We start from the raw sequence: 111,686 nt of genomic DNA, 5'->3' as shown, positions 1-111,686 counted from the left end.
GCGGCCCAGCCCTCCCACGTCGGGGTGCGGTCGGTCGAGACCAGCTCGGCGGCGGCCGCCTCGGCGTCGGCGCGCACGGACTCGAAATGCGACTCGACCGCGTCGAGGAAGGCGCGCGACACGTCGCTTCCGGCCAGCTCGGAGTAGAACTTCGCGCCGTGGAACTCCCCGGGGGCGATGAGCTTCTCGCTGTAGACCGTCCGTGAGACGAGGCCCGACACGGTCGAGTTGAGGCAGGCCGACGGGATCAGGTAGTCGTCGCGCGTGCCGAAGGTGCGGACGCAGTGGCCGGGGTCGGCCAGAACGACGAGATCGTCCGAGAAGCGGACTCCGGTATCGGACGCGTGCTGGTCGAGCGCGGCGGTGAGCTCGCGGGCGATGGCGCCCTTGCCGGTCCAGCCGTCGACGAAGACGACGTCGGCGGGGTCGTGGCGCTCGGCCAGCCAGGCGAGGGCGGTCGTGTCGATGCCGACGCCGCGCACGATGCTCATCGTGTAGTGGAAGGGAGCACCGTCAGGCGAATCGGCGCCGTGCGTCCGCGCGATCCAGCGCCGCATCAGGATCCCGATGGGCGTGCCGGCTCGTGCCAGCGACACGAGCACCGGTGGCCGCTCGCGCCCGTCCATGACCAGCTCGGCCGCGACTCCGACGGCGAGGGCGACACGCGCCGCCGAGCGATCGAGAGCCTCGGCGTAGAGCCGCTGGTAGTCGTCGCTCGGCACGTACTCCTGCGGCAGCGACTCCGCGTAGTGCGCCCGACCCGATTGGATGGCCGCCTCGCGGTCGGCGGCGGGGGCCTCGAGCGCGACGCCGCCGAGGTCCTGCAGCAGCCAGCCGACCTCGTCGGGCTCGTACGAGCCGAACGCGGGGCCGCGGAGGGGCTCGAGGGGCATCGACTCGTTCACGGTGTCGCCTTCCACGGTCGCCACGACGACCTCGTCGGCCAGGGCTCTTAGAGCTTCGAGCGGGCCGCCCGGCCGCGACAGCGCATCCAGGGTCGTGCCGGGCTCGGGCATCAGGACGATCCTGTCGAAGCGCTCCCCGCCGGCGGTCAGGTTGTACGCGAAGCGCGGGCCCGGGCCGTCGATGGTGCGGTCGTGCGACGCGAAGCGGGCTGCCGAGCGGACGGCGTACTGCGGATCGTCCACCGGCGCGATCGGAGACCGGGTGGTCGACGAGAACAGCACACCAGGCTGGAGCTGATCCAGAGCGGCTGCGACCTGGACGGGGAACGCCATGTTCTCCTCGGTGGCGAGCACGAGAGTGCGCGCGGCGGGCAGCTCGGCGAGCCGCGCGGCGAGCGAGGCGGCGGCCTCTCGCGACGGTGCGACGCGGAGGGCCGCGGGGGAGCCCGCGCGATCCGACGGCACGCTCGCCGAGATGCTGACACACGCGACATCCGCGAGGGCGCGGGGCGTCGCTGCCGGGGCGACGTCGCCGACGTGCTCGGAGGCTGCGGCAGCGAACCCCTCTGGCAGGTGGATCGAGCCGGCGCCGAGCGAGACGACGTCGACGGCGACCCCGAGCTCCGCGGCCAGGGCGTCGAAGCGGGCGCGGTCGGCGTCGCCGCGCAGGTCGACGAGAGCCGCCACGACGTAGCGCGACTGCGGCTCGAGCGCATGGAGGGCGCGCACGGTGTTGATCGCGGTGGTGCCGGTGCTGAACTCGTCGTCGACGAGCACGACCGTGCCCCGCGGCTTCAGCCAGTCGGCGGCGCTCGGCACGAGGCGGTGGCCCGTGGCGTGGGAGTGCTCCTCCTCGAAACCGGCCACCGGCTCGAGACCGGGCACGGCGCGGCGGGTCGAGTGCAGGTAGTAGGCGCCCAGCTGGTCGGCCACGAGCCGCCCGAGGCCGGTGGCGGTCTCGGCATAGCCCAGAGTGGTCACGGCGGGGTGCAGGAACTCGAGGCGGTGCAGACGGTCACGGAGGTTCCGGAGGCGAGTTCCTGCCCCGGTCAGCTCGTCGGCCAGGTCGCGTGCCAGCCCGGCCCGAGCGGCGGCGTCGCGCCCCTCCAGCCGGTCGGCGACCAGCACGCCGAGCAGCGCTCCCGCCGACTCGACGAGCAGGGGCGGCGTCGGCACGTGCTTCGCCAGGACCGTCGAGACGAGCAGGTGAGCGCGGCGAGGATTGCGGCGGAGCGCCAGCCCGACGAGCGCTTCGACCGGGACCAGGCTGCGGACGGGGTCGGACTCGATGCGGGCTCCGAGGCGGTCGGCGACCCAGCCGCCCGTCCAGACGGGGTCGACGCTCGGGGCGCCGGCAGCGGCGGTCACAGCATGCTCACTTCGAGGAAGTCGACGAAGGTCGCGTCGGCAGCGGCCACGCCGAACGCGTCGGCGCGCTGAAGGGTCTTCTCGGCCCACATCTGGTGCGGCTTCATCTCGTTCATCTTGTTGCGCGACGGGGACGCGGCGACACCGCCGGCCCCGGGCTGGGTGATCGCCGTGGCATCGAGGTACTCCTCGTGGCTGATGACGCTCAGCGCGTGGACGAGCGCGACGTGGGTCGGGTGGATCACCGTCTTGCCGAGGAGGCCGTTGGCGTGGTCGAGCGTGATCTCACGGAGGAGGCCGTCGAAGTTGCGGACGAGCAGCTCGCGGCGGAGAGCCTCCTCGTTGGCCTCTGTGAACGGCGTGAGGCGCAGCTGCGGGCGGAGGAGGCGCTCGGTGTCGGCGTAGTGCTCCCACACCGGCCCCGTGATCACGAAGCCATCGGAGCCACGACCGAGCACGTTGACGATGTCGCCGATGACCGCGGCCACCACCTGGACGTCGTAGATCGTCAGGTCTCGGCCACGACGGAGCCCGAAGACGCTGGACAGATCGGTCGTGCCGATGCGGACGGCCAGGACGTCGTCGCGGTTGTCGAGGAGCACGCGGGCGATCTCGGAGAGCACCTGCGTGCGCGTCTCGGCGTGGATCATCGCGGGGGATTCGAGGATCGGCATGAGCCGCAGCCGGTGGTCGGGGACGAGCCCGCGGTCCGTCACCTCGTGGAGCGCATCGAAGAACCGCTGGGCGTAGCCGTCGTCGTTGCGGAATTTGGGCACGACGAAGCCTGCCAGGACGCTCAGCGCCGCACCCGCGCGCTCGGCCAGCAGCAGGATCTGCTCGGGCGTGCGGACGCGGACGAACAGCAGCGGGAGCTCGCCGCAGCCGTGCAGCTCGACCAGCGTCGAGGCGACGTTGTCTTCGGCGGCGGGAACAGCCGAGTCGGCGATGCTGTCCTCGAGGCACAGCACCATGCTGACGGCGCCCTTCTTCGACTGCTTGATCACCGACGCGGCGAGCCCGGGACGATCGCCCGGCGTGTACAGCGTCGCGCCCAGCGCGGTGGCCAGCAGTCTCGGATCGGAGGAGTGGTGAAGGTCGACCGGCGGTGTGTGGAAGAGGCGGGTCCTGTCGTCGTCGCTCAGGAAGGCGAAATGGCGCATCCCTGATTCTCAACCATTGCCGCTGTGAAAGTCGAAGCGGCGTGTCAGCTCGAAGCCGAACTCCGCGTGAACTTCTGGCGACGCGGCCGCCGTCGCCACCCGGATCTCGACCAGGCCGTCGATCACGAGGACCAGCACGACGACGGGGCCCGGCCCGTCGCCGGTCGCGGTGATCGTCGTCCCGTCGAAGAGGCGGACGCCCAGGCTTCCCGCGGGTGCCCCGACGAAGAGGGCGCGGCGCAGCTCGCGCACGTGCCGCAGCGTGACCACGGCCAGTCGGCCGTCGAACCCGACGAGCGGCCGGTTGCCCGACGTCGCGACGACGGTGCCGACCACATCGCCGGCCGGGGTCTCTGAGCCCGACACTCCGGTGACGGACTCCCACACGGCCGTCTCGACGCCATCGACGAGGAGGCTGCCGATCGAGGAGCGCAGCACGTCGAGGCGGACGACGGGGTTCTCGGCGTCGAGCTCGGCGATGCGCGACGGCATCGGGGCAGGGAAGAGGCGGGCGCCGGGGGCGAGAGCGGGTGTCCGCAGCGGGCCGCGGGCGGGCGCGGCCGGCGGGGCGGGCGGCGTCGGGGCTGTCGGCGCGAGCGAGAGGCCGGCAGACGGCGCGGACACGGGCCGGACGGCAGGGGGGCCCGCGGGAGCGCTCGTCGAAGCCGAGCGAGGTGGGACCCTCCGCTTCAAGAACGGCAGGTCTGTGCGGACGACGGGCATACGACGGCCGCCGTCAGACCGTCACGGCGAAGTCGTCGGCGACGCCCTTCAGCCCGGTCGTGTAGCCCTGGCCGAGGGCGCGGAACTTCCATTCGTCGCGATGGCGGTAGAGCTCGCCGAAGATCATCGCGTTGATCGAGCGGTTCTCGATGCTGTTCAGGTCGAAGCGCACGAGCTCGGAGCCGTCGGGCCTCGCCACGCGGATGTGAGCCGAGCGGACGGCCGAGAAGGTGCCCGGGCCGCGCACGTCGGGGTCGACGTAGACGATGAAGACGATGCGCGACACCGTGGCCGGCACGGAGATCAGGTCGACGTCGATCTGCTCGTCGTCGTCGCCGCCGATGAAGGCCACCGATGCATCCTGCGACTGGATCTGGTTGAAGTAGACGAGGTGCTCGTTCGACAGCGCCTTGCCGTCGGATCCGACGAGGAGCGCCATCGGGGTGATCTCGGACTGCGGGCCGCGCGACGGGATGACGTCCCAGCCGAGCCCGACGAGCACCTGATCCAGGCCGGGGTTCTCGGCGGTGAGAGAGGCGTTGCCGCCGGCGACGATGCCTGCCATCAGACCGTCCCCGCGTCTGCCGGACGCTGGAGGGTCAGCTCGGGAGACACCTCGTCGAACTTTGAGGCGAGGAAGCGCCCGTGCGTCGACAGCTCGGCGATGGCGTGCGTGCGGATCTGGTTGAGGAGGTCGCGGATGGTCTCCTCGAGCAGCCGGAGCTGGTCGACGAGGATTCCGGTCGCGCGCGTGGACTGCTGGCGGTCGGCCTCCGGGAGGCTCAGGTAGCCGCGCACGGGCGTCGGCAGGTAGTCGCGGACCATGGCGTCGAGCAGGTAGCGCTGCTCGGTCGATGCGTCCTCCGCGACAGCGGCCTGCACCACGACATGGAGGAGGTCGTCGATCTGACCGAGCTGCGATGAGACGAGCGTCGGCAGGTCGCGCCCCGAGCGTCGGACGAAGACCCGGAACTCGTCCAGGGCTCGAGCCGTCTGCTCGGCCTCGGACTCGACGGCCGCGGGCGGCCTCGCATCGTCGACGGGCACCGCGGGGCGACCGAAGATGGACTCGACGAATCGGCGCATCGGCGGTGACTTCTTTCTGGAGGAGGGGGAGGAGCAGGTCAGGAGCGGCCGATGGCGCTCTGAGTGCTCTGCTCGGTTCCTTCGCTCTGACGGCTGCGCTCGAGGTAGGGGCGCGCCTTCTGGATGCCGGTCTCGAGCGCCTGGACGGTGCCCTCCATGTTCTTCGCCGCCTGGGCGCGGAACGTGTCGATCGAGTCCATGGTGGCGAAGACGTTGTCGAACGCCTTCTGCAGGGTCTCGACGCTGACGCCGGAGCTCGCCGCCTGCTCGTGGATGCGAGTGGTCTGATCGCGCAGCATCTCGCTGGTCTGCAGGATCATGTTGTTCGTCGTCGTGTTGATGGCGTCGATCTGATCGAGCACCATCTTCTGGTTGGCGAGGGCCTGAGCGACGATGACGGCCGTGCGGAGCGCCGCGATGGTGGTGGTACGCGCCCGGTCGACGCCCTTGATCAGCTCGACGTTGTTCTTGCGGATGAGGTCCATCGCCAGATAGCCCTGCACCGAGACCGCGAGCTGCGTCAGGATGTCCTGGTGACGCTGGCGGACGGCGAACAGCACGTCGGACTCCAGCTTCGACGCCTCGTCGATCTTGCCCGACGAACGCAGCTGGTCGATCTTCTCGACGGTCGCCGCATCGAGCGCCTTCGCGAAGACGGCGTACTCGCTGAGCTGCTGCATGGTCTCCCACAGCTGCACCTTCTCACCCGCGAGCGACGCGTTGTCTTTCAGAAGCTCGTCCTGACCCGACATCAGCGACTTGATGATCGCGTCGAGCTGCGTCTGCGCCGACTCGTACTTCTGGAAGTACTTGGCCAGCTTGTTGCCGCCCGGGATGAACCCCAGGATCTTGCGCCCGACGCCCAGGTCGGCCTGGTTCGGCGTGAGGTCTTCGACCGTCGACCGGAGCTGGCCGAGCGTGCTCGCCACCTTGACCTGCGAGCTGTTGCCGCCGCGCTTCGCCCCGGCCACCGACGTGGAGCTGCGCTCGAGCATGCGCGACGAGAAGTTGCTCGAGGTCGACATCTCCGTGCCGGCGATGGCCGAGATGCCTTCGACCTTCGTCGTGAACTCCGGGCTGCGAGCGTCGAGCGAGGAGACTTCGTCGACGAACTCCCGAGCCTGGCGCTGGATCTCGGCCTGGCGGTCCGCGGGGACCGGCACCATGCCGGGGGCGTCGTCGGCCTGCACGATCTCGGGCGCGTCGGGAGCGCGCAGGACGAGGTCGGCGCCCTGGTCGGACGAGTCGGGGGGAGTCAGGGGAGTGGCCATGCTTGATCCTCGCAGAAAGGGTGGTGGTGGGCTATGCGCTATCAGCCGAAGGAGACGCCGAAGTCGCCGGCGATGCCGGCGAGGCCGGTGGTGTAGCCCTGGCCGACGGCCTTGAACTTCCATTCTTCGCCGTTGCGGTACACCTCGGCGAAGACCATGGCGGTCTCGGGCGCGGCGTCCTCGCTGAGGTCGAAGCGGACGATCTCGGTGCCGTCCTGGTCGACGACGCGGCAGTACGCCGCGCGGACCTGGCCGAAGTTCTGACGGCGCTCGTCGGCCTTGTCGATCGACACGGCGATGACGACGCGCTCGACGTCGGACTCGACGCTGCGAAGATCGACGGAGATCTGCTCGTCGTCGCCGTCGCCGTCACCGGTGCGGTTGTCGCCGAGGTGGACGACCGAGCCGTTCGCCGACTGCTTCTGGTTGTAGAAGATGAAGTCGGCCGACGAGCGGACCTTCCCGGAGGCGCTGACGAGGAGCGCCGACGCGTCGAGGTCGAACGCCTCGCCCGAGGTGGTGCGGGGGTCCCAGCCCAGGCCGACGGTCGCGATGGTGAGGCCGGGGCTGGTCTTGGTGAGGGAGAGGTTGTTGCCCTTTTCGAGGGTGAGTCCTGCCATGGGATGCTCCTGAGTCGTGTCGGGGATCGGGTGTCGGGTCGTAGATCGGGTGTCGGGTCGGGGATCGGGTGTCGGGTCGTACGGGGTCGGGTGGAGCGGGTCGTCAGTCGAGGACGATGCCGAAGTCGGTGGCGATTCCGCGCAGCCCGGTCACGTAACCCTGGCCCACGGCCCTGAACTTCCACTCCGCGCCGTTGCGGTAGATCTCGGAGAAGATCATGGCGGTCTCGGCAGCGGCGTCTTCGCTGAGGTCGTAGCGGACGATCTCGGAGTCGGTGTCCTCGTTGACGACGCGGCAGAACGCGTCGCGCACCTGGCCGAAGTTCTGGCCGCGCACGTCGCCCTGATCGATGGTGACGGTGATCACGATGCGCTGCACATCGGCCTCGACCAGGCTGAGGTCGATGAGGATCTGCTCGTCGTCGCCGTCGCCCTCGCCGGTGCGGTTGTCGCCCTGATGCACGACCGAGCCGTTCGGCGTCTGCAGCTGGTTGTAGAAGATGAAGTCGTCGTTCGACCGCACCTTGCCGTTCGCGCCGATCAGGAGCGCCGACGCGTCCAGGTCGAAGTCGGTGCCGCTGGTCGTCCGGGGATCCCAGCCAAGACCGACCATCGCGCGGGTGAGGCCGGGGTCGGCCTTCGTGAGCGAGAGGTTGTTGCCCTTGGTCAGAGACAGGCTTGCCATCGTGTTGCCTTTCTACGTGTGCGGGTGAGGTTCAGAGTGCCTGGGCGGCCGGATCGACGAGGTCGAGCACCGAACGGCCGGTAGCGCGGTTGCCGATGGCCGTGAACGCCCAGCCGGAGCCCTCGCGCGACACCTTCGCCATGATCATGGCGGTGTGCGTTCCGGCGTCGGTCAGCTCGTACCGGGCGACCTCGGGGGTGCCGGCGGTGGAGTCGTCGACGAGGCGGCAGAAGGCGTTCTCGACCTGATCGAAGGTCTGGCCGCTGTAGCTCGAGATCACGAACACGATCTGCGCGACGGCGGGAGAGACGGCGGACAGGTCGACGAGGATGACCTCGTCGTCGCCGTCGCCGGCGCCGGTCAGGTTGTCGCCGGTGTGCTTCGCCGAGCCGTCCTTGCTGGCGAGCTGCTTGAACCAGACCTTGTCGAGGAGCTGGCCCTGGGCGTCGAAGAAGATCGCCGAGGCGTCGAGGTCGACCTCGGCCGCCTTGCCGCGACCGAAGAGGCCGCGCTTCACCGGCGCGGCGCTGTCCCAGCCGAGGCCCATGCGGACCTTGCTCAGCGCGCCGCCGTCGTTCTTGGTCAGCGACAGCGTCTGTCCTTTGGAGAGGCTCAGGCCCATGGGTGGATCTCCTTTGATTTCGGTGGTTCGGTTTCGATGCTTCGGTGCAGCGTGATGCCGTCGGTTCGCCGCGTCAGGCGGAGACCGACTCGGGGATCGTCGGCGCCTCTGCCGCGATGCGGCGGTTGCGCATGATGGAGGTGATGAAGGCGGCCAGGATGAAGAGCACGCCCACCAGGCCGGTGACTACCTCGCTCACCTCGGTCGTGATGGTGACGAGCAGGATCACGGACAGCGCGCCGATCGCCCAGTGCGCGCCGTGGTCGAGGTAGACGAACTCATCCAGCGTGCCCTGGCGCACCAGGAACACCGTCAGCGACCGGACGAAGATCGCGCCGATGAGGCCGAGGCCGAGCGCGATGATGATCGGGTCGGAGGTGATGGCGAACGCGCCGATGACGCCGTCGAACGAGAACGAGGCGTCGATGACCTCGAGGTAGAGGAAGAGCAGGAACGCGGCCTTGCCGACGACCTTGCCGAGCTCCCGGTTGCCGCCGCCGACGCGACCGGCGCGCTTCTCGATCGACTCGGCGTCGAGCTCGCCCTCGCCGTTCTCCTCTTCGACGTCGTCGTCGCCGACATCGAACAGGTCGCCGAGGCCGTTGACCAGGAAGTACAGGATCATTCCCGCGATGCCCGCTATCAGCACGATCGTCTGCTTGTCGCCGGCGGCGAGCGATGCGAGCACGAGGGCCGCGAGGCCGACGATGACGGAGGCGGCGTTGATGCTGCCGATCTTCGCCAGGGGCTTCTCGAGGAAGCCGATCCAGCGGATCTCGCGCTCTTCGAACATGAAGTCGAGGAAGATCATCAGCAGGAAGATGCCGCCGAACGCCGCGATCTGCGGGTGCGCGTCGTGGAGGATGTATGCGTAGGTGCCGGGTGTGTCGATCGGGCCCTTCTCGAGCGCGAGCTGAACGGCCTCGACCGGGTTGAGGCCCGATGTCACCGACACGATGATCAGCGGGAACAGGATCCGCATGCCGAGGACAGCGATGAGGATGCCGACCGTCAGGAAGATGCGCTGCCAGAACGGGCTCATCCTCTCGAGGATGCGAGCGTTCACGACCGCGTTGTCGAAGCTGAGGCTGATCTCCAGGACGCCCAGGATGGCGGCGACGGCGAGACCGGCAGGGCCGCCGTAGGCGAGTGCGATGCCGAGGGCGATGACGGTGATCACCATGGACCACCCGAACGTCTTCAAGAACAAGGCTGCGAAGCCCCCCAGGTCTGTCGATGCACGGGACGGCTGTCGCCCCGTGCATCGATATTACAGATGCCTTCCTGTGCGGTGCTGTGGAGTCGGTTCAACGGCGCCGGTGAGTCGCCCCCGGGTGGCTGTCGGGAAGCCGGTCGCCGGCTCCGAGCAGGCGGTCGCGCATCGTGCCGCCGCGCGGGGTCTCGGGAAGGAGCCCTCGCTGTCGGAGCACGGGCATGACCGTGTCGATGAAGTCGCGGTAGGTGTCCATGCCGCCGTAGGTGTACTCGATCAGGAAGCCGTCGACGTCGGCCACCTCGACGAAGCGCTGCATCTCGTCGGCGATCTGCTCGGGCGTGCCGGTCAGGCGCGGACCGCCGATCGACGTGGTGATGCGGTCGAGGATCTCGGCCACCGTCGGGCTCTCGTCGCCGCGCTGGAACATGCCCAGCATCGACTGGCCGACCTCGGTCGTGACCTCGGCGAGCGTCTGGTCGAGGTCGAACTTCATCAGGTCGACGCCGCTCCAGCCCATGAAGAGCGCCGCGGCCGCCTCTCGCGAGGGCGTCGAGTCGAGCGAGGCGCGAGCCGCGAGGGCCTCCTCCTCGGTGTCGGCGACGACGATCGAGACGGCGTCCATGATGCGGACCGAGTCGGCCGAGCGGCCGTTCGCGACGGCGCGGGCCCGGAGGTCGCGCACCGTCGCCGCGGCCTGGTCGATGTCGCGGTCCTGGATGAACACGCACTCGGCGAAGCGGCCAGCGAAGGCGCGCCCGGCCGACGAGGTGCCCGCCTGGAGCAGGAGCGGCGTCCGCTGCACCGACGGGGTCGCCGGGTAGTAGCCGTCGAGGTGGAAGTACTCGCCGTCGTGCCTGATCCGGTGCACCTTGGCGGGATCGGCGAAGGTCCGCGTGGCCTTGTCGTTCACGATCGCGTCGTCCTCCCAGGCCCCCTCCCAGAGCTTGAAAGAGAGATCCAGGAACTCCGTGGCCCGACGGTACCTCTCGTCATGAGGGGTCACCTCCCGCTGGCCCAGCAGCTTGACCAGCCCAACCTGGTTGTCGCTCGTGACGACGTTCCACGCCACGCGCCCCTTCGTGAGGTGATCGAGCGTCGTGAACGCGCGGGCGTTGAGGTACGGCTGCTGCGCCGTCGTCGACGCCGTGATGACGAAGCCCAGCCGGTCGACGGTGGCCGCGAGTCCGGACACGATGGTCATGGGATCGTGGACGGGAAACTGGACCGCCTCGCGGATCACGACCTCCGGCACGTCGTCGCCGCTCATCGGGTAGCCGATCGCCTCGGCGAAGAACAGGAAGTCGAAGCCGGCCGCGTCCAGCTCTCGCGCCATCTCCTGCCAGTACTCGAGCGTGGCGAAGCCGCTCGTGTCGCCCTTCTCGTGGTGCCAGGCGTTGCTGATGAAGTTGGGGGTCAGCTCCTCGAAGGCGCCGAGGAAGATCTGCTTGGTCACGGGGGCTCCTGCCGGGTCGTGCGGGTTGATAACAAAGAGTTATCACATTCGACCGGCGAGGCGCTACGGTCGAGGCATGGGAACTCCCGACGAGCTGCAGGCCGAGATCGGCCAGGCCGTCCGCGCCGAGCGGACCCGGCGCGGCTGGAGCATGCGCGAGCTCGCCGGGCGCGCCGGGGTGTCGCAGCCGTTCCTGTCGAATGTCGAGAACGCCCGGATCTACCCGAGCGTGCCGACCCTGTACGCGCTGGCCTCGGCGCTCGAGGTGCAGCCCTCCGATCTGCTGCCCGGCACCTACTCGCGACACGAGCCGCTGCACCTCCCCGCGAGCGAAGGCTCGACGGGGTCGGCCCGGCTCATCGCCGGCGGGCCCGGCTCCGCCCTCGAGTCGTATCTGTTCGAACTCGCCCCGGGGCACGTCGACGAGCCGGCGTACGCGCACGAGGGCGAGGACGTCGTTCACGTGATCGAGGGGACGCTCGACGTCACCGTCGGCGAGGACGCGCCGGTGCGCCTCGTCGCGGGGGAGTCCTTCTGGCACGAGGCGACCGCGCCGCACGCCTGGCGGGTGCCGGACGACGCGCCCGCCGTGACACGCGTGCTGCTCGTCAGCGGCGGGAAAGGCTGACGGCGCAGGGCCGGACGTACGCTACGGCCGCGCTGGGCCGGACGTGCGCTACGGCCGCGCAGGGCCGGACGTACGCTACGGCCGCGCAGGCCAGTCGCCCGACGCGGTGAACGTCGGGTCTTTGCGCCGCATGTACTCCTGGAAGCTCGCTGCCTGGTCGGCGCACCAGCCCACCTGGAGCGTGTGGAGGTCGGGGGCGGGGACGTCGAGCGTGTCGAGGTGGCGGCGAGCCATCGCCTGAGCGACGCGGCCGGCGGCGATCGCATCGGCTCCGGCGTCGTGGGCGTCGGTGAGGACGACGTCGTAGTACGCGGCGGCGGCCTCGAGCGTCCGCTTGCCCTTGCGGTACCTGTCGACGGCCTTGTCGATGACGAGCGGGTCGATGACGCAGGCGCCCGCGGCGAGCGCGTCGGCCAGCGGCTCGAGGCCGTGGCGCTTGGCCTCGCGGTCGAGCACGGTGAGGTCGTAGGGGGCGTTGTAGATGACGAGCGGCACGCCTCGCTCGAAGACGGCGCGCAGGGCGGCGATGATCTCGGCCACGACCTCGACGGCAGGCCGCCCCTCGGCCCGGGCGCGCTCGGTGGTGACGCCGTGCACGGCTGCGGCCTGCTCGGGGATCTCGACACCGGGGTCGGCGATCCACTCGCCGTGGGCGATGGACTCGCCCGTGGAGTCGATGATGCCGACGTGCGCGGTCACGATGCGGGCGGTCTCGACGTCGATACCCGTGGTCTCGAGGTCGAACACGCCGAGGCCGTCCCACCAGCGGACGGGGACGGGGCCGACTGCAGCTTCACTCACACGGACAGCCTACGAGAGGCCGCCGACATCACTCGCCAGGGGCGACCGGGGTCGTGGGCTCCGAGGTCGACGACACCGGGATCGACGACGGCGGCAGCGCGGGAACGGGTGCCGGCCCGACGTGCAGCCAGAAGAAGGCCTGCGTGCCGAGCGTCAGGGTGACGTTGCCCTCCGCGTCGAAGCTCGGGAACGCCCCGCCCGCGAACAGGTCGGTGAGGGTGCGGCCGGCCAGCTCGGGAGCGGAGACGGTGACGGACACCGGGTTGTGCGCGAACGAGAACACGCACAGCACCTCCTCGGCGGCGTCGCCGAAGTCGGTGCCCGACCCCTGGTACGAGCGGACGAAGGCGAGAGTCGACCCGTGGTTCGTGCCGAGCACCTCCATGGTGCCGAGCCCGAACGTGGGATGGGCCTTGCGCACGTGGATGACGTTGCGGATCCAGTGCAGCAGGGAGCGCGACTGAGCCAGCTGGCTCTCGACGTTCACCAGCGAGTAGTTGTACACGAGCGACTGGACGACCGGCAGGTACAGCTTGCCCGGGTCGGCCGTCGAGAAGCCGGCGTTGCGGTCGGGCGTCCACTGCATCGGCGTGCGCGACGCGTCGCGGTCGTTGAGCCAGATGTTGTCGCCCATGCCGATCTCGTCGCCGTAATACAGGAACGGCGAGCCCTTCAGGGCGAAGAGGAGCGCGTGGGCGAGCTCCAGCTCGGCGCGCGAGTTGTCGAGAAGCGGCGCCAGGCGCCGGCGGATGCCGATGTTCGATCGCATCCGCGGGTCGTAGGCGTACCAGCCGTACATGGCCTGGCGATACTCCTCGCTGACCATCTCGAGCGTGAGCTCGTCGTGGTTGCGGAGGAACACCCCCCACCCCGCGCTCTCGGGAACGTCGGTCGTCTCGGACAGGATCCGCTTGAGCTCGCCGGCGTCCTGCGAGCGCAGCGAGTAGAAGATGCGCGGCATGACCGGGAAGTCGAACGCCATGTGGCACTCGGGCTCGTCGTCGGTGCCGAAGAACGCCGCCACCTCGCGGGGCCACTGGTTGGCCTCGGCGATCATGATGCGGCCGGGGTACTCCTCATCGACCATCGTGCGGAGCCTCTTGACGAACTCGTGGGTCGCGGGCTCGCCCTCGCCGTTGCCGTCGTCGGACTGGTAGAGGTACGGGATCGCGTCCAGGCGGATCCCGTCGACGCCGAGATCGAGCCAGTGCCGGATCACGTCGTAGACGGCCTCGTGCACCTTCGGGTTCTCGAAGTTGAGGTCGGGCTGGTGCGAGAAGAACCGGTGGAAGAAGAACTGACGGCGCACGGGGTCGAACGTCCAGTTGCTCTCCTCGGTGTCGACGAAGATGATGCGGATGTTCTCGTACTTCTCGTCGGTGTCGCTCCACGTGTAGAAGTCGCCGTACGGGCCGTCGGGGTCTTCGCGCGACTGCTTGAACCACTCGTGCTGGTCGGACGTGTGGTTGATCACCATGTCGATGACGATGCGCATGTTGCGCTCGTGGGCCTTGGTGACGAGGTCGCGGAACTCGTCGAGGGTTCCGAACTCGGGGAGGATCGCCTTGTAGTCCGAGATGTCGTAGCCGCCGTCGCGCAGGGGCGACTGGAAGAACGGCGGCATCCAGAGGCAGTCGATGCCGAGCCACTGCAGGTAGTCGAGCCGCGACGAGAGCCCGGCGATGTCGCCCGCCCCGTCGCCGTTGCTGTCGACGAACGAGCGGACCATGACCTCGTAGAACACGCTCCGCCGATACCACTGCGGGTCGAGGGTGAGTCCGGGCGTCTGGATGGGGGCAGTGAAGCTCACCGTTCTCCTTCGATCGCTAGCCGGCGCGGGCCCCGGCAGGTGGGCCCACTCTATGACGAGGGTGCCGGGCGTCGCCCAGATTGGCCGGACGGCCGTCCCTACACTGGTCGGATGATCACGCCTGTGCCGTCCGTCGCCTCGCCGTACGCCGATGAGCTCGCGAGCATCCCCACCGTGCGCCTCGAGGCCCGCGTGCTCGGAGCCACGGCGCGCTACTGGGTCTACGGCCGCGACGGCGCCCCCACGACGATCGTCGCCGTCCACGGCTTCCGCGGCGAGCACCACGGTCTCGAGCCGGTGGTCGCCTTCCTCGACGGCGTCCACTCGGGCGCGGTCCGCGTGATCTCTCCCGACCTCCCCGGCTTCGGCGAGTCCGCGCCCCTCCCGGGCCGCGAGCACAGCACCGCCGTCTACGCCGAGTGGCTCCGCGCGTTCCTCGCCGCGATCGGCCAGGGTGCCGACACCGTCGTGCTGGGCCACTCGTTCGGGTCGATCGTGACGAGCGCGGCCGTCGCCTCGGGCCTCGACGTGCGCGCGCTGATCCTGGTCAATCCGATCGCCGCCCCGGCGCTGTCGGGCCCGCGCGGCGTGCTCACGCGCCTCGCGGTGTTCTACTACTGGGCGGGCGCCGGTCTTCCCGAGTCGATCGGCGGCCCGGTCCTGAGGCTGCGCGCCGTCACCCGCGTCGCGAGCCTCGCGATGGTCAAGACCCGGTCGAAGACCTTGCGCGCCTGGGTGCACGATCAGCACGACACCTACTTCTCGTGGTTCGCGTCGCGGAAGGTCGTGCTCGACGCGTTCAAGGCCTCCGTGTCGAGCGATGTGTCGACGTATGCGCGGCAGATCCGAGTTCCTGCGCTGCTGATCGCCGCCGACCGCGACGACATCACCGCCCTCCCGGCGCAGTACGAGCTCCAGGGCCTCTTCGCCGACGCGCAGCTCGACGTCATCCACGGCGTCGGCCACCTGATCCACTACGAGAAGCCCCGCGAGGCGGCGGCGATGATCACCGACTTCCTGGCGACGCTCGGGCCCGCGTCGTGAGGATCGTCGTCGACTGCCGCTACGTGCGCACCGGACGCCACGACGGCATCAGCCGCTTCACGGCGGGCGTCGTCGGCGAGCTCGCCGAGCTCCACGACGTGACGATGCTCGTGAGCGACCGCCGCCAGCTCGACAAGCTCCCCGACGCTCCGCACGCGCTGGTGTCGGCGCCGACCAGCCCCCTCGAGCCGCTCGTGGCGCTCCAGGTGAACCGACTGCGCCCCGACGTCGTCTGGACCCCGATGCAGACCATGGGCACGCTCGGCCGCCGCTACCGGCTCGTGAAGACGCTGCACGACCTGATCTACTACACGAACCGCACGCCGCCGCCCGAGTTCGCAGCGCCCATCCGCCTGCTCTGGCGCCTCTACCACCTCGCCTGGTGGCCTCAGCGCCTGCTGCTCAACAGCGCCGACGCCGTCGTGACGGTCAGCGAGACGACGGCCCGCGAGATGGCCGACCACCGCCTCACCCGCCGGCCCGTGACCGTGGTCGCGAACGCGGCCGATCCGCAGGAGCCCGGGCGCAGGAACTCGCCGCCCACCCGCGACCTCGTGTACATGGGCTCCTTCATGCCGTACAAGAACGTCGTCGCGCTCGCCCGCGCGCTGAGCCTGCTCGCCGGCTACCGCCTCCACCTCATGAGCCGGGTCTCGGACGCCGAGCGCCTCGCCCTCGAGGCCTCGGCTCCCGAGGGGTCTCTGGTCTTCCACGGCGGTGCGAGCGACGAGGAGTACCGCGACACGCTGCTCGGCGCGACGGCCGTCGTCACCGCGTCGAAGGCCGAGGGGTTCGGCATCCCGGTGATCGAGGGCATGGCGCTCGGCACGCCGGCCGTGGTCAGCGACATCCCGATCTTCCGCGAGATCGGCGGCGACGCTGCGCTGTACTTCGACCCGGAGTCGCCGGCGTCGATCGCCGCGGCCGTGCGCCGACTGGAGGAGCCGGGGGAGTGGGAGCGGCGCTCGGCCGCCGGACTCGCCCAGGCGTCGCACTACAGCTGGGCGTCGTCGGCCGCGGCTCTGCTCGACGTGCTGGAGCGGGTGGGGCGCTAGGCGTCGCCGCGCCCCTCGAGCGCGTTCTGGTAGTCGAACGAGTAGCGGCCCGGCGCCTCCGACTCGACCTCGATCGGATCGTCGAAGGCCACGAGCGCGAGGGCGCCGTCGACGACCTCGAACGAGTGGATGGACCCGTTGCGGATGGGCACTCCCGCGTTGGCGTCGGTCTCGGGCGCGACGTGGTTCACAATGCCGCGGATCACGGCGCCGTGGGTCGCGACCACGACGGACTGGCCGGGGCGCTCCTCGGCGATGGCGAGCAGCGCCGCCTCCACCCGCTGCAGCACGGCCGTGCGGCTCTCCCGCCCGGGCACGGCGACGCCGTCGGGGAACCGCGCCTCGACCTCCTCGAAGGTGAGGCCCTCGGCCTGGCCGTAGCTGCGCTCGACGACCTGCGGGTCGACGGCGGGCTCGTCGAGCCCGAGCCGGGCGGCGATGATGGCGCCTGTCTCGAACGCGCGGCTCAGCGGGCTCGCGACGACGGCGTCGAAGCGGCGACGGGCCAGCAGCTCGCCGGCGGCCGCGGCCTGCGAGCGGCCACGGTCGTTCAGCGGGATGTCGGTCGATCCCTGGATCCGCCGCGCGGCGTTCCAGTCGGTCTCGCCGTGTCGCACCAGGTACAGCCGGGTCATGTCGTCCTCCAGAGGGGCGCCGACCGCGGGTTCACGCGGCGGCGAGCCGTTCGGCTAGGGCCGTCAGGGACTCCGACGTGCCGGCGTTCAGCTTAACGGCGGCGCGCGAGTCGCCTTTCGTCACCCCGCGGTTGATGATGACGACGGGCAGCTTCTTGCGGAGCGCCGTCTCGAGGAGGCGAATGCCGGAGTTCACGACCAGCGACGAGCCGGCGACGACGAGCGCCTCGGCCGACTGCACCATGGCGCGCGCCTCGGCGAAGCGCTCCACCGGCACGAACTCGCCGAAGAAGACCACGTCGGGCTTCAGCACGCCGCCGCACACGGTGCACTGGGGCACGCTGAAGCCGGCGATGTCGATCACGTCGACGTCTCCGTCGGGGTTCAGGCGGACCTCGTCGGGGCGGTCGAGCCAGGGGTTCGCGGCCGCCATGCGCTCGGCGATGTCGCCCCGCGCGAAGAACTGGCCGCAGGTGAGGCAGACGACGCGGTCGACGGTGCCGTGCAGGTCGACGACGCGCGACGAGCCGGCCCGCAGGTGCAGGCCGTCGACGTTCTGCGTCACGACGCCGTTGGAGATGCCGGCGGCCTCGAGGGCGGCGAGGGCGCGGTGCCCGTCGTTGGGCGCGGCCGTGGCGAAGTGGCGATAGCCGAGATGACTGCCGGCCCAGTAGCGCTTCTGGAAGTCGGGGCCGCCCGAGGTGAACTGCTGAAACGTCATCGGGTTGCGGACGGGGGCGCCCTCGCCCCGGTAGTCGGGGATGCCGGAGTCGGTCGAGACGCCCGCCCCGGTGAGGACCGCCAGCTTCCGCCCCGCGAGCGCGCGGACCGCCGCGTCGAGCGTGCCGGTGCTGTCGGCCGGTGCGGTGGCTAGCGCCATGGTGGGGCTCCTGGTACATCTCTTTGCGAGGCGGGTGACGTTAGCCTAAACGGGAACCTTTACCGTTTTGTTTCCGCGAGCTCCCGGCTTGCGGTGGCGCCCCGCCTTGGAGCCCTCCGTGCGCATCACCCGCATCACCGACCTCGACCGCGACGAGCTCGCCGACTACTCCCGCCTCACCGACGTCGCGCTCCGCCGCAAGACGGAGCCGGAGGGCGGGCTCTACATCGCCGAGTCGTCGAAGGTGATCCGGCGAGCCCTCGACGCCGGCCACGTGCCGCGCTCCGTGCTGCTGAGCGAGAAGTGGCTGGCCGACATCGAGCCCCTCGTCGAGCAGTACGACGGCCAGATCTTCGTCGGCGAGGCCGACGTGCTCGAAGAGCTCACCGGGTACCACCTGCACCGCGGCGCCCTCGCGGCCATGCACCGCCCCGAGCTGCCGAGCGTCGAGTCGGTGCTCGAGGGCGCCCGTCGCGTCGTCGTGCTCGAAGACATCGTCGACCACACCAACGTGGGCGCGATCTTCCGGGCGGTGGCGGGCCTCGGGGCCGACGCCGTGCTGGTGACCCCGCGCTCGGCCGACCCGCTGTACCGCCGCAGCGTGCGCGTGTCCATGGGCACGGTGCTGCAGGTTCCGTGGACTCGGCTGCCCGACTGGCCGGAGGGCGCGGAGTTCCTGCGCGCTGCCGGCTTCGACATCGCCGCGCTCGCGCTCCGCGACGACGCGGTGACGCTCGACGCCTACGCGGCCGACCCGCCCGACAAGATCGCCATGCTGTTCGGCACCGAGGGCGACGGCCTCTCGCACCGGGCGCTCGAGGCGGCCGACACGGTCGTGACGATCCCGATGCTGCACGGCGTGGACAGTCTGAACGTGGCGGCGGCGTCGGCCGTCGTGCTGTGGTCGCTGCGCGTCTCTCCGGGCTCGGGTGCCGCGGAGGCCGCTCAGTGAGCGCCCGCCGCTCGGCCCGCGGTCGCGGCAGCGCGCGCCGCCCCGGCGCCGTCCGTCGGCGGATCGCCGCCGTCGTCGTCGTCGCCGCCGTCATCGCCGTCGGCGTCTACGTTCCCGCCTCCCTCCTCGCCCCCATCGCACCCGCGTCGGCCGAGGTCACGAAGTACACCGCGCCCACCGAGAAGGCGCTCTCGCTTCGCTTCCCCGACTACGGGGCCACGGCGGTCGAGGCCGTCGGGTTCGACGACAGCCTGACGACCTCGGGCGACTCGAAGCCGCGCTCGATCGCGTCGATCTCGAAGATCGTGACCGCGCTCGTCGTGCTCTCGAAGAAGCCGCTCGACGGCGGCTCGGGGCCGGACATCACCTTCACGGCGTCCGACCGGGCGCTGTACGACACCTATCTGGCGCAGGACGGCGAGGTCGCCGCCATGCCCGCCGGTCTCACGCTCACCGAGAGGCAGACCCTCCAGGTCGCGCTGATCAAGTCGGCCAACAACTACGCCAGCGCGCTCGCCTACTGGGCGTTCGGCTCGAACCAGGCCTACGTCACGGCGGCGAAGGCCTGGCTGAAGGAGCACGGGCTGAACCACACGACGCTCGTCGAGCCGACCGGGCTGAACGCGGCCAACCGGTCGACGGCGACCGACCTCGTGAATCTCGGCAAGCTCGCGCTCGCCAACCCCGACATCGCGTCCATCGTGTCGACGAAGTCGGTCGACATCCCCGTCGTCGGCACGGTCGAGAACTCGAACAAGCTGCTCGGCATCGACGACGTCGTCGGAATCAAGACCGGCACCCTCGACGAGGCGGGGGCCTGTCTCCTGTTCGCCACGAGAGAGAAGGTGCTCGGCCACACCGTGACGGTGGTCGGCGTCATGCTGGGCGGGGTCGACCACGACTCGCTCGACGTCGACGTGGCGAAGCTGCTGACGAGCGTCAAGTCGGGTTTCCAGACCGTCACAGCGGTGACGGCCGACGACGTCTACGGGTCGTACGACACCGAGTGGGGCTCGAACGCCCACGCTGTCGCCGCGAAGACGGTGTCGAAGCTCGTCTACGGGTCGGCGACCGTGAAGGCCGTTCCTGCGCTCGACACCGTGGGGGAGGCCACGGCCGGCTCGAAGGTCGGGACGCTCAGGGTCACGATCGGCTCGTCGGTCACCACCGTGCCGCTCGTGCTCGATCGGGCGATGACCGAGCCCGACGCGTGGTGGCGCCTGACGAACCCGTCGTCGGTGTTCTAGCCGCTATCGCATCTACCGCTGAGCGGCTACGACTCCGTCCCGGCGCCGTAGGGCGGAACCGACATCGGCTCCGGCCGCTTCGGCCCCAGGCCGTCGCCCGACGACTGGTGGCGCACCCGCCGCAGCACCCACGGCACGAGGTACTCGCGCGCCCAGCCGATGTCCTCGCGGCGCGCCTCCCGCCACTGGCGGAGCTCGGCGGCGGGCAGCTCGGACGCGAGGAGGTCGTTGTCGACGGCGAGCGCGGCCAGCACCATGCGGGCGATCGTGTGGTGGCCGAGCGGCGAGAAGTGCAGACGGTCGGGCGCCCACATGCGGCTGTCGGCGAGGTCGCGCATCGCCCACATGTTCGCGACGACCGCGTCGTGCCGCAGCGCGATGGCCTGCACGTTCTCGTTGTAGATCGCCACCTTGCCCCGGATCCGGCCGAGCACCGGCGTCGCGCCGATGTCGGGCCCGGTGAACAGCACCACGGTGGCGCCCTGCGACGACAGCGTCTCGACGAGTCCCTCCAGACGGCCGGCGACCTCGTCGGGGTCGGTGCCGGGGCGGATGATGTCGTTGCCGCCCGCCGACACGCTGATCAGGTCGGGGCGGAGGTCGAGGGCGGCCTGCGCCTGCTCGTCGATGATCTGCTGCAGGAGCCGGCCCCGGATCGCGAGGTTGGCGTAGGCGAAGCCGTCGGTCGTCGAGGCGAGCACCTCGGCCACCCGGTCGGCCCAGCCGCGATTGCCGCCGGTCGACGTCGGATCGGGGTCGCCGATGCCCTCGGTGAACGAGTCGCCGATCGCGACGTAGCGGGACCACGGGTGGGCTTGTGTCATGGAACAAACGTACCTTTGAGGAATGGTGACCACGGAAGTTCCTGCGCCCCTGCTCTCGGCCGACCTGCTCGAGAGGTTCCGCGCGCGGGCAGCCGGGTACGACGCGGCCAACGCGTTTCCGCAGGAGGACTTCGACGAGCTCGTGGCGCTCGGCTACCTCAGGGCGGCCGTGCCGGTGGCGCAGGGTGGGCTCGGGCTCGGCATGCGGCAGATCGCAGCGCTGCAGTCACGCCTGGCGACGGCGGCCCCGGCGACGGCGCTGGCCGTCAACATGCACCTCGTCTGGACCGTCACGGCGTCGCTGCTCTCAGCGCGCGGCGACGACTCGCTGCGGCTCGTGCTCGACGACGCGGCCGCGGGGGAGGTCTTCGCGTTCGGCGTCAGCGAGCCGGGCAACGACCTCGTGCTGTTCGACTCCGTCACCGAGGCGGCACCCGACGGGCAGGGCGGCTACCGGTACACCGGCACGAAGATCTTCACGTCGCTCTCACCCGTGTGGACCCGCCTCGGCGTCTTCGGACGCACGCCGTCCGACGAGATCGCCCACGGCTTCCTGCGCCGCGACGACGGCGGCCACGAGTCGCTCGGCGACTGGGACACCGTCGGCATGCGCGCCACCCAGAGCCACACCACCCGCCTGACGGGGGCGCACGTCCCCGCATCCCGGATCGTACGCGTGCTGCCCGTCGGGCCCTCGGCCGACCCGCTCGTCTTCGGCATCTTCGCCGCCTTCGAGACCCTCGTCGCCGCCGTGTACCGGGGGATCGCCCGCCGCGCGCTCGACCTCGCCGTCGAGGCCGCCACTGCCCGCACCTCCCGACGCACGGGCGAGTCGACCGCCGCCGACCCGGTCGTGCGCTGGCGCATCGCCGACGCCGCCATCGACCTCGACGGTCTCGAGCCCCAGGTCGACACCATCGCGCAGGAACTCGACGACCTCGTCGACAACGGCCCCGACTGGTTTCCGCGTCTCGTCGGCCTCAAGGTCCGGGCCACCGAGACCGCGACCCGCGTCGTCGACCGGGCCGTGACCGTGGCGGGCGGCTCGTCGTACCGCGCCGACACGGAGCTCGGGCGGCTGTACCGCGACGTGCTGGCCGGACGGTTCCACCCGTCGTCGACCGACTCCGCTCACGCGACGGTGGCGAGCCGGTGGCTGGGGCCGGTGGGCGGGCCTGCGGGCGGCGGGCCGGACGTCGAGGCCGCGGACGAGCGCTAGACCCGCCGCCGCGGACGCACTCCTGCGCCGCTCCAAGGGGTTGGCGCCGTTCCGGGGGGTTGGCGCCGTTCCGGGGGGTTGGCGCCGTTCCGGGGGGTTGGCGCCGTTCCGGGGGGTTGGCGCCGTTCCGCGGAGTCCAGCGCCGAATGCGCTCACGCCCGCCGGATCGGCACAAACCCGCCGCCCGAACGGAGGGAGCCTGCCGATACGGCGGGCCTAGCGCGCCGACGCCCCGCGCCGCCAGCACGACTCAGCCGGCCGGCCCCGCGAACCCGTCGAGCGCCGCGGTCAGCGCCGCCATCTCGCGCTCCCCGCCGTGCGCCTCGTTCTCCACGATCGTGAGCGCGCTCCCCGCCCACGCCCGGTGCAGCCGCCAGGCCGTCGACGCCGGACCGCTGATGTCTCGCCGCCCGTGGACCAGCGCCGCCGGGATCCCGGCTAGCTCCCCGACGCGCCCCAGGATCGCCGCCGACCCCGGCAGGAAGCCGTCGTTCGACCAGAAGTGCGTCACGAGCGCCGAGAAGACCAGCCTCTGCGCAGGATCCACGTGACCCGCACCGCGCAGCTCCGGGTGGTCGAGCGACACGTGCACGCTCTCCCAGGCGTCCCAGGCCGAGGCCGCGCGCTCCCGATCGGCCGGGTCGCCGTCGCGCAGGCGCCGCGCGTACGCGTCGACCAGCCGCTCGCCGGGCCGTCGCTCGGAGGCCGCCTCGAAGTCGTCCCACGCCTCCGGGAACACCCGCCCCACGCCCTCGGTGATCCAGTCGACCTCGTCGCGGCTCGTCGTCGTCACCGCCACGAGCGCCAGGGCGCGCACGGCGGCCGGGTGGGCCAGCGCATACGCCAGAGCGAGCGTCGTGCCCCACGACACGCCCGAGACCACCCAGCTGTCGAATCCGAGCTCGTCCCGGACCGCCTCGATGTCGGCGATCATCCGCTCGGTGGTGATGGCGCGCAGGAACTCGGGGTCCTCCGTCGCCCACGGGCGGCTCCGCCCGCTCCCGCGCTGGTCGATCCCCACGACGAAGTAGCGTTCCGGATCGAAGTGCCGCCGGTAGCCGCCCCGGCCGAGCGAGCCGCCGGGCCCGCCGTGGAGCCACAGCGCAGGAACTCCCTCCCGGTTGCCCGACGCCTCCCAGTAGAGCTCGGCCCCGTCGTCCATCACCAGGTGCCCGTGCGCGAACGGCTCGATCGGCGGATACGTCACGCGTCTACCGTAGGCCGCCGTCGGCGCCTTCACGAGGGCTCGGAGAGCGGCGATCGTCGGACACCGCAGAGTGTCGGAGGGTCGTGACACCATTCTCTGGAGGGTCCGGAGAGGTCTCTCGGAAGGGCAGCGAGTGAGCAAGCAGGACGGCAGCGGCCGCCAGGTGACGGCGCAGCCGACCGACGACGCCACGGCCACGATCCTGCACGTCGACATGGACGCCTTCTTCGCGTCCGTCGAGCTGCTCGAGCATCCCGAGCTGCGCGGGCAGCCGGTCATCGTCGGTCATCGCTCGATGCGCTCGGTCGTCACCGCCGCCACCTACGAGGCCCGCAAGTTCGGCGTCAACTCGGCCCTGCCGATGGCTATCGCCCTGCGGCGGTGCCCTCAGGCCGTCGTGCTCGAGCCGCACTTCGAGAGGTACCGCCACTTCTCGGCGCAGGTCATGTCGATGTTCGACGACGTCACGCCCCTGGTCGAGCGCCTCGGCATCGACGAGGCCTTCCTCGACATCGGCGGGTCGCTCCGGCTGATGGGCTCGCCGTTCCGCATCGCCACGGAGCTGCGGCGACGAGTGCACGCCGAGACGGGTCTCCACTGCAGTATCGGGGCCGCCTCGACGAAGTTCGTCGCCAAGCTCGCGTCGGGCGTGGCAAAACCCGACGGGCTCCTGATCGTGCCGCACGGTGAGACCCTCGAGTTCCTGCATCCGCGCCCGATCGGCGCGCTCTGGGGTGTCGGCGGCAAGACCGAAGAGACCCTGCGCACCTACGGCCTGAACACGATCGGCGACGTCGCGCAGGCGCCGCTCGACACGCTGCGGCGCGCGATCGGGGTCGCCGGCGGCCAGAAGATCCACGACCTGTCGTGGGGGCGCGACCCGCGACGCGTCACGACGGCGTCGGAGGAGAAGAGCGCCGGCCACGAGGTCACATTCGAGAACGACGTCGACGACACCGACCGGCTGCGGCGTGAGGTGTTCCGGCTCAGCGATCAGGTCGGCCGCCGACTGCGGGCGGCCGGGGCCACCGGCCGCACGATCGTGCTGAAGCTCCGCTTCGGCGATTTCGAGACCATCACCCGGTCGAAGACGCTCGCCGAGCCCACCGACCTCGGGCGACGCATCTTCGAGGAGGCCTGGGGCATCTACGAGGCGACCGACCACAGCGCATCCGGCAGCCGCAAGGCCACGCCTATCCGGCTCATCGGCGTGCGCGTCGAGCAGCTCGGCTTCGGCGGCGCGGGCTCCGGGTCGATCGGGCTGTGGGACGACGACGCCGACTGGCGCGCCTCCGAGACCACCATGGACGCCCTCCGGGCCCGCTTCGGCGCCGGGAGCATCACCTCGGCCAGCCTGCTCGGCGACTCGACCCGCCGCATCTCGCGCGGCGGCCCGGTGCCGCGCGTCGGCGTCGAGATCGAGCCTGACGCGCCGTCGGCGTCCGAGCAGCGCCCTCGGGCCGAGTAAAATCAGTGGCAGTGACTATCGCCGAATCGTTCGACCCCGACAGGCCCGAAGGCCGTGGGTCGGCCGAACCCTCCCTCGAAGTGGAGCCCGCGCTCGACATCGGCGTGGTGGCCGGCAACAGCGCCGCCGAGCACCTCTCGCCCGCCTTCCCGGAGCGCGCGGCGTGGGGCACCGCCGGCAAGCTCCGCGCCTGGCAGGCCGAGGCCCTCGAGAAGTACTTCGCCGCCGAGCCCCGCGACTTCCTCGCTGCTGCGACACCCGGCGCCGGCAAGACCACCTTCGCCCTCCGCCTCGCGACCGAGCTGCTCTCGCGCGGTGACATCGACCGGGTGGTCGTGGTCGCACCGACCGAGCACCTCAAGCGCCAGTGGGCCGACGCCGCCGACCGCGTCAACCTCCGTCTCGATCCGATGTTCAAGAACGCCGACGGCACCTTCGGCAGGCACTATCACGGCGTCGCGGTCACCTACGCGCAGGTCGGCATGAAGCCCGAGGTGCACAGGGCGATCACCGAGGCCGGCCGCACGCTCGTGATCCTCGACGAGGTGCACCACGGCGGCGACGCCCTGACCTGGGGCGACGGGATCCGCGAGGCGTACGGCAAGGCCACCCGCCGCCTGTCGCTCACCGGCACCCCCTTCCGCTCCGACACGGCGCCGATCCCGTTCGTGCAGTACGCGCCCGACGAGCACGGCATCCGCACGTCGCAGTCCGACTACTCGTACGGCTACGGGCGCGCCCTCGCCGACGGCGTGGTCCGCCCCGTCCTGTTCATGGCGTACGCCGGTGCGATGCGCTGGCGCACGCGCATGGGCGACGAGATGAGCGCCACCCTCGGCGAGGCCGTGACGAAGGACATCACCGCTCAGGCCTGGCGCACCGCCCTCTCGCCGCAGGGCGACTGGATCGCCGCGGTGCTGAGCGCGGCCGACAAGAGGCTCACCGAGGTGAGGCGCGGTGTGGCCGACGCCGGCGGCCTCGTCATCGCGACCGATACGACCGCCGCCCGTGCCTACGCATCCATCCTCACGAAGCTGACAGGGGAGCGCCCCACCGTCGTCCTCTCGGACGAGAAGGCCTCCAGTGACCGCATCGCCGCATTCTCCGTCGGCGAGTCGCGCTGGATGGTGGCCGTCCGGATGGTGTCCGAGGGCGTCGACGTCCCGCGCCTCGCCGTCGGCGTCTACGCCACGTCGGCCTCGACGCCGCTCTTCTTCGCGCAGGCCGTGGGCCGCTTCGTCCGCGCCCGCCGTCGCGGCGAGACCGCCTCGATCTTCCTCCCGAGCGTGCCGTCCCTCATGGCCCTCGCCGGGTCGCTCGAGCTCGAGCGCGACCACGCCCTCGACCGCCCGACCGACTCCGACGACGGCATCTTCACCTCCGAAGAAGACGCCATGGTCGCCGAGGCCAACCGCGACGAGAAGGCGTCGAGCCTCCTCGAGCAGCAGCCGTTCGAGGCCCTCGACGCGCAGGCGAACTTCGACCGCGTGCTCTACGACGGCGGCGAGTTCGGCCAGTCGAGCGAGGTCGGCAGCCTCGAGGAGCTCGACTTCCTCGGCCTGCCCGGTCTGCTCGAGCCCGACGAGGTCCGCGAGCTCCTGCGCCAGCGCCAGGTGACGCAGGCCGGCCGCTCGAAGAAGCAGCCCAAGACGGGCCTGCCGACCCAGGCCGTCGAAGAGGCTCGGCCGCTCTACATGACGATCAAGGAGCAGCGGCAGGAGCTGAGCCGCCTGGTCTCGATCTGGTCGCGCCACTCCAACGAGCCCCACGGCGCCATCCACGCCGAGCTCCGCCGCATCTCGGGCGGGCCCGCCGTCGCCCAGGCCAGCACCGACCAGATCCAGCGCCGCATCGACGTGCTGCGCGGCCGCATCGGCAACCGGCGCTAGCGCCGCCGCCGGGCGCGCGCCCGCGTCGCTCGCAAGGACTCCTGCGGTAGATGTCCTTGTGGCGGTGGCACCCGACGCGACTCTTCCTTGTGGGGCGTGAACCTCACCGCCGAACTCCTTGTGGGCGCACCAGGCGTCCTTGCGAACGCGCAGTCGCCCCGCGACCGACGGGCCGTGCCGACTGCGCCGGCGTCAATCCTCGAGGCCGTCGCGGTGGCGCCACCACGCGGTCTCGGCGTGCGCGGCCGACGTGTAGACGCCGAGCGCGACCCGCTCGTCTTCGACGAGCGACCAGCTCGTCAGCTTGTAGCCCCGCGCGAAGGACTCGACGAGCGCTTCGGGCTGAGCATCGTCGCGCGCGCGGACCAGCCAGGTGTCGGGGCCGGTCTCATCGAGCATGAGGCGATTTTACTCGCCCCGCCCGGCGGCACGATGCGGAGGCGTGCACCCTCGCAAGGACAGCCGGCACGTTCACGAGGAGAACGGCCGCGCCGTGCAGGCCCCACGAGGAGAACCCGCGCATCGTGGATGCGCCACAAGGACCTCCACGTCAGACATCCTCGCCAGCACGCCTACTTGCGACACGCCCCGCACCCCGGCCGCACGGCCGGCACGGCCCGCCCCACCCCGACGGCGCCGCGGTCGACGAATCCGCCGACCCCCTCGTCGTGCGCCACGTACGCCGCCCGCACCCGGTACCCGGCGTCGGCGGGCACCTCGAGCAGCGCCCGCAGCCACGCCGCGTCGTCGACGGACAGCACGCTGGGCCCGGGCCGCTCGTGCACGAACACGAACGACGCCGCGCCGTACTCCTCGTGCAGCAGCGCCAGCGCTCCGTGGAAGCCGTGCTCGGGCCGGTGGGGCAGCTCGCCGATGGGCATCATCAGCGGCATCTGCACGTCGTCGGCGTCGAACAGCAGCAGCCAGATCTGCGCCACGAGCGCGCAGGGGATCAGCTGCCTCACCCGCACGTCGAGCGCGTCGCGGGTGGCGAGGCTCTGCTGCGAGTCGAGGTAGTGGGGCGGAGAGGCCTCGCACGCGCAGACGGCGGCGGGCAGGGTGGGCGGGGCGGAGTGCGATGTCGTCGTGTTCATCCGACGATGGTGGGGCACGCGCAGCAGTTCCTGCCGGCGCTCTCCACAGGCCGGGAGCTACTACTCACAGCCCCCGGGCGCAGGAACTAGCGCACCGCCGCCGAATCCTCGTCGAGGGCCGACACGGCCCGCCGCAGGATCGTCGACGACGTCGACATCGTGTACGGGAAGTAGACGACCTCGACGCCCACCTCGGCGAACTCGCGCTCGAGCTTCAGGCCCTTCTCGGTGCCGCGCCAGTCGTCGCCCTTGAAGAAGACGTCGAACTGCAGTTCGCGCCAGACGTCCATCTTGTCGGGGACGGTCTCGGCGTAGGCGTGGTCGACGAAGTCGATGTGGCTGACGATCTCGAGGCGCTCGGCGAGCGGCACCATCGGCGAGATGCCCTTCGTGAGCTCGAGCATCTCGTCGGCGACGACGCCGGCGATCAGGACGTCGCACTGCGACTTGGCGTGGCGCAGCAGGTTCAGGTGCCCGATGTGGAAGAGGTCGTAGGCGCCGGCTGCGTAGCCGACCCGGGGTGCGTCGGTCACTGGGAGTCCCTTCCGGACGGGGTGGAGGTCTGCGCGGCCTCTTCGGCACGCGCGGCGAGATCGGCGATGGAGAAGCCGGAGCGCGACGGCAGGAAGTCGTCGGCCGAGTCCGCAGCCGCGGATACAGCCCCGGAGGCGGCGAACGGCGCCACGACCGAGATCGGCTCGGGCGACGGCTGCGCGGGTCGGCCCAGGCGGAAGTCCGACGGCACCCACTCGCGGCGGAGCGCCGAGCGGTGGCGGCCGGCGACTCCGGTCATGAGCACGCCGAGGGGCTCGACGCCGAGGCCGAGCAGCTCGCCATGGAGCGCGAGGAGGTCTTCGACGGTGGTGCGGTTGGAGCGGACGACGACCACGACGGCGTCGGCGACGGGGGCGAGACCCCGCAGCGGCACCGGCATCGTGTTGCTGCCGGCCAGGGCCACGACGGCGTCGTAGCGCTCGCTCAGGGTCGTGAGGAAGCTCTCGGCCTCGACGAGGCGACGCTCGGGGCGAGCCGAGGCGACGCGATCGGGCACCGAGACGCGCTGGTAGCCGGAGGCGTCGGCACGGGCCGGGTCCTCGAGGGCCGAGTCGTCGACGGTGGAGGGGCGAGCGAGCAGCTGCGTCTCGAGATCGGTGCGGACGACCGCCGACACGAATCCGCTCTCGACCAGGGCGCGGGCGAGTCCGCCGTCGACTCCGGCCGACTCGTCGGCGTCTTCGGTGCGAGCCAGGACGAGGCGCGCCGGGAGCTCGCCGCCGGCCAGCGACCGGGTGTTCATGACGGCCTCGCGCAGGGCGGAGCGCATGCGCCGCGACGCCGCGCGGACCTCGAGGTCGTCGGCGTCGATGACGCCGGCGGGCAGCTGCGCGAGGACGGGAAGGCCCGTGACACGACGGACGTCGTCGGCCGTCGTGACACGGGGCTGGAGGCGGACCAGCACGAAGCCGACCGCGAGTCCGAGGGCGAACCCGATCAGGGTGAGACCGAGGAGCACGCCGAGCGAGGCGACCTTCGGAATGCCGCCGGGAACGTTGCCGGCGATGGTCTGCTCGACGGCGACGCCCGCCACGAGGCCCACGACCGCCATGCCGGCGACAGCGATCCAGGCGCGACGGAGCTGAGCGGTCAGGTCGAAGAATCCAGCGCGGATGTTCATGAGACCTCCCGGTCGGGCAGAGAGCCGAGGCCCTTGAGCTCACGGAACCACTTGGGCAGCGCGAGGAGCAGGTAGAGCGTGTTGGCGGCGAAGAACGCGATGTAGACGATCGTGAAGCCGAGCGGCCAGGCGAGGAGGACGAACGAGAGGCACATCAGGCCGTAGTCGGTCGGGACGACGGCGAGCGAGTATAGCGTCGACGTGTTCCGCGAGCCGCGGGTCGGGACGCCCGTGCGGATGTGCTGGGCGCGGCGGAGCATGTCGGTGAGGATGATCGCGAAGAACGCGACCGACGCGACGGCCGAGTACGCAAGCGGCACCCAGAGCACGCCGGACCGGCCCGAGGGCTCGCGCAGGAAGCTCGCGAACACGGCCAGGTGGAGCACGCCGATCTTGGTGGCGTCGATCACGTGGTCGAGCCATTCGCCGGCGGGGCTTCCGCCGCCGCGCAGGCGTGCCAGCTGGCCGTCGGCCGAATCGAGCGCGTAGCCGATGACGAGCAGCAGCATGACCAACGCGGCCGAGGCGATCGACGTCGGCACGAACGCGATGACGGCGATGCCCGCGAACGTGAACAGCGCGCTCACCATCGTCACCTGGTTCGGCGTCATGCGCAGCTGGTACGCGGCGGCGGCGAGGAATCGTCCGATACGGCGGTTGACGAAGCGCGAGTACGCCGGGGCGCCGCTGGAGCCCTTCTGGGCGCTTGCGAGGCGGGCGAGCGACTCGCCGTAGGTCTCGCGGTTCAGCGTGGTGGTCACGAGGCCACCGCCAGGGGTGCGGTGCCGCGGGCGACGCGGTGCAGCTCGCCGTCGACGACGGCTGCGATCCGGGCGCGCATGCGCTCTGGCGTGTACTCGGCGGCGTAGACCTCCTGGGCACGCTGCCCGGCAGCGCGGAGCGTCGCGACGTCGAGCGTCGAGAACAGCTCGGCCAGGGCGTCGACGTCAGTGCAGTCGAACAGCCAGCCGGTCACTCCGTCGTCGATGACCTCCTCGGGGCCTCCGGAGCGGCTGGCGATGACGGCGCGGCCCTCGCTGAACGCCTCGACCGTCACGAGGCCGAAGCCCTCGAGCGTGTCGGTGGGCAGGACGACGGCGTCGGCGGCCTGCAGGTACGGCGTCGCATCGGCGACCTCGCCGACGACGACGACGGTCTCGGGGCGCGACACGTGCTGGGCCACGAGGGCCTTCACATCCACGCCGATTCCGACGGCAGGAACTGCGCCGAGCACGACGAGCTCACCCGGGCAGCCGGCCTTCTCCCATGCGCGCAGCAGCGTGCCGTGGCCCTTGTGCGGGTTCCAGCGGCTGGCGATCACGTAGTGCGGCCTGCGGTGCTCCGGGGGAGCCGCGGGAAGTTCGCGCGAACGATGGGGTACACCGTTGTGCACCACCACCGCCCGCGGGTCCTCGGCGAGACCCGACGCGCCGAGGACAGAGCGCGAGACGGCCACAAGTGCCGTGCACGCGCCTGCCAGGGGACGAAGACCTACCCGGTCCTTCGGTCCCCATGGTTCTTGGAGGTGCCCGACGACCTTGCGGACGCCGGTGAGGCGAGCAAGGGGAGCGACGGGCAGGCAAGCGCTGGTGGCCAGGTAGACGAGGTCGAAACGACGGCCCGAGAGACGGGCGAGCGTTCGGACGGCGTCCCTGGCGAGACGGAGGAATCCGCCGGGAGTGATCTTCAGACGACGGAGGATCGGCAGCGGGTGGCGTTCCACCCGAGCCCCGAGGTCGCGGAGCATCGGGCCGAGGGGCCCGGGCTCGACGTCGGTCGGCAGCCAGACGGTGACGTCGTTGGAGTCGGACGCGACGAGCTCGGCGACGACCTCGAGGACGATCCGGTCGGACCCGTACATCTCGTCGGACGAGTGGACGACGAGGATGCGGCCGCGGCGGGCGCCGCGACGGACGCCGGGGGCGTCGAGGCCTGCGAGTTCCTGCTCGATATCGGTCATCAGTAGGCCCCCTCAGGGCGGAGGATCACTTTCACGGTGCGCCACATGAGCACGAAGTCGACGGTCAGCGACCAGTTCTCGACGTAGTAGAGGTCGAGACGGACGCTCTCCTCCCAGCTGAGGTCGGAGCGGCCGCCCACCTGCCACATGCCGGTCAGGCCGGGCTTGATGTAGAGACGGCGGTGGACGTGCTCGGCGTAGCCCTCGACCTCGAGGGGCAGTGGCGGACGCGGCCCCACGAGGCTCATCGAGCCGCCGAGGATGTTGATCAGCTGCGGGATCTCGTCGAGCGAGTACTTGCGCAGCACGCGGCCGACGCGGGTGACCCGCGGGTCGACGCGCATCTTGAACAGCACGCCGTTGCCCTCGGACAGGCTCGCGATCTCGGCCAGGCGGTCCTCGGCGTCGACGGTCATCGTGCGGAACTTGAGCATCGTGAACCGCTCGCCGTCGCGCCCGACGCGCTCCTGCCGGAAGAACACCGGCCCACCGTCGCCCAGGCGGATGAAGCCGGCGACGACGGCCATCAGGGGCAGGAGCACGAGCAGGGCGAGACCCGCGAGGGTCACGTCGGTGGCGCGCTTCATCACGTGCTTCGGGCCGTCGAACTGCGGCAGCTCGACGTGCATGAGGGGGAGTCCCTCGACCGGGCGGAAGTGGATGCGGGGGCCCGCGATGTTGGCGAGGCGCGAGGCGATGACGAGCTCGGTCGCGCGGCCTTCGAGGCTCCAGCCGAGGTCGCGGACGTAGTCGGTGCCGTGGCGCGGGTCGCCGGCGACGATCACGCTCTCGACGTTCATGCGCCAGACGGCGCGGGACACGTCGTCCAGGCCGGCCACGATCGGCACGACATGGGATCCGACGGCGATGCTGCCGCTGTCGTCGCCGTCTTCGACCACGGCGCCGACGACGTCGTAGAGGGCGCCCGGCTTCTCGTCGATGCGGTCGATGACGTACGTGACGTCGGCGCGGCTGCCGACGACGATGGCCCGCGACAGGTAGTTGCCGAGGGTGCGCTGGCGGATCAGCCAGCGACGCAGGAGGAAGCGGGAGGCGATGAGGCCGAGCGAGCCGCCGGGGAGGGCGACGAAGAAGTAGGAGCGCATCGACTCGTGGCCGGTGATCGAGATAATCAGGGCGATGATGACGAAGGTGAGGATCGTCGCGTTGAGCACGCGCTTGTACTCGTCCGCGCCGGTGCCGACGACGGAGAGGTCGCGGGTGCGCTGGAAGGACAGGCACAGTGCCCAGAGGAGCCCGATGCCGACCGGGTACCCGATCGTGATGAGGAGAGTCCTGGTGTCGGTCGTCGACAGCGAGGCCAGCGTCTCGCCGAACCCCTCGCGGAGGGCCTCGACGAACGAGGCGACGACCACGCTGAGCGCGATGACGATGGCGTCGAAGGCGACGAGCCGGCGACGGTAGCGCACGGCCCAGCCGGTTCCGATGGATGCGCCGCCCACCCGCTCGCCCAGATCCGACCAGGCTGCGGCCGCGGATTTCACCGGCGAGGGGAACGCGAGTCGGGATTTCTCTCCGAGGTCGCGGCCGATGCCGGTCACGATGCCGCTTCCGATTCGGGGCGGAAGCGGGTACGCGGAAGCGTACGCAGAATGAGCAGGGTAAGCATGGATCCAGGGGGGGTTCGGGTAGGCGGCGCAGAGGCTCCAGTCCGCTATTCGGGAACGAGTCGGAGCCGGGTCGGACGAACGACCGGAAGATCGGGATTCGGTCGTGCGTCCGGGTGTCGACCTGCGGTTCTGATCCTCTGAGGGCCGTCGGGTACGGCGGGTCTCGAGGCTCGGTGCGAGTCGACGATCGGGAAGGTGTCGGGTGCTGCGGGTGATCGGGTGACGCTTCGGGTAAAGCGCGTGGTGCATTCGGGTTGTTCGGGTGACGGGGAGCGGCTGGTTTCCGGCCGTACCTCCCTCCGCCTTTCAGCGGGTATGAATCGAAACTAGGCCATTCACCTCGGGGGCCACATGCCCCCATTTCGGGGGACCATGCGCCCCCCGGGCGGGGGGATGACAACGGGTGATCCCGGCCCTCGAACGGGTGATGCAGCCAAAATGCGTCGTTCGGGTCGGCCGACGTGGTCCTCCGAGACAATCGGATAGTCTATCCGCTCGCAAGGAGGCGACGGCGAGTCGCCCGGATACATGGGGATCGACCACATTCGCCTACCGATGGAAGGCTGCACAATCGACAACAGTTGCCGTTCGGCTCGCGGAGACCCCGAATCGTGGTCCCCCCGAATGACCGCACCGTTTGTACCCCGGAAGTGCTGCCCAGGCTCAAACGGGTGAACTCTGCCTCCGAGGTCGTTTACGCCGCATTCACCCGCCGGCAACCCTGCTCGCCGGTCAACGCACGAGAGCGAGGCCTCGGAAGGCCTCGCTCTCAGGGTGGGTCTGCGCTACTTCTTGGCGCCCTTCGACGCCGGAGCGGCAAGCGCGACGAAGTTCGCACGCGGGTCGTCCAGGTTCTCGAGGGTTGTCTCGTCGCGGCCGCCGACGATCTCGGTCACCCACCCGGTGAGGATGCGCCACTTGCGGGTGAGGGTGGGCATGGCCAGCAGGTGATAGCCGCGGTGGGCGAGCCACGCGAGCAGGTTCTTGAGGTGCACGCCCTGGATCAGGGCCGCGCCCTTGCCGATGCCGTAGCTGGCGACCGTGCCGACCGACTCGTGTCGGTACTCGGCGAGAGGTCCACCGGCCATCGACGCCAGGATGTTGTCAGCGACCGTGACTGCCTGCCGGACGGCGTTCTGCGCGTTCGGCGGGTAGTAGGCCGGCTGCTTGGCGGCCGTCAGGTCGGGGACCTGCGCGTTGTCGCCGAGCGCCCAGACGCCGTCGATGCGCTTGCCGTCGTCCGTCACGACCTCGAGCTTCGCGTTCGCGTTCACGTGGCCCTTCGGGCCGCGCGGCAGGCTGGTCTTGTCGAGGACGGGGTTCGGCTTGACGCCGGCGGTCCAGACGATCGTGCCGGCGGGGACGGTCTCGCCGTCGCTCAGCACGCAGTCGCCGTTCTCGCACGACGGCATGGTCGTCTGGAGGCGGATGTCGATGCCGCGGGCACGGAGAGCGCCGAGGGTCCATTTCGACAGCTCGGGGCCGACCTCGGGGGCGACGCGGTCGAGAGCCTCGACCAGAACGAAGCGCAGCTCGTGGCGCGAGAGCACGGGATAGCCGTCGACGGCCGCGTTGGCGGTGTCGAGCAGCTCGCCCATCGCCTCGACGCCGGTGTAGCCGCCACCGACGAAGACGACGGTGAGCAGCTTGGCGCGCTCGGCGGGGTCGGTCGAAGCCGCCGCCTTCTCGATGTTGCCGAGCACCCGGGCTCGCACGTACGACGCCTCTTCAACGCTCTTGAAGCCGACGGCGTTCTCGGCGAGGCCGGGGGTCGGGAAGGTGCGGGTCACGGCGCCCATCGCGACGACGAGGTGGTCGTAGCCGACCTCGGTCGTGCGACCGTCGGCGAGATCGACGGTGACCGTCTTCGCGTCGGTGTCGATCGCCGACATGGCGCCCTGGACGAACTTGGAGCGGCGCAGCGTCTTTCGAAGCGGAACCGTCACGTCTCTCGGGTCGATGTGCCCGCCGACGACCTCCGGGAGGAACGGCTGGTAGGTCATGTACGGGCTCGGGTCGATGACCGTGATGCTCGCGCTCTGCGGGGGGCGTTTCTTCTGCAGAGTCAGAGCGGTCTGGAGACCCGCCGAACCACCACCCAGAATAACGATTCGTGTTGTCATGACACCGACGCTACTCCCGGTCGGGCAGTCGTTCGCCACGCGCGACAGAAAATCACCCCGCAGGAACTCGGGGTGCCCGCCTTCCGTCCGCGCTCGACCGATCCGGTCTACTCGACGCCGTCGCTCTCGGTGTAGCTTCCCTCGAAGCCGGCCTTGTCGACCTCGGTCTCGCCGGGCTTCACGCCCTCAGCCGGGATGTCGCTGTCGGTGAAGGCGCCGTCGTAGTCGACGCCGCCTTCCTTGGTCGACGTGTACGAGCCCGCCTCGGAGTGCGAACCGCCGTTCAGCGGGGCCTCCGCGGCCGCCTCGCGCTCTTCGGCGGCCTGATCGTCGTGTCGTTCGTCGCTCATCGTGATTCCGTTCGTCGGGGGAGGGCGCCGTCGCCGCTCACCGTGGCCCCATCATGCTCCTCGCGTGGCGGCGATGGCACCCCTCGCCTAGAAGCCCTCGGGGTCGCGCGTGACGTAGGGGGCCTCGAGCTGGTCGAGCTCGTCGTCGGTCAGCCACACGTCGACGGAGGCGACCGCGTCGGCGAGGTGCTCGGGCTTCGTGGCGCCGAAGATCGGCGACGACACGGCGTCCTGCTGGCGCACCCAGGCGAGGGCGACCTGCGCCCGCGAGATCCCCCGCGCCTCGGCGACCGCGGTGACTGCGTCGGCGATGGCCCGGTCGCCGTCCTCGCGCTGGCGGTAGAGGGTCTGGCCGAAGAGGTCGGTCTCGCTGCGGGCCGTCGTGGCGTCCCAGTCGCGCGTCAGCCTGCCGCGCGCGAGCGGGCTCCAGGGCAGCACGCCCACGCCCTGATTGAGGCAGAACGGGTGCATCTCGCGCTCCTCCTCGCGCTGGATCAGGTTGTACTGGTCCTGCATCGAGACGAAGCGCGTCCAGCCGCCGAGGTCGGCGGTGTACTGCATCTGCGCGAACTGCCACGCCCACATCGACGACGCGCCGAGGTAGCGGACCTTGCCCGCCTTGACGACGTCGTGGAGCGCCTCCATGGTCTCCTCGACCGGCGTCTCGGGGTCGAAGCGGTGGATCTGGTAGAGGTCGATGTAGTCGGTGCCGAGGCGGCGCAGAGAGTTGTCGACCTCGGTCATGACGGCGAGGCGCGAGAGGCCGGCGCCGTTCGGGCCCTTTCGCATGCGGCCGTTCAGCTTGGTCGCGATGACGACCTCGTCGCGAGCGGCGAAATCGGCGAGCGCGCGGCCCGTGATCTCCTCGCTCGAGCCGTCGCTGTAGACGTTGGCGGTGTCGAAGGTCGTGATGCCGGCTTCGAGCGCCTGCTGGATGAAGGGGCGGCTCTCCTCCTCGGGCAGGCTCCACTCGTGCCCGCCGCGGGCCGGGTCGCCGTAGCTCATCATGCCGAGGGTGACCGCGGAGACCTGCAGGCCGGAGGAGCCGAGACGGACGTATTCCATGAGAAGCCTTTCGAGACGGGTGTCGTTCACGACCGACCCTACTCGCGGCTCTCCCCCCTCCCGAGTACCTGCCGACCCGCGGCCCGCAAGCTCGGGCGGAGCGCAGCGACGCCCGGCGACACCCACCCCCGAAGGCCCGCCCGGAGGGCCCCAGCGGAGCGACGTCGCGCGAAGCGCGACAAGCAGGCACGACGAACGAAGAAGGCCCCTGCCCTACGGGGGCGGAGGCCTTCTATTCGTTCGTGTCCGAGGGGGGACTTGAACCCCCACGCCCTATACGGGCACTAGCACCTCAAGCTAGCGCGTCTGCCATTTCCGCCACCCGGACGAGTGTGTGTCTCACTGCTGCGGCCTAACCGCCTCGAAGACATTAGCACGAGTTCGAGGGCCGGTCTGACACCCTCCGCCCGGTACCGTGGACGCATGACCTCGCACGAGCAGACCGACCTCGACGAGACCGCCGCCATCGCGCGCGACCTCATCCGCTTCGACACCACCAACTACGGCGGCGGCCGCTCCAACGGCGAGACCGACGCGGCCGAGTACGTCGCCGCCAAGCTCGAGGAGCTCGGCCTCACCCCGCTGATGTTCGAGTCGGAGCCCGGCCGCCACAGCGTGCTGGCGAAGGTGCCGGGGCGTGACCAGACGAAGCCGGGGCTCGTCGTGCACGGTCACCTCGACGTGGTGCCCGCGGATCCTGCGAACTGGTCTGTCGACCCGTTCGGCGGCGAGGTGAGAGACGGCATGCTCTGGGGGCGCGGCGCCGTCGACATGAAGAACATGGACGCGATGATGCTCACCAGCGTCGGCGACCTGCTGCGCTCGGGCCAGCAGCCGGAGCGCAACCTCGTGCTCGGCTTCCTGGCCGACGAGGAGGCCGGGGGAGTGCTCGGGTCGCACTTCCTGGTGAAGAACCACCCCGAGCTGTTCGACGGCATGGGCGAGGCGATCAGCGAGGTCGGGGGGTACTCGACGTTCATCGACGGCAAGCGCGCCTACCTGCTTCAGACCGGCGAGAAGGCCCTGATCTGGATCAAGCTCATCGCGCGCGGCACGGCCGGCCACGGGTCGCAGATGATCAGAGACAACGCCGTCACCCGCCTCGCCGAGGCCGTGACGGTTCTCGGCCGCCAGGAGTGGCCGGTCGAGCTGACCGACACGACGACGGGCCTGCTCCGCGAGGTCTCGCGCATCCTGGGCGTCGACCCCGAGCAGATCGCCCCCGACGAGCTGGTGCTGAAGACCGGCACGGCGTCCGGCTTCATCAAGGGAAGCCTGCGCGTCACGACGAACCCGACCGTGCTGCAGGCCGGCTACAAGCACAACGTGATCCCCGACACCGCCGAGGCGCTCGTCGACATCCGCTGCATGCCGGGTGACGAGCAGAAGGTGCTCGCCCAGGTGCGCGAGCTGATCGGCGACGACATCGAGATCGAGACCATCCACACCGACATCGGCCTCGAGACCGAGTTCGGCGGGCCGCTCGTTGAGTCGATCAAATCGACCCTCGACAGGCACGACCCGGGTGCGCCCGTGCTGCCCTACCTCCTCTCGGGAGGCACCGACAACAAGGCGCTCAGCCTGCTCGGCATCAAGGGCTACGGCTTCGCACCGCTGCGCCTCCCGGAAGAGATGGACTTCCCGGCGATGTTCCACGGCGTCGACGAGAGGGTGCCGCTCGAGGCGCTAACCTTTGGCAGTCGGGTGCTCCGCGACCTCCTCGCCACCTACTGATCCTCACCTAGTACCGAGAGGCTTTCCCAGCACGTGGAACACTTCCTTCAGGCGCTCCTGCTCGGCCTCGTCCAGGGCCTCACCGAGTTCCTCCCGATCTCGTCGAGCGGTCACATCCGCCTCGTCGCGCTCTTCTTCCCGCACGCCGGCAAGGAGTTCGACCCGGGCGCCGCCTTCACCGCGATCATCCAGCTCGGCACCGAGCTCGCCGTCCTCATCTACTTCTGGAAGGACGTCACGCGGATCGTCGGCAAGTGGTTCCGGTCGCTGTTCGGCCGGGTCGACCGCGGCGACCCCGACGTCCGCATGGGCTGGCTCGTGATCATCGGCACCTTCCCGATCGTCGTCGTCGGCGTGCTGACGCAGAAGTTCATCGCGAACGAGTTCCGCTCGCTCTGGCTCCTCGCGACGGTGCTGATCGTGTTCGGCCTCGTCCTCGCGGCCGCCGACATCCTCGGCAAGAAGACGGCCCGGTTCGAAGAGATGAAGTGGGGCCACGGCATCGCCATCGGCATCGCCCAGGTGCTCGCGCTCGTTCCCGGCGTCTCGCGCTCCGGAGCGACCACGTCGGCGGGTCTGGCACTCGGGTACTCGCGGCCCGCCGCCGCCCGGTTCTCGTTCCTGCTGGCGATCCCGGCCGTCTTCGGCTCGGGGCTGTTCGAGGTCTACCAGTCGTTCCACGATCACGCGCCCAACCCGTACTCGTGGGGCGACACGCTGGCCGCGACGGTCGTCTCGTTCGTCGTCGGCTTCGTGGTCATCGCGTTCTTCATGAACTACATCTCCAAGCGCAGCTTCCTGCCGTTCGTCGTCTACCGCATCGTGCTCGGCGTCGTGCTGTTCGCGCTCCTCGGCATCGGAGTCATCGGCTGATGCGCTCCTGGAGCTTCCCGGTGCTTCCCGGGCTTCCGGGCGCAGGAACGCCGCCCACCCTCTACGACACCGCCACCGGCGGCGCGCACCCCACCGACGGCGGCCGCCTGTACGTCTGCGGCATCACCCCCTACGACGCGACCCACCTCGGCCACGCGTCGACGTACCTCGCGTTCGACACGCTCGGCCGCGTCTGGCGCGACGCCGGCATCGAGGTCGCCTACGCGCAGAACACCACCGACGTCGACGACCCGCTGCTCGAGCGGGCGAACGACACCGGCGTCGACTGGCGCGAGCTGGCCGACTCGCAGACCGACCTCTTCCGCTCCGACATGGAGCACCTCCGCGTGATCCCGCCCGACCACTACATCGCCGTGACCGACGTCGTCGAGGCCATCGGAGACGCCGCCGCGCAGCTTCTGGCGACGGGCTTCGCGTACCCGGTCGACACCGCCGACTCGGAGGCCGGCGACGACCTCTACTTCGACGTCGACCGAGCGGCGGCCGACACCTCGTGGCACCTCGGCATCGAGAGCCGCCTCGACGCCGACACGATGCTCCAGTACTTCACCGAGCGCGGGGGAGACCCCGACCGCCCCGGCAAGCGCAACGTGCTCGACCCCCTGCTCTGGCGTTCCGCGCGCGACGGAGAGCCGTCGTGGCCGAGCGCCGTGGGCGACGGTCGACCGGGCTGGCACATCGAGTGCTCCGTCATCGCTCACGACCACCTGGGCCTGCCGATCTCGGTCAACGGCGGCGGCAGCGACCTGATCTTCCCGCACCACGAGATGAGCGCCGGCCACGGCACGGCGCTCACCGGCGACACGTTCGCGTCGCACTACGCGCACACCGGCATGGTCGCCTACCAGGGCGAGAAGATGTCGAAGTCACTCGGCAACCTGGTTAAGGTGTCGGAGCTGGTCACCGAGGGCGTCGATCCGCGCGCCATCCGCCTCGCGCTGCTGTCGCACCACTACCGCAGCGACTGGGAGTGGTTCGACGACGACGTGTTCGCCGCCATCGCGCGCATCACGCACTGGTCGGAGTGGGCGACCACGGCGGTTCCCGGCGACGAGGCCACTGAGCTCCTGACCGCACTGCGTGCGGCCCTGTCGGACGACCTCGACACCCCGTCCGCGATCGCCGCGGTCGAGGCCGCAGCCCGCTCGGGCGCTGTGCCGACCTCTGTCGACGTCGATGCCGTCGACGCGCTGCTCGGCATCGACCTGCGGTCGTGAGCTCCGGAACGCCGGCTGGACGAATGCTGGGGCCGCTCGACGCTCTGCCGCATCCGCCCCGCCGAGTCCTGATCGCCGGCGTGGCCGGCGCCGGAAAGTCGACGCTCGCACGACGGCTGTCGCGGATCCTGCAGCTGCCCTACACCGAGATCGACTCGCTCTATCACGGCCCGGACTGGACCGCCCTGCCGACGTTCGAGGCCGACGTCGAGCGCCTCACGAGCGAGCCTGCCTGGGTGAGCGAGTGGCAGTACCACGTCGTGCGCCCGCTGCTCGCGGAGCGCGCCGACACCCTGGTCTGGCTCGACCTGCCGTTCCGCACCGTGCTGCGCCGTGTCGTCTGGCGGACTGTCACGCGCCGGGTCACGCGGAAGCGCCTCTGGAGCGGCAACGTCGAGGGCCCGCTGTCGACGTTCTTCACCGACCGCGACAACATCATCCGCTGGTCCATCCGCACGCGCCGCGATCCCGCTCGCGACTGCACGCGGGCCGCGCGAGAGCACCCGCACCTGCAGGTCGTGCGCCTTCGGTCTCCCCGCGACGTCGAGCAGTTCGTCTTCGCCGCCGGCACGCACCGGGCCGACGCCCTCGGCTGACGGCTAGGCCGCCGGCGGACGCCAGGGGTCGTCGCCGGACTTGCCGTCGCGCTTGCGCAGGTACCGCTCGAACTCCTGGGCGATGGCCTCGCCGCTCGCCTCGGGGGAGTCGACGGTGTCGCGCGCCTGCTCGAGCTGCTCGATGTAGCCCGCCATGTCCTCGTCGTCGGCGGCGAGCGCGTCGATGCCGCTCTCCCAGGCCGCGGCCTCTTCGACGAGGTCGCCGCGAGGCACCTCGACGCCGGTGATCTCCTCCACCTTCTCGAGGATCGCGAGCGACGCCTTCGGGGAGGGCGCGTTGTGCACGTAGTGGGGCACGCTCGCCCAGATCGACACGGTGGGGACGCCGGCGGCCTCGATCGACTGCGACAGCACCGACAGGATGCCGACCGGGCCCTCGTAGGTGGAGCGCTCGACCAGCAGCTCGGCGCGGACGTCGGGGTTCTCGCTGCCGACGTAGAGCGAGATGGGTCGGGTGTGCGGCACGTCGGCGAGCATGGCACCGAGGAAGACGACGCCGGCGATGTCGTGAACGTCGACGAGGTCGACGATCTCGGCGGCGAAGCTGCGCCAGCTGCGCGAGGGCTCGGCTCCGAGCAGCACGAAGAGGCTGTCGTCGGCCCCTTCGACGGGCGAGGCGGCCGATGCCGGGCCATGAAGCAGGATCCGCGGCCACACGAGCGTGGAGTTGCCGTCTTCGTCGCGCGCGGCCATGGGCCGGTTGAACTGGAAGTCGATGTAGGCCTCGCCGTCGAGCTCGGCGAGAGTCGTCAGCTCGAGGGTCTCGACGAGGGAGCGGGCGACGTTGCTCGCCGCCTCACCCGCGTCGTTCCACCCCTCGAAAGCGACGACCATGAGCCGACCCCCGGCAAAACGTGACGTTGACGACACCTGACTCCTTTGCGGTGCGCCACCCCGGCCGGGCCGCGCACTAGCCATCAACGATAGCCTCCCCGGCCGCTCGCCGCGTGCGGCGGCGGGTGGCCGTCGACCGCCTGGCCTAGACTCGGGCGTCGTGACCGAAACGACTTCCGCCGACGCTCTGCTGCCCTCGGCCGTCCTCTGGGACATGGACGGCACCCTCGTCGACACCGAGCCGTACTGGCAGCAGTCGCAGGTGCGCCTGGTCGCCGAGCACGGCGGGTCGTGGACCCGCGCCGACGGCGACTCCCTGATCGGCTCGGGCCTCTGGCACTCCGCGAAGGTGCTCCAGGACCACGGCGTCGACCTCACCGGCCAGGAGATCATCGACCGCATGACGGACGACGTGCTCGTCGGCATCCGCGCCCACCTCCCGTGGCGTCCCGGCGCGCGCGAGCTGCTCCGCGAGATCCGCGACGCCGGAATCAAGACGGCGCTCGTCACCATGTCGTTCCGCCGCATGGCGGAGGAGATCGCCTCGAACATCGAGTTCCAGGGGTTCGACCTCGTCGTCGCCGGCGACATGGTCGAGAACGCCAAGCCGCACCCCGAGCCCTACCTGCTCGCGGCGGGGCGGCTCGGAGTCGACATCGACCTCTGCGTCGCCATCGAGGACAGCCCGACGGGCGTCGCCTCGGCGGTGGCCGCTGGCGCGGCGACGCTCGGCGTCGAGCACCACGCGCCGCTCCCGCGCGACGGGGAGTTCCAGCACCGGAGCACGCTCGCGGGCGTGACCCTCGACGACCTCGCGCAGTTCCTGCGCCAGAAGAAGAAGGCCGAGGCCGCCGCATGAGCGCCGAATCGCCGCAGGCACAGCGCCGACAGTCCGGACCCTTCTTGTGGGGCGACAAGGTGCAGCTGACGGGGCCCAAGGCCCGCATGCACACCATCGCGCTCACGCCCGGAGGCGAGTTCCACACGCACCGCGGCATCATCCGCCATGACGACGTGGTCGGCAAGCCGGACGGATCGGTGCTGATCGCCTCGACCGGAGACGAGTACCTGGCGCTGCGACCGCTTCTGGCCGACTTCGTCATGTCGATGCCCCGCGGCGCTGCGATCGTCTACCCGAAGGACGCCGCGATGATCGTGACGTTCTCGGACATCTTCCCGGGCGCGACGGTCGTCGAGGCGGGCGTGGGCTCAGGAGCCCTGTCGCTGTCGCTGCTGCGCGCCATCGGCCCGACCGGCCGCCTCGCCTCGTTCGAGCGCCGCGACGAGTTCGCCGACGTCGCGCGCGGCAACGTCACCTCCTTCCTGGGCGCCGAGCCCGACAACTGGACGGTCACCGTCGGCGACCTCGCCGACGAGCTGCCCGGAGTCGTGGGGGAGGGCGAGGCCGACCGCGTCGTGCTCGACATGCTCGCCCCGTGGGAGAACGTCGACGCCGTCGCCACCGCCCTCAAGTCCGGCGGGCTGGTCGTCTGCTATGTCGCCACCGTGACGCAGCTCTCGCGCACCGCGGAGGCGTTCCGCCACTACGGCGGCTTCACCGAGCCCGACTCGTCCGAGACGCTCGTGCGGGGCTGGCACGTGGAGGGCCTGGCCGTGCGCCCCGACCACCGCATGATCGCGCACACCGGATTCCTGATGACGGCGCGACGGCTCGCCCCGGGCGCTGTGCTCCCGCAGCTCAAGAGACGCGCGTCGAAGTCGGACTTCAGCGAGGAGGACGTCGAGCTGTGGACGCCCGGCGCACTCGGTGAGCGCTCGGCCACCTCGAAGAAGCTTCGCAAGACCGCCAGGCAGGCTCAGTCGGACGCCGCCAAGGCGATCGCCGGCGCCGACATCACCACCACGCTCCCGCAGGATCAGACGGAAGAGACCCTCCAGTGACCCAGTCCCTCATGAAGAAGCAGACCATCACGAAGACGCTTGCCGTCGCGGGTGCCATCGGCGCCCTGCTCACGCTCTCGCTCGCCGGGTGCAGCTCGACCAGCGATCCGCAGGCGAGCTGCTCCGGAGGCACCGCGTCGGGCAGCGTCTCGGACTCCGTGAAGGTGACCGGCAAGACCGGCTCCGCCCCGAAGGTGACCTTCGACAAGGGCCTCAGCGCGAAGAAGACCGAGAAGACGACCGTCGTCAAGGGCGACGGCTCGCTGGTGAAGTCGGGGCAGCCCGTGATCTTCCAGGTCACCTCGTACGACGGCGACACCGGCAAGAAGATCGCCTCGTTCTCGACCGACTACACGTCGGCCGGCACCTACCTCATGGCCGGCAAGGCCGACAGCCTGACGGCGCTCAGCGAGGGCTTCGTCTGCTCGCACGTGGGCGACCGCATCGCCGTCACCGGGACCGCGCAGGAATCGACCAACGGCCAGGGGATCGAGAGCAGCGGGGTCGGCGCGACCGACAGCATCGTGTTCGTCGCCGACATCCTGAAGGCGTTCCCCGCCAGGGCGACCGGCAAAGCCGTCGCTCCCCAGGCCGACCTCCCGACCGTGAAGCTCGCCAAGAACGGCGCCCCGACGATCACCATCCCGAAGGACGTCACGGCGCCGACCAAGCTCGTCTCGCAGGACCTCATCACCGGCTCCGGCGCGAAGGTCAAGGAGGGCGACCAGGTGATGATGCAGTACACCGGCGTGCTCTACAAGAACGGCAAGGTGTTCGACTCGTCGTGGACCAAGGGCCAGGCCTTCGTGGGCAGCCTCACCTCGGGTCAGCTGATCGACGGCTGGGTGACCGGCCTCGCCGGCAAGACCATCGGCAGCCAGGTGCTCCTGGTCGTCCCGCCGGGCGACGGCTACGGCTCGAAGGCCAACGGCGAGATCCCGGCGAACTCGACCCTGGTCTTCGTCGTGGACCTCCTCGGCAAGGTGTCCTGAGCGACCGAGGGCCATGGCAAGACCCAGTAGGCTGGTCGGCGTTTGCTCGTACAAAGGAATTGAGGACTCGTGCGCAAGATCCCCGCGCTGATCGTTACGGCCGGACTCCTGGCGACGTTGACCGCCTGCTCCACGAGCACCGCTCCCGGCTCTGCCGGGTGCACCACCCCGGCCTCGGGTGACGCCTCCAGCGTCGTCTCGGCCAGCGGCACGGTCGGCAAGAAGCCGACCTCGGTGTCGATCCCGACGCCGATCAACACGAAGCAGACCGAGGTGTCGACTCTCGTCGCGGGCCACGGCCAGGTCATCACCGACGGCACGCCCGTGCTCATCAAGTACACGATCTACAGCGGCGCCACCGGCGACGTCGTCTCGTCGAGCTCCTATGGCACGCCGACTGCTCCCCTCACCGTCGGCGCTACCAGCGGCGGCCCCATCGCCGACGCGCTCGTCTGCTCGACCGTCGGCTCGCGCGTCGCTGTCGCCGTCAAGGCAAGCGAGCTCACCTCGACCACCGCCAAGAAGACCGACAAGTCGGGCCCGGCGTACATCGCCGTCGTCGACATCGTGAAGGCGTTCCTCCCCAAGGCCGACGGCCGGCTCGTGCGCGGCGTCAACAACATGCCCGCCGTCGTCACCGCGGCGAACGGCGCTCCCGGCATCAGCATCCCCGACGTCGCGGCGCCGACCACCGAGAAGGTCCAGCTGATCCGCAAGGGCTCGGGCCACGTCCTCACCAAGAGCGACACCGCGATCGTGCAGTACACCGCCGTCGACTGGGCCTCGACCCCGACGGTGCAGGGCTCCACCTGGACCGACACCGGCGCGGCCACCACGGTCGACCTCGGCTCCAGCCAGATCGCCGCCTCCGTCCGCTCGGCTCTGATCGGCCAGCCGGTCGGCTCCCAGGTCATGGTCGTCGTACCGCCGGCCAAGGGAGCGACCACCGCGAGCACCTACGTGTACGTGTTCGACGTGCTCGGCGCCCTCTGATCCGCACCCGCACGCCTCGCGCTCGTCGCGGCACCCGACTGATCTAGGATCGTCGTCGTGCCCGCTTCCCGCGCTCCGCGCGTCCCCGTCGAAGAGAGGCTCTTCAGCCTCGTCCTCGCCCTGCTCGCGACCGAGACCGGACTCACGAAGACCGAGATCCTCTCCACTGTCCAGGGCTACCGCCAGCGCTGGACGCAGGGTGACAACGCCGCCCTCGAGCGCCAGTTCGAACGCGACAAAGACGACATCCGCGAGCTCGGCGTGCCCCTCGAGACCATCGAGGAGCCCGGAGACACCGGCAACAACCAGAACCTCCGCTACCGGATCCCTCGCGGTGCCTACGAGCTGCCGGACGACATCGCGTTCTCGTCCGAAGAGACAGCTCTTCTGACCCTGGCGGCGATGGTCTGGCGCGAGGGCACGCTCTCGGGGGAGTCGCGCCGCGCTCTCCTCAAGCTCCGCAGCCTCGGCGGCACGGCGCCGGTTCCCGAGCTCGACTACGCGCCCCGCATCCGCTCCCGCGACGCCGCCTTCGAGCCGCTGCAGACCGCGCTCGACCGCCGACTCGTCGTGCGCTTCGACTACCTCAAGCCCGGCGACGACGCTCCTCGCGCACGCCGCGTCGTGCCCTACGCGCTCGTGCAGTTCCAGGGGCGGTGGCTGTGCTCCGCCATCGACCCGGAGACCGACGGGTGGCGGACGTTCCTGCTCTCGCGCATCGTCAGCCCGGTCGCAGTGACCGCCGAAACGGCGACCGTGCCCCCCGACGCGACCGCCGAGCGCGCCCTCGCCGACCTGGAGGCGCTGTGGGAGGCCCAGATCGCCGTGGTGCGCGCCGACCCGGCATCCGATGCCGAGACGCGCCTGCTCAAGCGCCGCGGCACCGTGCGCCGGCTCGACGGCGCGCTCACCGTGCACTGGTCGGACCGCCACCTCCTCGCGGACGAGCTCGCGTCGTTCGGCCCCGAGGTCGAGGCCGTCTCGCCGCCCGAGATCCGAGCGCTGGTCGTCGCGCGCCTCGCCGCCCTCGTCGCCGACCATCGCGGCACCGCTGACTCGGAGGCCTCCCGTGGCTGAACGCGCCCCCGCGCTCCAGGCGCAAGACAAGCTGGCGTTCCTGCTGTCGCTGGTGCCCTACCTGATGGACAGGGGGAGCGTCAGCATCGCCGAGGCCGCCGCCCACTTCAAGGTGCCGGTCGCGCAGATCAAGCGCGCCGTCGAGCTGATAGCCGTCTCAGGGATTCCCGGCGAGACCACCCAATACCAGCACGGCGACCTCTTCGACATCGCCTGGGACGACTTCGAGCAGAACGGCGTCATCGTTCTGACCAACATGGTCGCCATCGACGACTCGCCGCGCTTCTCGGCGCGCGAGGCCGCCGCCATGATCGCCGGCCTGCAGTACCTCTCGTCGCTGCCTGAGAACGCCGACCGCGCCGCCATCGCCACCCTGATGTCGAAGCTGTCTCGCGGGGCGTCGAGCGCGCCGAGCCAGGTCGCCGTCGAGAACGCCCCGACGAACGACCTCCTCGCGCTGGTCGAGCGCGCCGTCGAGGCGGGCGTGCAGCTGGAGTTCGACTACGCCGGAGTCCGCGGCCAGGTCGAGCGCCGCCGCGTCGACCCCCTGCGCGTCGAGTCGCTCGACGCCGACTGGTACCTCCGCGGCTACGACCACCTGCGCGAGGCCGTCCGCACCTTCCGACTCGACCGCATCGCCGCGCCGGCGGTGTCCGACCAGCCGATCTCGTTCACGGCGTCCGATGTCGTTCTGCCCGAGAAGCTGTTCGAGGGATCACCCGACGACGTGGTCGTGACGGTCGAGATCGACACCGCGGCGTCCTCGTTCCTCGCCGACTACGCTCCCGACGACATCGAGGGCGCAGGAACATCCCGCACCCGCCTGCACCTGCGGGTCAACCAGTTCGGATCCCTCGCCCGGCTCATCTCCGGCCTGCCCGGGCGTCCGGTGGTCATCGCCCCGGCCTCCGCTCGCGACGCGGTCTCCGACTGGGTCTCACGAGCAAGTCACAGGTATGGCGAGGATGAGCTCTTTTCGGTCGACGGCGGGTTAGACTAGCCACCCCTACGAACTTGCAAGGAGGCAACTACCATGTTCGGTAACGCCTTTGGATGGCCCCACCTTCTGATCATCCTCGTGATCCTGCTCCTCCTCTTCGGTGCGCCGAAGCTGCCGGGTCTCGCGAAGAGCATCGCCCAGTCGATGAAGATCTTCCGCACCGAGATCGCTCCCAACCACGACAACAAGCCCACCGACACGAGCAGTGCAGCTCCGTCGGCCGGCACGGTCAACGACACGACGGTCCACCCGACCACGACGACGTCGACCGACCTCCCGCCGAAGCAGTAGCGCGTGGCCGCGACCTCAGTTCCTGGGGGCGGGCCAGGTCTGGACGGGCCTGCGGCGAAGCGCCGCGGTGCGGGCTCCTCGAAGAGCGCCGAGGGGCGGATGTCCCTCGGGCAGCACTTCCTGGAGTTGCGCAAGCGGCTCTTCTTCGCGGCCGTCGCCATCGCGCTCGGCTCCATCGCCGGATGGTTCCTCTCCGAGTACGTCCTCGATATTCTCAGAGCGCCCGTCGAGACCATCGCTGGCGACGGCCACCGTCTCGCGTCGCTCAACTTCGGCAACATCACTGGCGCCTTCGACCTGAAGCTCACGATCACCATCACCGTGGGCATCATCATCTCGAGCCCGGTGTGGCTGTACCAGATCTGGGCGTTCATCGTCCCGGCCCTGGTGCGCAAGGAGAAGATCTACGCGCTCGGGTTCCTCGGGGCAGCCATCCCGCTGTTCCTCGCGGGCTGCTGCGCCGGCTTCTTCGTGCTTCCGCACATCGTGCAGGTGATGACGAGCTTCATCTCGCAAGACGACTCGTCGATCATCGACGCCAAGACCTACTACGACTTCGTCCTGAAGCTCGTGCTCGCCGTCGGCGTCGCCTTCGTGCTGCCGGTGTTCCTCGTGCTGCTCAACTTCGTCGGCGTCATCTCGCACAAGTCGATCATCAAGAGCTGGCGCGTGGCCATCATCCTGATCGTCCTGTTCACCGCGATCGTCACCCCTGCCGCCGACGTCATCTCGATGCTGCTGCTGGCGGTTCCGATGATCCTGCTGTTCCTCGCCGCCTGCGGTGTGACCTACGTGCACGACCTCCGGGCCGCACGCCGAGTCGCGGCGCTCGACGCAGAGCTCGCGGGCGCCTGAGCCCCGCGCGCATAGACTCGACCGCGTGACCAGCAGCGATCCGTCTCCTGCCGAGCGCTTCGCAGCGTCGCGCAACCGTTCCAAGACCCCCCAGCTCCAGGCGTTCCGCTCGAGACTGGGCTTCGGCCTCGACCCCTTCCAGATCGCGGCCTGCGAGGTCGTCGAGGAAGGCCGCAGCGTCCTCGTCGCCGCTCCCACCGGTGCGGGCAAGACCCTGGTGGCGGAGTTCGCGATCCATCTCGCGATGCAGGATCCCCACCACAAGGTCTTCTACACGGCGCCGATGAAGGCGCTCAGCAATCAGAAGTACCAGGAGCTCGTCGCCGAGTACGGCGCCTCCGAGGTAGGCCTGCTGACCGGCGACACCAACGTCAACTCGCGTGCCCGCATCGTCGTGATGACGACCGAGGTGCTGCGTAACATGCTCTACGCGGGCTCCGACCTGCTCGAGGATCTCCGCTGGGTCGTGCTCGACGAGGTCCACTTCCTGGGCGACCGCTTCCGCGGTGCCGTCTGGGAGGAGGTCATCATCCACCTCCCGCTCGACGTGCGCATGGTGTCGCTGAGCGCCACCGTGTCGAACGCCGAGGAGTTCGGCGACTGGCTGATGGCCGTCCGCGGCGACACCGACGTCATCGTCTCCGAGGAGCGCCCCGTGCCCCTCCAGCAGCACGTGCTCGTCGGCAGCAAGTACCTCGACCTGTTCGACTCCAGCGGCAAGGCCGCCACCAACCGGGTCAACCCGGAGCTCGTCCGCGCGGCGTCGCTGAACGTCCGCGCCGGCGGCCGTGGCGGGCGACCGGGCTCGGGATCCCACGGCTACCGCGGCCGAGACTCCGCGCGTCCCGGCCCGAGCGGCCCGCAGAACTTCGGCCGCATGGACCGCTGGCGGATCGTCGAGCTGCTCGATGGCAAGAACCTGCTGCCGGCCATCTTCTTCGTCTTCAGCCGCGTCGGCTGCGACCAGGCGGTGCGCCAGGTGCTCCGCTCCGGCATCCGACTGACCTCCGCGGCCGACCGCGACGAGATCCGGCAGATCGTCGACGAGCACTGCCGCACCCTCCGCGACGAGGACCTCGCCGTGCTCGGCTACTACGAGTGGCTCGAAGGGCTCGAGCGGGGTGTCGCCGCGCACCACGCCGGTCTCCTGCCCGCGTTCAAGGAGGTCGTCGAGGAGCTCTTCCAGAAGAAGCTCGTCAAGGTCGTCTTCGCCACCGAGACGCTCGCCCTCGGCATCAACATGCCGGCGCGGAGCGTCGTGCTGGAGAAGCTCGAGAAGTACAACGGCGAGTCGCGCGTGCCGATCACGCCGGGGGAGTACACCCAGCTGACCGGTCGTGCCGGTCGTCGCGGTATCGACATCGAGGGCCACTCGGTGATCCAGTGGGCGCAGGGGCTCGACCCGCAGGCGGTCGCCGCACTCGCCTCCCGCCGCACCTACCCGCTCAACTCGAGCTTCCGACCCACCTACAACATGGCGGTCAACCTGATCGAGCGGTTCGGGCGCTCGCGCACGCGCGAGGTGCTCGAGACCTCCTTCGCGCAGTTCCAGGCCGACCGCGCCGTCGTCGACCTCGCCCGCAAGGTCCGCTCGCAGCAGCAGTCGCTCGACGGCTACGCGAACTCGATGCAGTGTCACCTCGGCGACTTCGGCGAGTTCATGATCATCCGCCAGGAGATCGCCGACCTGGAGAAGCAGGGGGCGTCTCGCGCCGAGACGCAGAGCCGCGGAGAACGCGACCGCCGACAGCAGAAGATCACGTCGCTGCGTCGGCAGATGCGCTCGCACCCCTGCCACGCCTGCCCCGAGCGAGAGCAGCACGCACGCTGGGCCGAGCGCTGGTACAAGCTGAAGAAGCAGACGGATCAGCTCTCAGCGCAGATTCGCGGTCGCACCGGAGCCGTCGCGAAGATCTTCGACCGCGTCACCGACGTGCTCCTCGACCTCGGCTACCTGATCCCGCCCGACGGCTCGGCCCAGGGCGACTCGTCGAGCGTCTCCCGCACGACCGAGGTCGAGGTCGCGGCGCCGGGGCGCACCCTGCGCCGCATCTACGGCGATCGCGACCTCCTCGTCGCCGAGTGCCTGCGCCGTGGCGTCTGGAACCAGCTCGACGTGCCTCAGCTCGCAGCGATGGCCGCCACTCTCGTGTACGAGCCGCGACGAGACGAGGGGATGCTGGGCGACCGCTTCCTGCCGCGCGGGGAGTACCGCACGGCGCTCGACCGCACACAGACCATCTGGTCGGAGCTCGACGACCTGGAGCAGTCGCACCGGCTGCCCGGCACGTCGCAGCCGTCGCCCGGCATCGCCCTGGCGATGCAGAAGTGGGCGCGCGGCGCCGACCTCGACACCGTGCTCGACGATGCCGAGCTCGCGGCGGGCGACTTCGTGCGCTGGACCAAGCAGACGATTGACCTGCTCGACCAGCTCTCGATGGTGGCCGACCCGCCCGTGGGCGCGACGGCCCGCAAGGCGCTCGACGCAGTGCGCCGGGGCATCGTCTCTTACAGCACGGTCTAGGGCGCTTTCCGGGCCAGGCCCCCGACTGGGCCGTTTAGACTCGTCGGGTGCCCCGACTCTTCGGCGCGCCGCCCCCATCGGGTCCGCCGCGCTCAGCCGACTTCCGTCTGCCCCTGTGGATGGCCGTCATCGTCGGCGCCGGCGGAGGGGCCTTGCTCGAGTTCGCCTTCCCCGACAAGAACATCTGGATCCTGGCGGTGCCGGGCACGGCGCTGATCCTCCTCGCCCTCCAGGGTCGAAGCGTGGGCGGGTCGCTTCTGGTGGGGCTCGCCTCGGGCGGAACCTTCTTCTTCGTCCTGATCGACTGGGTCGCGACGTATCTCGGGCCCGTTCCCTGGTTCGCGCTGGCCGGGTTCGAAGCGGTCATCTTCGCCGTCGGCGGCATCGCCATCACCCTCGCCTACCGATGGATTACACGGGTCTGGCCCGGCACGCTGGGCCGCACCCTGCTGCTGCCGGTCGTCGTCGCAGGCCTCTGGACCGGCCGTGAGTTCGTCGCGGGCCACTACCCGTACGGCGGCTTCTCGTGGGGCCGCGTGGCCGAGAGCCAGTCGCAGAGCCCGTTCGCGCCGCTGACCGCGTGGCTGGGGGTGTCGGGCCTCAGCTTCGTGCTCGTCGGCCTCGCCGCGTTCCTGCTCCAGCTGATCGTGGATCGGCCTTTCGTGCGCTCGACCCGCCTCCTGGTGGGGCTCACGGCGATCGTCGCGGTCCTGGCCGTGCCGGCATGGCCCACGCAGTCGGCAGGGACGTCGACGATCGCGGCCGTGCAGGGCAACAGCAAGGCGGGGTTCTTCCAGCAGCACGACTACGGCGACCTGACGAACGCCCAGGTGCTCGCCACGTACGACGGCGTGCAGCCCTCGGACACGATCGACATGCTCGTCTGGCCCGAGGGCGCGTCAGATCGCAACCCGACGACCGACCCCTACGGTACGTACATCTTCGACACGCTCTCGCAGGCCTACGACGCCCCGATCGTCTCGGGAGTCATCACCCAGCGCGGGTCGAAGGACTACAACTCCTCGGTCGTCTGGAACGACGGCGCCGTGCAGGCCCAGTACGACAAGCGCCACCTGGTGCCCTTCGGCGAGTACGTGCCGGACCGACCCTTCTTCATGGCGCTGGCCCCGTCGCTCGTGGGGCTGCTCACCCGCGACCTCACGCCGGGCACCAACTCGAACGTGCTCGACGTCGGCAGCATCAGAGCCGGCATCTCGATCTGCTTCGACATCGTCGACGACGCCCTCACCCGGCAGATGGTCGACGACGGGGCCAAGGTGATCCTGGCCCAGACGAACAACGCCGACTTCGGGCAGACCGACGAGAACACGCAGCAGCTCGCCATCGCGCGCCTGCGGGCCATCGAGACCGCGCGGCCGCTGGTCAACGTGTCGACGGTCGGCTCGAGTGCCGTCATCTCGGCCGATGGTGCGACGATCGACAGCATCCCGGCGTTCCGCCCGGGCGCCATGGTCACGAAGATCACTCTCGGCACGGGCACCACGCCGGCTGTCTTCGCCGGCGCCGCCCTCGAGCAGCTCGTCATGTTCTTCGGACTCGCGTCGCTCGTGCTGGCCCGCGTGCTGCTGCGCGGCTCCGGGTACGCCGAGGCCGAGCGTCGTCACCGGGTTGCGAAGCGCGCTCGTCGGCTGGCTCGCGCCGCGTAAATCGCTCTCTCCGGGCACGGGCGCAGGAACGACGCAGAAGTCGCGCCCGACCTGAGTGGTCGGGCGCGACTTAGCTGTCATGCGGCCTGAGCTGGTGGGGCTAGGCGCCGATCTTCTGCTGACCCTTGCGCGCCCTCAGGAAGTCGAGTCGCTCTTGCAGGAGCTCCTCGAGCTCCGGGCGCGTACGGCGCTCCAGGAGCATGTCCCAGTGGGTGCGCGGCGTCTTCACGTCGCCGCGGTCGATGTCGACGGGCTTGCCGTCTTCGGAGAGCAGTGTGCCCTCCTGACCCGACTTCGGCGACTGCCACGACTCGGGAACTTCGGCCTCGGCCGCGAAGACGACCTCGAACGTAGAACCGTCGGCCGTCTGGAACATGGCCTTCTTACGGGGCGAGAACTCGACGCCCTCTTCGCTCTGGAGGCTCTGGCTTCCGAGCCTCATTCCACGCAAACTGCGATCTGCCATTGTGTGGTCTCCTCTCGCGTTGCAATCTCCCTTTGTAACCACTTAAGATGAAGGTTTGTTTCGGCGGCCCCAAACTCACAGTGCGCACACAGCGGATCGGGAGTTGCCGTCACGACCTGGCTTTCTTGTCTGGTAGGTGTTCGGAGCAGAACGCACTAGCGCTCGCTCACCGTCGCGCAGTGACGACGGGGACAGCCAGATCGGCCCGGTCGGTGATGAGCCCGTCGACGCCGAGATCGAGCAGACGCTCCATGTCGGCCGTCTCGTTGACGGTCCACACATGGACCTCGACGCCGTTGGCGTGCGCGGCGCGAACGAGAGCCGACGACAGAACAGGGAGCGAGCCCTGCCGCTCCGGAATCTGCAGCGCGTGGATGCCCTTCATCGCCAGGCGCGCGAGAAGGGGTACCCGCGTCTGCGCGGCGACGACGGCGCGGATCACGCCGGGCGACGAGGCGGACGTCGCCACACCGGGCAGGTCGGCCACGGCGCGGCGCCGGCGCTTCTCGTCGAAGGAAGTGACGAGGACGCGATCGATCGCGTTCGCGCGCCGGATGGCGGCGACGGCGGGCTCGACCACGGCATCGTGCTTCAGATCGATGTTGAAGCAGGCATCCGGAAACGCGTGCAGCGCCTCGGCCAGCGTCGGGATCTCGACGTCTCCCCGAAGCCGGATACGGCGCACCGCCGACGCCGTCAGCCCGGCGATGGGCGACTGCGGCCCGCCCACGCGGTGCAGATCGGGGTCGTGGCTGAGGACGGCGACACCGTCGCTGGTCGCGTGGACGTCGGTCTCGAGATGCATGACGCCGAGCGCCATAGCGTGCAGGAAAGCCGGCAGAGTGTTCTCCGGCTCGCCGACCGCCAGCCCCCGGTGCGCGATGACGCGAGGGGACCGACGGTCGAACCAGCGCGTGGTCACTCGGCGGAGGGGCCCGCCGAGGTGGGGGCCGTCGGCGCGGGCGCCGGAGCGGGCGGCGTACCGGGAGTTCCGGCGCCCTCGCCCTTCATCGCATCGCGGGCACCGAGGAAGCCGGCGCCGACGCCTTTGAGCGCCTCGGTGAACTCGGACGGGATCATCCAGACCTTGCTCGCGGTGCCGTCGGCGATCTTCGGCAGCGTCTGGAGGTACTGGTATGCGAGCAGCTTGGGGTCGGGGTCGCCGTCGTGGATCGCCTTGAAGACGGTCTGGATGGCTTCGGCCTCACCCTGAGCACGCAGGACCTGCGACTTCGCCGCACCCTCGGCCTCGAGGATCGACGCCTGGCGCGAGCCCTCGGCCTGGAGGATGGCGGCCTGCTTGGTGCCTTCAGCGCGGAGGATCTGGGCGCGTCGGTCGCGCTCGGCGCGCATCTGCTGCTCCATGGAGTCCTGGATCGACAGGGGCGGCTCGATGGCCTTGAGCTCGACCCGGCCGACGCGGATGCCCCACTTGCCGGTCGCCTCGTCGAGGACGATGCGCAGCTGGCCGTTGATGTTGTCGCGACTGGTGAGGGCCTCTTCGAGGTTCAGGCCGCCGACGACGTTGCGAAGCGTGGTGGTGGTCAGCTGCTCGACGGCGCCGAGGTAGTTGGCGATCTCGTAGGTCGCCGCACGGGCGTCGGTCACCTGGAAGTAGACGACCGTGTCGATCGAGACCACGAGGTTGTCCTCGGTGATGACGGGCTGGGGTGGGAACGAGACGACCTGCTCGCGCATGTCGAGCAGCGGCCGCACGCGGTCGATGAACGGCACGAGGATGTTGAGGCCGGGGGAGAGGGTCTTGTGGTACTTGCCCAGCCGCTCGACCACGCCGGCCGTGGCCTGCGGGATGATCCGGATCGCGCGGAAGAGGATCACCAGCACGAAGATCACGACCACTATGAGGACGAGAACGAGCACGATCCCCCCGATGGCTGCTGCGTCGACGTTCATGAGAGGCTCCCTTGGTTGGTGGGCGAGACGGGCTTGCTGGGCGGTGTGGTGCCGGGGACGACGACGGCCGTCGACCCCTCGATCGCCGTGACGACGACCGGCGTGCCGGTGTCGAGGGTGCCGGACCCCTCGGGGGCGAGGAGCCGTGCGCTCCAGGTCTCGCCGTTCGACAGCTTGACCTGGCCGGGGCCGGCCGCGGGGTCGCCGCCGACGACGGGGACGACCACGATGCCGGCGAGGCCGAGGAGGGCCTCGACGCCGGTCTTCGTCTGATCGCCGCCGCGTTTCAGCGCACGCAGGAGGGGCGGCCGCACCGTGAAGAGGAGCAGCAGGGAGACGATCGCCGCGACGATCACCTGCAACCAGAACTCGCCGCCGAACAGGCCGGCGAGGAGGCCGCCCACGCTGCCGATGGCGAGCATGAGGAAGGTGAACTCGACGGTCGTCACCTCGACGATCACGAAGAGCAGTATCAATCCGATCCAGAGCACCCAGTAGTAGTCGGCGAAGAACTCGGTCATCGTCATGCTCCCTTCCTTGGGAATCGGACCGAAAAGGTAAGGTACAGAATTTCGGCTGCTTGCCCCACGTTAGCAGTCCGCGCTCCGCTTGGTAGCCTGAGGCTGCACGTTTTCGCCGCATCGACAGGAGTACCCCAGAGTGTCCAACCCCCTCGCCGCAGGCAGCCTCGCGGGTCGCCGCGCCCTCGTCACCGGATCCTCTCGCGGAGTCGGCGCCGACACCGTCCAGTACTTCGCCGAGGCCGGCGCCTCGGTGGTCGTGAACTACCGCAACAAGGAGAAGCGCGCCCTCCAGCTCGTCGACAGGATCGTCGCCGGCGGCGGATCGGCCATCGCGATCGGCGCCGACCTGACCGACCCCGAGTCGGTCCAGGGGATGTTCGACCGGGTGGAGGCCGAGCTCGGCGGTCTCGACGTGCTCGTGCTCAACGCGTCGGGCGGCATGGAGTCGGGCATGGCGGCGGACTACGCGCTCCAGCTCAACCGCGATGCGCAGGTCGACGTGCTCACGAAGGCGCTGCCGCTCATGGCCGAGGGCTCGCGCGTCGTCTTCGTCACCAGCCACCAGGCGCACTTCATCCGCACCACGGAGACCATGCCCGAGTACCTGCCCGTGGCGCTGAGCAAGCGCGCCGGCGAGGACGCCCTCCGCGAGCTGATCCCGATGCTCGCCGAGAAGGGCATCGGCTTCACCGTCGTGTCGGGCGACATGATCGAGGGCACGATCACGGCGACGCTGCTCGAGCGCTCCAACCCCGGCGCGATCTCGTCGCGCCGCGAGTCGGCCGGCAAGCTCTACAACGTCGCCGAGTTCGCCGCCGAGGTGGCCGCCGCCGCGCTCGACGAGGTCCCCTCCGACAACACCCGGCTGGTCGGAGACGTCTCCGACTTCGCCGCGGTCTGAGCGTCGGCGCCGTGACCACCCCCACCCCTGCCGGCGACGCCGGCCGCTCGCGCCGCATCCTGCGTCTCACGTCACGGCTCATCGTGCTCGACGAGGCAGACCGCGTGCTGCTGATGGACACCAGGTCGCCCGACACCTCGGGCGTCTCGCGCTGGATCACGCCCGGCGGCGGGGTCGACCCGGGGGAGTCGCACCGCGACGCCGCGATCCGGGAGCTCCACGAAGAGACCGGCCAGGTCATCTCGGATCCCGGCGAGGTCGTCTTCACCTCCGACTTCGAGGTCGAGTGGGACGCCGCCGACCACACGCACGGCCACGCCGAGTTCTACGTCGTGCGCCTGCCGCACTTCGAGGTGGTCTCGGACGACTGGACCGACGACGAGAAGGTCGACATCGTCGAGTCGCGCTGGTGGAGCCTCGACGAGCTCACCACGACCACCGAGCCGTTCGAGCCGCTCGATCTGCCCGACATCATCCGGCGGGCACTCGACCGGTAAGCACTCGACCGGCAGGCACTCGGCCGGCAGGGCCTCGTCTCAACACATGTGATGAGACGAGGTTGGGCCGTTCGGCCGTATCGGCGGGCGAGGCGCCCTTCGTAGGCTCGAGCCATGGACCTCACCGTCATCGTCCCCACCTTCAACGAAGCCCCGAACGTCGCCGAGCTCGTGCGCCGCGTCGAGAAAGCCGTCGAGGGCATCGACGCCGAGATCCTGTTCGTCGACGACTCGAACGACAACACGCCCGACGTGGTCCGCGAGGTCGCGTCGAGGCACGTGCTCCCGGTGCGCCTGCTGCACCGCGACAACCCGGTCGGCGGACTCTCCGGTGCCGTGATCGAGGGCCTCCGCTCGACGACGAGCCGCTGGTCGATCGTCATGGACGGCGACCTGCAGCACCGCCCCGAGACCCTCCCCGCGATCCTCGCCAAGGGCGACGCCACGGGAGCCGACGTCGTCGTCGCCTCGCGCCACGTCGACGGCGGATCCAGCGACGGCCTGTCGGGCGGCGTGCGCCGTCTCGTCTCGCAGACGTCGATCAAGGTCACCAAGGCGCTCTTCCCGAGCCGCCTGCATGGTACGAGCGACCCGATGTCGGGCTTCTTCGGCCTCCGCCGCGGCTCGATCGAGGTCGACGGCCTCCACGCCCGCGGCTTCAAGATCCTGCTCGAGATCCTCGCCCGCCAGTCGCTGTCGGTCGCCGAGGTGCCCCTCGTCTTCGAAGCGCGGCTCGCGGGAACATCCAAGGCCGACATGAAGCAGGGCATCGCCCTCGGCCGCCAGCTGTTCGACCTGAAGTTCGGCCGGATCTCCGGCTTCGCCGCCATCGGAGCCCTCGGCGCCGTCGCGAACCTCGCCATCCTCTACGGCCTGCAGCAGTTCGGCGTCGGCTACCTCGCCGCCGCCTGCATCGCCGCAGTCGCGACGATCATCGGCAACTTCCTGCTGCAGGAGCGCTTCATCTTCAACGACCTCAAGGCCGGCGCCCGCACCGTGTGGAAGCGCTGGTGGCACACCTTCGCCTTCAACGGCACGGAGTCGGCGGTCCGCACGTTCCTGCTCTGGCTCATCGTCGAGACGACCTCGCTGCACAGCGTGCTCGTGCAGGCCGGCCTGATCGCGATCGGCTTCACCCTGCGCTACCTCTACCAGTCGCGCATCGTCTACAAGAACGTCGGCACGTCCGAGCCGACGCTCGACGACATCGTGGAGAGCGAGACTGCGGCACATGAGGCCGCCACGCACGACATCTCGGCCCACGACGCGCACCCCACCACCGGCCCGGTCCGCCAGGCCGAGGTCGCCTAGCTCCGAACGAGGCCGTTCTCGTAGGCGAAGATCACCAGCTGGACGCGATCGCGCAGATCGAGCTTGCCGAGGATCCTGCTCACGTGCGACTTCACCGTCGCATCGCTGAGGTGGCGGTCGTCGGCGATCTCGTTGTTGCTGAGGCCCGCCGCCAGCAGGGAGAAGATCTCCCGCTCCCGGGCGGTGAGCTCCGAGAGCGCATCGGTCCCGGCCGTCGTCGGGCGGCGAGCGAACCGCTCGACGAGCCCGGTCATCACCGAGGGCGCGACGACGGCCGAGCCCGAGTGGATCGTGCGAAGCGAAGCGAGCAGGAACTCGGGGTCGGCGTTCTTGAGCAGGAAGCCCGAGGCACCCGCCTGAATCGCCTTGAACGTCTTGTCGTTGAGCTCGAACGTCGTGAGCACGACGACCTTGGGGGCCGGCCCGTCAGCGGCCAGGATGCGCGCGGTCGCCTCGACGCCGTCCGTCACGGGCATCTCGATGTCCATCAGGATCAGGTCGACCGGCTCGGAGGTCGCTCTCTCGACCGCCTCGCCGCCGTCGGATGCCTCCCACGCCACGGCGAAGTCGTCCTGCGAGTCGAGGATCATCCGGATCCCGGCGCGGAACAGGGGCTGGTCGTCGGCGAGGCCGATGCGGATCTGCGTCACTCGGGAGCTCCTGGGTGGTGGGGGATTCGAGCGGCGACTCCGAAGCCGGTGACGCCGTCGACGCGCGGGCCGCTCTCGACGGTGCCTCCGACGAGGCGGACGCGCTCCACCATGCCCGCGAGGCCGTAGCCGCCCAGGCGAGGCCGGTCGGCCTCGGCGATGAGACCGGGGCCGCCGTCTTCGGTGGTGTGCGTGGTCACTCCGACGCCGTCGACGGTCCACGAGATGGCGACATCGACGCGGGTGCCGGGTCCGCCGTGCTTGAGCGCATTGGTCAGGGCCTCCTGCACGACGCGGTAGAGCGCGAGGTCGCCCGCCGTCGAGAGCTGCAGACGGTGGCCGGTCTCGGCGACCTCGACGACCAGCCCCGACGAGCGGAGGTTGGCGACGAGCCCCTCGAGGTCGGCGATGCCGAGCGAGCCCTCGTGGCCGTCGCCGCCCGACAGCACGTTCAACAGGTCGCTGACGTCGTCGAGGGCCGATCGGGCCGACTGGTTGATGACGCCGAGCGCGTCGGTCGCGGCCTGCGGGTTCTTCGCCACGGCGTACCGGGCTCCGTCGGACTGCGCGATGATCACCGCGAGCGAGTGCCCGATCACGTCGTGCATCTCGCGCGACAGGCGCGTGCGCTCGGTCTCCTGGGCGACTCGGAGCTCGGCCCGGAGCAGCTCCTGGTCGCCCTCGAGGCGCTCGAGGCGCGCGGCGATGAGGGCCCGCCGCGTGCCCGTGATCGTCCCGAGCAGCCAGAACAGCGAGAGCGCGGCGGCGATGACCCCGGCCACGCCGACGAAGTAGATGACCCGCGACACCGCGAGCTGCGACGCGTGCTGCCCGTGGGGGAGGAAGAGCCCCGTGATCAGGACGAGCTTCACGCTGGCGACCACGCCGCCGGCCAGGCTCGACGCCAGGCCGAGACGGCGGACCAGACGCGACTCGGACAGGCTCGTCGCGAAGATGACGACGGCGAGCATGACATTGCCGTTGATGAAGGAGGGCAGGACCAGCAGCTGCACGAGCGCTCCGAGCCAGGAGATGCCGAGGGCCGTACCGGGGGAGCGGCGCCGGAAGACGAGCGCCAGTGCGAACAGCGCGTCGACGGGAAGCGTGATCCAGCCCGTGCGGAACACGTCCAGGCACCCGAAGAACCCGAACGCGACGACGCCCACGATGACGTCGACCGCGAAGGGCCGACGGTCGAGGGATGTCCACATGGGTCTTACGCTAGCGTCCGCCGAAGGGGAGTCGGCCCTGCCAGGTCGCGTCGGGCGTCATCTCCCGTCGCCGACCCCGTGTCGCAGCGCCTCGAAGAGCGCCTCGAGCCGGGCGCGGTGGCCCGCCGCCAGCGCGTCGGGCTCAGCGCCGGCGAGCAGCCCCGCGGCAGTCTCGACGAACACCGCGGCGTAGCCGTTGACGAAGAACACGGCCAGTATCCGCCCGTCCGGCCCGAGCTCGTCGGCGAGCACGCGCTGGAGGCCGGCGGCGATGCCCCGGGCCCGCGCTATCAGCGCGGGGGAGCCGGCGACCGTGCGCAGGAACTCGACCGACCGTTCGCTCAACCCCGAGAAGGCGTGCTTCTCGTCGGCGAGGCCGACCATGGCTCGGTGCAGCGACTCGACGACATCGCCCGTCTCACGCGCGGCCGACCGGAGCAGGGCCTCGACGTCACCCGAGCGGTCGAGGAAGAGATCCTCCTTCGTCGGGAAGTGGTTGAAGACGGTCACGCTCGACACGCCCGCGTCCTTCGCGACCTGAGCCACCGTCACAGAGTCGAAGCCGCGCTCGATGAAGAGGCGGTTGGCGGCTTCGAGGATCCGGGCGCGCGTCTGGGGCCCGCCGCGCTCGCTCGTTCTGGGCATGTCGCTCGCTTTCTCCACCGACTGAGTCTTGTGTGACTTAATTTAGTGACATAACCTAACGGCATGTCCATCACTATTCTCCCGTCTGCGCGCACGCAGCCCGCCACTCTCCGAGCCGCCTGGCTCGCCCTCGCGGGCCTGTCGGCGGTCTTCCTGTTCGAGATGCTCGACAACTCCGTGCTGAACGTGGCTCTGCCGACCATCGGCCGCGACCTGCAGGCGTCGACGACGGCGCTGCAGTGGGTGACCGGCTCGTACTCGGTGGTCTTCGGCGGCCTCATGCTCGCTTTCGGCAGCCTGTCGGACCGCTTCGGTCGCCGCCGGATGATGCTCATCGGCCTGACACTGCTCGCCGTGGCCAGCCTCGCGACCGCGTTCGTCACCAGCGCCGAGCAGCTGATCGCCGTCCGCCTGCTCATGGGCGTGGCCGCGGCCATGACGACGCCGGGCTCGATCGCCCTGGCGTTCCGCCTCTTCGCAGGCGACGACCTGCGCGTGCGGGCGATGAGCCTGATCACGACGGTCGGCCTCGTCGGCCTGGCCCTCGGCCCGACGGTCGGCGGTCTCGTCATCGCCATCGCACCGTGGCAGGTGCTCCTGCTGGCCAATGTGCCGATCGCCGTCCTCGCCTGGATCGGAATCCGCGGCGGCATCGCCGTCGACGAGCCGGGGGAGCTGCATCGCGACCCCATCGATGTCGCCGGCGCCGTGCTGGGCACGGTGACGATCGTCCTCGCGCTGGTCGCCCCGACGCTCTTCGTCGACTTCGGCGCGAGCTCCTGGGCGGCCTGGGCATCAGCCGTCGCGGCCGCCGGGGGAGCAGCGCTCTTCGTCCGCCGCATGCGGACTGCTCAGCACCCGCTGCTCGACCTGGCGCTCGTGGCCCGGCCGCTGGTGTCGTCCGGCCTCGCCTACAAGGCCGCCACCGGGCTCGCGACCGCCGGCCTCGGCTACCTCGTCACCCTTCAGCTGCAGCTCGACTGGGACTGGCCGCCGGCGCTGGCAGCTGTCGGCCTGCTGCCGCAGGTGGTGGTCCTGCTCGCCGGCGGGCCGTTCGTCGGCCCACTGGTGAAGCGCATCGGAATGGACCGCGCCGCCTGGCTGAGCTCCGTCTGCGTCATCCTCGGCCTCGCCGTCTACGGCGTGCTCGGGACCCTCGGCTACCCGTGGGTTGCCACCGCGCTCGTCCTCGTGGCCGCCGGCATCCGGATCAACGGCGTCGTCGCCGGAACCAACGTCATGCGCGGCCTTCCCGAGAACCGCACGTCGATCGGCGCAGCCCTCGTCGACACGGCCTCCGAGGTCGCCACCGGCGTGGGCGTCGCCGTCACCGGAACGATCCTGGCGGCACTGTTCACCGGCAGCATCGCGACGGCGCACTGGTCGGCGGCCCAGACGGCGGAGTTCCGCGACGCCGTGATGGTCGGCGGGCTGAGCCTCACGGCGATGGCCGGGGCGATGGTGGCGTGGGGTGCGTGGCGGGCCCGTCGCGGCGGCGCCGCGACGGCCGTGCCCCATCCTGCGAAGTAGGTCCTCAATACTGGTAGGGACGGATGTTGTTAAGACGGGAGTTGACAGTCGATGCCCAAGCCTTCCAGCCCGCGTGACATCTGAACGCCGACGCGACAATGAGCCTTTGCCCAACCTTGATGCGTCCCTTACTCGAAATCGGCCACTAAATGGGCGATCGAACCCTCATACCCCTCGGCCCCTGTTCGAGCGCTCTCTCACACGGCCGCGAGTCCACCTAGATCTCTGCGGCGCTTGATGACGGGTTCATGAGAGCTACTCGGCGAATTTGTAGGGCTCCGTGGAACGCAACGGTGGCGGGGGGTTCTACCCTTGGTCTGTGAGTAGAAGCACTCGTCAGCGACCGCGCGAACTGGCCTCTGAGCCGTGGCCGGAGATGACGTCGCAAGACCCCATCGCAGAAGCCGCAAGAACCTTTGTTGTTCGGCTTCGGTCGGCAATGGGCGACCGAAGCTCGCGCTCGGTGGCTGCGGAGGCTGGACTTCACCACGTTACGTTGCTCAATGTCCTCTCCGGTCACTCGTGGCCGGATCTCGCGACTCTCGCCCGACTCGAAATCGCCTTAGATGCCGAGTTGTGGCGCGCCCCAAGGGCTTCAAGTTAGCTGACATCGTTCAAGGACTCGTACGGGAACCAGAGCCCGCCCGTGAGGTCGGCCAAACCTCGCAGCGTTTCACCTTGTTTCATCCGCCCAGCGGCCCCTCGGGCATCGAGGTGCTGAAGACGGAGCCTCAAGAGTTGCCGTAGGAGTCGCGGAGTTGGGTGGTCGTTCGGCACAGTAGCCGCAAAAATAAATTCGCCCGTTTCGAGGTCACATATCGCGGAGGCGGACTCATCCCGCGCTGAGACCAGGAAATCGCCGCGCGCCCTGAACTCGCTGTATTCGACCCGCGTCGCACCAGGAAGCTGCGCCAGACCCAACCAACCGAGTTCCAGTTCCCCGTAACCCATGGTCTCAATCGACACTTTGCCGCGAGGGCCTGCGTTCTCGACGGATGACAAGACCATGTGGTGATTATACTCACCACAAGGGTCAGATCGATTCGGGAGGCAGCCTTGACCGAGGAATCGCGACTGCCTGGGCATGAGTGGCGGACCGGTGGGGGAGATCACGCGCGATCGGTTGCTGCTCTCGAGAGTGCAATTTTCCAGTTGGGACTTGACGTGCCTCACACCGTGGCGCGGATGGCCGATGCCCTCTCAGCGCTTACCGCAGAAGGAACGCGCGATAAAGCGCAGAGACTCCTGGCTCTGGAATGGATCGGCGCCGTGGATCAGGACCACGCAATCGAGCCGGTGCTCTCCGACCAATCTTTGCGAACAATGCTTACTCGTCGCGTGGCAATGGATCAGCTGCTGCTTCTCACCGTTCCCGAGGTGGCGGTGCAGGCCGCTTGCAGTGTCGCTGAGATCGAGTCCGATGTGAGAAACGGGTACTTGTGGGGTTACCGATTGAATGGCGAAATAGTCCTTCCCAAGTGGCAGTTCCTGATTTCGGCGACGGGCCCTCTTCGCGTCATCTCTGAAAAGCTGCCGGCCGTGATCCGCTGTATTCCTGATGATGCTTTGCCGTCATTGGTGTCGCGACTCATGTGCTCTGAGGATCCCTATCTGCAGGTCGGAGCGGTGCGTAGGACCCCGAGAGATCACCTGCTCGCGGAGGGCTCCCCGTGGCCGGTCGTTCGTAGCTTGTTGCTTTTTCTTGAGGGCTCCTTGTCGCGGTTCCCAGATGTCGTCCTCAACGATTCTGCAGATCAAGGTAAGACGCCATGGGTCTGAACGTGCAGAGAGAATGTCTCGGTGGCAAACGGACGTTTACGAGGTCGAGCCAGAACGATTGTGAGATTGCGCGACATGAATGAGGGGGGAGTTGATCCGCAATTCGGAGCCCCGGGCGCGGAGACTAGTCGGTCTTCTCCGGCGGGGACGAGCGCACTGTCGGCGGATCGGGAGAGGTACTTGATCGACTCCGGTGCCTACAGCCCAGAACAATTGGCGCGGGCACGGGCAGCGATCGGGCGCGGAGCACTCGATGAAATAGAACGTGGAACCAAGCAGAAAGATCTCGAAGCCACGGAGACCGTATTCGAAGTCGCGGCTCGCCTCGACATCGGACATGCCACCGTGGACGGGTGGGTGACTCGAGGCGAACTCCTGGCCTACATGGAGGACGGTGTCCTGCAATTCCCGAAATGGCAATTCGCGGAGACGGACGCAGGAGCGGGAGCCACCGTCCCCCACCTGGCCGAGCTCATTACGGCAACACGCAAAATCCACCCCTCGACCATCACCGCGATCATGTCCAACCCTCAAGGCGACCTTCGGATCAGTGGCAAGCGCGTGACCCCAATCCAGTGGCTTGGCCACGGCCACGCGGTTCAGGACGTTATCGACATCTTCGAGGCGTACCTCTGGTCATGACTCAGATAAACGCCAGCGCGGGCGACGTCACTGACCCGCATGCCCATGTGGACGGGCGCATCGGCCTGCTCGGCGATCCGCACGCCGACTTCCATTGGACGAAGCAAGCCATCGAGCAGCTCCTGTCGCTCGGCGTAAAACAGATCCACGTGCTGGGTGACTTCCAGTTCGTAGGCCGGAAGCTCACCCGCGAGAGAAAGACCCTCCGCCGTCTCTCCAACATCCTTAAAGTCGGCGGCGCTCACATGTTCATCACCGGCGGCAACCACGAAGGCCACCCAGCCCTATTCCGGCGATACCCGGCCGACGAGCACGGCTACAGGCGACTCGACGCCCACATCACCTGGCTCCCACGCGGCTGGCGCGGACACACCAGCGCCGGGACGGTCGTCGCAAGTCTCGGGGGCGCGAACAGCATTGACCGCGACCAACGCAACCCACCCGCCACGGGACTCATCGGACAGTGGTGGCCCGAAGAACAGATCACCGAAGACGACCTCGCAGCCCTCGGTCGAGAGCCCGTCGATGTGCTGCTAGCTCACGATGCGCCCCCGACGCAGAAACTGAAGAAGCAGCTCCGCAGGCATCGAGGTTTCTGGTCGCCCGAAGGGCGAGCGTACGCGGATGCCGGGCAACAAATGTTTCAACGCGGCGTGGAGCAGGTGCGGCCGGCCCTGGTCCTCTCGGGGCACTACCACCGGTTCCTCGACACCACCGAAACCTTCCGCGCCCCGAATGGCGAAGCGTTCGAAGTCCGGAGCATCATCCTGAACCGAAGCAGGAGAACAAGATCAATCGCAGTCCTGAAGGTCGATACGCAGGAACTCGAACTCCCCGACCTGTCGCCTGCAACGAAGGCGCCACCGGCCATCACGACAGCAATGGCGCGGCAATAAGCTGCGGATCTCGCCGTCCACCTCAGCCCGGCAGTTCAGCGGGCCCTGATCCGACTTCTAAAAACCGCTTACGAACAGGGTTCGAGCGATGAGGAACTGGTGAGCCTGCTGGACCGACTGACGCGGGTCCTCGTTGATCGGGTGGCTTTCGACCGACGTGCCTTGCGTACTTTCGCGGACGACCTTGTCTGGGCGGGGTTGCACACGGCAGAAGAAGTTGCCACAGCCGATCAGCAGCCCCACGGTGAGAACCTTCGAGCGCTCGTGGATAAGGCTTGGGACCGAACCGTCGAAGAAACGCTCCTCACGGCGGAGGTGGCCGGACATCTCGGCATTAGTGACTCGACGGTGCGACGCCGAGCGGCCGAGAACCGCCTCTACTCATTTTCGAGACGTGGGAAACGGCGATATCCGACGTGGCAATTCGTTTCCAGCGGCGACCAGCCGCTACCGCACCTCACCGAGTTGCTCGCCGCCGTTCCCTGGCGCATGTCTTGCTCAGTCCTTCGCGCCTTCATGATCAGCCCCAAAGAGACGCTGCGGGCGGCGCCAACACCAGAAGGCTCATCTCCGTCGAGGATGTCGCCTGCCGACTGGCTGGCGGACGGACGTGACGTGCAGGCCGTCCTCGACATCCTCTCGACGTATCCGGTTCATCGCGATAGCCAAGTGGGGGAGCTGTCCTAATGGCAACGAAGCTGCAGATCGCGCGCGCCCGAGCTCGAGTCGCCCTCGCCCAACACACGGGCACAGTTCTCTCGCCTCGCCTCATCGCCATTGCAGCACTTGAGTTCAGCGACGCTGTGGACGCTCCTGACAACGAGGGGTTCCACTTCCTCGACGCCGCCGTAGGGCCGTTCTACGACGCTGAAGGGCTGCGGAAATGGTTCCGATACTCACGGGCGGAGCTGGCATCACTGGAGGAGTCGCGGGCCATCCTTCTCGTCACCACATCCGATGGCCAGTCCCTCTATCCGGTGTTCCAATTCGATTCGCAAGGTCGCCCGTTGCCGCAGCTTTGCAAACTACTCGAGGGCCTCGATCCCGATAGGGATGATGCTTGGGGCGACGCGGTGTGGCTCAACGACGCTGCTGCAGACCTTGACGGGCTCACCCCGGCGCAGGCCCTCCGCACGAGCCGAGCCGAAGACGCGATTAGGCTTGCTCGGCAGGCCGGGTGAGGGCGGTTAATTCGGAGGAGCAGGGTGGAGGGCATACCTGAAGGAGCATCGTGACCTTGGGGCCGCCGTTGCCCAGAACGTGAGCCTTTGAAAAACCTTCTCGAGGTTGCGAAGCAGCTCGATACCGGCAGCGCCTCCCGTGTTCCCTTACATTGATTAAATGAGGTTGTGGAGGCAGCGCCGTGGCGACGGTGCCGATGGCGGGCCTCGCGCGATATCGCCGACCGACGCCGAATTAAAAGTCCGCGCGACGCTCGAGGCTCTCGAGCGCGCAGCAACACGTGCCACCGACCGAGGCGTCGGCATGGACGCAAAGGCGTCAATCCTTCTCGTAATTGCAGGGATTCTTACCACGACCAGCATTCAGGGTGATGGACTCATCGCGCGTCTCGCCGCTATCGCCGCCGTCGTAGCCGCGCTAGCGGCGCTTCTCTCACTATGGCCCGTCAAAGTCAAAGGCATTCACCCTGAAACCTTGATCGAGCGGATCACGAGTAGAGACGAGTTGTTTCCCGATTATGAGCACTGGATGTTGGCCATGGAGGCCGCTGCAGCCGTTGCCCGGGAGAAACGTCTCGAGACGCGAGGACTCCTGCTCACGATCGGTTTTGTCCTGGCGTTCGCGGCTATGGTCCTGGCAGTCTTTAGCTTGCTGCATGACGGGAATTGGTTCGCTGCTTGGCTGGGATCCTTCTTTGCGCACCCAATAGTGACGCCAAAGCCATCTCCGTCAGCCCATTAGAAAGGGATCGAGTGTCCAGGGAACCGAAACCTGATTCACCCCGCCCGTCCGATCGGGTCGTGCGTCCCTTGCCCGACGTAAGCAATCAGCTTCGGCGCCTAACCGAAAGCAGCAAAGGCTCGGGTCCGGCTAAAGAGGACGAGATCGAAATTGACGGAGACTGATTGTGACCGATGACGACCAAGCTGACGAGAAAGCCCCCGACGCCCATGAGTCGCGGAAAGTAAAGCCGCTCCCGAATGTTGATAAGGAACTACGGGGCCTTACTGGAAGCGGTGCACCGGTCGAAGAGTCTTAGCGGGAGACACCAGCGTCGAAGACGGCGAAGCATCGCAGGCCGAGGGGCCGCCGCTCGCAGGTCACCGGAACGTGCGTGGTTAACGATCGCCAATTTGACGTAGACACCTCTCGAACTCCGGACCTCACCAAACTGCTGGACGAACAACCTCGGCCACCTGAAGTGATCGACCCCTAGGCACTGGCAATATGTATTTCGACGTCTTCAAGTCGTTCGCGGAGGAGCGGCGAAAATTCACTGGTCATCATCGGGTCGATAGCAGCTGCATTGAGCAGTAAAAGCGACAAGTTGCGGCACCCCTCGGCGACTGCCGGTTCAAGGTCGCTCGATTTACTTGCCGCCTTGAGAGCTTTGCTGATTTTAGCCTGCACCTGACGCTTATATTCAATTTCGCCCTGGTACCTGTTCCCGGGAGGAATCGGCCCTTTCCAATGGACTCGAGGCAGGGCGCCGTTCGCGCCCTCGCGAAGGACGGATTCTCCGAACATCATTTCGATGGTCACTGCGTGCCCGTTGACGTCGACGCTGGTCGCTCCTTGGGCACCCACGGTCGGGTAGTTCTTGGCAAGTTCAACGTTAGGCAGAGTGCGAATTGCGAAATTCGACGGCAGCTTGGATTGCTGGAGCGAAAGGCTTGCAGCGACTCCCACAGCATCGTTGTCGAGGACCGTAATGACCCGATTTACGACTCCGGCAGCCGCAAGGGATCGAGTGAGCTTGACAACTTGGTCGACGCCGCCGGCCGCCGAAGTGCCTTCGAAGTCTAGAAAGCTGAATTGGTGAGCGACTGCCGGCTCACTCAATTCCAAGGCACGGGAGATCAATGACGCGTCGGTGCTGCCTTCAGTGACGACAATGATGGACCCACTGGAGGCAACTCGGCTATTTAGGCGTGCACGGGCGGACCGGTGAGGGCGCTCCTCGGGTTCAAGCCAGCCGCCCATCAAGCAGCCAGACAAATCCAGCTTCACAGTAGTGTTCGCGCGAGCACCATGTAGGCCTAGGGAAATTGCGAACCGAGGATCGTCGAAGCTCTCGACGAGGTCTCCCCACACGGTCTCGAGCTGCCGGTCTCGATCGGAGCCGCCGGGCCGAGCGCGGACTGGGTCCCATGACCAGTCGATGGCGTCCTTCAGAACTTGAATCGTGTCGGCCGGGATCAGGGCTCGTTCCTTCTCACCGAGAAGCGACTGGTCTGGATCGTCCAAGACCTCGCTCAGATAAGTGGTCGCGATCGCGAAAACACGTTCGGGAGCAAACCCCTGAAGGGTGAGCCGAGCCCGGATGCGTCTTACGTCGGACTCGTAACGGAAAACCTCCTCGACGAACGGTGTGCCATCCGAGAGCCTGTCAGGCGCAAGAGCAATGGTCAGTTCATCGTCGGTGAATAAGAGGGCGACCTCGTCGCGGACAAAATTCTTGCCGTAAAACAGCTGACGCCGCCCGGCCTGTAACCCCCACCATTCACCCATGAGCTGCATCTTATGAGGCGACGCAATCACATACGTCTCGGGGTGCAAGCCGACGTCAGAAGCCGGACTCGCCGGCAACCGGTGAGAGGGATTGTGCGGATTCTCGAGTGGTCGAGGGGCACAGAACGAAACTCGAGCAGCAGTTCCGCAGGCCAAGTTGCCCTGGGCTGACTACGCGGATGGAGGCTTCTTCATGCCTTCAGCCGACCAATACCAGGTGCGCCGAAGCTCAGGGCACTCGGACTGATGGACGGGACCGACATAATCCGGCGCTTCTAGGCCATACATCAAACCTGATGCAAGCCGGGGTTTTTGACTCCAGAGCAACGCAAATCGGCCCGTCGAGCCTGGTTTGGCTACGCCAAGGTATTTGGGGCCCACCAGGGCAATCTAAGCCGGACCCACTTGCGGCCCTCACGAACGGTCGTGAGCTGGGAGAATCCTCGGCTAGCTAGAGCTGACGTCTTCCTCCAGGTGCCGGTAGATGGTGCCGCGCGAGACGCCGAAGGTGTCGGCGATCTGCTGCACCGTGTAGGTCTTTTCGTCGTACATCGCGCGCGCCTGCTTGGCCTTCGTGGCGGTCATCTTGGAGCGCCCGCCGCCTTTTCGGCCGCGGGCTCGGGCGGCAGCGAGTCCGTCCTTGGTGCGCTCGACGATGAGGTCGTGCTCGAACTCGGCAATGGCAGCGAGCATGTGAAAGAACAGGCGGCCACCGGGCGTGGTCGTGTCAATTCCTTGCGAGAGTGCTCTGAGGCCAACGCCGCGGCGTTCGAGTCCGTCGGCGATCTCTTTCAGGTTGCGGACGGAACGGCCGAGGCGGTCGAGCTTTGTGACAACGAGGGTGTCGCCTTTGCGGAGGTAATCGAGCGCGTCATCGAGGGCGGGGCGTTTCGCGAGGACCCCGGAGGCGTGCTCGACAAACACCTTGTCGCAGTGCGCCGCCTCAAGGGCGGGGCGTTTCGCGAGGACCCCGGAGGCGTGCTCGACAAACACCTTGTCGCAGTGCGCCGCCTCAAGGGCGTCGGACTGAGCGTCCAGGTTCTGCTCTTGGGTGGAGACGCGGGCGTAGCCGACGGATGCCATGGTGGAACTGTACTTCGGACGTGCCTAACGGTACATAGGTCTCGGACACGAGCCATAGAACACGACGCGCCGGTTTTTGTGGAGTTGATCGTTAATTGGCGGTCTTCCGTGATTACTATTTGGCGTGTGACGAGCGCCCATTGGCGTTCACACCTGGGCAAAACGGGTACCGCCTTTTGTGGAAGCGGCGGTGCCCGCCGGCCCAGCCCGCGGACTAAGGAACGCGGGCTGGTTGCTGCACACGCTGCACGTGTGCCGGACCGGGTCGTTGACACGCTCACCGCCCGGAACGTCTAGGTCTCTTGGTCTGGGTTCAGATCAGGCCGTAAGGCAGGGCCTTGTTGGTGTCTTCGATCTCGGTGAGCCGGTTGTACTTGGCGACGCGTTCACCTCGTGCGGGGGCGCCGGATTTGATTTGCCCGGTTCCGGTCCCGACGACGAGGTCGGCGATGAACGTGTCGATGGTCTCCCCAGAGCGGTGCGACACCATGCTTGCCATCCCTGTTTCGCGGGCGGCCAGGATCGCGTCGAATGTTCGCGACACCGTGCCGATCTGGTTCGGTTTGATCAATGCCGCGTTGGTGAGGCCGTCTTTACCTCCGGCGCGGATGCGTGCCGGGTCGGTGACGTAGAGATCATCTCCGACGAGCTGAACGCGGTCCCCGACAGCGCCGAAGAGGGCTTTCCAGCCGTCGTGGTCGTCTTCGGAGAACCCGTCTTCGATGCTCCTGATCGGGTAGGACTTTGTGAGGTCCTGGTAGTAAGAAACCATTTCGGTTCGGTCTAGGGTTCGGTCGGCGATCTTGTAGGTGCCGTCGCCGTGGAAGAACTCGTTCGCGGCCGGGTCCAGCGCCACCGCGACCGTGTCGGTGCCAGGCTCATAGCCCGCCGCCTGAATGGCTTCGACGAGCATGTCGAGGGCTTCTTCCGGGGTGGAGATTGGTGGCGCGAAGCCCCCTTCGTCGCCAAGGCCAAGGGTCTTGTACCGGTCCCGGACGATGCTGGCAAGGGCGTGGTAAACGTCGGTGCCGATTCGGACGGCGTCGGTCATGCTCGATGCCGCGACCGGGGCGATCATGAATTCCTGGAAGTCGAGGGCATTGGCGGCGTGGGCACCGCCGTTGAGGACGTTGAAGTGCGGCACCGGGAGGCGCGGGCTGCTACCGGTGACGTCGGCGATCCACCGCCAAAGGGGAAGATCGGCAGCGGAAGCGAAGGCGCGTGCTGCGGCGATCGAGGTGGCGACGACACTGTTGGCGCCGAGGCGGGAGTAACCGAGGGTGCCGTCGAGGTGGGCGAGGGCTGCGTCGACCTGCGCGATGCTCAACCACGACTGCCCGGTAAGCATCGGAGCGACGTCTGTCTCGAGCAGGTGGAGGGCCTGGGAGACGTCGCGGCCGGAATAGGTGGTGCCGCCGTCGCGGAGTTCATGAGCTTCATGGGCTCCGGTCGAGGCGCCGGCGGGGGCGTCGCCGGTGACGATGGTGCCGTCGCCGAGTTCGAGATGGACCCTGATGGTGGGGAAGCCGCGCGAGTCGAGGATCCGGCTACCGCGGATGGCCTCGATCGTGACGGGGTGGATGGTGTGGGTGACGTAGTCGCCTTGTCGGTGGCTGTGGTGGTGCACGTTGCTGACGTAGTCGTTCATGGTCGTTCCTTTCAGGGGAGTTCAGGCGAGGGCGCCGAGGGCGATACCGGTAGCCGAGGCGGCTACGGAAATGACGAGCATCCCGAGCCCGTTGAGGGCGGCGGCGTTGATCCGGCCGTTCCGGGCGAGGCGCACCGTTTCGAAGCTGGCCGTGGAAAAGGTGGTGTAACCACCCATCACCCCGGTGCCGAGGATTGCGACGGGAAGTGCACCGAGGTGGGCGGAAAGGCCGGTGATCAGTCCAAGCAGTAGGGACCCGGTGATGTTGATGGTCAGGGTTCCGACCGGGAGACGGTACTCACGGCCGGTATTGATGCTGCCGTCGACCAGAAGCCTGAGGGCGGCTCCCAGCCCACCGCCGACGGCGACAGCAAGAAAGGCCAGCGCGTTCATGCGGCGTCCTTTCGGGAGTGGAGCCGGGAGGCAATGGCGATACCTGCCCCGGTGGCGACCGCCCCGGCGAGGACGGTGAGGAGTGCGTATCCGGTTCCAGTGAGGTTCCGGTGGGCAAGGAACAAGGCGGCGGTGGAGGTGGCGAGGGTGCTGTAGGTGGTGAAGCCGCCGAGGACCCCGGTTCCCAGAAGCAGTCGCAGGATCCGGCGCCGCCCCTCGTCCGGACCCCGGCGGGCGAGGGACTCCAACAGCACCCCGAGAAGGAGGGCGCCGGTGATGTTGATCCAGAAGATCGACCAACTGACCCCGTTCTGCGCCGGCAGCGCCGTGCTGATCGCATCCCGGGCGGCCGTCCCGAGGGCACCGCCGAGGGCGACGATGCCGAGGTACCGCCAGTGCAAATGCACGGGACGGTTTCTGCGCCTCGGGTCATCGACGTCGATGTCAGGATCGACGGGAAGAGAGTTCTGGGTCAAAGACGTCTCCGTTTCGGGCATTAGGTGCCGCCTTCCGCCGCGACGCGGGCCGCGGCTGCTCGCGCGGACGGGTCCAGGTAGTCGCCTCCGCGCGGCACAAAGCCCCGGCCAGCCTCGAGCCGGTACAGGAGCGGCTGCCCCGTCGGAAGGTTCAACGCTTCGACCTCGGCTTCGGTTAGGGCATCCAGGAGCAGACAAAGGGCGCGAAGGGAATTCCCGTGCGCGACCACCAGCACCGTCCGCCCTTCAAGAACGGTGGGCATGATGCGTGCGTAAAGGACCGGGCGGATCCGGGTCACCACGTCGGACAAGGATTCTGTGCGCCCGACCGCCTTCAACGAAGCCCTGCGCAAAGCAGGACTCATCCGCAGGGAGAACCACAAGCTCAGCGGCATGGCGGGTGGTCGGCCGTGGAGGGAGCGGCGCAGCGACTGGAACCGTGCGTCGCCGAGTTCTGTGCGAGCCCTTGTTTTCGTCATCCCCGTCAGGGCACCGTAGTTGCGTTCGCCCAGCTGCCAGAGCTGCTCGACAAGAACGTCCAACCCGAGGGCATCGGTCACGAGGTCCACGGTATGGACAGCTCGCCCAAGGGTGGATGTCAGCACGAGATCAGGGCGCACCCCGGCGTCGCGGAGGGCGATTCCTGCCTGGGTCGCTTGCGCTTCTCCGACCGCGGTCAGGGGGACATCGAGCAGACCGGTGAATATCCCGGCGGCGTTCGCGGTGCTCTGCCCGTGCCGCAGCAAGATCAGGTGCCCAGTCATGACGCCGTCCACGGCTACGGGTTGTCGAACCCGACCGGTTCCACCGGTACGACGAGGACCGGGCGGTGCTGCTGGTGCGTGAGGCGGGCGGCGACGGAACCTGTGAAGAATTCCGCAACCCGGTGCGTGCCAGCGCGCGCACCAACGACGATCATCAGGGCGCCGTGCTCCTCAGCCACGCGGGCGAGCGCCCGTGCCGGATCACCGACCGCCGACACGATCTCTACCGCGACATCGTGCTGGGCCGCGATCGCCCTGATGTCGACCGCATCCTTCTCATCGAGAGTCCTCGGACGGGTGTCGGCCGCGTCGGGGTCGACGGGGTCGATCATCTCTGACCCATCCGCACGCAGACCGCCGATCACGAGCGACGGATCGACCGTCACACACACCAAGCCGGTACCCAGGCGGTGCGCCAGTGTCGCCGCGACCGTGAATGTTTCGCGAATTCGACCGGGTTCCAGCCCGACGACGATCTGGCCGGTTTCGATGTCTCTAGTCATGACGTTTCCCTACCTCAGGCGCTACAAAGCGCATCTAGCTGAGATAGGGACTGTTGTCGACGAGTGTCGAGGTTGGGTCCGGCAAGCCCCACTGCCGGGTCGTAATACGTTGTCAGTATGCACCCCGGGCAAGCGCGACCACCAGCTTTATTCGGAATCTATTTCCGCCGCGGCATGCTGACCCGGCAGGCAGGGGGTGAGTAAGTTCGTGTGCGTGAGCATCGATTCGCCCCCGCCGCGGATCTCCGCGGAATGACAGCTTCGCCTCTTCAGGGTTTGAACGAGCTCTTAGATCCGTGGCGGCATTCCGGCTTCGGGCCGGAGCGGTTCGTTCCCGGGTTTGATCCCCGTTCCGGCGGCGACCGATCCACAGTGTTGGTGCTGATGGAATCTCCCGGCCCAGCGACCATCGCTCAAGGCACGACCGCGATCAGCAGCGAGGACAACCCCGGTCCCACGGCCACAGCATTTCGCGCAGCCCGCATCGAGTCGGGCCTTGCCCGCGAACAGTACCTGCGCTGGAACGTGGTCCCGTGGGCTCTTCGTCGTTCTCCCACGGTCAGCGATTTGGAGGAGGCGCGGCCGGCCCTAGGCCAGCTTCTCGACGTAATGACAGAGATTCGGGCGATTGTGACTTTTGGCACGCCCGCGTTGACCGGAGTAATGCGGCACTTCACCCTCAACAACGACGCCCGCATCGTGCCTGTCCTCGCAGCGCCTCACCCGTCGCCAGCCAACGCCACCCGGTACACCGAGAAGCACCTCCGTGCCGTCATCGCGCTTCGGCACGCCGCCGCCCTCTAAGTCGGCGCCTCGATACGCTCCACACGTAAACGAACAACAAGCTCCGCTTGTCAGTCGCCGCCTACAAGGGAGATTTCAGTGCGCGAAGATGTCCCCGATCTTGTGACTCTGCGAATACTCCACGCCATTGCTGACACTGGAACGTTCCGGCGTGCGGCTACGGAGGTGGGGATGTCGCAGCAGGCCGTGTCCTCCCGGATCCACGCCGCCGAGGCGGCTCTCGGCTACTCCCTCGTTAATCGGACCAGGAACGGGTCCACCCTGACCGCGCAAGGACAGTTGATAGCCGAGTGGTCAAGCGAGTACCTGGCGGCCGCGCATCAGCTCGCACTCTCCGTGCAGACCCTCCGCCCCAAGGCCAGCGACGTCCTCACGGTCGCGGCCAGTCAGACGATCTCTGAAGAGTTCATCCCCGGATGGATAAGCGCATTCCGGCACCGGTCTGGCGGCGACGCGCAACTCCGGCTGACCTCGGGTAACAGCGACTTCGTCATCGAGCAAGTCCGCGACGGGACGGCACTGGTTGGCCTCATCGAGACACCGGAGATCCCGGCAGATCTGGCCTCCGCCACAATCCGCATCGACGAGCTCGTCATCGTCGTCGCCCCCACGCACCCCTGGGCCCGCCGGAAGGGAGTCGTGACTGTGGCGGAACTCGCCGGTGAAGCGCTGATCACGCGGGAGACCGGATCCGGCACACGGCGAACCCTCGAACTCGCCCTTGCCGAGACCCAGCCCAGGCTCGTCCTCCACGAGCCGGCCGCGGTGCTGGCCACTACCAGCGCCATCCGCGGGGCTGTCGCCAGCGGGATCGGACCGGCGGTTCTCAGCACCACCACGGTGCAGGACGACATCACCCGCGGCACCCTCCGCCATGTTCCCGTGGAAGGCCTAACCCTGTCGCGGCCATTCACCGCGCTCTGGCGCACCGGGACACTGCTACCTGCCGCAGCAGAAGTGTTCTTCACTGTTCTCCGCGAGTGATCGACAAGGACTGCTTGTCACCTGACAGGGATACAGTCGTAGCGCCCTGCGGAGCCGGAGAGCACGCTTGTGTCATGACCACCACCGCCAGCCGACCGGCCGCACCCGCGCCTCAGAAGAACGCGCGCCGCCTTTTCCGGGAGCTCGAACACCCCCACGAGATCGTGTCGAACCTCACCCCGAACTGGTTCGCCTCCATCATGGGCACCGGCATCGTCGCCAACGCCGCCGCGAGCCTGCCCATGCAGTTCCCGGGCCTGCGGGTTTTCGGCACTGTCGTCTGGGCGATCGCGAGCATCGTCCTCGTCGCCTTGACCGTTGCGACCGTCCTGCACTGGGTCCTCTACCGGGAGACCGCAAAAAAGCACCACCTGAACCCGGTCATCTCTCACTTTTACGGGGCTCCCGCGATGGCGTTCCTCACGGTCGGCGCCGGCACTCTCCTTCTCGGCAAGGACGTCATCGGGCTGCCCGCCGCGATCGGTGTGGACTGGGTCTTGTGGTCTCTTGGTACAGCGATGGGTCTCGTCACCGCGATCAGCATCCCGTTCCTGACCTTCACCCGCCACGACACGAAACCCGACAGTGCGTTCGGCGGCTGGCTCATGCCAATTGTCCCGCCGATGGTCTCCGCCTCCACCGGCGCACTGCTACTGCCCTACACCCCGGCCGGCCAAGCCCGCGAGACGCTTTTCTGGTCCTGCTACGCCATGTTCGGCCTCGCACTCGTCGCCTCGCTGATTGTCATCACCCTCATCTGGGCCCGGTTGACTCAGCACAAGATCGGCGCAGCCGCCATGGTCCCCACGCTCTGGATCGTCCTCGGCCCCCTCGGTCAGTCGATCACCGCCGTCAACCTCCTCGGCGGCAACGCCCACCTCGTCGTCCCACCCGCCCTGGCCAACATGCTCCTGACTTTCGGGCTGATCTACGGCATCCCCGTCCTCGGCTTCGCCCTCATGTGGACCGCGCTGGCCCTGATGATCACGATCCGCACCGCCCGCGAGAAACTCCCGTTCTCCCTTACCTGGTGGTCATTCACCTTCCCCGTCGGGACCTGTGTGACCGGCCTCTCGGGCCTTGCCCTGCACACCGGACTCGTCGCCCTGCAGGTCCTCGCTTGCGTTTACTACGCAGGACTCCTTGCGGCTTGGATCACTGTCGCAATCCGCACCTTCCACGGCAGCGTCATCCGCGGCACCCTCCTCGTAGCACCACGCGTCACCGCGTAACTGATGAATCGTTCGCCGGGCGGCGTGCATCGCCCTATGAACTCACCGTCTCGAAAAACTAAAGCTTTCCGAGGCACGCGAAACCTGCTCCGAGCTTCCCTGGGAAGTGGCGGATTTCCGGGAGCCCCTTTGTCTTGGAAACATGTCTTACCGAAAAGTGCCTTTCTGTCGCCTGTTCTAGGAGTTATCAAGGCAGAATGGCCCGGTGAGACATCTCGGGTACACACGGGTCAGTACGAGAAGCCAAGACGCGAAGTTGCAGGTCGACGCCCTGGTCAAATCGGGCGTGCAGGAGCGGGACATTTTCGCTGACGTCACCTCGGGCAGTCGGACCGCGATCTCGCGTCCCGGGATGAAGAAGCTCCTCGACTACGCCAAGCCCGGCGACACGGTCGTCGTCTGGCGGGTCGATCGCCTCGGACGGTCCCTGATCGATGTGTTGAACACGGTGAAGCTCCTGCGAGAGCGGGACGTGCAGGTGCAGAGCATCTCGGACGGTATCGACCCGTCGACGACGTCGGGCCGGCTGATGCTGAACATGCTTGCCACGCTGGCCGAGTACGAACGCGAGCTGATCACAGAACGAGTGAACGCCGGGATCACGGCTGCCCGGCAAGGCGGCACCAAGTTCGGCCGGCCCCTGTCCGATCCCGTCGTCGTCGCCGACAAACTGAAGCTCGTCACCGAGGCAAGGGCCAAGGGCCGGACGGCGGAGGACGCCGCGAAACTCGTCGGCTGGAGCCGGGCCACCCTCTACCGCCACCAGCAGGCCCTCGCGGCCCGCGAGAGCACCACCGTGTAAGTGACTCATGAACGCGGCCGAGCGGTGGCGTGTTCTTCGGCTGCATGTCGAAGACCAGATCCCCCTCGCCGCCCTCGCACGAGAGACCGGGATCTCCGCCCGAACCCTTCAGCGCTGGAACCAGCTCTACCGGGTAGGCGGCATCTCGTCTCTCGAACCTCATGACCGAACCGATAAGGGTGTCCGCCGGACATCACCGGAGACGGTCGCCTTCATCGAACGGCTGGCGCTCACGCGGCCACGACCGAGCATCGCCACGCTGCACCGTCTCGCTATCGGCGACGCTCAAGCAAAACAGGTGCCTGCGCCCAGTTATGCGACTGTGCGGCAGATCGTCCAGGCACTCGATCCGGCCCTGGTCACCCTGGCACTTGAGGGACCGGTCTCGTATCGGGACAAGCACGAGCTGGTATTCCGGCGCCGCGCGGAACGCCCCAACCAGACGTGGCAGTCCGACCACACCGAACTCGACATCCTCATCGTCGGCGCCGACGGGAAACCCGACCGGCCTTGGCTCACCACGGTCATGGACGACTACTCCCGTGCCATTTGCGGATACATGGTCTTCACCGGCGCACCCTCAGCGATCAACACCGCCTTGGCTTTCCGACAGGCGATCTGGCGGAAGACCGACCCGGCGTGGGCGATGTGCGGCATCCCCGACATCCTGCACGTGGACCACGGCTCGGACTTCGTCAGCCACCATCTCGAGCAGACTGCCGTCGCTCTGCACATCAGGATTATTCACTCGACTGTCGGGCGACCCCAAGGCCGAGGGAAGATCGAACGGTTCTTCGGAACCATCAACACCGAGCTCCTGACCACGCTCCCTGGCCACCTTGGACCCGGCAGCCGCACACCAACGCCGGTCCTGGACCTCGCCGGCCTCGACCGCGCGATCAGCGAATTCATCGGTACCTACAACGACCGGACCCACAGCGAGTTGGGGATCTCACCGCGAGACGCGTGGGTCGCGGACGGGTGGCTTCCGCGGATGCCCGACAGTCTTCAAGAGCTCGACGGGCTCCTCCTTACTGTTCCGAAGAAGCGGGTCGTTCAACGCGATGGGATCCACTTCCAAGGCCAGCGCTACCTCGCCACAACCCTCGCCCCGTTCGTCGGTCACACGATCACGATCCGGTACGACCCCCGCGACATCTCCGAGATCCGCGTCTACGACCGAGACACCTTCATCTGCACCGCCATCGACGAGGCCCACCCCAACCTTCGCCTCAGCCTCCGCGATATCGAAACCGCTCGCCGCGCCCGCCGCAAGCAGCTGCGGCGGGCCATCAACGATCGGATCCCGACCGTGGCCACCCGCGAGGAACCTCGCACGCCACAACCCACGAAGCGGCGGCCACGGCTGCGAACCTACGAAGAGGACGAGTGATGAACCAAGCCTTCATCGTCACCAAAGAACACCGGCGCTTCATCGAGTTCGCCAACGCCGTCCGGAAAGAGAAGACCATCGGGATCTGTCACGGCGCCGCCGGCGTCGGGAAGACCAACTCCGCGCGCCGCTATGCGAACTGGGATGCCCTCGAGGCCTACATCAACGAGTGGGGCCCGCGAGGCGAGCAAGACGCTCCGCACTACGCCCTCGCGAACCGATCCCGCACCGTCTTCTACACACCAGAGGTGCTCTGCACTCCCAAAACGCTGATGAAAGAAATCATGCACTGGCAGATCAAGGTCGGAATCTGCGCAGACGAGCACCTCCGCTCCATCAGCCCAGAAGCTGCCGCGGAGAAGCAGCACGACGTGACTCGGTTCGTCGAGCTGCTGATCATTGACGAAGCCGAACGGCTCACGCCCACCGCCCTCGAGCTGCTCCGGGACCAGCACGACCGCACCCACCTCGCGATGATCCTGATCGGCATGCCCGGCATCGACGAACGCTTCCGCCACTACCCCCAGCTCTACAGCCGCCTTGGCTTCTCACACCAGTACCGCGCATTGGGCCGCGAGGAACTCCTCTTCGTCCTCGACCGCCACTGGAAGCGCCTCGGCAGAACTCTCGACCCTGACGACTTCACCGACGCGCAAGCCATCGCGGCAATCGAACGAATCACCCGCGGCAACTTTCGCCTCCTCGAGAGGCTCTTTCCTCAGATCAATCGCGTGCTCAAGATCAACCAGCTCGACACCATCACCGACGACGTCATCGAAGCCGCCGCCAGCATCCTCGTCATCGGCAACTAGCGACACGAAGCGATCACAGAACACCGCCAAAGAGCGGCAAACTCCACACCGGTTTTTGAAACAGAGGGTGGGGTTGTCTCGTGGACGGTCGTCCATCTGACATGACTACAGCAGGGAGCCGAGGTCCGATCCGAGTGACGGGTAAGTGGCAGTCGTTGATTTGAGCTGCCGGGTGGTTAGGCCGAGCTTGATTGCGAGGCCGAACGTATTGATCAATTCGGAGTAGCCGGGGCCAAGTAAGTGCGCGCCGAGAATCTTGTCGGTTGCGGTGTCGACGATGATTTTTGCGGCGGCGGTGACCTCTCCGACGCGGTAGGTGGAGTACCAGTTGCTGGTATCCGTGAAGCGAACCTCAATCGGGCGTCCGTTCGCGGCTGCTTCGTGCTCAAGCATGCCGACCCGGTTGAGCTCCGGGATGGTGAAGACGGTGGTCGGTACTCCGGTGTAATCGGGCACGGTAGTGGTGCCTTTGAGCATGTTGGACGCGGCGACTTTTCCCTCGAACACGGCAACCGGGGTGAGGGGGCGGCCAGCGCTGTCGGCGGCGTCGCCTGCGGCGTAGACGGTGGGGTTACTGATGCTCTGGAGGTGATCGGCGACGGTGACACCCCCTGCACTGTGAGCGATTCTTGCGGCATCCAGGTTCAGCCCGGCGAGGTTGGGCGTGCGGCCGGCACCGTGAACAACGAGGTCCGTCTCTACGCTGGTTACGACACCGCCGCTGATCGTGCTGACGCGGAAACCGTTGGACGTCCTCTCGATCCCAGTCACATTAGTGTTGGGCACAACAGAGATACCGGATCGCTCGGATCGAGTGACGAGCAGATCCACAAGGTCGCCGTCGAATTCACGCAGGGGCCGGGCACCATGGTCGAAAATCGTGCATTCGGTGCCAGCACGAGCGGCGATGTGGGCGAACTCAAACGAGATAAAGCCGCCGCCGACGAAGACGATCCGGCGGGGCATGTCGTCAAGGCTGAGGAACTCGGTACTGTCGATGAGGTGGTCAGCACCGGGGAAACCCAGGGAACGTGGCGTCGCGCCGGAAGCGATGAGGAACCGGTCCGCGGAGTGCTTGGTGCCGTTGATAGCAAGGGTGTTCGCGTCGGTGAACTCGGCGTGCCCATGGAAAGTGGTGACACCGTTGCCCGTGAGCTCGTCTTCGATGCTTTTCGGGACACCGTCGGTGAAGCCGCGTTTGCGGCGCACCAACGCGGGCCAGTCGATGGACAACCCGTTTTCGCGAATGCCGCTGTCATGCAGGAGGTGAGCCGCATCGATAATCTCTGCCCCGCGCCGCAGAATCTTCTTCGGATCGCACCCCCGTAGGGCGCAGGTGCCGCCGTAGGGCAGCTCGTCGACGATCCCGACCCGCCACCCTTGAGCTGCGCACTTGTTGGCCGCGGATGTTCCAGCCATGCCCGCGCCAACGACCAAGAGATCGAATGCGTCGCTCATCTCCCCGCTCCTTCGGCGGCCACAATTGCATCGCGTAGCTGCTCTATCGTCGGGCACCCTGCAAGCCCATCCGGAGTCCGATACACCCGGCACGACAGCCCCGGCGGCGAGTCCGGCACCGGGAATAAGGCGGCGCCGTCCACGAGAAACGTCGGGGAGCCTCGAAAATTCGATGCTTCAGCATCGGCTTGTGTCTCCACGAGCTGCCGCGTCACGGTGAGGTCTTGCCGTTCGGAAGCGATCGCGGCGAGCCGTTCGGCGGCTTTCTCCCAGTTCGGGCATCCGTTGAAATACTGCAGGGTGATTTCCATCTGTCGACCGTAAACGTTGCAGCAGGGTGCAAGGTCAAGTGGTGTGATGGGGGATGCGCATCGGAGACCTCGCCACCGCCACCGGCGTCAGCACTCAAACCATCCGCTTCTACGAACGAGAAGGCCTGCTGCCTCGCGTGACGCGGGAACGTAATGGGTACCGGGCTTACGAGGGCGGCGCTGTCGCCCGAATCGGGTTCATCCGCGCCGCCCAGACCGCGGGACTGAAACTGACCGAAATCGCCGGCGTCCTAGGGCTTCGCGAAGCCGGGCAAGCCCCATGCGAACACGTGTACGCACTCCTGGACGGCAAACTCGCAGGAGTCCGAGCGCGCCAGGCGGAACTCGCCCGCCTCGAGAGCGAACTTGTGCGCATGATCGACACCAGCCGGACCCTTGACCCCGCAGCCTGCCCTCCCAGCAGCGTTTGCAACGTCATCCCGCGATAGCGCCCCCCGATCGGACACCAACGCTGAAGTATCTACCGCTGCCTGTCGTCTGGGCTTCAATGAACGCAACGACGTCGACACGGTTGTTAGGGGCGACTCGGCCGTTTTCGACACCGTCGACCTCTGAGCCAAACGGGATACCCCTCGGGGGTAGCAGGTAATGTGGCCCCCGATTCAGCTCCGCCACGTTCGCCGACTTCCCTCGAGCTCGTGGCCACTCTCACCGATACGGAACGCGACCATGACCAGCAAATCTCAGCAGGCGCCTCACGGGCTGCCAAAGCTGGGAATCGCTGTCCTCATGACGTTTCTGATGATTCTCGGCGCAGTTCTGATGCACACCTTGATGGGCCACGCCGCCGACGCCGAGGGCATGCCCGGCATGACCAGCAGCACGACCGCGACCTCCGACCCTGCCGCGGTCGATCGTTCCGCTATTCACGCGCAATCGGAACACGGCGCCACCACCGTAATCAGCACGGCCACGCCTGTTCTCTCGAACGGGGTCTCGGACTGTGAGGGCCTATGCGCGATGATCTGCTCCCTGATGGGGATGGCGTGCCTGATGGTCCTTGTCCTCTTCGCGATCGCAGTGCTTCGCGGCCGGACCACCCGTGCCCTTTACGCGCTCTCGAAAGCGCTCGCGAGTGCACGCATTTGGGCGCGGGGCGTCATCCCGCGTCCACCGGTATCTCTGACGGCCCTGTCTGTCATCCGAGTCTGATCACCCTGGGGAGGGCTGTTCCACGCCCTCAGATAAGTCCTGGCAGATGTCTGCCCTCACACTTCTCACCCAAGGGATTCGGTCATGAACCGCACCAAAACTCTGCTCGTCAGTTCCACCGTCCTCGCCGCGACCCTCGCCCTCGCCGGCTGCTCCACCTCCTCCAACTCCGGGTCCGGGATGTCGGACATGGACCACTCATCGTCCGCTGCGGCATCTGATTCGTTCAACGATCAGGACGTTACCTTCGCGCAGATGATGCTGCCCCACCACAAGCAGGCCGTCGAAATGAGCGACATGCTGCTTGCCAAGGGCTCCTCCGTGAACGCCGACGTCGTGGCCCTTGCGGAAAAGATCAAGGCCGAGCAGTCGCCCGAGATCACGAAACTGTCCGGCTGGTTGAAAGACTGGAACCAGTCCTCCTCCGGGATGAGCGGGTCGATGTCCGGGATGATGTCCGACGGCGACATGGCGGCGCTGGACAAAGCCTCCGGGGCCGACGCCGGGAAACTGTTCCTGACGCAGATGATGCAGCACCACACCGGCGCCATCACCATGGCCAAAAGCGAAGTAGCGAAGGGTAAGAACGCTGACGCTGTCGAGTTGGCGAAATCGATCGTGTCCTCGCAGTCCGCCGAGATCACCCAGATGAAGGACCTGCTCGCGTCTCTCTGACGCTCAGCCCCGGAGGGGCACACCCCACGCGTGTGCTCCTCCGGTTCCTCTCATCCGACCCGGGCGCCCACGGCGCCGTGACGACCTGATCCTGACTTCGGAGACACCCATGCTCGACCCTCTACCCACCCCGCACCTCACCCGCCGTGAGGCCCTCGCCGCCGAACGCCACCAGCAGACAACTACCCGCCACGAGGCACGGTCGACGCGCCCCATCACGACCACCAGAGCACCCGCCGGCGAAACCTCGGTCACCCGTCCCACCATCCGGACGTCCGCGCTGCCTCTGGTCGGCGCGGCGGCAGCGCTTTTGATGTTCACCGTGAACACCACCCCGGCCGTCGCCACGACCGCACCGACCACCGTCACCGGTCCCGTGACGGTGGTCGCACCCCACGGGCAGAGCTACCGCACCGGCAAAGCCGGCATTGTGCTGGCCAGCAGGGACAGCTACTCCGTCACCGCACCCACCGCCAGGCCCCGGGTCGCAACAGCGGAGGCACCGTCGATCGCCCCGGGTAGCAGTACCGACGGCACCGTGGGCGCTTCCATCGCGGCACCGTTCACCGGGGCAGCTGCGGTTCGTCGACCGTTCCCGGGGCTGACGAGAATCAGCTCTCCGTTCGGGTACCGGTCAGCGCCGTGCGCTGGGTGCACGGCCTTCCATGAAGGCACCGACCTCACGCCCGGCGCGGGCACCCCGATCGGCGCGATCGCTGCCGGCACCGTGGCGGTCTCCGGGTGGCACCCCAACTACGGCCAGTACGTCATCATCGACCACGTCATCGACGGCCGAAAGATCAGCTCCCTCTACGGCCACATGCAAGCCGGGTCCTCACTCCTCCACGCCGGAGACCCGGTGACTGCCGGGACCCTCGTCGGGTTGGTCGGGAACACCGGGATCTCCACCGGCGCGCACCTGCACCTCGAGATCCGCCTCGACGGCACCCTGCCGGTTGACCCGATGATTTGGCTCACCGCCCACGGCGCTTAGCAACCCGTACAGGTACCCCCTGGGGGTATAGTCGGGCGGTCGGGGAGACCACGAAAGAACGAGGCTGAACATGTTCGTATTGCGGGAAATCGGCGACGCATTAGCCGCCGCAGGGTCCATGGGGTGGGAGATTCTCTGGCCCTTGATCCTCGGGTTCACGTTGTCGGGGGTCATCCAGGCCGTCGTCCGTACCGAGGCGATCACCAAACTCATGAAAGACGACTCGCCCCGTGCGATCAGCGTCGCCACCGGGCTCGGCGCCCTGTCGTCGTCCTGCTCCTACGCCGCCGTCGCCCTTGCCAGGGCCCTATTCCGGAAGGGCGCGAGCCTGTCGTCGGCGATGGCGTTCGAGGTCGCGTCGACGAACCTGGTCGTCGAGCTGGGGCTGATCCTGGCTTTCGTGATGGGGTGGCAGTTCACCGTCGCAGAGTTCGTCGGCGGGCCGATCATGATCATCCTGATCGCCCTCGGGTTCCGCCTCTGGATGCGCGGCAAGATCGTCGACGACGCCCGCGCACAAGCCGAGAAGGGCCTCGCCGGGTCGATGGAAGGTCACGCCGCCATGGACATGTCCGTCGCCGGCGACCAGGGGTTCTGGAAGAGATTGTTCTCCCGCCCTGGGGTGACGAGCGTGTCGCAGTACTTCGTCATGGACTGGGCCTCCGTCCTTCGCGACATCATCATCGGTCTACTCATCGCCGGCGCCTTCGACGCCTGGGTTCCCAAAGCGTGGCTGCAAGCCCTGTTCTTCGAAAGCAACCCGACGGTGGCATTCATCGTCGACCCGATCATTGGCCCGCTCCTGGCGATGGTCAGCTTCGTCTGCTCGGTCGGAAACGTGCCCCTGGCCGCGGTCCTCTGGAACGGCGGGATCTCCTTCGGCGGGGTGATCAGCTTCATCTTCGCCGACCTGATCATCATCCCGATCATCATCATCTACAAGAAGTACTACGGCCTGAAAGCAGCCCTCCGCATCACCGGCATCTTCTACGCCGCCATGGTCATCGCCGGGTACGCCGTCGAGCTAATCTTCACCCCTCTCGGCCTCATCCCCACGAACCGGCACCTGTCGATCGTGATGTCCTCGATCACCTGGAACTACACCACCTGGCTCAACATCGTCTTCCTCGCCATCGCCGCGATCCTGCTCATCGTCTTCATCCGATCCGGGTCCTGGTCGATGCTCCGCATGATGGGCGGGTCAGCAGAACACAACCACAACCACCACAGTGCAGACGGAGACGCGGCCCCGACCGCCGCGACCGACACCAGCTCACACCACCACTAAGCGCTCACACTGACGCACCAGCACACGTCGAAGCGTCGCTTGCTAGGCTACATCTGAACAATTAATCAGATGTGGAGGTTCTGTGGACATCGAAGCAACCGTCATCGACGCCTGCGACCTGAAAATGGTCGACCCCGAGAAAGTCGCCGCCGTCCGTCACAGCCTCCCCGAGGCGGACGATGTCGTCGAACTCGCGGACGTCTTCTCCCTCCTCGGGGACCCTGGCCGACTTCGCCTTCTGATGTCCCTGCTGGAAGGGGGCGAGATGTGCGTGTGCGACCTCGCGGCGACCACGGCGATGAGCGAAAGCTCCGTCAGCCACGCTCTGCGCCTTCTCCGGGCGCACCGGGTGGTGTCGGTCTCGCGGCGTGGCCGGATGGCGTACTACCGCCTCGACGACGGCCACGTTCGCATGCTCCTGGACCTTGGGCTCACCCACACCGGTCACACGGTCGCCATCCACCCCGAGGCGACCGGAGGAGAGCTGTGACCGACACCCATCAGCACGACAAAGCCCACAGCCACGGCGCTGCCCCCGACGCCAACACTCGGCTGCTGAGCATCGCCCTGGCATTGATCGTAGGGTTCCTTCTCGTCGAGGTCGTCGTCGCGATCATCTCCGGGTCTCTCGCTCTGCTGTCCGACGCCGGCCACATGCTCACCGACGCCGCAGCCCTCGCTGGTTCCCTCGTGGCGATCCGACTCGCGGCCCGCCCCAGTAGCTCCCGGTGGACCTTCGGGCTGAAACGCGCCGAGATCCTCTCCGCTGCGGTCAACGGGATCACCCTCGTGGTCATCAGTGCCATCGTCGCCGTCGAAGCCATCGGCCGGCTCATCGACCCGCCCAAGGTCGAAGGCGGACCGGTCCTCGTCGTCGCGCTCCTCGGGGTGGCGGTCAACCTCGTGGCCGTCTGGGTCTTGGCGAAAGCGAACCGTCAGAGCCTGAACGTGGAGGGGTCCTTCCAGCACATCCTCACGGACCTTTATGGCTTCATCGCCACCGTCGTTGCCGGGGTCGTCATCCTCTTCACTGGCTTCACCCGCGCCGACTCCATCGCCTCCCTCATCGTCGTCATCCTCATGCTCCACGCCGCCTGGGGACTGCTGAAGGACTCCGGGCGCATCCTCCTCGAAGGCACTCCCGAGGGAATCGACCTCGAATCAATCCGGGGTCACCTTCTTGAACCCGCCCACGTGCTGGCGATCCACGACCTGCACGCGTGGACTGTCACCTCGGACCTCCCCGCTCTGTCGGCGCACGTGACGTTGACCGATGAGTGCTTCCAGGACGGCCACGCGCCCAAGGTCCTTGACGAGCTGCAAGCCTGCCTCGTCGGTCATTTCGATGTCGAACACAGCACCTTCCAACTCGAACCCGCGGGCCACACCGCCCACGAACCCGGAACGGACCACGCATGACCGGCACCACGGCGCTTCCCGCCCCGCCCCGCACCCGCGTCCTCCGCCGCCGCATCCGTCTGATCGTCGCAGCGACCATCACCTACAACGCCATCGAGGCCGTCGTCGCGATCACCGCCGGCACCATGGCGTCCTCCGCCGCGTTGGTCGGGTTCGGCCTGGACTCCATCGTCGAAGTGCTCTCCGCCGCAGCGATCGCCTGGCAATTCACCGCCAAGGACCCCGAAACCCGCGAGCGGACGGCCCTTCGGGTCATCGCGATCTCGTTCTTCGCCCTCGCCGTCTACGTCACCATCGATGCCGCGCTATCCCTGACCGGCGTCCGAGAAGCCGAGCACAGCCCTGTCGGCATCGTGCTCACCGTGATCAGTTTGCTGATCATGCCCGCGCTCAGCCTCGCCGAACGGCGCACCGGTCAAGAACTCGGATCGGCGTCCGCGATCGCTGACTCCAAACAGACCCTCATCTGCGCGTACTTGTCCGCAGCGGTCCTCATCGGGCTCCTGCTCAACAGTCTTTTCGGGTGGACATGGGCTGACCCCATCGCAGCTCTTGTCGTTGTCGGCTTCGCGGTCAAAGAGGGTCTGGAGGCATGGAAAGGCGACAGTTGCACAGTCCCCGTGTCCGTCCTCACCGGAGAGCGTGAACCCGAGGACGACGACTGAGCGCCCACACGACAGCGCCGCACTTGCGCCGGATGCCCGCGCTCGGGCTGCTACCGGGTTGCGCGGGAGAGGTCGTGCCGGTGTTGGTGGTGAGCGTCCGGGTAGTGCTCGTGCGTGTGGGTCACCGGCTCGTGGTGGTGCTCGTGTTTGTGCCACGTTCCGGCGGCGACCGGCTCAGGGTGGGAGTGCTGGTGGTGCTCGTCGTGGGTGTGCCAGTGGTCGTGCGTGAGGGGTTCGTGGGTGTGTTCGTGCTCGTGCCGCTCGGTGAGGTGCAACCACACCCCGACCGCCATTAGGACCGCCGCGATGACAAACGGCACCGTCACGCGGTCACCGAAGGCGAAGGCGAGCACGCCGCCAAAGAACGGGGCGATTGAGTAGTAGGCGCCCGCGCGTGCCGTGCCGACGTGCCGCATTCCGACGATGAACAGCGCAAGACTGACACCGTAGGCGAAGAACCCGACGACGAGCGCGCCGCCGATGGTCGGCAGCGACGGCAGTGAGGCGCCGACGGCGAAGGCAAGAATCAAATTGACGGGCCCTGCGACGAGGCCCTTCTTCGCGGCAAGCCACGTCGCATCGGTGAGAGACACCTTCCGGGTGAGGTTGTTGTCGAGTCCCCAGCAGAGGCATGCCCCGAGGATCGCCAACGAGGGCAATGGTGAGCCGAGGTTTGCGCCAGACGGGACGCTCAACACAGCGGCGCCGGCGACGATGGCGAGCATGCCGAGGGCGATGCGCCGGTCGAAATTCTCCCGGAACACGAACCATGCCAGGAGGGCGGTGAACACGCCTTCCGCGTTCAGCAGCAAAGACGCCCCCGAGGCCGGCATGTTCGCCAGGCCGAACAGCAGTAGTACGGGGCCGCCGATGCCGCCGGCAGCGATGGCTCCGGCCAGCGGCCAGACGTCGCGGCGTGCCAGATGCACGCGCGGGGCACGACGGATGACCCGGATGATCGTCAGGCCGATCCCGGAACCGCAGTAGAGGAGACCCGCGAGTAGCCATGGGCTGACATCACCCAACAGCAGCTTCGCCAACGGTGTCCCGGCGCCAAAGAGGACAGCGGACAACAGTGCGGCCTGGACGCCGCGGTTTGACAGGGAAGCTCTCACCCGACCGATTGTCCCATGGTGTCCCTCCGGCACCCGTAGACGGTTACTGGTTGCGGTGAGGAGTCAGTCGGGGAACGAGCCGCACGAACACGATCATGCCGACCAGCTCCACAATGGTCTGCGTGACCACAGCAAGCGGTGCCAGATCCAACGCGGCCGGGAGCGATAACGCCAGCGGCAGCACGACAAGGGAATTCCTTGTCGACCCGCTGAAGATCAAAGCCCGCTGGGCGGGAACGTCGAGCTTTGCGATTCGGCCGGCGAGCAGCCCGACCGCCAGCATCACGATGAGGAACACCGCATACAGCGGAACCACGGTCAGTAGTTGGCCGATCCGGGAACCGACGGCGCTGATCTGAGAGCCGATCACCACGGCCAGAGTCGCCATCATCAACGGAACCATCAGGCCCTGCATGACGTTCTCGATGACCGCACCCGCCCGATATTTTCTCGCCGCGGCCTGCACGAGAGCGGCAGCGAGCAACGGCACGACGATGAGAAACAGGAACGCTTCCACGAACGGTCCCACATCGATCAACGACACCGCGGCGGACCCTGCGAACAGCAGCAGGAACAGGGGCAGGAGAACGATTTGGAGCAGCATCAGCAGCGGCGCGGCAGCGAGGAGGCGCTCTTTGGCGCCTCCTGCGATCCCCGTGAAGACGATCACGTAATCCACGCACGGCGCCAGGAGCACCAGAAGAACCCCGACAAGCAGGGCCCGGTCACCGGCGACGAACCGTGACAGTCCCCACACCACCAGCGGCACGACGACGAAGTTCACGATGAGGACCGTGCCAAGAAAGCGGACGTCTTTGAACGCCTTGCCGACCTGGGTCAGCAGCACGCCAAGGAATGTTGCGAACAGCAGCAGCCCGAGGACCGGGTTGATGGACACGGTCAGGCTCGGAGCCACCGATGGGGCGGCCGCCCCGATGACGGCGCCGAGGACGATCGCGGCGATGTAGAGGGCAACCTGGCGCCGCTCCAGCCAACCCACGACAGCGCCCATCCTCACACCCTATGAGGACCCGCCCGCCAGTTGCTGACGTGGAAGCGGTTCCAGAGCAGGCTTCTTATCGTCGCGGCCCTGTGATCTCGGCGTTTATTCGTGAGGCGATTGCGTCCCGGAGCGGGCGAACGGAGTCGACGTCCCAGTTCTCTGGGTTAGGGAACGACCACTCCAGCACCCGTCCTACGGGTGTGCCAGGAAGCGCCAGTCCGGGCTTCATGAGAACGACCAGATCGGCCTCAGCAAGGTCCGCGTGCGTGACGGCGCGCGGTGTTCGGCCGCTGATGTCCATCCCCAGCTCCGCGATGCTCGCGGCGACTGCCGGGTTGACCTTTTCGTCCGGGCCGATGCCGGCGGAGGTGACGGTGTAGTCATCTCCGGCGAGGTGTTCGAGGAGGGCAGCTCCCAGTTGGGAGCGGCCGGCGTTGTGCTGGCAGATGAACAAGACGGTGGGCTTGTCGCTCATGCGGTCACCGCCTGACGGTGCTCCCGGGACCAGGCCTGGGTGGCGACCTGCACGGCATCCCATGGCGACCCGAGCGGGGGTGTGTAGGAGAGGTCGAGTTCGCTGACCTGCTCCACGGTCAAGCCGGCATGCAAGGCGACGGCGTACGTGTCAACGCGTTTCGCCGTTTCGGTGCCGAGGCGGCCGACGAGCTGCGCGCCGAGGAGACGTCCGTCGCGGCTGTCGCCGGTGACGCGGATGCTGATTGGTTGCGCGCCCGGGTAGTACCGCTTGTGGTCATCCGCGATCGCCGTCGTGCTGACGGGTGCGAACCCGGCTGCCGCGGCTTCGTGCTCTCGAAGACCGGTGCGGGAGGCGACGAGGTCGAACACCTTCACCACCTGCGTGCCGACGGACCCGGCGAAGCGTGCGGTACCGCCGAGGGCGTTCTCGCCGGCGACGCGGCCCTGCTTGTGGGCCGTCGTACCGAGCGGTAGATAGGTGGTGCCGAGGAGACGATGGTGGGTCGTCACTCCGTCGCCGGCCGCGAACACATCGGGAAGGCCAGTGCGCATGGTGTCGTCGACGACAACCGCCCGGCCGGCACCGAGTTGAGCGCCGGCGCGCTCGAGGAGGTCCGTGTTCGGTCGAACTCCGACGACGACGAGGACCACGTCGGCGGTGTGGGTGATCGGTTCGCCGCGGTGGGTGGCGGTGACAGTGAGGGCGTCGCCGGTCTTGTCGATCCGTTTGACGGTGGTGTCGGTGAGGACGGTGACGCCATGGTCGGTGAGTTCGGTGTGGACGAGGGCGCCGAGTTCCGGGTCGAGGGTGGAGAGCACTTCGGGGCCGCGCTGGATCTGGGTGGTCCGGATGCCGCGGACGGTGAATGCTTCGGCCATTTCGAGGCCCACGTAGCCGGCGCCGACGATGATCGCGGTTTCGGGGTTGCGGGTTTCGAGGAACCGGTCGAGGGCGAAGGTGTCGCCCATGGAGTGGATAACGTGCACCCCATCCTCCGGCCCCAAGGTGTCGAGGCCTTCGATGCCGGCGTGGGAGGGGAGAGCGCCGGTGCCGACCATGAGGGCGTCGTAGTCGATGGTGGATTCCGTGCCGTCGAGGGCGCGGACGGCGAGGCGGTGCCCTGCGACGTCGATCGACGTCGCGAAGGTCTCCAGGCGAAGGTTCATGCCGGTGGCTTCGAGGTCGGCGTGGGTGCGGTGCGCGAGGGACTGCCAGGGCTGCACTTCGCGGGAGAAGAAGTACGGGATGCCGCAGATGGAGAAGTTCGGGTAGGCGTCGGCGACGACGACGGTCACGTCGACGGAGGGGTCGAGTTCGCGGGCGCGGAGGGCGGCGGAGATTCCGGCGTCCGATCCGCCGATGGCAACGAGATGCATGGTGAGGGCCTTTCGGGCGGGTCAGGCGGACGCCTGGTCGAGGTGCGGAATGACGACGTCGTCGGCGGACCGGGCGACGTCGGGATAAAGGACAAGCAGCAAAGCGCAGCCCACCGCAGCACCGAGCAGCTGCATGCCGATGAACGCGGGGGCTGAGGTGGGGGCGATGCCGGCGAAGGTGTCGGTGAAGATCCGGCCGATGGTCACGGCGGGGTTCGCGAACGAGGTGGAGCTGGTGAACCAGTACGCCGCCCCGATGTACGTCCCGACCGCCGGGGCAGCAAGCGCCCCGCGACCGGTGCGGGCGAGGGCGAAGATGACCAGGATCAGCCCTGCCGTCGCGACGACTTCCCCCAGAAGGTGACCGCTCGTGGCGCGGTGCGTGGTTGCGATGGTGGTGGGGGTGTCGAACATGGTGTTCGCCAGGACCGCGCCGAGGATCGCCCCGACGACCTGCGCGACGACGTAGGGAAGGACCAATGCTGTGCGGAGCCCGTTGCGGGTTCGGCGGCCAAGACCCCAGTCGGCCAGGGTGACAACGGGGTTGAAGTGCGCCCCGGAGATCGGGCCGAGCATCAAGATCAGAACCGTCAGGCCAAGGGCTGTGGCGAGGCTGTTCTCCAGCAGTTGCAGCCCGACGTCGTGCGGGCTGAGCTGCTGGGCCATGATCCCCGACCCGACGACGACCGTCACCAGCAGACCCGTCCCGAGCACCTCCGCCAGCAGGCGGCGCAGAAGATCGGCGCGTGGGATCAGGGTCGAGGAGGGCACGTCCACATCTTGACGGCTACCAGGTACCTCAGTCAAGATTGAGGTAATGAACGCTGAGCCAACAGAGATGATCGAGGCCCGGGCCGCGAAGCATGCCGCCCTGGCCGATCCGGCACGCCTGCGAATCGTCGACCTCCTGACCCTCGGTGACGTCTCCCCGACCGATATGGGCCAGCAGCTCGGGATGCCCTCGAACCTCGTCGCGCATCACCTCAAGGTGCTGGAACGCGTGGGCATACTGATTCGGGTCCGGTCCGAGGGCGACCGGCGGCGCAGCTACCTCCACCTCGCCCCCGGCGCTCTCACCGGGCTCACCCCGACGGCGTCCTTGGCTGCGCACCGGGTGGTGTTCGTCTGCACCGGGAACTCCGCCCGGTCCCAGCTCGCCGCAGCGCTCTGGGAAAACGCGAGCAGCATCCCCGTCGCATCGGGGGGAACTCACCCCGCTAAACGGGTCGAACCCGGTGCTATCCGGGCAGCGAAACGGCACCACCTGGACCTGCATGAAGCCATCCCGCAGCTGCTCGCTGACATGCTTGGGCCGGATGATTTTGTGGTCACGGTCTGCGACAACGCTCACGAAGAACTGACCGTCCCCTCCGGCCTGCACTGGTCGATCCCCGACCCCGTCCACACCGGTACGGATGCGGCGTTCGAGGCCGCTTTCACGGACATCGAACACCGCATCCAGGAACTCGCCCCCCGCCTCACCAAGGCCTAGCCGGGCCTTACGTTCAGGCGTTGACGGGTGCGCGGCCGATCTGGAGAAGGGCCGGTGCGGGGGCGCAGCAGGCGCCACCCTTGGCGCCGGTCGGGTCATCGAACAGCCCCGCCCCGCCACACACGCCGGTGTCAGGCAGGACGAGGTCGATGCGGGTAGCGGCCTCGTGGTCGCCGGCGAGTTCCGCGACGACGCTGCGAACCTGCTCGTACCCGGTCATGGCCAGGAACGTCGGGGCACGCCCGTAGGACTTGGCACCGACGAGGTAGAAGTCCTTCTCCGGCTGCGCGAGATCCGAAGCTCCGGTGGCACGGACAGACCCGCAACTGTGCACGTTCGGGTCCACCTCTGCTGCGATCCGGACCGGTGCCTGCAGCGTGGCGTCCAGCTCGAGGCGCACCTCGGACAGGAACGACAAATCCGGGCGGAACCCCGTCAAAGCGACCACCAAGTCTGCTTCGGGCAGGGCGCGCCCGTCTTCGGAGATGAGGACGGCGCCGGTGTCGGTGGTGTCGATTCGTTCGACCCGGAACCCGGTGACGAGATCCACGATCCCGGCTTCGACGGACTTCTGGGCGCGGGCCCCGAGTGCGCCACGCTCGGGCAGCTCGTCGGCGGTACCGCCGCCGAACGTGTTCCCCACGTTCCCTCGACGAAGCACCCACGTGATCCGAGGATCCGGGTGCTGCTTGGCGACGCGGGTCAGCTCGTTGACCGCGGTCGCAGCGGAGTGCCCGCTCCCGACAACGACAGTGTGCTTCCCAGCGAACCGGGCAGCGTCGTGGAAGTCGGGAATGCGGTACGAGATGAAGCCGGCCGCTGCTTTTTCGCCGAGGGCGGGGAGGCCGTCGGCGCCCAGCGGGTTCGGGGTCGACCAGGTGCCGGAGGCGTCGATGACAGCGCGCGCATCGATGCGTTCCTCGGTCCCGTCGGCGTCGACGTGGACCGTGAACGGCTGGTCGCCGCGGCCTGCATCCACCAGGCGATCACGACCCTTGCGGCCCACCCCGGTCACGGTCGTCCCGTACCGCACCCGGTCACCGAGGGCTTCGGCGAGAGGCGCGAGGTAGCGGCTGATCCACTGCGACCCGATCGGATACCCAGTCGCCGGAGCAACCCACCCCGTCCCGGCCAGGAGACGGGCGGCCGCCGCATCCACCAGCTCCGGCCAGGCGGAGAACAACCGGACATGGCCCCACTGCGCGACTGCTGCCGCCGGACAGGTGCCCGCCTCGAGGACGAGCGGCTCGATCCCACGCTCGAGAAGGTGAGCGGCAGCGGCAAGGCCCTGGGGGCCGGCGCCGATGACAATGACAGGAAGATCAGACACGGAAAAGCTCCTCGGATCGAGAACGGTCAATGCATCGACTGTGCTCGATACATCGACAGATGTCAATGCGACTGGCAGACTGGACCCATGCCCACCAGCGCCTCACTCCTCCTCCAGCCCGTCGGCGCCTGCTGTGCACCAGCCGGCGAAGACGCGCTCAGCGCGTCCGCGGCCGAGGACGCGGCGAAGGTCTTCAAGGCCCTGGGCGATCCGACCCGAGTCCGGCTCCTGTCGCTGATTGCGGCGAGCCCCACCGGGGAGGCGTGCATCTGCGACCTCACCGCTCCGGTCGGACTGTCCCAGCCGACCGTGTCCCATCACATGAAGCAGCTCGTCGACGCCGGCCTTGCCACCCGCGAGCAGCGCGGCAAGTGGGCGTACTACCGCGCCGACTTCGCCGCCCTTACAGCCAGCAGTCGGGCGCTCAACCCAGCATGACCGAGGTGACGATTCGCGTCATGGAGGCGGGCGATTGGCCCGCCGTCGAGCGGATCTATGCCGAGGGCATCGCGACGGGGAACGCGACCTTCCAGGACAAGGCCCCGTCCTGGGAAGAGTTCGATGGAGGCAAGATCCGGGATTTCCGCCTCGTCGCTGTTGACGCGCAGGGCGACGTCGTTGGGTGGGCGGCCGCGTCGACGGTGTCGTCTCGGCCGGTGTATCGGGGCGTCATCGAGCACTCCATTTATGTCGCCGAGACCGCTCGCGGTGCGGGGGTTGGCCACCTGCTCCTGGCGGAATTCATCACCGTGTCGGAACTGGCCGGGGTGTGGATGATGCAGTCCGCGATCTTCCCCGAGAACCACGGAAGCCTCGCCCTTCATGCCGCTCACGGATTCCGGGAGGTTGGCATCCGCGAACGCATCGGGCGGATGAGCTTTGGCCCGTGGGCCGGGCAATGGCGGGACAACGTCTTTCTGGAACGTCGTAGCGAACTAGCCGGAATCGACTAGCAGGGGCAGTCGTCAAGCCGGTGTTGCTGGTTGGCAAGGGCCAGCGGATAGGAGTTGGTGCTGCGCACGAGCGCTCGGAACAGCTCAATGCAGTGGATTGGGCAGCCCGACCCTAGAAGGGCCTCAGAGACCCCATATTCGGAGGGATCGTCGCATGAGCCCGGTTGTCGCACGCAGATGCCCTGTTGAAATCGATTGGTCTAATGAAAGACCTAAGGGAACGTCACTGTCGCTCCTGGTCGGGGGTTCGTCCCATGCCGTTGTGATCTGGGGCCTAGCTTCCAGACGGGCCTCATGGACGAGCGCGCGATAAGAATCGGCGACGTTTTCCGGTGCATAAACGCTTAAGTGGGTCTCGAAAAACGCCAGTCGCGACTGGACGTCGCTAATTTGATTTGTGATTGCCATTCGCGCGTCGGCGGATCCGTCTCGCCGTCTAACCCGGTAGGGAGCTTCGAGGTAATCGTGGACTGCCTGAATGGCGCCTGCGTAATTTGTCGCCCTTTCAGCTTTGCGGGCGAGCCGGGCCTGAAAGTAGAAACCTGCCGCCACCATGGCGGCGGCGAGTGCAGCGGCGATGATCGTCGCGATTCCATCCCCTGTGAGCGGACCAACGACCCACGAGCCGCCCTCGACGGGCGTCGGGGTGGGTGTCGCTGTCACGGTTGAATCCCATGAGCTGCCTCGGCGCCGAGCCACTTGCCGCGTCGAACGCCGCCGGTGTCTCGCCAGATGTCCTCCAGCAGGAGGTGCCGTGCTGTGAGATCGAGGAGACTGAGGAGCCCGTCGCTTGACACCCATCTGCGCGCGCTGTCGTCTTTGGGGTAGTACAGGCAGAGGGAGTCGTCCGGCATACGATGCTTGGACGCGGCGCCGCGATCCGCGAACACCCGCGGGTAATCTTCCGGTGCCAGTCCGTAGGTGTCCCATGCGGGCTGTCGAGCGAAGTGAATCTCGACGGGGACGGGACCTGAACGGCCGCTGACGGGCACACCCTTGTGCAGGTAGCGCAGCTCAGAGGCAGAGGTGATTACCTGTACGCGGCTGCCGTACATGCGCATCGCGTCGCGCTCGAGAGGCAGGCGCCAGCTGGGCTGTGATCCGAACCATCTCGAGGCGACGGTCGAGTTAGCTGGCTCGCAGGTCAGAGAGCCCACGATTGCACATTCTTCACAGGTCGTGCGGCCGAAGTGGAAGCGAGAAGTGCCGGGCTACCGAATGTCGACCTCGGCGAAGCCGAATAAGCTTCTGAGAGGCCAGCGTGCTGGGCAAGAATGGCCCCGCGGTCGGGCCGGGATAGCATTTCGTCGTCGTTGAAGAGCATGGCCACTTGCTCGTGGGCCAGAATATAAAGCCCCTTGGCGTCGTAGTCGATGGCGCGCCTGACGAATTCGAGGGCTTGGGCGAGGGCGGCGAGCACGTCGCGCATGGTCCATTTTTCGTTGATCTTGATGGGTTTGTCGGCGACGCATGCAGGGTCGGAGGTTTCTCCGCGGGTGAGCTCGGAGAGAGCGTAACCGAACCAGGTTTCAAGGCCGACCAGCTGCTGCGACGGTTCGGTGATGCATCCGAGCGCCAGCGCTTTGATGTTCCAAGAACACAGAGGCGATTCGTGCTTTCTGTTCCAGTACTTGAGGAGGCGCACGACGTGGGCGAACGAGACGCGTGATGTCTCCACGGCTTCACGAATCATGCGGGTGTGGCCCTGGGGGTCTGATCGATCCCAGGACTGGAAGCGCGGAATGTAGAGACCTTGCCCGAACGGGTTGTCAATCGCCGCGATCACATCAGCGGTGAAGTCATCCTGTCCAGGCGTCACGGGGGCGCCGAACCGCACGAGAATGGATCGCTTACGGCCCTCGTGTTCGACTCGTAGATTCTCGAAGTCCCCCCGCAGTGCCGACCTAATCGCCTCGGCTGCCCGTCGTTCGAGTTCCAGGGGCCCTGCCTTACCGGGACCGTAGATGCCATCGGGGTTGGGGATGATCACTCCGAGGTCGACGTCTGTTAGTGGCGTTAGGGCATCGCCGTGGGCGACGCTGCCATTGACATATCCGGTGGAGCCAGGAAATTCAGTCCGGAGAGCGTCCGCGATCAGTCCTCGGCGGCGGCGTGCCTCGTCCAATTCGGGTTGGCTAACTTCGACGCGGCGGCGCGCTTCGGTGATCAGCGCCTCGGTCCGCGTGGTCACGATCAAAGGAGGAGCGAGTGTCATGAGGGGTGTCCTGTCCGCCGGAAGGCCGGCATTTCGGGGCACGTCCCGTTCGCGGTGCGCGATTCGTGTTGAGAATCGCGTACCGGCCGGGTTAAGCTCGTCAAATTCCGCCAAGAATGCGCAGAGCCCTGGTGTGCCGATGACCCCGTCAACGGTTGCTGCCGGGGCTTTTGTGTCTAATATGCATTCTACCGCGTGCCACCGACATTCCTAAGGTGCGGGAGGAGTCAGCGCCGTTCTACGTTGAATCTAGATCTCTTGGCACTACATGTAGTAGTGCGACACGCGGTGAACCACCAGATGTGCCTGCGTTGCTTTGCGGGAAGGCTGTCGGCATTGACCCGTCGGACTGTTTTTGCCGACATGTTGCAACGATTCTCGATTCCACCAGGGCAAGGTGGGCTCTAGATGTTGCCCTTTTTCACATTGGAAACGTAGCGGGTGTAATTCGCCGATGAGTCCATGGCGTGCCGCTCGATTGTGGCGGGGGAGTAGCCAAGGGCTTCGGCGATGACGGCGTTGGGGCCGAGTTTGCTTAGTTCGTGCAGTGTTCCCAGTCGCGCTGCGCGCGCCGCGAAGTACTTCTTGATCCATGTTCGGAAATAGCTCGCGTTGACGTGCTGACCCGGTGATCCTCCAGGGAACACCCAACTCTTATTCGGATGACTCGCGGTAAGGCTATGACTGGGAAGCACGGCAAGTTGCCGCCACGGCTCGTCCAGGGGTGGAGGGAGCTCGATGTCGATCGTTCCCAGACGGATGGCCACGGTTTCGGTGCTGAATGTCACCTGGTCCCAAGTCATCTTGACAACGTCCCGGATTTGCTGCCCGAAGACCAGCACTAGGACGGCGACAACCCGCTCCTTTGGAGCGATCTCGCTCGTGTCCACGATTCGTGCCATAGCAGTTTCTTGCTCGACCGAGCTGAGACGAGCACTTCCGCCCCGTGCGTGAGCGGCGATCCTTAAATCGCCACGAATGAGTCGGGTTTTCTTTGCCCAATTCAAAAAGCGGGAAGCAATGAGTCGCGTCGATGTCCCGGTTGCGACCCAGAGATCGAGGTTTGCCTGGCTCAGATTCTCCAGATCGACAGACTGGCCTTCTAGCCAGTTCAGGAGTTCGATGGCGACGGTGACAGATTGTTTGGCTCGAAGGAATGTGCCCGTTGGGACGACATCGAGTTCGTTCATGTGACGGTAGTGCTGCCAGCGGATGTAGCGACGGATCACCTCGCGGTTGGCGGGCAACTGAACGCGGGTGAGTGCTTGGTCGGACCAGCTTTTAAAGCGAGCGAAGTTTTCGTCTCGGCGGGGGAGTATTCCGTGCTCTACGAGCAAGCCGCGAACGAACTCTCGAGTCGGCGATTGAGGCAAATTATCGAGCGTGGCGTGTGTGACGGACTCGTGGCCGACGAGGAGGCGGAAGAATGATTGGACATGATCTTGGCGTATCCAGGTCAGTCCGCTGTTCGCGCGAGCCATCGTCTTCAGTGCGGCTGCGAGCGGCTCGAGCTGACGCGACACGCGTTTAGTCTCTGGATCCGAAAGGGTGGCATCCACGATGTCACTGAGTGCGCAGCGGAAACATCTTCCGCCGGCCCAGAGTTCATCCTCGGCCCCGCAGGAAAGGCAATCCACGTTCAGTCTCACGCCGCTGCATGTCCGGCAGGCGGGATGGCCGTCGATACGGCCAGGCAGGACACCTTCGTGGCCGCATTGGCAGACTCCGCGAGTCCTTTTCGCCTGCATGTAGCAGTCCGCGCAGACAAGACCGTCCGGCCAAATCACGGCCTTCGGACGGTGACGGTGGCACCGAGTGCAAGGCTCGGGAAACCGCTCGGGGTCAGATTCACCCGGCCGCCTACTCATTCGTCAGTGGGGGAGAGGCGAATCCGGTGTGCGATAGGTCCGCGGTCATCATCCATGGGTTCGCTGGGGGAAACCGCCGGGGCCTGAGCGGAGCCGGCGGCCCGCAATTCGACGAAGGGCTCAAAGAGGTCGTTTGGAGTGCAATCGAGGATGTCGCACAGAGCCGCGAACGTGCGGCCCGGGATTCGTTCCGGCGTTCCCGTAACGAGTCGATACACCTGACTTTCCGAGAGGCTGATGCCGCGAGACCTGAGCAGAGGCATGAGATCGGTCGTTTTCCACAGATTGCGCGTGGCCATCACGGCTCGGAGCTTCCAGTGATACCCAACGCGACGCTGTTCGGCCGAACTCCGACGCGCTTCAGCCATTTGCCTTTCCTCCGTCGTGTTCCAGGCCGACTCGGCGAACGATCATCTCACGAACGGCCTTCTGCTTGAAGTCAGACGATACCGAGGTATAGAGACTGGTCGTCGAAGCGTAAGCGTGTCCGACCTGTTGCTGAACGAATGTCGGATCGTAACGAGCCTCGATGAGGTGAGTCACGTAGGAATGTCGAAGACAGTGCAGACCTAGTTCCTCGGGCAGGCCGGCTGCTCGACGTGCGGCGGTGAAGGCGTCGCCCATGCTTCCTATTCCCACCCTTTCGCCTCGCTCGCTCGGCCAGAGGGCATTCGAACGATCGGCGCTAGCGAAACGGCCACGATGAGTAGGGGTCAGCCATCTTTCCATCATGGGTACGACCCAATCGAATTTCGGGACGGTCAAGACGGTTCGGCGGCGAGGTCCGGAGCCTGAGGTCCCTTTTGCCCAACGGACAGTTAGCGCACCCATCATCTTGTAGTCAGGTACGTGGGGGTTCGGTCCGAAGTCGAGAGTGTCGAGCATGACTAGCTCACGCCGTCGAAGGCCATAGGCGTAACACAGCTTGAACGCTGTCGAGTCTCGCAGAATTGTGGGCCACCTCTTGGAGTGAGTTTTGTAGGCGTCGTCGGCGAGGTCGTCCAAGTAGTCGAACAGCGTCTGCAGCTCCGGGACGGAGAAGGAACGTCGGCCGGTGGGTACCGCGTCGTCGGTGGTGTGCCGAGGCGAGTTCCAGTCGAAAACTATTTGACCGGGAATTGCTCCGAAGGTTCGCTCGCAGAACGCGTCCCAACCATAAACGGGATTGGTGACATAGCTGCAAAACATCCCAACCGTATTGGCGTCCGTTCGAAGCGTTGATATCGCCAGGGGCTTCGAGCCGGATCGACGCTCGGCGACGAACTCTTCGAAGTCCGAGAGGTTCCAGGTCCACGGATACTCGTTCGTGAATTCCTGAAACCGCCTGATGTGCCTTATACGATTCTCGATTGTCCCGACCGTCAGGCCGCGCGCGAGCATCTGGGCTTTCCAGCCGTCGACCATGGCTTCAAACGTACGGTCTTCGGCGCGAAAAAGTCGGACCGTCGGATTCGTTAATAGCGCCGGAATAGATCCGGGAACTACATCGCGCATCTCACTCCCAATCGTGGAATCGTGCATTAGATGCACGTAACCTACGCCTATACGGATTTCGGCCGCAACCAAACGTCGCGACATCTCGAGCGAAAACGCAAATTGCTGTTTTGACGGCGTCTTTTTTTGAACAGCTGACAATCGGGAGTGTTTGCATCTAATGCAACTCCCGCTACTTATGCGCTGATAATGCACATTATGTCAAGTAATGCGGATTTCGGACCGGAGTTGCCCCGTTGCGCACGCCCTAAGCGACCTTGCGCCACACCGACACGTGACCCGCACTGTCGGCCGTGAACGGCGCACGCGTCCAGTCGGCCCAGCGCTGGTCCAATCGCAGGCCGGCGTGCATCGCCATCAGGTCGAGCTCCGACGGCCAGACGTAGCGGTGCGGCGACGAGAACGTCGTCGCGGCACCGTCGGCGAAATCGTAGTGATGCGACACGAGCAGCTGCGTGACGGTGTCGATCTCGTCGAAGCCGAGGTGAGTGTCGGTCACCTCGAACGGCTGGTACCTCTCCCCCGGAACCAGCTGTCGCAATCGCGGCACGAACGTCTCGATGACGAATGCGCCGCCGGGTCGCAGGTGTGCCGCGGCGTTCTCGAAGCACGCGAGCTGCTGCTCCTGCGTCAGCAGGTTCGTGATCGTGTTGTATACCAGATACACGAGGGCGAACTGGCCGGGGACCCGGGTCGATGCCATGTCGCCGACGACGACCGGCAGCGCCTCTCCCCCGGGCTTCGCCGCCAGCTCGGCGGCCATCGCCTCGGAGAACTCGATGCCCGACACCGCTACACCCGTCTCGGCCAGCGCAAGTCCGATGCGCCCGGTGCCGATGGCGAACTCCAGTGCCGGCCCGCCCGCCGCGATCCGGCGCAGGAACTCCACCGTCGGCCCCACGACCTCCGGCGCGAACATCCCCGCCGACGACCGGTCGTACGAGCGAGCGACGTCGGCACCCCAGACGTGCGGGTCGAGATCGTCGGCGTCAAGCGGCATGGCGTCCTCCTCGGGCGCAGGAACTGCGTGCCACCCTACCCACGGCCCCGCGTCGCCGCACGCGCCCGCCCCGCCGCCCCTCCCCCGCCCGGCCCACGATCGTCCGCGCACAGCACGACGGCCGGGTCACCCGCAGGTGACCCGGCCGTCGCCGGTGCTGCCGCTGCGCCTAGTCGGTGCCGGAGTCGAACGCCGCGGACTCGCTGGCGGCGTCGGTGGCGCGCCCCTGGGCGTCCGTGGCCGCATCGACGGGCTCGGAGGCGCCGAGGATGAGCTCGCCCTCCCCTGCCTCGAGCGACCCGACGAGGTCGGCAGTGGCTCCGCCGATGAGGCCCGACAGGGCGTACTGCTCGAGGCGAGAGCGCGAGTCGGCGATGTCGAGGTTGCGCATCGTGAGCTGGCCGATGCGGTCGTCCGGGCCGAAGGCCGAGTCGCCGACGCGCTCCATCGAGAGCTTCTCGGGGTGGTAGCTGAGACCGGGGCCGGTGGTGTCGAGGATCGTGTAGTCGTCGCCACGGCGGAGGCGGACCGTGACCTCGCCGGTGATGGCCGAGCCGACCCAGCGCACGAGCGACTCGCGCAGCATGAGCGACTGCGGGTCGAGCCAGCGGCCCTCGTACATGAGGCGGCCGAGCTTGCGGCCCTCGTTGTGGTAGTTCGCCACGGTGTCTTCGTTGTGGATCGCGTTGAGCAGGCGCTCGTAGGCGAGGTGCAGCAGAGCCATGCCGGGTGCCTCGTAGATGCCGCGGCTCTTCGCCTCGATGATGCGGTTCTCGATCTGGTCGGACGCGCCCAGGCCGTGACGGCCGCCGATGGCGTTCGCCTCGAGCACCAGGGCGACGGAGTCGGCGAACTCCATGCCGTTGATCGCGACCGGGCGGCCGGCCTCGAAGCGGACGCTCACCTCTTCGGTCGCCACCTCGACGTCGTCGCGCCAGGCGGCGACGCCCATGATCGGCTCGACGATGTCGAGGCCGTGGCTGAGCTCCTCGAGGCTCTTCGCCTCGTGCGTGGCACCCCAGATGTTGGCGTCGGTCGAGTACGCCTTCTCGGTCGAGTCGCGGTACGGGAAGCCGCGGGCGACGAGCCACTCGCTCATCTCGGTGCGGCCGCCGAGCTCGTTCACGAAGTCGGAGTCGAGCCACGGCTTGTAGACGCGCAGGCGCGGGTTGGCCATGAGGCCGTAGCGGTAGAACCGCTCGATGTCGTTGCCCTTGTAGGTGGAGCCGTCACCCCAGATGTCGACGCCGTCCTCTTTCATGGCGCGGACCAGCATCGTGCCGGTCACCGCGCGGCCGAGCGGCGTCGTGTTGAAGTACGTCTTGCCGCCGGAGCGGATGTGGAAGGCGCCGCACTGGAGGGCGACCAGGCCCTCTTCGACGAGGGCGCTCTTGGCGTCGACGAGGCGCGCAATCTCGGCGCCGTACTCCTTCGCGCGCTCCGGCACCACGTCGATGTCGGGCTCGTCGTACTGGCCGATGTCGGCCGTGTACGTGCACGGAACAGCGCCCTTCTCGCGCATCCACGCGACGGCGCAGGAGGTGTCGAGGCCACCGGAGAACGCGATGCCGACGCGCTCGCCGACGGGGAGACTGCTCAGTACTTTGGACATGACGAAAATCCTAGTGCGAACCTCGCCCCCGACCCGACCGGGCGACGCGGGTCAGCCGCGCGTGATCTTCGGCTTCTTGGGCACGGCGACCTTGCGGCCCTTCGGATACCCGGCCTCACGCGCGGCGTGCTCCTTGGCCTCGGCCTTGTCGGTCTTCGCCTCGCTCCGGTGCTGGTACAGCGCGAAGAGACTCGCCAGGACGGCGACGATTAGGGTTACCACTCGCATAGCCCAACCCTACGACCGCCGAGGCGCCCGCCGCCCAGCAAGGACCCCATGACGACAGACGGACCCGCCACGAGCGAGGGCGCGCCGAAGCCCGACACCGACCGGTGCCCCTGCCTGAGCGGAGAGACCTACGGGGCCTGCTGCGGGCCGTTCCACCGCGGCCGAGCGTCGGCACCGACGGCCGAGCGTCTGATGCGATCGCGCTACTCGGCCTTCGCGGTCGGCGACGCGGCCTACCTGCTCGCCACCTGGCACCCGTCGACACGGCCGGCGAGCCTCGAGCTCGACCCGGCCGACCGGTGGTTCCGGCTCGACATCCTCGACGTGGTGCGCGGCGGAATGCTCGACACCGAAGGGACAGTGGAGTTCGAGGCGCGATTCAGAGACGACGACGGCGCTCACGTGCTCCGAGAGCGGTCGACGTTCCTGCGCCAGAAGAACCGGTGGCTGTACGTCGAGGCGGTCTAGCCCGCTCCGAAGCTCAGACCTCGCCGAAGCCCGAGTCGACGAGCTGGACGAGCGCGTCGACGGCCGCCACCGCGTCGTCACCCGTCGCGACGATCGAGACGGTCGAGCCCCGCGGCAGGCCGAGGCCCATGATGCGCAGCAGGCTCTTCGCATCGACGCCATTGATCTGGATGCTCGACGAGAAGGCTCCGGCGTGCTTCACGAACTCGGCCGCGGGGCGCGCGTGCAGGCCCGACGGGTTGATCAGCGTCGTCGATCGCTCGACGGCGCCGGCCACCTCGGCTCGGCTGAGGTCGCGCTCGTCGGCGTGGGCGTCGGCGACCCCCGTAGCCGTCCGGGCCGCGGCCGCGACGTCGGCGAGCGACCCACCGGTCTCGGCCGATACGGCTGCGGCGACCGTGCCCTCGACGACGGGCGCGTCGGCGATCACGACGAGCGCCTTCTCGGCGTCGTCCAGGAAGTCGACGACAGTCTCGGCGGTCAGGATCGCGGACCCGAGATCGCACAGGATCACGACACCCGATCCGCCCTGCGCCCGGGTCAGCCCCTGCGAGATGCGGTCGAAGCTGGTGCCGATTCCGCCCTCGTCGGTGCCGCCCGCGGCCACGATCGTGATGCTGGGCGCCATCTGCGCGGCCAGCTCGACCGTGCCCTCGGCGATCTTCGAGCTGTGCGACACGACGACGATTCCGACTGGTGCTGCCATGGGGTCAGCCTTCCTGAGAGGCGGCCGCGTCGGCCGCGGCGGCGATGATGAGAGAGGACGACTCGGCGCCCGGGTCGCGGTGGCCGACGGCTCGCTCGCCCAGGTAGCTCGCGCGGCCCTTGCGCGCCACGAGCGGCTCGGTCGATACGGCGCCCGCGGCGGCGGCGTCGGCCGCGGCGCGCAGCACCTCGCTCGGCGACTTCCCGTCGGCGGCGGCAGCGGTGGCGGCGTCGACGGCCGGGGTCCACGCGTCGATCATCGTCTTGTCGCCCACCTCCGCCTTGCCGCGCAGCACGACGCCGTCGCGTGCCGCCGTCAGGAAGGCGACGACCGCGTCGGAATCGAGCTCCGCCTGGTCTCCGATCGCCTGCGAGCCTTTCAGGTACGCGGTTCCGAGCAGCGGACCGGAGGCTCCGCCGACCGTGGAGATCAGCGTCGTCGCAACCAGCTTGAGCGCCTCGCCCGGCGTCGAGTCGGACGGGAGGCTCTCGAACTTCGCCTTGACGGCAGTGAAGCCGCGGTCGAGGTTCTCGCCGTGGTCGCCGTCGCCGATCTCGCGGTCGAGGTCGATCAGGTGGAGCCGGTTGTCGGAGACGACCTTGACGGTGTCTGCGACCCAGGCAGTGACCCAGGAGAGGCCGAGGCTCATGGCAATCCTTTCGAGAGGAGGTGGGGCGGGGGCTCAACGGCCCCAGCGGAGGGCGACGGTCTCGACGGGGGCGTCCCACAGCTCGGTCAGCTCGTCGTCCAGCTTCGCGACGGTGATCGACACGCCCTGCATCTCGAGGCTCGTAACGAAGTTGCCCACCAGCGTACGCGCGACCTCGATGCCCTTCTCGGCGAGCACCTTCGCAGCGTGCCGGTAGACGATGTACTGCTCGACGAGCGGCGTGCCGCCCATCCCGTTGACGAAGAGGAGCACCTTGTCGCCGGACGCGAACGGGAGGTCCTCCAGGATCGGCGCGAGCATGCGATCCACGATCGCGTCGGCCGGCTCGAGCGGGATCCGCTCGCGTCCGGGCTCGCCGTGGATTCCGATGCCGATCTCGATCTCGTCGTCGGCGAGCACGAAGCTCGGCTCGCCGGCGTGCGGCACGATGCCCGCGGCGAGGGCGACGCCCATGGTGCGCACGACGGAGTTGGCCTTCGTGGCGATGGCGGCGACGGCATCGAGGTCGTCGCCGCGCTCGGCCGCCGCGCCTGCGACCTTCTCGACGAACACGGTGCCGGCGACACCGCGCCGCCCGGCCGTGAAGAGGCTGTCCTTCACCGCGACGTCGTCGTCGACGACGACCGAGACGACCCGCACGCCCTCGGCGTCCGCGAGGTCGGCCGCGGTCTCGAAGTTCAGCACGTCGCCCGTGTAGTTCTTCACGATGTGGAGCACGCCTGCCCCGCCGTCCACGGCGAGCGTCGCGGCCACGATCGGGTCGGGGGTGGGCGAGGTGAACACGGGCCCGGGAACTGCGGCCGACAGCATGCCCACGCCCACGAAGCCCGCATGGAGCGGTTCGTGGCCCGAGCCGCCTCCGGAGACGATCGCCACCTTGCCGCTCACCGCCCCCGAGGCCCGAGCCACGAAGAGCGGGTCGGGCGTGACGCTCACGATGTCGGGATGGGCGAGCCCGAACCCCTCCCCGGACTCGTCGACGACGTTCTTCGGATCATTGATGAGCTTCTTCATCGAAGGCCTCCCAATCGGCTGATGCGCTTACCGTACCGCTCCGGTAACGGACACAGCCAGACACAGAACAAAGTCCGACCGTGTTGGTATCGCAAACCTCTGCGCCGGGTCTAGGGTGATGGCAATTGCTCATCGCGGAGTACCCAGCAGGGGAACTCTGCTTTCACGGCTAAGGACGGTCGAAGTGGATCTGGGAACTATTTTTCTCTCCGAGACGGTGGGCACGGCGATGCTTCTCCTTCTCGGTGGCGGCGTGGTCGCCAACGTGGCGCTCGTCAAGAGCAAGGGCTTCAACGGCGGCACGCTGATGGTCAACTTCGGCTGGGGCCTCGCGGTCATGGCCGGAATCCTGGTGTCGTACAAGTCGGGCGCCCACCTCAACCCCGCAGTGAGCATCGCGCAGCTGATCCTGGGGAACATCACGTTCGTCCAGTTCCTCGTGTACGTGCTCGCCCAGATGATCGGCGCCATCATCGGCGCCGTGCTGGTCTACCTGGCGTACAAGAACCACTTCGACGAAGAGCCGGAGCCGGCTGCGAAGCTCGGCGTGTTCTCCACCGGCCCTGCGATCCGCAGCTACGCATGGAACTTCGTGACCGAGGTCATCGCCACGTTCGTCCTCGTCTTCGTGATCATCGCGATCGGCAACGGCAAGGCTCCCGCCGAGCTCGGCCCCTTCCCGGTTGCCTTCCTGGTCGTCGGCATCGGCGCCTCCCTCGGCGGCCCGACCGGCTACGCCATCAACCCGGCCCGTGACCTCGGCCCGCGCATCGCGCACGCCTTCCTCCCGATCAAGGGCAAGGGCTCGAGCGACTGGGGCTACGCCTGGGTGCCGGTCCTCGGCCCGCTCGTCGGCGGCGCGCTCGCAGCGCTCCTGTCGTTCGCGCTCCTCCCCCTCGCCTCCTAGAGGCCCCGAGGCCCGGACGACTCCCGTCGCCCGGGCCTCCGCATGAACTCACCACCCCGTACCGATCTGAACTATCAACGAAGGAGTTCACACCGTGAGCGACGACTACATCCTCGCAATCGACCAGGGCACCACCTCCAGCCGTGCCATCGTCTTCGACCACTCGGGCGGCATCGTGTCGACCGGGCAGCTCGAGCACGAGCAGATCTTCCCCCGCGCCGGCTGGGTCGAGCACAACCCCAAGGAGATCTGGGAGAACACGCGCGAGGTCATCGGCCAGGCGCTCTCCCGCGCCAACATCACGCGCCACAACCTCAAGGCGATCGGCATCACCAACCAGCGCGAGACCGCCGTCGTCTGGGACAAGAACACCGGCGAGCCCGTCTACAACGCCATCGTGTGGCAGGACACCCGGACGCAGGAGATCGTCGACCGCTTCGCGGCCGACGGCGGCGTCGAGCGCTTCAAGGACATCGTCGGGCTCCCCCTCAGCACCTATTTCGCCGGAACCAAGATCGTCTGGATCCTCGAGAACGTCGAAGGCGCACGCGAGAAGGCCGAGGCGGGCGACCTGATCTTCGGCACCACCGACACCTGGGTCCTCTGGAACCTGACCGGCGGCGTCGACGGCGGCGTCCACGTGACCGACGTCACCAACGCCTCACGCACGCTCTTCCTCGACCTCGAGACCCTCGAGTGGCGTCAGGACATCCTCGACGTCTTCGGCGTGCCGAAGTCGATGCTCCCCGAGGTCAAGTCGTCGTCCGAGATCTACGGCTACGCGTCCTCGTCGTCGCTGGTGCGCGAGGTGCCGATCGCCGGCATCCTCGGCGACCAGCAGGCCGCCACCTTCGGCCAGGCCGCGTTCGACAAGGGCGAGTCGAAGAACACCTACGGCACCGGAAACTTCCTCATCTTCAACACGGGCGAGGAGAAGGTCAAGAGCGAGAACGGCCTGCTCACGACCATCGGCTACAAGCTGGGCGACGGTCCGACGCACTACGCGCTCGAGGGCTCCATCGCCGTCACCGGCTCGCTGATCCAGTGGCTGCGCGACAACCTCGGCATCATCAACTCGGCCCCCGAGGTCGAGACGCTCGCCACCACGGTGGAGGACAACGGCGGCGTGTACTTCGTGCCCGCGTTCTCGGGACTGTTCGCCCCGTACTGGCGCTCGGATGCCCGCGGCGCGCTCGTCGGCATGACCCGCTACGTGAACAAGGGCCACATCGCCCGCGCCGCCCTGGAGGCCACCGCCTTCCAGACGCGCGAGGTGCTCGACGCCGTCAACGCCGACTCGGGCGTCGACCTGACCGAGCTCAAGGTCGACGGCGGCATGACCGCCAACGACGCGCTCATGCAGTTCCAGGCTGACATCCTCAACGTGCCGGTCGTCCGCCCGGTCGTCGCCGAGACCACTGCGCTCGGCGCAGCCTACGCAGCCGGTCTCGCCGTCGGCTTCTGGGAGAACCTCGACGATCTCCGCGCCAACTGGCAGGAGTCGAAGCGCTGGACGCCCAACCTCGACGACGCGGAGCGCGACCGCACGCTCCGCCTCTGGAAGAAGGCCGTGACGCGCACGTTCGACTGGGTCGACGAAGACGTGAACTGATTCACCGTCGGGCAGACGAATGACAGAGAGGGCCGCAGGAAGTTCCTGCGGCCCTCGCGTCGTGCTCGGAGTCAGGAGCGGGTTGCGGCGACCCACTCGTCGAGCTTCGCAGTCGCGGCCCCGGAGTCGATGGAGCGCGCGGCCACCTCGAGCTGCTCGCGGAAGCGATGGACGATCGGGCGCTCACGCTGGGCGGGATCCTGCGCGAGACGGAACGACACCAGGCCCGCAGCCGCGTTCAGCAGGACGATGTCGCGGACCGGGCCGGTCTCCCCGCCGAGCGTGCGACGGGCCACGCCGGCGTTGTGCTCGGGATCCTTGCCGAGCAGGTCGTCGATCGACGCGCGCGGGATGCCCAGCTCGACCGGATCGAGGTCGTGCTCGGTCACCTGGCCGCCCGACACCTCCCAGATGTGGCTGTGGCCCGTCGTGGTGAGCTCGTCGAGGCCGTCGTCGCCGCGGAACACCAGTGCCGTCGCTCCCCTGGTCTGGAACACGCCGACGATCAGCGCGACCTTCGAGGCGTTGGCCACGCCGACGGCGCTGGCCTCAGGACGCGCGGGGTTCGTGAGCGGACCGAGGAAGTTGAACACCGTCGGGACGCCGATCTCGCTGCGCGTCGGGCCGGCGTGCCTGAAGCCGGGGTGGAAGGCTGCCGCGTAGGCGAAGGTGATGCCCACCTCCTGCAGCACCTCGGCCACCCGGGAGGGATCGCGGGTGAGATCGACGCCGAGCGCACTGAGCACGTCAGACGACCCCGACGACGAGCTGGCGGCGCGATTGCCGTGCTTGATGACCGGCACGCCCGAGGCTGCGACCACGATCGACGCCATCGTCGAGACGTTCACCGTGCCGAACCGGTCTCCCCCGGTGCCGACGATGTCGACCGCCATGGAGTCGACCGGGAGCGGCACGGCATGGGCCAGGATCGCGTCGCGGAAGCCCACGATCTCATCGACCGTCTCGCCCTTGGCCCGCAGAGCGATCAGGAAGGCAGCCAGCTGCGAGCCGGTCGCCTCGCCCACCATCACGCGCTCCATCGCCCAGGTGGCGTCGGCGATCGAGAGGTCCTCGCCGTCCAGGAGCGAGTCGATGATGCGGGGCCAGGAGAGATCGCTTGTCATGACTCTCAGCCTACTAAGCGCCTTCTTTCAGATATCTCGCCATCAAGACTGGCAGGGTCTTGCGGCGAAATTCTCGGGGCTTTATCGGCCATAATGAATCTTGTGACAAGTACCTCTCTCTCGAGACCTTCAGGCGGACCGGTTGTCAACCGGCCCAGCACTGCCGCTGTCGGAACCATCGTGTGGCTCGGAAGCGAGGTGATGTTCTTCGCGGGCCTGTTC

116 protein-coding genes and 1 tRNA gene (2 of these 117 cut by a window edge) are annotated in these 111,686 nt (G+C 68.0%); 53 read left to right on the top strand and 64 right to left on the bottom strand.

Annotation, left to right across the window (positions count from 1 at the left end):
• The 11 genes from AC3CBB_RS05080 to AC3CBB_RS05030 form a co-directional block, all read right to left on the bottom strand.
• Positions 1-2,273, bottom strand: the 5' portion of a protein-coding gene (locus AC3CBB_RS05080; RefSeq protein ID WP_488626228.1) for a phosphoribosyltransferase domain-containing protein. The gene continues 268 nt to the left of window position 1, outside the view; only the first 2,273 of its 2,541 coding nucleotides appear in the window; it begins with the start codon at positions 2,271-2,273; its stop codon lies beyond the left edge, outside the window.
• Complete coding sequence (locus AC3CBB_RS05075) at positions 2,270-3,433, bottom strand: HpcH/HpaI aldolase/citrate lyase family protein (protein ID WP_488626227.1); 1,164 nt, start codon at positions 3,431-3,433, stop codon at positions 2,270-2,272. The genes AC3CBB_RS05080 and AC3CBB_RS05075 overlap by 4 nt, the downstream gene beginning before the upstream one ends.
• A gap of 9 nt (positions 3,434-3,442) precedes the next feature.
• Entirely contained in the window at positions 3,443-4,057 is a 615-nt protein-coding gene (locus AC3CBB_RS05070) for a hypothetical protein (protein ID WP_488626226.1), read from the bottom strand.
• A gap of 112 nt (positions 4,058-4,169) precedes the next feature.
• Positions 4,170-4,721, bottom strand: coding sequence for a TerD family protein (locus AC3CBB_RS05065; RefSeq protein WP_123504517.1), 552 nt, complete (start codon positions 4,719-4,721; stop codon positions 4,170-4,172).
• On the bottom strand, positions 4,721-5,242 hold the full coding sequence (locus AC3CBB_RS05060; RefSeq protein ID WP_123504516.1) for a hypothetical protein: 522 nt from the start codon (positions 5,240-5,242) through the stop codon (positions 4,721-4,723). Before AC3CBB_RS05060 ends, AC3CBB_RS05065 begins: the two co-directional genes overlap by 1 nt.
• A gap of 38 nt (positions 5,243-5,280) precedes the next feature.
• Entirely contained in the window at positions 5,281-6,513 is a 1,233-nt protein-coding gene (locus AC3CBB_RS05055; protein ID WP_123504515.1) for a toxic anion resistance protein, read from the bottom strand.
• A gap of 41 nt (positions 6,514-6,554) precedes the next feature.
• Positions 6,555-7,133: a TerD family protein gene (locus AC3CBB_RS05050; RefSeq protein WP_123504514.1), complete on the bottom strand. Its 579-nt coding sequence runs from the start codon at positions 7,131-7,133 to the stop codon at positions 6,555-6,557.
• A 103-nt stretch (positions 7,134-7,236) separates the two neighbouring features.
• Positions 7,237-7,818, bottom strand: coding sequence for a TerD family protein (locus tag AC3CBB_RS05045; RefSeq protein WP_488626225.1), 582 nt, complete (start codon positions 7,816-7,818; stop codon positions 7,237-7,239).
• Positions 7,819-7,849: 31 nt separating this feature from the next.
• Positions 7,850-8,440 carry a TerD family protein gene (locus AC3CBB_RS05040; RefSeq protein ID WP_123504512.1) on the bottom strand — a complete coding sequence of 197 codons (591 nt, stop codon included), beginning with the start codon at positions 8,438-8,440 and terminating at the stop codon, positions 7,850-7,852.
• Between the two features lie 73 nt (positions 8,441-8,513).
• Entirely contained in the window at positions 8,514-9,644 is a 1,131-nt protein-coding gene (locus AC3CBB_RS05035; protein WP_370454029.1) for a DUF475 domain-containing protein, read from the bottom strand.
• Between the two features lie 103 nt (positions 9,645-9,747).
• Positions 9,748-11,109, bottom strand: a complete 1,362-nt coding sequence (locus tag AC3CBB_RS05030) for an NtaA/DmoA family FMN-dependent monooxygenase (protein ID WP_488626224.1) — start codon at positions 11,107-11,109, stop codon at positions 9,748-9,750.
• A 76-nt stretch (positions 11,110-11,185) separates the two neighbouring features.
• Between AC3CBB_RS05030 and AC3CBB_RS05025 the strand changes: the two genes are divergently transcribed.
• On the top strand, positions 11,186-11,737 hold the full coding sequence (locus tag AC3CBB_RS05025) for a helix-turn-helix domain-containing protein (protein ID WP_488626223.1): 552 nt from the start codon (positions 11,186-11,188) through the stop codon (positions 11,735-11,737).
• Positions 11,738-11,812: 75 nt separating this feature from the next.
• Here the strand turns inward: AC3CBB_RS05025 and AC3CBB_RS05020 are convergent, their stop codons facing one another.
• Positions 11,813-12,538 (bottom strand): exonuclease domain-containing protein, encoded by a 726-nt coding sequence (locus AC3CBB_RS05020; RefSeq protein ID WP_488626222.1) that lies wholly within the window; start codon positions 12,536-12,538, stop codon positions 11,813-11,815.
• 28 nt (positions 12,539-12,566) lie between these two features.
• Positions 12,567-14,348, bottom strand: a complete 1,782-nt coding sequence (treS, locus tag AC3CBB_RS05015; protein WP_488626221.1) for a maltose alpha-D-glucosyltransferase — start codon at positions 14,346-14,348, stop codon at positions 12,567-12,569.
• Positions 14,349-14,459: 111 nt separating this feature from the next.
• On the opposite strand from treS, the gene AC3CBB_RS05010 reads away from it, so the two are divergent.
• Complete coding sequence (locus AC3CBB_RS05010) at positions 14,460-15,392, top strand: alpha/beta fold hydrolase (protein WP_488626220.1); 933 nt, start codon at positions 14,460-14,462, stop codon at positions 15,390-15,392.
• Positions 15,389-16,447: a glycosyltransferase family 4 protein gene (locus AC3CBB_RS05005; RefSeq protein WP_123504505.1), complete on the top strand. Its 1,059-nt coding sequence runs from the start codon at positions 15,389-15,391 to the stop codon at positions 16,445-16,447. Before AC3CBB_RS05010 ends, AC3CBB_RS05005 begins: the two co-directional genes overlap by 4 nt.
• On the opposite strand, the gene AC3CBB_RS05000 is transcribed toward AC3CBB_RS05005, so the two are convergent.
• Together AC3CBB_RS05000 and AC3CBB_RS04995 are read right to left on the bottom strand one after the other, a co-directional pair.
• Positions 16,444-17,082, bottom strand: coding sequence for a histidine phosphatase family protein (locus tag AC3CBB_RS05000; protein WP_488626219.1), 639 nt, complete (start codon positions 17,080-17,082; stop codon positions 16,444-16,446). The genes AC3CBB_RS05005 and AC3CBB_RS05000 overlap by 4 nt on opposite strands.
• A 31-nt stretch (positions 17,083-17,113) precedes the next feature.
• Positions 17,114-17,962 carry a Sir2 family NAD-dependent protein deacetylase gene (locus AC3CBB_RS04995; RefSeq protein WP_488626218.1) on the bottom strand — a complete coding sequence of 283 codons (849 nt, stop codon included), beginning with the start codon at positions 17,960-17,962 and terminating at the stop codon, positions 17,114-17,116.
• Between the two features lie 118 nt (positions 17,963-18,080).
• On the opposite strand from AC3CBB_RS04995, the gene AC3CBB_RS04990 reads away from it, so the two are divergent.
• On the top strand, positions 18,081-18,914 hold the full coding sequence (locus AC3CBB_RS04990; RefSeq protein ID WP_488626217.1) for a TrmH family RNA methyltransferase: 834 nt from the start codon (positions 18,081-18,083) through the stop codon (positions 18,912-18,914).
• Positions 18,911-20,161: a D-alanyl-D-alanine carboxypeptidase family protein gene (locus AC3CBB_RS04985; RefSeq protein WP_488626216.1), complete on the top strand. Its 1,251-nt coding sequence runs from the start codon at positions 18,911-18,913 to the stop codon at positions 20,159-20,161. Before AC3CBB_RS04990 ends, AC3CBB_RS04985 begins: the two co-directional genes overlap by 4 nt.
• Before the next feature lie 26 nt (positions 20,162-20,187).
• Here AC3CBB_RS04985 and AC3CBB_RS04980 read toward each other — a convergent pair whose 3' ends face one another.
• Positions 20,188-20,985 carry an SGNH/GDSL hydrolase family protein gene (locus AC3CBB_RS04980; RefSeq protein ID WP_123504500.1) on the bottom strand — a complete coding sequence of 266 codons (798 nt, stop codon included), beginning with the start codon at positions 20,983-20,985 and terminating at the stop codon, positions 20,188-20,190.
• Positions 20,986-21,007: 22 nt separating this feature from the next.
• Here AC3CBB_RS04980 and AC3CBB_RS04975 point away from each other — a divergent pair, with 22 nt between their 5' ends.
• Positions 21,008-22,204, top strand: coding sequence for an acyl-CoA dehydrogenase family protein (locus AC3CBB_RS04975; RefSeq protein WP_488626215.1), 1,197 nt, complete (start codon positions 21,008-21,010; stop codon positions 22,202-22,204).
• 250 nt (positions 22,205-22,454) lie between these two features.
• Here AC3CBB_RS04975 and AC3CBB_RS04970 read toward each other — a convergent pair whose 3' ends face one another.
• Positions 22,455-23,411: an alpha/beta fold hydrolase gene (locus AC3CBB_RS04970; RefSeq protein ID WP_488626214.1), complete on the bottom strand. Its 957-nt coding sequence runs from the start codon at positions 23,409-23,411 to the stop codon at positions 22,455-22,457.
• A 133-nt stretch (positions 23,412-23,544) separates the two neighbouring features.
• On the opposite strand from AC3CBB_RS04970, the gene dinB reads away from it, so the two are divergent.
• Together dinB and AC3CBB_RS04960 are read left to right on the top strand one after the other, a co-directional pair.
• The gene (gene dinB, locus AC3CBB_RS04965; protein ID WP_123504498.1) at positions 23,545-24,879 is read left to right on the top strand and encodes a DNA polymerase IV; all 1,335 of its coding nucleotides are present in this window, start codon (positions 23,545-23,547) and stop codon (positions 24,877-24,879) included.
• Positions 24,880-24,983: 104 nt separating this feature from the next.
• Positions 24,984-26,768: a DEAD/DEAH box helicase gene (locus tag AC3CBB_RS04960; RefSeq protein ID WP_488626716.1), complete on the top strand. Its 1,785-nt coding sequence runs from the start codon at positions 24,984-24,986 to the stop codon at positions 26,766-26,768.
• Between the two features lie 192 nt (positions 26,769-26,960).
• Here the strand turns inward: AC3CBB_RS04960 and AC3CBB_RS04955 are convergent, their stop codons facing one another.
• The 11 genes from AC3CBB_RS04955 to AC3CBB_RS04905 all read right to left on the bottom strand — a co-directional run bounded on the left by AC3CBB_RS04955 (position 26,961) and on the right by AC3CBB_RS04905 (position 36,994).
• The gene (locus tag AC3CBB_RS04955) at positions 26,961-27,167 is read right to left on the bottom strand and encodes a hypothetical protein (protein ID WP_488626213.1); all 207 of its coding nucleotides are present in this window, start codon (positions 27,165-27,167) and stop codon (positions 26,961-26,963) included.
• Positions 27,168-27,340: 173 nt separating this feature from the next.
• A complete protein-coding gene (locus tag AC3CBB_RS04950; protein WP_488626212.1) occupies positions 27,341-27,862 on the bottom strand; it encodes a hypothetical protein in 522 nt (173 codons plus the stop codon).
• A gap of 86 nt (positions 27,863-27,948) precedes the next feature.
• Positions 27,949-28,395: an FAD synthase family protein gene (locus AC3CBB_RS04945; RefSeq protein WP_123504495.1), complete on the bottom strand. Its 447-nt coding sequence runs from the start codon at positions 28,393-28,395 to the stop codon at positions 27,949-27,951.
• Positions 28,392-29,537, bottom strand: coding sequence for a YveK family protein (locus AC3CBB_RS04940; protein WP_488626211.1), 1,146 nt, complete (start codon positions 29,535-29,537; stop codon positions 28,392-28,394). Before AC3CBB_RS04940 ends, AC3CBB_RS04945 begins: the two co-directional genes overlap by 4 nt.
• A complete protein-coding gene (locus AC3CBB_RS04935; RefSeq protein ID WP_488626210.1) occupies positions 29,534-30,298 on the bottom strand; it encodes a CDP-alcohol phosphatidyltransferase family protein in 765 nt (254 codons plus the stop codon). Before AC3CBB_RS04935 ends, AC3CBB_RS04940 begins: the two co-directional genes overlap by 4 nt.
• Entirely contained in the window at positions 30,295-31,497 is a 1,203-nt protein-coding gene (locus AC3CBB_RS04930; protein WP_123504493.1) for a glycosyltransferase family 4 protein, read from the bottom strand. Before AC3CBB_RS04930 ends, AC3CBB_RS04935 begins: the two co-directional genes overlap by 4 nt.
• Positions 31,497-33,059: a sugar transferase gene (locus AC3CBB_RS04925; protein WP_488626209.1), complete on the bottom strand. Its 1,563-nt coding sequence runs from the start codon at positions 33,057-33,059 to the stop codon at positions 31,497-31,499. Before AC3CBB_RS04925 ends, AC3CBB_RS04930 begins: the two co-directional genes overlap by 1 nt.
• An 854-nt stretch (positions 33,060-33,913) precedes the next feature.
• Positions 33,914-35,251 carry an NAD(P)/FAD-dependent oxidoreductase gene (locus AC3CBB_RS04920; RefSeq protein ID WP_488626208.1) on the bottom strand — a complete coding sequence of 446 codons (1,338 nt, stop codon included), beginning with the start codon at positions 35,249-35,251 and terminating at the stop codon, positions 33,914-33,916.
• A gap of 107 nt (positions 35,252-35,358) precedes the next feature.
• Positions 35,359-35,601 carry a hypothetical protein gene (locus AC3CBB_RS04915; protein ID WP_148061114.1) on the bottom strand — a complete coding sequence of 81 codons (243 nt, stop codon included), beginning with the start codon at positions 35,599-35,601 and terminating at the stop codon, positions 35,359-35,361.
• 87 nt (positions 35,602-35,688) lie between these two features.
• Positions 35,689-36,666, bottom strand: a complete 978-nt coding sequence (locus AC3CBB_RS04910; RefSeq protein WP_488626207.1) for an aldo/keto reductase — start codon at positions 36,664-36,666, stop codon at positions 35,689-35,691.
• A 243-nt stretch (positions 36,667-36,909) separates the two neighbouring features.
• Positions 36,910-36,994, bottom strand: a tRNA-Leu gene (locus tag AC3CBB_RS04905).
• 95 nt (positions 36,995-37,089) lie between these two features.
• Here AC3CBB_RS04905 and AC3CBB_RS04900 point away from each other — a divergent pair.
• The 4 genes from AC3CBB_RS04900 to AC3CBB_RS04885 are packed head-to-tail and all read left to right on the top strand — an operon-like array spanning position 37,090 to position 41,107.
• Positions 37,090-38,400 (top strand): M20/M25/M40 family metallo-hydrolase, encoded by a 1,311-nt coding sequence (locus tag AC3CBB_RS04900; protein ID WP_488626206.1) that lies wholly within the window; start codon positions 37,090-37,092, stop codon positions 38,398-38,400.
• 33 nt (positions 38,401-38,433) lie between these two features.
• Positions 38,434-39,273 (top strand): undecaprenyl-diphosphate phosphatase, encoded by an 840-nt coding sequence (locus AC3CBB_RS04895; protein WP_488626205.1) that lies wholly within the window; start codon positions 38,434-38,436, stop codon positions 39,271-39,273.
• The gene (mshC, locus tag AC3CBB_RS04890) at positions 39,273-40,511 is read left to right on the top strand and encodes a cysteine--1-D-myo-inosityl 2-amino-2-deoxy-alpha-D-glucopyranoside ligase (RefSeq protein ID WP_488626204.1); all 1,239 of its coding nucleotides are present in this window, start codon (positions 39,273-39,275) and stop codon (positions 40,509-40,511) included. The genes AC3CBB_RS04895 and mshC overlap by 1 nt, the downstream gene beginning before the upstream one ends.
• 23 nt (positions 40,512-40,534) lie before the next feature.
• Positions 40,535-41,107: a P-loop NTPase family protein gene (locus AC3CBB_RS04885; protein ID WP_123504485.1), complete on the top strand. Its 573-nt coding sequence runs from the start codon at positions 40,535-40,537 to the stop codon at positions 41,105-41,107.
• A 3-nt stretch (positions 41,108-41,110) separates the two neighbouring features.
• Here the strand turns inward: AC3CBB_RS04885 and AC3CBB_RS04880 are convergent, their stop codons facing one another.
• The gene (locus tag AC3CBB_RS04880; protein ID WP_233579749.1) at positions 41,111-41,962 is read right to left on the bottom strand and encodes a proteasome assembly chaperone family protein; all 852 of its coding nucleotides are present in this window, start codon (positions 41,960-41,962) and stop codon (positions 41,111-41,113) included.
• Positions 41,963-42,122: 160 nt separating this feature from the next.
• On the opposite strand from AC3CBB_RS04880, the gene AC3CBB_RS04875 reads away from it, so the two are divergent.
• The 10 genes from AC3CBB_RS04875 to lnt all read left to right on the top strand — a co-directional run bounded on the left by AC3CBB_RS04875 (position 42,123) and on the right by lnt (position 53,263).
• The gene (locus tag AC3CBB_RS04875) at positions 42,123-42,821 is read left to right on the top strand and encodes an HAD family hydrolase (RefSeq protein ID WP_488626203.1); all 699 of its coding nucleotides are present in this window, start codon (positions 42,123-42,125) and stop codon (positions 42,819-42,821) included.
• The gene (locus AC3CBB_RS04870) at positions 42,818-43,864 is read left to right on the top strand and encodes a tRNA (adenine-N1)-methyltransferase (protein WP_488626202.1); all 1,047 of its coding nucleotides are present in this window, start codon (positions 42,818-42,820) and stop codon (positions 43,862-43,864) included. Before AC3CBB_RS04875 ends, AC3CBB_RS04870 begins: the two co-directional genes overlap by 4 nt.
• Entirely contained in the window at positions 43,861-44,856 is a 996-nt protein-coding gene (locus tag AC3CBB_RS04865; protein ID WP_123504482.1) for an FKBP-type peptidyl-prolyl cis-trans isomerase, read from the top strand. The genes AC3CBB_RS04870 and AC3CBB_RS04865 overlap by 4 nt, the downstream gene beginning before the upstream one ends.
• Positions 44,857-44,925: 69 nt before the next feature.
• A complete protein-coding gene (locus AC3CBB_RS04860) occupies positions 44,926-45,849 on the top strand; it encodes an FKBP-type peptidyl-prolyl cis-trans isomerase (RefSeq protein WP_123504481.1) in 924 nt (307 codons plus the stop codon).
• A 57-nt stretch (positions 45,850-45,906) separates the two neighbouring features.
• Positions 45,907-46,926: a helix-turn-helix transcriptional regulator gene (locus AC3CBB_RS04855; RefSeq protein ID WP_123504480.1), complete on the top strand. Its 1,020-nt coding sequence runs from the start codon at positions 45,907-45,909 to the stop codon at positions 46,924-46,926.
• Positions 46,919-47,926, top strand: a complete 1,008-nt coding sequence (locus AC3CBB_RS04850) for a helix-turn-helix transcriptional regulator (RefSeq protein WP_123504479.1) — start codon at positions 46,919-46,921, stop codon at positions 47,924-47,926. The genes AC3CBB_RS04855 and AC3CBB_RS04850 overlap by 8 nt, the downstream gene beginning before the upstream one ends.
• A gap of 33 nt (positions 47,927-47,959) precedes the next feature.
• Positions 47,960-48,217 (top strand): twin-arginine translocase TatA/TatE family subunit, encoded by a 258-nt coding sequence (locus AC3CBB_RS04845; protein ID WP_123504478.1) that lies wholly within the window; start codon positions 47,960-47,962, stop codon positions 48,215-48,217.
• Between the two features lie 99 nt (positions 48,218-48,316).
• Entirely contained in the window at positions 48,317-49,072 is a 756-nt protein-coding gene (gene tatC, locus AC3CBB_RS04840) for a twin-arginine translocase subunit TatC (RefSeq protein WP_123504477.1), read from the top strand.
• Between the two features lie 25 nt (positions 49,073-49,097).
• A complete protein-coding gene (locus AC3CBB_RS04835) occupies positions 49,098-51,596 on the top strand; it encodes a DEAD/DEAH box helicase (protein WP_123504476.1) in 2,499 nt (832 codons plus the stop codon).
• Between the two features lie 47 nt (positions 51,597-51,643).
• Positions 51,644-53,263 (top strand): apolipoprotein N-acyltransferase, encoded by a 1,620-nt coding sequence (gene lnt / locus AC3CBB_RS04830; RefSeq protein WP_488626201.1) that lies wholly within the window; start codon positions 51,644-51,646, stop codon positions 53,261-53,263.
• Positions 53,264-53,363: 100 nt separating this feature from the next.
• Here lnt and AC3CBB_RS04825 read toward each other — a convergent pair whose 3' ends face one another.
• The 4 genes from AC3CBB_RS04825 to AC3CBB_RS04810 all read right to left on the bottom strand — a co-directional run bounded on the left by AC3CBB_RS04825 (position 53,364) and on the right by AC3CBB_RS04810 (position 56,170).
• Entirely contained in the window at positions 53,364-53,729 is a 366-nt protein-coding gene (locus AC3CBB_RS04825) for an RNA polymerase-binding protein RbpA (protein ID WP_123504474.1), read from the bottom strand.
• 166 nt (positions 53,730-53,895) lie between these two features.
• Positions 53,896-54,651, bottom strand: coding sequence for a glycerophosphodiester phosphodiesterase family protein (locus tag AC3CBB_RS04820; protein WP_488626200.1), 756 nt, complete (start codon positions 54,649-54,651; stop codon positions 53,896-53,898).
• Positions 54,648-55,643 (bottom strand): SPFH domain-containing protein, encoded by a 996-nt coding sequence (locus AC3CBB_RS04815; RefSeq protein WP_123504472.1) that lies wholly within the window; start codon positions 55,641-55,643, stop codon positions 54,648-54,650. Before AC3CBB_RS04815 ends, AC3CBB_RS04820 begins: the two co-directional genes overlap by 4 nt.
• Complete coding sequence (locus AC3CBB_RS04810; protein WP_123504471.1) at positions 55,640-56,170, bottom strand: NfeD family protein; 531 nt, start codon at positions 56,168-56,170, stop codon at positions 55,640-55,642. The genes AC3CBB_RS04815 and AC3CBB_RS04810 overlap by 4 nt, the downstream gene beginning before the upstream one ends.
• A 133-nt stretch (positions 56,171-56,303) precedes the next feature.
• Here AC3CBB_RS04810 and AC3CBB_RS04805 point away from each other — a divergent pair, with 133 nt between their 5' ends.
• The 3 genes from AC3CBB_RS04805 (at position 56,304) to AC3CBB_RS04795 (ending at position 58,876) form a co-directional block, all read left to right on the top strand.
• On the top strand, positions 56,304-57,068 hold the full coding sequence (locus AC3CBB_RS04805) for an SDR family oxidoreductase (protein ID WP_488626199.1): 765 nt from the start codon (positions 56,304-56,306) through the stop codon (positions 57,066-57,068).
• 11 nt (positions 57,069-57,079) lie between these two features.
• The gene (locus AC3CBB_RS04800; RefSeq protein WP_488626198.1) at positions 57,080-57,565 is read left to right on the top strand and encodes an NUDIX hydrolase; all 486 of its coding nucleotides are present in this window, start codon (positions 57,080-57,082) and stop codon (positions 57,563-57,565) included.
• Between the two features lie 114 nt (positions 57,566-57,679).
• Entirely contained in the window at positions 57,680-58,876 is a 1,197-nt protein-coding gene (locus tag AC3CBB_RS04795) for a glycosyltransferase (protein WP_488626197.1), read from the top strand.
• Here AC3CBB_RS04795 and AC3CBB_RS04790 read toward each other — a convergent pair.
• From AC3CBB_RS04790 to AC3CBB_RS04780, 3 genes are read right to left on the bottom strand one after another with little or no spacing between them, the layout of a single operon-like run.
• Positions 58,873-59,526 carry a response regulator gene (locus tag AC3CBB_RS04790; protein WP_488626196.1) on the bottom strand — a complete coding sequence of 218 codons (654 nt, stop codon included), beginning with the start codon at positions 59,524-59,526 and terminating at the stop codon, positions 58,873-58,875. The genes AC3CBB_RS04795 and AC3CBB_RS04790 overlap by 4 nt on opposite strands.
• On the bottom strand, positions 59,523-60,737 hold the full coding sequence (locus AC3CBB_RS04785; RefSeq protein ID WP_123504467.1) for a sensor histidine kinase: 1,215 nt from the start codon (positions 60,735-60,737) through the stop codon (positions 59,523-59,525). Before AC3CBB_RS04785 ends, AC3CBB_RS04790 begins: the two co-directional genes overlap by 4 nt.
• A gap of 57 nt (positions 60,738-60,794) precedes the next feature.
• On the bottom strand, positions 60,795-61,382 hold the full coding sequence (locus tag AC3CBB_RS04780; RefSeq protein ID WP_488626195.1) for a TetR/AcrR family transcriptional regulator: 588 nt from the start codon (positions 61,380-61,382) through the stop codon (positions 60,795-60,797).
• A gap of 63 nt (positions 61,383-61,445) precedes the next feature.
• Here AC3CBB_RS04780 and AC3CBB_RS04775 point away from each other — a divergent pair, with 63 nt between their 5' ends.
• The 7 genes from AC3CBB_RS04775 (at position 61,446) to AC3CBB_RS04745 (ending at position 68,152) form a co-directional block, all read left to right on the top strand.
• Entirely contained in the window at positions 61,446-62,912 is a 1,467-nt protein-coding gene (locus AC3CBB_RS04775) for an MFS transporter (RefSeq protein ID WP_488626194.1), read from the top strand.
• A gap of 1,164 nt (positions 62,913-64,076) precedes the next feature.
• Complete coding sequence (locus tag AC3CBB_RS04770; protein WP_488626193.1) at positions 64,077-64,691, top strand: hypothetical protein; 615 nt, start codon at positions 64,077-64,079, stop codon at positions 64,689-64,691.
• A 180-nt stretch (positions 64,692-64,871) separates the two neighbouring features.
• A complete protein-coding gene (locus AC3CBB_RS04765; RefSeq protein WP_488626192.1) occupies positions 64,872-65,333 on the top strand; it encodes a hypothetical protein in 462 nt (153 codons plus the stop codon).
• Positions 65,330-66,229 carry a metallophosphoesterase family protein gene (locus AC3CBB_RS04760; protein WP_488626191.1) on the top strand — a complete coding sequence of 300 codons (900 nt, stop codon included), beginning with the start codon at positions 65,330-65,332 and terminating at the stop codon, positions 66,227-66,229. The genes AC3CBB_RS04765 and AC3CBB_RS04760 overlap by 4 nt, the downstream gene beginning before the upstream one ends.
• A 99-nt stretch (positions 66,230-66,328) precedes the next feature.
• On the top strand, positions 66,329-66,916 hold the full coding sequence (locus AC3CBB_RS04755; RefSeq protein ID WP_488626190.1) for a hypothetical protein: 588 nt from the start codon (positions 66,329-66,331) through the stop codon (positions 66,914-66,916).
• Entirely contained in the window at positions 66,916-67,410 is a 495-nt protein-coding gene (locus tag AC3CBB_RS04750; protein ID WP_488626189.1) for a hypothetical protein, read from the top strand. Before AC3CBB_RS04755 ends, AC3CBB_RS04750 begins: the two co-directional genes overlap by 1 nt.
• A 304-nt stretch (positions 67,411-67,714) precedes the next feature.
• Positions 67,715-68,152: a hypothetical protein gene (locus AC3CBB_RS04745; protein WP_488626188.1), complete on the top strand. Its 438-nt coding sequence runs from the start codon at positions 67,715-67,717 to the stop codon at positions 68,150-68,152.
• A gap of 471 nt (positions 68,153-68,623) precedes the next feature.
• On the opposite strand, the gene AC3CBB_RS04740 is transcribed toward AC3CBB_RS04745, so the two are convergent.
• From AC3CBB_RS04740 to AC3CBB_RS04710, 7 genes are all read right to left on the bottom strand, one after another.
• Positions 68,624-69,922 (bottom strand): toprim domain-containing protein, encoded by a 1,299-nt coding sequence (locus tag AC3CBB_RS04740; protein WP_488626187.1) that lies wholly within the window; start codon positions 69,920-69,922, stop codon positions 68,624-68,626.
• Between the two features lie 447 nt (positions 69,923-70,369).
• On the bottom strand, positions 70,370-71,005 hold the full coding sequence (locus AC3CBB_RS04735; RefSeq protein ID WP_488626186.1) for a recombinase family protein: 636 nt from the start codon (positions 71,003-71,005) through the stop codon (positions 70,370-70,372).
• 313 nt (positions 71,006-71,318) lie between these two features.
• On the bottom strand, positions 71,319-72,653 hold the full coding sequence (gene eno, locus AC3CBB_RS04730) for a phosphopyruvate hydratase (protein ID WP_345372934.1): 1,335 nt from the start codon (positions 72,651-72,653) through the stop codon (positions 71,319-71,321).
• Positions 72,654-72,674: 21 nt separating this feature from the next.
• Positions 72,675-73,046: a fluoride efflux transporter CrcB gene (gene crcB / locus AC3CBB_RS04725; protein ID WP_488626185.1), complete on the bottom strand. Its 372-nt coding sequence runs from the start codon at positions 73,044-73,046 to the stop codon at positions 72,675-72,677.
• A complete protein-coding gene (locus AC3CBB_RS04720) occupies positions 73,043-73,453 on the bottom strand; it encodes a fluoride efflux transporter FluC (RefSeq protein ID WP_345372929.1) in 411 nt (136 codons plus the stop codon). Before AC3CBB_RS04720 ends, crcB begins: the two co-directional genes overlap by 4 nt.
• 89 nt (positions 73,454-73,542) lie before the next feature.
• A complete protein-coding gene (locus AC3CBB_RS04715) occupies positions 73,543-74,286 on the bottom strand; it encodes a 2,3-bisphosphoglycerate-dependent phosphoglycerate mutase (protein ID WP_345372927.1) in 744 nt (247 codons plus the stop codon).
• 14 nt (positions 74,287-74,300) lie between these two features.
• Complete coding sequence (locus tag AC3CBB_RS04710) at positions 74,301-74,789, bottom strand: universal stress protein (protein WP_488626184.1); 489 nt, start codon at positions 74,787-74,789, stop codon at positions 74,301-74,303.
• A 252-nt stretch (positions 74,790-75,041) separates the two neighbouring features.
• Between AC3CBB_RS04710 and AC3CBB_RS04705 the strand changes: the two genes are divergently transcribed.
• The 6 genes from AC3CBB_RS04705 to AC3CBB_RS04680 all read left to right on the top strand — a co-directional run bounded on the left by AC3CBB_RS04705 (position 75,042) and on the right by AC3CBB_RS04680 (position 80,816).
• Positions 75,042-75,593 (top strand): uracil-DNA glycosylase family protein, encoded by a 552-nt coding sequence (locus AC3CBB_RS04705; protein ID WP_488626183.1) that lies wholly within the window; start codon positions 75,042-75,044, stop codon positions 75,591-75,593.
• A 78-nt stretch (positions 75,594-75,671) separates the two neighbouring features.
• Positions 75,672-76,577, top strand: coding sequence for a LysR family transcriptional regulator (locus tag AC3CBB_RS04700; RefSeq protein WP_345372921.1), 906 nt, complete (start codon positions 75,672-75,674; stop codon positions 76,575-76,577).
• 74 nt (positions 76,578-76,651) lie between these two features.
• Positions 76,652-77,809 (top strand): TDT family transporter, encoded by a 1,158-nt coding sequence (locus AC3CBB_RS04695; RefSeq protein WP_345372919.1) that lies wholly within the window; start codon positions 76,652-76,654, stop codon positions 77,807-77,809.
• A gap of 205 nt (positions 77,810-78,014) precedes the next feature.
• Entirely contained in the window at positions 78,015-78,611 is a 597-nt protein-coding gene (locus AC3CBB_RS04690) for a recombinase family protein (RefSeq protein ID WP_345372917.1), read from the top strand.
• Positions 78,612-78,618: 7 nt separating this feature from the next.
• Positions 78,619-80,004: a transposase gene (locus AC3CBB_RS04685; protein ID WP_488626182.1), complete on the top strand. Its 1,386-nt coding sequence runs from the start codon at positions 78,619-78,621 to the stop codon at positions 80,002-80,004.
• A complete protein-coding gene (locus AC3CBB_RS04680; protein ID WP_345372913.1) occupies positions 80,004-80,816 on the top strand; it encodes an AAA family ATPase in 813 nt (270 codons plus the stop codon). The genes AC3CBB_RS04685 and AC3CBB_RS04680 overlap by 1 nt, the downstream gene beginning before the upstream one ends.
• A 105-nt stretch (positions 80,817-80,921) precedes the next feature.
• Here AC3CBB_RS04680 and AC3CBB_RS04675 read toward each other — a convergent pair whose 3' ends face one another.
• Complete coding sequence (locus AC3CBB_RS04675) at positions 80,922-82,274, bottom strand: dihydrolipoyl dehydrogenase family protein (protein ID WP_488626181.1); 1,353 nt, start codon at positions 82,272-82,274, stop codon at positions 80,922-80,924.
• On the bottom strand, positions 82,271-82,585 hold the full coding sequence (locus AC3CBB_RS04670; protein ID WP_488626180.1) for a thioredoxin family protein: 315 nt from the start codon (positions 82,583-82,585) through the stop codon (positions 82,271-82,273). The genes AC3CBB_RS04675 and AC3CBB_RS04670 overlap by 4 nt, the downstream gene beginning before the upstream one ends.
• 53 nt (positions 82,586-82,638) lie before the next feature.
• Between AC3CBB_RS04670 and AC3CBB_RS04665 the strand changes: the two genes are divergently transcribed.
• The 8 genes from AC3CBB_RS04665 to AC3CBB_RS04630 all read left to right on the top strand — a co-directional run bounded on the left by AC3CBB_RS04665 (position 82,639) and on the right by AC3CBB_RS04630 (position 88,799).
• Entirely contained in the window at positions 82,639-83,034 is a 396-nt protein-coding gene (locus tag AC3CBB_RS04665; RefSeq protein ID WP_488626179.1) for a heavy metal-responsive transcriptional regulator, read from the top strand.
• Positions 83,035-83,275: 241 nt separating this feature from the next.
• Positions 83,276-83,758, top strand: a complete 483-nt coding sequence (locus AC3CBB_RS04660; protein WP_488626178.1) for a hypothetical protein — start codon at positions 83,276-83,278, stop codon at positions 83,756-83,758.
• Between the two features lie 84 nt (positions 83,759-83,842).
• The gene (locus AC3CBB_RS04655) at positions 83,843-84,433 is read left to right on the top strand and encodes a DUF305 domain-containing protein (protein WP_488626177.1); all 591 of its coding nucleotides are present in this window, start codon (positions 83,843-83,845) and stop codon (positions 84,431-84,433) included.
• Between the two features lie 109 nt (positions 84,434-84,542).
• A complete protein-coding gene (locus AC3CBB_RS04650; protein ID WP_488626176.1) occupies positions 84,543-85,427 on the top strand; it encodes a M23 family metallopeptidase in 885 nt (294 codons plus the stop codon).
• A 70-nt stretch (positions 85,428-85,497) separates the two neighbouring features.
• On the top strand, positions 85,498-86,715 hold the full coding sequence (locus tag AC3CBB_RS04645) for a permease (protein ID WP_488626175.1): 1,218 nt from the start codon (positions 85,498-85,500) through the stop codon (positions 86,713-86,715).
• A gap of 124 nt (positions 86,716-86,839) precedes the next feature.
• Positions 86,840-87,205, top strand: coding sequence for an ArsR/SmtB family transcription factor (locus AC3CBB_RS04640; protein ID WP_488626715.1), 366 nt, complete (start codon positions 86,840-86,842; stop codon positions 87,203-87,205).
• Positions 87,202-88,134: a cation diffusion facilitator family transporter gene (locus tag AC3CBB_RS04635; RefSeq protein ID WP_488626174.1), complete on the top strand. Its 933-nt coding sequence runs from the start codon at positions 87,202-87,204 to the stop codon at positions 88,132-88,134. The genes AC3CBB_RS04640 and AC3CBB_RS04635 overlap by 4 nt, the downstream gene beginning before the upstream one ends.
• Entirely contained in the window at positions 88,131-88,799 is a 669-nt protein-coding gene (locus AC3CBB_RS04630) for a cation diffusion facilitator family transporter (protein WP_488626173.1), read from the top strand. The genes AC3CBB_RS04635 and AC3CBB_RS04630 overlap by 4 nt, the downstream gene beginning before the upstream one ends.
• 50 nt (positions 88,800-88,849) lie before the next feature.
• On the opposite strand, the gene AC3CBB_RS04625 is transcribed toward AC3CBB_RS04630, so the two are convergent.
• From AC3CBB_RS04625 to AC3CBB_RS04605, 5 genes are all read right to left on the bottom strand, one after another.
• A complete protein-coding gene (locus AC3CBB_RS04625) occupies positions 88,850-89,914 on the bottom strand; it encodes a DMT family transporter (protein WP_488626172.1) in 1,065 nt (354 codons plus the stop codon).
• Between the two features lie 43 nt (positions 89,915-89,957).
• Positions 89,958-90,926 carry an arsenic resistance protein gene (locus AC3CBB_RS04620; protein WP_488626171.1) on the bottom strand — a complete coding sequence of 323 codons (969 nt, stop codon included), beginning with the start codon at positions 90,924-90,926 and terminating at the stop codon, positions 89,958-89,960.
• A gap of 64 nt (positions 90,927-90,990) precedes the next feature.
• Complete coding sequence (locus AC3CBB_RS04615; protein ID WP_488626170.1) at positions 90,991-91,392, bottom strand: arsenate-mycothiol transferase ArsC; 402 nt, start codon at positions 91,390-91,392, stop codon at positions 90,991-90,993.
• Positions 91,389-92,771 carry an FAD-dependent oxidoreductase gene (locus AC3CBB_RS04610; RefSeq protein WP_488626169.1) on the bottom strand — a complete coding sequence of 461 codons (1,383 nt, stop codon included), beginning with the start codon at positions 92,769-92,771 and terminating at the stop codon, positions 91,389-91,391. Before AC3CBB_RS04610 ends, AC3CBB_RS04615 begins: the two co-directional genes overlap by 4 nt.
• A gap of 21 nt (positions 92,772-92,792) precedes the next feature.
• Complete coding sequence (locus AC3CBB_RS04605) at positions 92,793-93,542, bottom strand: MIP/aquaporin family protein (RefSeq protein WP_488626168.1); 750 nt, start codon at positions 93,540-93,542, stop codon at positions 92,793-92,795.
• 46 nt (positions 93,543-93,588) lie between these two features.
• Between AC3CBB_RS04605 and AC3CBB_RS04600 the strand changes: the two genes are divergently transcribed.
• Complete coding sequence (locus AC3CBB_RS04600; protein WP_488626167.1) at positions 93,589-94,263, top strand: arsenate reductase/protein-tyrosine-phosphatase family protein; 675 nt, start codon at positions 93,589-93,591, stop codon at positions 94,261-94,263.
• 13 nt (positions 94,264-94,276) lie between these two features.
• Here AC3CBB_RS04600 and AC3CBB_RS04595 read toward each other — a convergent pair whose 3' ends face one another.
• On the bottom strand, positions 94,277-95,623 hold the full coding sequence (locus AC3CBB_RS04595) for an NAD(P)-binding domain-containing protein (RefSeq protein WP_488626166.1): 1,347 nt from the start codon (positions 95,621-95,623) through the stop codon (positions 94,277-94,279).
• A 57-nt stretch (positions 95,624-95,680) separates the two neighbouring features.
• On the opposite strand from AC3CBB_RS04595, the gene AC3CBB_RS04590 reads away from it, so the two are divergent.
• Both AC3CBB_RS04590 and AC3CBB_RS04585 read left to right on the top strand, forming a co-directional pair.
• Positions 95,681-96,031 (top strand): ArsR/SmtB family transcription factor, encoded by a 351-nt coding sequence (locus AC3CBB_RS04590; RefSeq protein WP_488626165.1) that lies wholly within the window; start codon positions 95,681-95,683, stop codon positions 96,029-96,031.
• Positions 96,028-96,546, top strand: a complete 519-nt coding sequence (locus tag AC3CBB_RS04585; RefSeq protein ID WP_488626164.1) for a GNAT family N-acetyltransferase — start codon at positions 96,028-96,030, stop codon at positions 96,544-96,546. Before AC3CBB_RS04590 ends, AC3CBB_RS04585 begins: the two co-directional genes overlap by 4 nt.
• A gap of 123 nt (positions 96,547-96,669) precedes the next feature.
• Here the strand turns inward: AC3CBB_RS04585 and AC3CBB_RS04580 are convergent, their stop codons facing one another.
• From AC3CBB_RS04580 to AC3CBB_RS04540, 9 genes are all read right to left on the bottom strand, one after another.
• On the bottom strand, positions 96,670-97,209 hold the full coding sequence (locus tag AC3CBB_RS04580) for a hypothetical protein (RefSeq protein WP_488626163.1): 540 nt from the start codon (positions 97,207-97,209) through the stop codon (positions 96,670-96,672).
• A complete protein-coding gene (locus AC3CBB_RS04575) occupies positions 97,206-97,601 on the bottom strand; it encodes a hypothetical protein (protein ID WP_488626162.1) in 396 nt (131 codons plus the stop codon). The genes AC3CBB_RS04580 and AC3CBB_RS04575 overlap by 4 nt, the downstream gene beginning before the upstream one ends.
• Before the next feature lie 89 nt (positions 97,602-97,690).
• Complete coding sequence (locus tag AC3CBB_RS04570; protein WP_488626161.1) at positions 97,691-98,761, bottom strand: nucleotidyltransferase domain-containing protein; 1,071 nt, start codon at positions 98,759-98,761, stop codon at positions 97,691-97,693.
• 404 nt (positions 98,762-99,165) lie between these two features.
• Positions 99,166-100,284, bottom strand: a complete 1,119-nt coding sequence (locus tag AC3CBB_RS04565; RefSeq protein WP_488626160.1) for a Fis family transcriptional regulator — start codon at positions 100,282-100,284, stop codon at positions 99,166-99,168.
• Between the two features lie 341 nt (positions 100,285-100,625).
• Positions 100,626-100,892 carry a helix-turn-helix domain-containing protein gene (locus tag AC3CBB_RS04560; protein WP_488626714.1) on the bottom strand — a complete coding sequence of 89 codons (267 nt, stop codon included), beginning with the start codon at positions 100,890-100,892 and terminating at the stop codon, positions 100,626-100,628.
• A gap of 97 nt (positions 100,893-100,989) precedes the next feature.
• Entirely contained in the window at positions 100,990-102,150 is a 1,161-nt protein-coding gene (locus tag AC3CBB_RS04555) for a tyrosine-type recombinase/integrase (RefSeq protein ID WP_488626159.1), read from the bottom strand.
• Between the two features lie 220 nt (positions 102,151-102,370).
• Positions 102,371-103,123: a methyltransferase domain-containing protein gene (locus AC3CBB_RS04550; protein ID WP_488626158.1), complete on the bottom strand. Its 753-nt coding sequence runs from the start codon at positions 103,121-103,123 to the stop codon at positions 102,371-102,373.
• 169 nt (positions 103,124-103,292) lie between these two features.
• Positions 103,293-104,735 (bottom strand): argininosuccinate synthase, encoded by a 1,443-nt coding sequence (argG, locus tag AC3CBB_RS04545; protein ID WP_488626157.1) that lies wholly within the window; start codon positions 104,733-104,735, stop codon positions 103,293-103,295.
• A 51-nt stretch (positions 104,736-104,786) separates the two neighbouring features.
• The gene (locus AC3CBB_RS04540) at positions 104,787-104,963 is read right to left on the bottom strand and encodes a hypothetical protein (protein WP_488626156.1); all 177 of its coding nucleotides are present in this window, start codon (positions 104,961-104,963) and stop codon (positions 104,787-104,789) included.
• Positions 104,964-105,011: 48 nt separating this feature from the next.
• Between AC3CBB_RS04540 and AC3CBB_RS04535 the strand changes: the two genes are divergently transcribed.
• A complete protein-coding gene (locus AC3CBB_RS04535; RefSeq protein WP_488626155.1) occupies positions 105,012-105,431 on the top strand; it encodes a YchJ family protein in 420 nt (139 codons plus the stop codon).
• A 13-nt stretch (positions 105,432-105,444) separates the two neighbouring features.
• Here AC3CBB_RS04535 and dhaM read toward each other — a convergent pair whose 3' ends face one another.
• From dhaM to dhaK, 3 genes are read right to left on the bottom strand one after another with little or no spacing between them, the layout of a single operon-like run.
• Positions 105,445-106,137 carry a dihydroxyacetone kinase phosphoryl donor subunit DhaM gene (gene dhaM, locus AC3CBB_RS04530; protein ID WP_488626154.1) on the bottom strand — a complete coding sequence of 231 codons (693 nt, stop codon included), beginning with the start codon at positions 106,135-106,137 and terminating at the stop codon, positions 105,445-105,447.
• Positions 106,138-106,141: 4 nt separating this feature from the next.
• Positions 106,142-106,786, bottom strand: coding sequence for a dihydroxyacetone kinase subunit DhaL (gene dhaL, locus AC3CBB_RS04525; RefSeq protein WP_488626153.1), 645 nt, complete (start codon positions 106,784-106,786; stop codon positions 106,142-106,144).
• Between the two features lie 33 nt (positions 106,787-106,819).
• The gene (gene dhaK / locus AC3CBB_RS04520) at positions 106,820-107,821 is read right to left on the bottom strand and encodes a dihydroxyacetone kinase subunit DhaK (RefSeq protein WP_488626152.1); all 1,002 of its coding nucleotides are present in this window, start codon (positions 107,819-107,821) and stop codon (positions 106,820-106,822) included.
• Positions 107,822-108,050: 229 nt separating this feature from the next.
• Here dhaK and AC3CBB_RS04515 point away from each other — a divergent pair, with 229 nt between their 5' ends.
• Together AC3CBB_RS04515 and glpK are read left to right on the top strand one after the other, a co-directional pair.
• Entirely contained in the window at positions 108,051-108,728 is a 678-nt protein-coding gene (locus tag AC3CBB_RS04515) for an MIP/aquaporin family protein (RefSeq protein ID WP_233579745.1), read from the top strand.
• A gap of 94 nt (positions 108,729-108,822) precedes the next feature.
• Positions 108,823-110,340, top strand: coding sequence for a glycerol kinase GlpK (glpK, locus tag AC3CBB_RS04510; RefSeq protein WP_488626151.1), 1,518 nt, complete (start codon positions 108,823-108,825; stop codon positions 110,338-110,340).
• Positions 110,341-110,411: 71 nt separating this feature from the next.
• Here glpK and trpD read toward each other — a convergent pair whose 3' ends face one another.
• Entirely contained in the window at positions 110,412-111,464 is a 1,053-nt protein-coding gene (gene trpD, locus AC3CBB_RS04505; RefSeq protein ID WP_488626150.1) for an anthranilate phosphoribosyltransferase, read from the bottom strand.
• A 93-nt stretch (positions 111,465-111,557) separates the two neighbouring features.
• Between trpD and ctaE the strand changes: the two genes are divergently transcribed.
• Positions 111,558-111,686: the start of an aa3-type cytochrome oxidase subunit III gene (gene ctaE / locus AC3CBB_RS04500; protein ID WP_123504456.1), read on the top strand. The gene runs 516 nt beyond the window's last position; 129 of the gene's 645 nt are visible here — the first part of the coding sequence; the start codon lies at positions 111,558-111,560; its stop codon lies off the right edge, out of view.

It is taken from the genome of Frondihabitans sp. OV104, assembly GCF_057787745.1.
The sequence above is the reverse complement of the archived record's forward strand: the minus strand, read 5'-3'. Positions and strand labels throughout refer to the sequence as shown.

Excerpts from the sequence above, each read along its gene's own strand:
- AC3CBB_RS04920 (WP_488626208.1), bottom strand. The coding sequence starts at position 35,251 with ATGACAACACGAATCGTTATTCTGGGTGGTGGTTCGGCGGGTCTCCAG.
- AC3CBB_RS05065 (WP_123504517.1), bottom strand. The coding sequence starts at position 4,721 with ATGGCAGGCATCGTCGCCGGCGGCAACGCCTCTCTCACCGCCGAGAAC.
- AC3CBB_RS04785 (WP_123504467.1), bottom strand. The coding sequence starts at position 60,737 with ATGTGGACATCCCTCGACCGTCGGCCCTTCGCGGTCGACGTCATCGTG.
- AC3CBB_RS04680 (WP_345372913.1), top strand. The coding sequence starts at position 80,004 with ATGAACCAAGCCTTCATCGTCACCAAAGAACACCGGCGCTTCATCGAG.
- AC3CBB_RS04515 (WP_233579745.1), top strand. The coding sequence starts at position 108,051 with ATGCTTCTCCTTCTCGGTGGCGGCGTGGTCGCCAACGTGGCGCTCGTC.
- AC3CBB_RS05075 (WP_488626227.1), bottom strand. The coding sequence starts at position 3,433 with ATGCGCCATTTCGCCTTCCTGAGCGACGACGACAGGACCCGCCTCTTC.
- AC3CBB_RS04880 (WP_233579749.1), bottom strand. The coding sequence starts at position 41,962 with ATGGTCGTCGCTTTCGAGGGGTGGAACGACGCGGGTGAGGCGGCGAGC.
- AC3CBB_RS04910 (WP_488626207.1), bottom strand. The coding sequence starts at position 36,666 with ATGGAATACGTCCGTCTCGGCTCCTCCGGCCTGCAGGTCTCCGCGGTC.
- AC3CBB_RS04845 (WP_123504478.1), top strand. The coding sequence starts at position 47,960 with ATGTTCGGTAACGCCTTTGGATGGCCCCACCTTCTGATCATCCTCGTG.
- AC3CBB_RS04735 (WP_488626186.1), bottom strand. The coding sequence starts at position 71,005 with ATGGCATCCGTCGGCTACGCCCGCGTCTCCACCCAAGAGCAGAACCTG.
- AC3CBB_RS04760 (WP_488626191.1), top strand. The coding sequence starts at position 65,330 with ATGACTCAGATAAACGCCAGCGCGGGCGACGTCACTGACCCGCATGCC.
- AC3CBB_RS05025 (WP_488626223.1), top strand. The coding sequence starts at position 11,186 with ATGGGAACTCCCGACGAGCTGCAGGCCGAGATCGGCCAGGCCGTCCGC.
- AC3CBB_RS04955 (WP_488626213.1), bottom strand. The coding sequence starts at position 27,167 with ATGCTCGATGAGACCGGCCCCGACACCTGGCTGGTCCGCGCGCGCGAC.
- AC3CBB_RS04710 (WP_488626184.1), bottom strand. The coding sequence starts at position 74,789 with ATGACTAGAGACATCGAAACCGGCCAGATCGTCGTCGGGCTGGAACCC.
- AC3CBB_RS05010 (WP_488626220.1), top strand. The coding sequence starts at position 14,460 with ATGATCACGCCTGTGCCGTCCGTCGCCTCGCCGTACGCCGATGAGCTC.
- AC3CBB_RS04620 (WP_488626171.1), bottom strand. The coding sequence starts at position 90,926 with ATGGGCGCTGTCGTGGGTTGGCTGGAGCGGCGCCAGGTTGCCCTCTAC.
- AC3CBB_RS04600 (WP_488626167.1), top strand. The coding sequence starts at position 93,589 with ATGAACGCTGAGCCAACAGAGATGATCGAGGCCCGGGCCGCGAAGCAT.
- AC3CBB_RS05055 (WP_123504515.1), bottom strand. The coding sequence starts at position 6,513 with ATGGCCACTCCCCTGACTCCCCCCGACTCGTCCGACCAGGGCGCCGAC.
- AC3CBB_RS04615 (WP_488626170.1), bottom strand. The coding sequence starts at position 91,392 with ATGAGCGACAAGCCCACCGTCTTGTTCATCTGCCAGCACAACGCCGGC.
- AC3CBB_RS04950 (WP_488626212.1), bottom strand. The coding sequence starts at position 27,862 with ATGAACACGACGACATCGCACTCCGCCCCGCCCACCCTGCCCGCCGCC.
- AC3CBB_RS04575 (WP_488626162.1), bottom strand. The coding sequence starts at position 97,601 with ATGTACGGCAGCCGCGTACAGGTAATCACCTCTGCCTCTGAGCTGCGC.
- tatC (WP_123504477.1), top strand. The coding sequence starts at position 48,317 with ATGTCCCTCGGGCAGCACTTCCTGGAGTTGCGCAAGCGGCTCTTCTTC.
- eno (WP_345372934.1), bottom strand. The coding sequence starts at position 72,653 with ATGAACGACTACGTCAGCAACGTGCACCACCACAGCCACCGACAAGGC.
- AC3CBB_RS04740 (WP_488626187.1), bottom strand. The coding sequence starts at position 69,922 with ATGGGTGAATGGTGGGGGTTACAGGCCGGGCGGCGTCAGCTGTTTTAC.
- AC3CBB_RS04915 (WP_148061114.1), bottom strand. The coding sequence starts at position 35,601 with ATGAGCGACGAACGACACGACGATCAGGCCGCCGAAGAGCGCGAGGCG.
- AC3CBB_RS04810 (WP_123504471.1), bottom strand. The coding sequence starts at position 56,170 with ATGACGATGACCGAGTTCTTCGCCGACTACTACTGGGTGCTCTGGATC.
- AC3CBB_RS04870 (WP_488626202.1), top strand. The coding sequence starts at position 42,818 with ATGAGCGCCGAATCGCCGCAGGCACAGCGCCGACAGTCCGGACCCTTC.
- argG (WP_488626157.1), bottom strand. The coding sequence starts at position 104,735 with ATGTCCAAAGTACTGAGCAGTCTCCCCGTCGGCGAGCGCGTCGGCATC.
- dhaM (WP_488626154.1), bottom strand. The coding sequence starts at position 106,137 with ATGGCAGCACCAGTCGGAATCGTCGTCGTGTCGCACAGCTCGAAGATC.
- AC3CBB_RS04665 (WP_488626179.1), top strand. The coding sequence starts at position 82,639 with ATGCGCATCGGAGACCTCGCCACCGCCACCGGCGTCAGCACTCAAACC.
- AC3CBB_RS04995 (WP_488626218.1), bottom strand. The coding sequence starts at position 17,962 with ATGGCGCTAGCCACCGCACCGGCCGACAGCACCGGCACGCTCGACGCG.
- AC3CBB_RS04715 (WP_345372927.1), bottom strand. The coding sequence starts at position 74,286 with ATGACTGGGCACCTGATCTTGCTGCGGCACGGGCAGAGCACCGCGAAC.
- mshC (WP_488626204.1), top strand. The coding sequence starts at position 39,273 with ATGCGCTCCTGGAGCTTCCCGGTGCTTCCCGGGCTTCCGGGCGCAGGA.
- AC3CBB_RS04645 (WP_488626175.1), top strand. The coding sequence starts at position 85,498 with ATGTTCGTATTGCGGGAAATCGGCGACGCATTAGCCGCCGCAGGGTCC.
- AC3CBB_RS04550 (WP_488626158.1), bottom strand. The coding sequence starts at position 103,123 with ATGCCGCTTGACGCCGACGATCTCGACCCGCACGTCTGGGGTGCCGAC.
- AC3CBB_RS04940 (WP_488626211.1), bottom strand. The coding sequence starts at position 29,537 with ATGAACATCCGCGCTGGATTCTTCGACCTGACCGCTCAGCTCCGTCGC.
- AC3CBB_RS05050 (WP_123504514.1), bottom strand. The coding sequence starts at position 7,133 with ATGGCAGGACTCACCCTCGAAAAGGGCAACAACCTCTCCCTCACCAAG.
- AC3CBB_RS04560 (WP_488626714.1), bottom strand. The coding sequence starts at position 100,892 with ATGCCTCTGCTCAGGTCTCGCGGCATCAGCCTCTCGGAAAGTCAGGTG.
- AC3CBB_RS04540 (WP_488626156.1), bottom strand. The coding sequence starts at position 104,963 with ATGCGAGTGGTAACCCTAATCGTCGCCGTCCTGGCGAGTCTCTTCGCG.
- AC3CBB_RS04640 (WP_488626715.1), top strand. The coding sequence starts at position 86,840 with ATGGTCGACCCCGAGAAAGTCGCCGCCGTCCGTCACAGCCTCCCCGAG.
- AC3CBB_RS04930 (WP_123504493.1), bottom strand. The coding sequence starts at position 31,497 with ATGACCGATATCGAGCAGGAACTCGCAGGCCTCGACGCCCCCGGCGTC.
- crcB (WP_488626185.1), bottom strand. The coding sequence starts at position 73,046 with ATGAACGCGCTGGCCTTTCTTGCTGTCGCCGTCGGCGGTGGGCTGGGA.
- AC3CBB_RS04825 (WP_123504474.1), bottom strand. The coding sequence starts at position 53,729 with ATGGCAGATCGCAGTTTGCGTGGAATGAGGCTCGGAAGCCAGAGCCTC.
- AC3CBB_RS05040 (WP_123504512.1), bottom strand. The coding sequence starts at position 8,440 with ATGGGCCTGAGCCTCTCCAAAGGACAGACGCTGTCGCTGACCAAGAAC.
- AC3CBB_RS04750 (WP_488626189.1), top strand. The coding sequence starts at position 66,916 with ATGGCAACGAAGCTGCAGATCGCGCGCGCCCGAGCTCGAGTCGCCCTC.
- AC3CBB_RS04555 (WP_488626159.1), bottom strand. The coding sequence starts at position 102,150 with ATGCACGATTCCACGATTGGGAGTGAGATGCGCGATGTAGTTCCCGGA.
- AC3CBB_RS04675 (WP_488626181.1), bottom strand. The coding sequence starts at position 82,274 with ATGAGCGACGCATTCGATCTCTTGGTCGTTGGCGCGGGCATGGCTGGA.
- AC3CBB_RS04980 (WP_123504500.1), bottom strand. The coding sequence starts at position 20,985 with ATGACACAAGCCCACCCGTGGTCCCGCTACGTCGCGATCGGCGACTCG.
- dhaK (WP_488626152.1), bottom strand. The coding sequence starts at position 107,821 with ATGAAGAAGCTCATCAATGATCCGAAGAACGTCGTCGACGAGTCCGGG.
- dhaL (WP_488626153.1), bottom strand. The coding sequence starts at position 106,786 with ATGAGCCTCGGCCTCTCCTGGGTCACTGCCTGGGTCGCAGACACCGTC.
- AC3CBB_RS04705 (WP_488626183.1), top strand. The coding sequence starts at position 75,042 with ATGACAGCTTCGCCTCTTCAGGGTTTGAACGAGCTCTTAGATCCGTGG.
- AC3CBB_RS04815 (WP_123504472.1), bottom strand. The coding sequence starts at position 55,643 with ATGAACGTCGACGCAGCAGCCATCGGGGGGATCGTGCTCGTTCTCGTC.
- AC3CBB_RS04695 (WP_345372919.1), top strand. The coding sequence starts at position 76,652 with ATGACCACCACCGCCAGCCGACCGGCCGCACCCGCGCCTCAGAAGAAC.
- AC3CBB_RS04570 (WP_488626161.1), bottom strand. The coding sequence starts at position 98,761 with ATGACACTCGCTCCTCCTTTGATCGTGACCACGCGGACCGAGGCGCTG.
- AC3CBB_RS04745 (WP_488626188.1), top strand. The coding sequence starts at position 67,715 with ATGGACGCAAAGGCGTCAATCCTTCTCGTAATTGCAGGGATTCTTACC.
- AC3CBB_RS04660 (WP_488626178.1), top strand. The coding sequence starts at position 83,276 with ATGACCAGCAAATCTCAGCAGGCGCCTCACGGGCTGCCAAAGCTGGGA.
- AC3CBB_RS04655 (WP_488626177.1), top strand. The coding sequence starts at position 83,843 with ATGAACCGCACCAAAACTCTGCTCGTCAGTTCCACCGTCCTCGCCGCG.
- AC3CBB_RS04650 (WP_488626176.1), top strand. The coding sequence starts at position 84,543 with ATGCTCGACCCTCTACCCACCCCGCACCTCACCCGCCGTGAGGCCCTC.
- AC3CBB_RS04585 (WP_488626164.1), top strand. The coding sequence starts at position 96,028 with ATGACCGAGGTGACGATTCGCGTCATGGAGGCGGGCGATTGGCCCGCC.
- AC3CBB_RS04670 (WP_488626180.1), bottom strand. The coding sequence starts at position 82,585 with ATGGAAATCACCCTGCAGTATTTCAACGGATGCCCGAACTGGGAGAAA.
- AC3CBB_RS05060 (WP_123504516.1), bottom strand. The coding sequence starts at position 5,242 with ATGCGCCGATTCGTCGAGTCCATCTTCGGTCGCCCCGCGGTGCCCGTC.
- AC3CBB_RS05000 (WP_488626219.1), bottom strand. The coding sequence starts at position 17,082 with ATGACCCGGCTGTACCTGGTGCGACACGGCGAGACCGACTGGAACGCC.
- AC3CBB_RS04535 (WP_488626155.1), top strand. The coding sequence starts at position 105,012 with ATGACGACAGACGGACCCGCCACGAGCGAGGGCGCGCCGAAGCCCGAC.
- AC3CBB_RS04685 (WP_488626182.1), top strand. The coding sequence starts at position 78,619 with ATGAACGCGGCCGAGCGGTGGCGTGTTCTTCGGCTGCATGTCGAAGAC.
- AC3CBB_RS04780 (WP_488626195.1), bottom strand. The coding sequence starts at position 61,382 with ATGCCCAGAACGAGCGAGCGCGGCGGGCCCCAGACGCGCGCCCGGATC.
- AC3CBB_RS04630 (WP_488626173.1), top strand. The coding sequence starts at position 88,131 with ATGACCGGCACCACGGCGCTTCCCGCCCCGCCCCGCACCCGCGTCCTC.
- AC3CBB_RS04900 (WP_488626206.1), top strand. The coding sequence starts at position 37,090 with ATGACCTCGCACGAGCAGACCGACCTCGACGAGACCGCCGCCATCGCG.
- AC3CBB_RS04795 (WP_488626197.1), top strand. The coding sequence starts at position 57,680 with ATGGACCTCACCGTCATCGTCCCCACCTTCAACGAAGCCCCGAACGTC.
- trpD (WP_488626150.1), bottom strand. The coding sequence starts at position 111,464 with ATGACAAGCGATCTCTCCTGGCCCCGCATCATCGACTCGCTCCTGGAC.
- AC3CBB_RS04590 (WP_488626165.1), top strand. The coding sequence starts at position 95,681 with ATGCCCACCAGCGCCTCACTCCTCCTCCAGCCCGTCGGCGCCTGCTGT.
- AC3CBB_RS04610 (WP_488626169.1), bottom strand. The coding sequence starts at position 92,771 with ATGCATCTCGTTGCCATCGGCGGATCGGACGCCGGAATCTCCGCCGCC.
- AC3CBB_RS05045 (WP_488626225.1), bottom strand. The coding sequence starts at position 7,818 with ATGGCAAGCCTGTCTCTGACCAAGGGCAACAACCTCTCGCTCACGAAG.
- AC3CBB_RS04775 (WP_488626194.1), top strand. The coding sequence starts at position 61,446 with ATGTCCATCACTATTCTCCCGTCTGCGCGCACGCAGCCCGCCACTCTC.
- AC3CBB_RS04975 (WP_488626215.1), top strand. The coding sequence starts at position 21,008 with ATGGTGACCACGGAAGTTCCTGCGCCCCTGCTCTCGGCCGACCTGCTC.
- AC3CBB_RS04885 (WP_123504485.1), top strand. The coding sequence starts at position 40,535 with ATGCTGGGGCCGCTCGACGCTCTGCCGCATCCGCCCCGCCGAGTCCTG.